Here is a 109,431-nt window from a genome sequence, read left to right as displayed (position 1 = left end):
GCTTCATTATATGTCATCAATGACAGGTCGAGCGGCAATCCGAGCATATCGGGATCAATCGAGCTACGCAGCCTATCCGCCTGATCAGCATCGAGACACAAAATGAGCAAATCAATATCGGCGGCTCCTGATTCTTCGCGATCGACCGAGCCGAATAGATACCATGTGCTGCCGCCGGCAATCACGCCGAGACCATGTGCAAGGGTGCAAAGTGCGGCCGTCGCCGCTAGCCGTCTCACCGGCCCAACCGGCCCATGATGTCGCGAAACATCATCGCCTCCGCGCCCATAGAGCGCGCCGCTTCCTGCGCGGCTGAAGTGACCGAGCCGTAGCTCGACATCTTCAGCGCGATGTCGAACGCCCCGTACTGGGCCCGTGCATGACGAACATCTTCGGCGCTCAGATTGTAGGCGTCGATCAATGCGATGGTGAGATCGGATCCCTTCTTGCGGTGGGCGATGAAGACGAGGTCGTACAGACGGGTGAGCTGATGGACGTTTGAATGCTGCCCGATTGCACGCTCGAAAAAGCCGAACTCTTTGTTTCGGTAGCCCACAAGATCGCCCAGCCTAACCGCTTTCCCTAGATCGCCGAGTGAGCCGAAACCGGCGGGCGCAGCATGAACCAAGTCGATTGCAGAGCCGGTCCAGATCGACCTGGACGGGATGTTGATGACGAATTCGGGCTTGATCGCATGCGCCAGCACCGGCTCGACATCGGCCACCTGTACCATCGGCTTAGCGCCGATCACCGCGACCGGGTGGACGGCCTTCTTATCGTCTTCGATCAAGAGGAAGTTCTCAGCCGAGCGACCGACGGCCTTGAAACCTGCGTCTTCGTCGATATGAGCCTCGACCCAATCTGTAACACTCCCCGCCATCTCAACCCTTCAAAATGTTTTGCATGCCCGCCGGGAAGCGGCTGGCATCCTCGAGTCGCGCCTCGATATGGACGGCCTCAAGATCGTCGATGTGCTGCCGGAAGGCCTCAACCACGACTGACTCGTCGCTAGTAAGCAGCGCACGGTTGGCGTCAAGCTGGGCAATGATACGATTGCTGTTTGGGAGAATTCTGGTCAGCATCTTCCGTTGCCAGATTTGCGCTGCGCCGCTTTCCGGGTCTCGAGCCGCCTCGATATGCGGACCATAGCGTTCGAAGATGGCACGGTTCTCATCCAGCAGCGGAGCGACCACAGCGCGAGCCGCAACGCGATCAGGGAACTTGATCACGCCGAACAGGCCCTGGAGCTTTTTTGCATGGTCCCGCTTCCAGCCCAGGATCATGTCGTCCGGATAGGCGTCGGGCGCCTTGTCGATCATGGTGTGGCAGACCGCGCACAGCAAAATTAGATTCTCGAACGCGCCGCGCTGGGCCTTGCTCATCTGCGGTTTGGCGCGTGGGCCATCATCATTGGCCGCGAAGACGTGCGCCATTTCGGCGACATGGATAGACTTGCCGGCCGCATCGACGAAAAGTTCGCGCTCGCAGGCCGGGTTCTGGCAATAGCCGCCGGATGCTGCGAACAGTCTCCTCTGGGTATTTGAATCTGGCGATGCGGCGCCCCGGGGACAAGCCAACTCTATTCTCCATATGACACGTTTTGACGCAAATGATCATCAGAGAGGACATAGGTTGCCGCGCGCCAAAATTCCAAGGCTCGACGAAGAAGCCGCCGCGTCTGTTCGTGCGGGACCAGCACATGGACGGCCGGCGACACATGCCAAAAATTTCAACAGGGATTTATTTGCCATCATTACGGCTCAGCTGGTGAAAGAGAACTCCGCGCAGCGCAGTATGAACGGACGACCGCTTTTGGGAGCGCCCAAAATGTCGCTGAATGTCGGGATTTGGGGCGCAAAGCAGCCATCCACAGCGCCAAAGAAATGGGCGAGTGGCCGGATCGGCTTCTTGAATCTATTTCGGCGAACTGCCTCGTAACCTATTGGTGCATAACGATTATGTTAGTCGCAGAAGGACAGGATTTTTCGATAGGAACTCATGGATTTAGCGGCCGGGTTCGCCAAACCATATCCGCCGTGTTCTCGTATGCTCTGCCGAACCATAAACCAAGAGGAGGACTGAACCTCCCTCTCGGAGGCAACACGGTTCGCGCGCGTTGAACGGCACCCCCGCATTCTGAACTAATCCGGCGACAGCCCTTAGGCTTGACGCGAAACTACGCCGCGCTCGGCGAGAAAATCCCGCCTCGCCGCGTGTCGCGCCAGCGCCTCAACGACTCGCGTCACCAGTTCATCCTTGTGAGGGCCTGCCAAATCGAGGATGGTTTCCACCTCGACGCCATCGGCCGTGAAGAATCGAACTGAGGGTTCTTTATTCTTTCGCGCCATAGTGAGCCCACCGAGGAGTTTGAAATAAAAGCAGCCTCGTGCAAAACCGAGAAGGACGCGGAAAATTCCGTAAGGCATTCGCATCTAGCTGTCACCAATCTTCGCCACCCGCCGCTGCTTCTTCAACCCCTATCCCGAAATCGTCGGCATTCACCTCACCATGGGACGAGTATCATGGGCAAGCCGTCCTTTTAGCACGCCGCTGCACGCCTTCGCCGCACGCGTGTGTCGCAGGCATTCCGGCGTTGAGATGAATGCGCTAAGAATCGTTGCAACCGAGCTAACCAATCGTCACGCGCAAGATGCAGTGCGTTGGCCAAAAAGACGGGACCGAACCGAGATGTTGCGACGCCGTAACCAGGAGACCTTCGACACCACGGGGTGGCCCCTCGCCGGGCCAGTGGCGCGCGATGTTGGGGTGAAGCCGCGCTGGCCAATTTTCGAACGGACAGGGGATGGTAGCGCCCCTCCGATTCTAACCCCCGAAGTCACATAGCGGACTGCAAAACGATCCCGCTCATACGCCTCAACCGCAATTCACCGCACAGATCGACTCACCTCTCTTCCGAAGGTTGCTGCCACGATCTAGGTCCTAGTCGCTGCACAGAAATCCACCCGCATGTCGCGGGCGCTGCAGGTGGGCGTGGTCATGAAAAGCGACTCCCTCTCCTATCCTCCTCGGGGTCTCTCGCGCGAACAAGCCGCCCGGTATATTGGCGTGGGCGTCACCAAATTTGACCAGATGGTTGCTGATCGCCGTATGCCGAAGCCGAAAAAGGTGGATGGCCGCGTGGTTTGGGATCGCTTGAAGCTCGAGGCAGCGTTTACCGAACTACCTGGAGATGATGAAGAGAATATCGTCGACTTCCTGTTGCAAGGGAACCATCGCAGGGAATAGATTCATTCTGCCATGACCGACAAATATCCTGGCCTTTCCTCCTACACCGATCGCCACGGCAAACTTCGCTGGCGCTATCGGACGAAGGAGCGTGTTGTCAGTCTGCCGGCGCCAAACCAACCCGGTTTCAAGGATGCTTACCAAGCAGCGGTCGAGGGCCGGAAAGTTCCCAAGGCCCCTGTCGTCCAAATGCCCGGAGCTGCCCTGCCCGGCACGTTTGGAGCCGCCTTTCAACGGTTGAAGATCTCAGTCAAGTGGCTGGCGCTTGACGAGGCCAGCAAGCACAAGAACACGCGGCTCATCGAAGAGTTTCTAGAACTGCGGGTGGTCTCTGATCACCCGCTCATCTGGCGGAATGTGCCGGTTAAGAACCTTAGACGCATCCATGTTGAAGAGCTTCTAGGCCGCTTCATCGCCACGCCCCACAAGGCCAAACACCTATTGGTGGGCATACGCAAGCTGGTCTATGTCGCACTGCGGCAAGACTGGATCGAAATCGACCCCACGGCCGCGGTCGAGTGGCGACCGGCCTACGCCGGCTGGAAAGCATGGTCGCGTGAGGCCATGGTGCAATTTGAAAACCGTTGGCAGCTCGGTACCGCGGCACGCACTTGTTATGGCTTGGCACTTTGGCTCGGCAATCGCCGCGGCGATGTCGCGGGGCTGCGCTGGGACCAGAGGGTCACGCGCCGTGTCTTCATCGACGGTGTCGAGCGTCACTTCGACGGCTTTGATATTGTTCAGGCCAAGAACAAGGGGCGAACTGGTGGCAAGCGGCTTTTTGTGCCGGTCACACCGATGCTGTCCGAGATCCTGGATGCGGCCGACAGGCGTGGCGAGACCGTCCTGGTCAACGGCTATGGTGAGCCTTTCTCCGCCAAGTCACTGACTGGAATGATGGCGCATTGGTGCAAGCTTGCCGGCCTGCCTAAGGGCCTGACGTTGCACGGGCTGAGGAAGTCGCTCGGCGTTTATCTCGCCGAGGCAGAGGCCTCGACCAGACAGCTCATGGACGTGCTGGGACACGATGACATCGACCATGCCGAACTCTATTCGCGCGAAGCATCGCAGGTTCGGCTGGCGGTGCAGGGGATGGATCGAGTCGTGCGTCTGGTCACGCGCAAGCCGATGCTTGGCGAACCTGTTGGCGAACCGCGTGGCGAACCGCCCTATAAAGCATTGATAAATAACGATAATGGTGGGCCCGGAGGGACTCGAACCCCCAACCAAGCGGTTATGAGCCGCCGGCTCTAACCATTGAGCTACAGGCCCCACGCGGGCTGGCTTAGTGTTTTTCGCCGCCCGGCACAAGGCTTTCGAAAGCACTGGCGGCAAATGCCAAAATCAGCCCATATTCGGTCCGTACAGCGGCCTGCGCGCCCATAGGGCGCGTGAACTGGTCCGGGCTGCCCGCAACGCCGGGAATCGATGCTTTTTTTCGAGATGCTTTTTTTCGAGTCGGGGCAGAGATGGCGGGATACCGGATCGCAGATCTCGAGGAGTTTTCATGACCAGACATCTTTTGCCTGCCGCGCTCGCTGCCGCGATCGCGTTCCCGGCGCTGGCAAGCGCCGCCGACACGCAGCCGCCTCCGCGCATTGTCGTCTCGGGCGAGGGCGAAGCGACTGTCGCGCCGGACATGGCGATCCTGACGCTCAGCGTCATGCGCGAGGCAAAGACCGCGCGTGCCGCGCTCGATGCCAACAATGATGCCATGGCGGCCGTGATCGCGGCGATGAAATCGGCCGGCATCGCCGATCGCGACCTGCAGACAGCCGGCATCCAGATCAATCCGCGCTACAATTACACCAACAAGCCGGACGGCAGCCAGGAAGCCGAACTCGTTGCCTACCAGGTGACGAACACGCTGTCGGTGCGCGTGCGCGACGTCGACAAGACCGGCGACATCCTTGACAAGGCGGTGTCGCTCGGGGTCAACCAAGGCGGCGGCATCGCCTTCACCAATGACGATCCGAAAGCCACCATCACCGAGGCGCGCAAGAAGGCGGTTGCCGACGCGCTCGCCAAGGCCAAGACGCTCGCCGCGGCCGCCGGGGTCAACCTTGGCAAGGTGATCGAGATCACCGACCAGAACGTCCCGCCGGCGCCGATTCCGCTGAACGCCAAGGCTTTCGATGCCGCCCGCGCCGCCGTGCCGGTGCAGGCCGGCGAGAATTCCTACACCGTCCAGGTGACCGTCACGTTCGAGCTGAAATAGCCTGCCCGCCCGCTTTTGGTAACCGGACAAAACATAAACCCCGGAGGACTGATCCGCCGGGGTTTATCTGAGCCGCGCTTCAGCACTGGCCGAAGGGGCTCCACTACTCACAGGTGACCCTGAGCGAGGGTCACCCTTCTACCGAAGGTCAGCTGATCCTGCAGAGGATCACGCCAAGCCGGTCCTCGCAGGCTTCAGAAAAGCCTCAGCGATAGATGACCGGGCAGCCACGCTCGTTGGCGAAGACCACCACCACGCGGTCGCCATACTGACGGCCGGCCACCTTCACCGTCCGCCGGCTGATGTCGACGATGCGGACGCGATGCAGGCCCATGCGCTCGGCCTTGTCGAGCGCGCGGTCCGGCGAGCAGCCGCGGCGGCGCCAGTCGCGATCGCGGCGATAGCCATCGTCATCGCCGGTGTAGACGCCGAAGCGCGGATCGTGATTGTTGCCGAAGCCGAGATAGAGGCTGTCGGCATGCGCCGGGATGGCGCCGAGCGTGCCAAGCCCGACAAGGGCCGAAAGGGCTGCCGTCTTGATCTGGTTGAACATTGTCTCTCTCCTTGTTGTGGGCCTCTCGCCCTTGAACGGATGATTGGCGAACCAATGATTACAAAATGCCTTTTTGTGTCTGAACTTTGTGCGAACCGGCCGTTCATGTCCGGTTCATGTGGAAGAAAGGCAAAACCCCTCATCCCAATGCACTTCCAAATCTGACGCGGGGAACGCGTCACCGCGGCCCCAGTTCCCTCAAGGTTCAAGATGCGACCCGTCAGGGTTCGTCATCAGGATGCGACCCGTCAGGGTTCGTCATCAAGATGCGGACCTCAGGGTTCGTCATCAAGATGCGGACCTCAGGGTTCGTCATCAAGATGCGGACCTCAGGGTTCGTCATCAAGCACATAATCAAAATAGTCGTCAGGCTCGGCGAGATCCGTTTCCTTGGCCTTCACCCGGCCGCGGATTGAAATCCCGGCGTCATGCACCGTCTCGGCACTTCCCGAAACCAGCTTGTGCCACCAATACAGATCGTGACCCTCGGCGATGAGCCGATAGGCGCAGGTCTTGGGCAGCCAGGTGATGGTGCGCACGTTCTGCGGCGTCAGCCCGACGCAATCGGGGACGCGCGAGAGCCGGTTGGGATAATCCGAGCAAAGGCATTTTTCGGCGTCGAACAGCCGGCAGCCAACGCTCGTCCAAAAGATTTCGCCGGTATCCTCGTCCTCGAGTTTGGACAGGCAGCATTTGCCGCAGCCGTCACAGAGTGATTCCCATTCGGACGGGGTCATGGCCTCAAGCGTCTTGGTTTTCCAGAATGGCGCATTCATGCGGCTGGATTTGGCCCTCCGGGACCTGCCGGTCAAGCACTGCTGTCACAGTGACCCAGTATCAACATTAGAAAAACACGAAATTGCCTTCAAAAGGCCGGCCAGGCATCCTTGGCTGGTACCAATGCCCGGCGGAACCAATTGAGGCTGTTGAAAGTTTGGGCAGGGATGGGACCCCAGTAGGAGAAAATCGATATGAAACGCCAACCACGGATTCTGGCGGGTACGGCAATCGGCCTGCTTATGGCATCCGCGCCGTTGGGCGCGTATCCGCTGCAGGCCGATTTCGGCCCTTCGCGGGGGACGCCGTTTATCCTGGCGCAGTCGAACTGCGCCGAAGGCCAATCGGCCGAGGAATGTGCGCAAGGTGGCCAGCAGGGACAAGCCGAGCAGCCGAGGAAAAAGAAGCGCGATCAGCAACAGCAGACGGAATCGGCGCCGGCCGAACAGTCCGCCGAGCCCGAGCAGAAGCCGCGCAGGAAGCGGCAGGACCAGCAGCAGTCCGGCCAGGCAGAGGAGGCGGCTCCGGCGGAGCAACAGCTCAAACCGCGCAAGAAACGCGATCAACAGCAGCAGATCGAGGCAGCCCCTGCCGATCAGGGCGCTACGACTGACGAGCAGCAACCGCGCAGGAAGAAGCGCCAACAGCAGCAAACCGAAACCGCGCCGGCAGAGCAGCCTGCAGAACAGGCCGCGCCCGCGAGCGACGAACAGCAGCCGCGCAGGAAGAAGCGCCAGCAGCAGCAAACCGAAACCGCGCCGGCAGAGCAGCCCGCCGAACAGGCTGCGCCCGCGAGCGACGAACAGCAGCCGCGCAGGAAGAAGCGCCAGCAGCAGCAAACCGAGACCGCACCGGCCGAGCAGCCTGCCGAACAGGCGGCGCCCGCCAACGACAACACGCCGCAGGACAAGCTACGCAGGAAGAAGCAGAATCAGCAGCAAACCGAGACCGCCCCGACCGAGCAGGCGCCGAAGACCGAAGCCCCTGCCGGCGAAGCGCAGCAGGCCGAGCCACAGCAGAACAATCAGCAAGCAGCACCGGCCGAAGGCGAACAGCCTCTGGACAAAACCACGAAGCGCAGAAAGGTCGGCGAGCAGCCCGGCACCGGTCAGGCGGTTACGGGAGAGCAACCTTCGACCAAGCAGCCCTCCAGCGAAGGCCAGGCAACGACCCAGCCCGCTACCGGTGAGCAGCCGGCTGAAGGCGGCGCGAACGCCGGCGCTGCCGCACAGGGCGAGGCCCCTGCCAACGCGAACGAGGCTCCCATCCTCGACAGCCAGAAGGATGTCGTTCGCAAGCGCAAGGGCCGCCAGCCGGCCGGCCAGAACGAGAATGGCCAGGCCGGCGTCGAGCAAGGCGGCAACCAGGCTGGACAGCAGGGCGGCAATCAGGCCGAACAGCAGACAGGCCAGCGGGCGCAGCGGCCTGCCGCGGTCGATCAGGGCCCGCCGCCCACCGACGACAAGGCCGCCCAGCAGGCGATCAAGCCTGAGAAGCTTGTTCCGGTCACCGAGGAAAAGGGCAAGCGGATCGAGCTTACGCCCGAGCAGGTGGTCCGCGAGCGCCGCCGGCCGCAGGGCGCAGATGTGGTGAAGCAGTTCGGCGACCGCGTGATCCTCCAGTTCAACAACCAGACTTTCGTGGAAAGCAACGAGGCTCCTCGCATCACCCGTGGCGCCAGGGATGTCTATTACGAGGATCTGCCGCGTGGCCGCACCCGGGAGACCGTGGAGCGCGAGAATGGCGTCAAGATCGTCACCATCCGCAACCGCAATGGCGACGTCGTCCAGCGTTCGCGCATCACGCCTGACGGGCGCGAATATGTGCTGAGCTATGTCGACGAGCGCTATTACCAGGATGTCGACGACTGGCGCGATCCGGGCGACGACCTGCCGCCGATGCGTCTCGACATATCGCGTCGGGACTACATCCTGGATTCGGAGGAAGTCGAGGATCCGGACGAGTATTACACCTTCCTCGAGCAGCCGCCGGTGGAAAGGGTGCAGCGCCTCTACTCGATCGACGAGGTCAAGCGCTCGGCCCGCGTGCGCGACATCGCCCGTCGTATCGACCTCGACACGTTGAACTTCGATTTCGGCTCGGCGACTCTTTCCGACACCGAAGTGCAGAAGCTCGAAGGCGTGGCCACCGCCATGGAAAAACTTCTGAAGAAGAACCCGGCCGAGACCTTCCTGATCGAGGGCCATACCGACGCCGTCGGTACGCCTGACGCGAACCTCGCACTGTCGGATCGGCGTGCCGAGGCGGTCGCCGAGGCGTTGACCAACGCTTTCGGCATCGCGGCCGAGAACCTCACGACACAGGGCTATGGCGAGGAATATCTCAAGGTGAATACGTCCGGCCCGAACCGCGAGAACCGTCGTGTCGCCATCCGCCGCATCACCTCGCTGGTGGCGCCGGTGGCGAGCAACAGCGAGCAATGATTTCAAGATCCTGAGCCGATTTTCGGAATCAGCGCGACAAGATTGGGCCCGTCCGGATCCGGACGGGCCCTTTCTCTTGAAAAATCAAGAAGAATTGTCCCGCTTATCCCGCCGCGCTCATTGAATCGCCGCATTGCGGCACCCAGATTCCGGTCAGGGCGTTCCCTGCCCTGTCCCGACTCCAGCGGGACACATGAGCCCCGCCGGCGCCCCTCTCCGGCGGGGCTTTTATCTTGAAAAGTAAGCCCGGCTGCCCGAGATACGGCCGAACCCCACAGAGCAATTCCAGGAAAATGCGCAGCGGTTTTCCGTCCGGAATTGCCTAAATCAGAGCGAAACCGCCCCGGAAACATCTCATGAAGCGTCTCGAACTCGCCATCGACGGCGCAGCTCATGTGGCTGACCGTGATGCATTGGCCTTTGTGCTTTCGGCGCTGATGCTTGCCTATATCGACCGGGTGATGGCGCTGGCGAAAGGCAAGAAGGCCGCGGCGGAATAAGCGGCCGGGGGACCGTCAGTAGATCCTTTTGACCTTCGTCTGCGAGCTGGCGAACACTTCGTCCGGCACGAAAAAATCGCCGGCAAGCTGATCCGCCGCGCCTGGCGCATAGACCGAAAAGTCCGCGACGCCCTCGGCCCGCAGCACCTCTTCGTCGATGTAGAAATTGCCGGTCGCCTCGCGCGACGGCCGCAGGAAGATCGCGCGGGCGGCATCGGCCATGATGTCGGGCGAGCGGCTCATTGCCGCCACCGTTGCGCCACCAAGGAGATTGCGTACGGCGGCCGTGTCGATGGTCGAGATCGGCCACAACGAATTGACGGCGATGCCGTCTTTGGCGAACTCGGCGCTCATGCCGAGCGTGCACATCGACATGCCGAACTTGGCCATCGTGTAGGCGACGTGGTTCTTGAACCATTTCGCCTTCATGTCGAGCGGCGGCGCCAGATTCAGGATGTGAGGATTCTTTGCCAACTTCAGGTGAGGAATGCACATTTTGGACACCAGGAACGTGCCGCGCGTGTTGATCTGGTGCATCAGATCGTAGCGCTTCATGTCGGTCTCCAGCGTGCCGGTAAGTTGGATGGCGCTGGCATTGTTGACGCAGATGTCGATACCGCCGAACCGCTCGACGGTCTTTGCCACTGCTTCGCCGACCTGAGCCTCGTCGCGGATGTCGCAAAGCACCGGCAGCGCCTTGCCGCCGGCCTGCTCGATCTCTTCGGCCGCGCTGTAGATCGTGCCCGGCAGCTTGGGATGCGGCTCGGCGGTCTTGGCCGCAATCGTCACATTGGCGCCGTCGCGGGCCGCGCGCAGCGCGATCGCCAGCCCAATGCCGCGCGATCCGCCCGAGATGAACAGCGTCTTTCCCTTGAGCGACATTTCTCGGCTCCCTCTGCAACAGGGGGCAACTTGCGCGGCAGACAGCCGTGACGCAAGGCCCAACGCACCGGTCCGAGGTTACGCAGCGTCGTGCTGAAAGGCTCTAGACCAGCACCAGCCCTTGCCGCATGGCGATGGCGATCGCATCGGTGCGATTGGCGGCGCCGAGCTTGATCAGGATCGCGGCGACGTGGAATTTCGCGGTGTGGACGGAGATGTTGAGCCGCCGGGCGATCACCTTGTTGGGCGCGCCTTCCGCCAGCAGCGCCAGCACTTCAGCCTCGCGCGGCGACAACGCAGCGGGGGGCTGGTTGTCGTCGGGCGCCTCGCCTTCGGACAGTTCGCCATGGAAATCGCCATGTGCGACGAGCTCTGACGGTCCTGCGCGGCTGATGCGATAGCCGAACGCCGCCAAGCGCAAGGCGGCGGCAATCAGCAGGCCGTCGGCGGACGCCGGCAGCGTCGCAAGCACATTGCCGGCCGACCGTTCGTGGCCGGCGCGCCGCGAGAGCAGCACACATGGCGTTGCCGGGCTCACGGCCCGGCTTTCCCAAGCAGCCTCATCGACCAAGGCGACATCCGCCGTTTGCCCCATGCCGCTCCCGGCGAGGATCGGCAGCAGATCCTCGCTCGCCGCAAGCGAGTCGACCAGTTGCTCGGCGCGCGCCGCATCGCCGAGCGCGATCAGCACCGTCAGCCGGTTGCTTGCCGGCTGCGGTCGAGCAATCGTTTGTACCGCGCTGCTTGCCATCGGCCCTCTCAGCTCAACGGCTTTTCGCCGATGGTGATCGAAACGTCGCGCTCAGCGCCGCCGCTCAAGATGCCGAGCGTCACGGTCGTGCCGGCGCTGTCCGGCCCGAGCTTGCGGATCAGTTCGCGCGGCCCATGCACCGCTTCGCCATTCCAGGCGACGATGATGTCGCCGACATGCAGGCCGGCGGCTTTCGCCGGACCGCTGTCGTCGAGACTCATCACCATGGCGCCGTGGGTGTCGCTGTTGCGGATAGGGTGCAGCCCGGCACCGAGATAGCCGCGCGCGACATGTCCCTTCTCGCGCAGCGTCGCGACCGCCCGCTCGATCGTCTCGTAAGGCATGACCAGCGCTCGCCGGCGCGGCCCAAACAAGAGCATGCCGATCAGGCCGGCCTTGGCATCGAGCACCGGACCGCCCTCGAAGCGGCCGCCGGTATTGATGGCCAGGTTGATGCGCCGGTCGATGGCGCCTCCGCGCATCGAGCGCCAGGCGGGCCCGACCTCGCCGACCGTGCCAAAGACGGCGAGTGCTGCCCCTTCGCTATTGCCGACGGCGATCGCCACATTGCCGGGGCGCACGGCAGCGGCCTCGGCCAGTTGCGGCAGACCGGCGGCGGCGGAAGCCGGCTTCAAGAGGGCAACGCCCGTCGAAGGATCGCGGCCGGCAAGCTCGGCTTTCACAGTTTCGCCCGAGGCCAGCGTCAGCTCGATCTCCTCTCCGGCTTCGACCGCTTCCTCAGCGGTGACAAAGAAGCCGTCGCGCCAGTGGAAGGCGCTCGCGGTGCTGTGGTGATGCGTAGCGAAGCTTGCCAGCGCCGGCGCGGCGGCCGCCGCGACATCGGCAACGGCATCGGAAAAGCCACTGAGGTTGAAGTTGCTCATATCGATGATCTCCTGGGTTCCGTGACCCAGATATCGCTCCATGGCGCCGCCGCGGGTACTCGCCTGACGGCTAGTCGAGTGCCTGACTGGCCATGTGGTCAGGTCGCGGCAATTGCTGCCGCTCCGCACATATAGGCATCGTTTGCGCCAGATCACACGGGAGCCCCACCCATGGCCTTTGCCGCCGAAAAACTCCAATCCGATGATGCCTTGCTCGACTCCTACTCTGCGACGGTCGCCGACGCCGTCGACCGAATCGGACCGGCCGTGTGCCGCATCGAGCGCATTGGTGCCGGCGGCCATGGCTCGGGCTTCGTGATCGCTCAGGACGGGCTGGTCGTCACCAACTTCCACGTCGTCGGCGACGCGCGCGGCGTTCGCGTCACGATGCCGGATGGCGCTTCGCGCGAGGGGCGCGTGCTTGGCCGCGATCCCGACACCGACATCGCGCTGGTGCGCGCCAACGGCAGCTTCGCCGACGTCGCCCCTCTCGGCGATTCCAAGCGCCTCAGGCGCGGCCAGATCGCGATCGCCATCGGCAATCCGCTCGGCTTCGAATGGACCGTCACCGCCGGCGTCGTCTCGGCGCTCGGCCGCTCGATGCGCGCCTCGACCGGCAGGCTGATCGACGACGTCATCCAGACCGATGCCGCGCTCAACCCCGGCAATTCCGGCGGACCGCTGGTGTCGTCGGCGGGCGAAGTCATCGGCGTCAACACCGCCATGATCCACGGCGCGCAAGGCATCGCCTTCGCGGTCGCGTCCAACACCGCCAATTTCGTCATTTCCGAGATCATCCGCTTCGGCCGGGTGCGCCGCGCCTTCATTGGCGTCTCTGCCGATACGACCAACCTGCCGCGCCGTGCCGCACTTCTCTCGCAGGTCACTACCAACACAGCCGTGCGCCTGCGCAGCGTCGAGAAGAACGGCCCCGCCGCGAGGGCTGGCCTGAAGGAGGGCGACATCATCGCCGCCATAGACGGCCGACCGGTCACCGGCGTCGATGATCTCGTGCGCATGCTCGACGCCGAACGTATCGGCCGCGAGACGCTCTGCACCGTCGTGCGCCGCACCGGCGTCAGCCAGGTCGCCGTGACGCCGGTGGCGCGGACGAACTGAGACCCGCTTTCCGGCCTAGCTCCCGGCCGCACCTTCGGCGTATTGCGCCAGGAATTCTTCGCTCGGCGGAATAGGCTTGATCACGTCGATCAGCACGCCGTTGGGATCCCTGGTGATGAAATGGCGCTGGCCGAAGGGTTCGTCACGCAAGGTTCGCAGGATCGGCAGGCCGGCGGCGACCATGCGCTCATAGACGGCGTCGGGATCGCGAACCTCGAAATTGATCAGCAGGCCGGACGTGCGTCCCCGGCCCTCCTCGGGGATCGTCTCATGGTCGCCGGAGACGATGCCGAGATTGACGCGGCGATCCTCGGCCGACTGCAGATGGACGTACCAGTCGCTGTCGAACAGCGCCTTGAAGCGGAAGTGCTGGACATAAAAGGCCGCCGTGGCGGCGACATCGCCGGTCATCAGCACCGGATAATAGCGGGTCGTCTTCATCTTTCTTTCTCCTGCCATCCAACATACAGTCTGTATGCAAGTGCAAATAACATACAGGCTGTATGTATGCAACAAGAGTCTGCACGCCGCTCCAACCGCGACCGCACCGAGGCGACGCGCGCCGATCTGATCCGCGCGGCGCGAGAATTGTTCACGCAAAAATCCTATGCGGAAACCGGAACGCCGGAGATCGTGGCCGCCGCCGGCGTAACGCGCGGGGCGCTCTATCATCACTTTGCCGACAAGCAGGCGTTGTTCGCCGCAGTCGTCGAACAGGAGGCAGCGACCGTCGCAGCGGAGATCGACCGCGCCTCGCCGGCCTCGCTCTCGGCTCGCGATGCCTTGATCTCCGGCTCCGACGCCTATCTCGCGGCGATGCGCGCGCCCGGCCGCACGCGGCTTTTGCTGCTCGATGGACCGGCCGTGCTTGGCCGCGCGGCGATGGACGACATCGACAACCGTCACGGCAACCGCTCGCTGCGCGTAGGCTTGGTCGCGGCCATGCGCGCGCGCTCGATGGTCAAGCTGCCGGCCGAGGCGCTGACCGCCGTGCTGGCCGCCGCCTTCGATCGCGCGGCTTTGGCCATCGAAGCCGGCGCATCGGGCGAGGATTATCGCGCCGTGCTGGTCGCGCTCATGGACGGCTTGTCTCCGGCCCCTCCTCCGTCCAAACGCCCGGCTCCAGCTCGTTGAAGCAGCCGAGCTGCCGCTTGAACTCGTCGATGAGCCACGACGCCGCCGGCTTAGGGCTCCGGTCGTTGCGGTGTATCGCGTACATCGGCGCACGCACCTCGCGATAAGGCTCGAGATCGAGCTCGACCAGCCGCCCGCTGGCGATGTCGTCGGCAATCAGCCAGCGCGGCAGGCCGCCCCAGCCGAGACCCTCACGCATCAGGGCGTGCTTGGTGCGCACATCCGTCAGCCGCCAGGTGCGATAGGCAAACACGCCATAGTCGCGGCCCCGTGTCCGCTCCGACTGGTCGGAGACGACAAGCTGGATGTGGTCGCGCAGGTCTTCGATCGCAATTGGCTTCGGCAGTTGCGCCAGCGGATGGTCGGGGGCGGCAGCCGGCACCAGCGAGATGAAGCCGATGCGCAGCAGATTGACGTCCGCATCGCCTTGCAGGCCGCCAAAGCCGAGGTCCGACTGACCGTTGACGACCTGATCGACGATCAGGCCGAGCGAACCGATGTAAAGCCGCAGCATCACCGCCGGGAACTGGGCCTCGAAGGCCTTGAGCACCCGCACCAGCGCTGGCGAAGCCAGCGCCACGTCGACCGACACGCTCACTTCCGCCTCCAGCCCCTGCCTATAGCCGTCGGCGCGCGAGCGGATGCGTTGCAGCACGCCGATCATGCGCCGCGCGTCCTCCAGCACGGCCTTGCCGACATCGGTCAGCTGCGGCTCGCGCAGGCCTTCGCGCTCGAACAGTTTCAGGCCCAGTTGCGCTTCGAGATTGGCAATGCCGTAGCTCACCACCGATTGCGCCCTGTTTAGCTTGCGCCCCGCGGCCGAGAAGCTGCCGGTGTCGGCCACCGCCACCAGGATCTGCAATTGGTCGAGCGTCGGATTTGGCTGCATGATCAATCCACATTCTCGATGGGAACTATGCAAATTATACGCGTTTTCCAGATGGAGCGGTAGTCCCATATTGGTCGGGAAAGTTCAATCCAACCCAAAGGGGACACCGCCATGTCCATACTGCTTGTTACCTCCAGCCCGCGCGGCGCCGCCTCGCACTCGACCCGCGTCGCCACCGATCTTGCTCAGAAGCTGGTTGCCGCCGGTCCGTCCAACACACTTGTCGTGCGCGATTTGGTCGCCGATCCGCTGCCGCATATCGATCCTGACTACGCCACCGGCATCTACACCCCCGCCGAGGCGCGCAGCCCGCGTCAGGCCGAGGTGGTCGGCGTGTCAGATGCCGTGCTCGACGAGCTGTTCGCGGCCGACACGATCATCCTCGCCACCGGTTTCATCAATTTCAACATTTCTTCGACGCTGAAGTCGTGGATCGACCACGTCGCCCGCTCGGGCAGGACTTTTGCTTATGGTGAGAACGGCCCGAAGGGCCTGGTCGCCGGCAAGAAGGTCTATATCGTGCTTGCTTCGGGCGGCATCTATTCCGAGGGTGCCGCGGCGCAGATGGATCACGCCATCCCCTACCTGCGCGGCGTGCTTGCCTTCCTGGGCATGACGGACGTCGAAGTGATCCGTGTCGAAGGTGTCGGCATGGGAGCCGACGCGGTCACCGCCGCGCTTGCCAAGGCGACCGCCAAGGTGGATGCGATCGCTGCCGCGGCTGCGAACGCGCACGGGATCGCCGTGGCCGCCTAACCATTGCCCTGAGAATGAAAAGGCCCTGAGAATGAAAAGGCAGGCGCCGATCGGTGCCTGCCTTTGCATGTTCGTCGAGCCGTGCCGATCTGGAACGACTGTTTCTTCCCGCTGGTGCTGATCACTTCCGGCAATTTGAAGACACTGCCGCAGGAGGCTGGCGGTGTCTATCGGCGAATTCACCACCGACGGTGGGTGCTGTTCATCGGGCTGACACTGGCGGCGTTGCCGATTACCCTGCTCTAACGTCCTGCTGTCGAAGCAGTTCATTTCCGGCATCGCGCAGGGAGCGGTCAAATAGGCGCGGTCAATTAGCGAAGTCAGGGATCAAAGTGGCGAACCAGAACAAGATCATCATCACCTGCGCGGTCACAGGCTCGATCCATACCCCATCAATGTCGCCGCATCTGCCGGTGACGGCGCAAGAGATCGCGACCGCCGCTATCGAGGCGGCCGAGGCGGGTGCCGCGATCGTCCACCTTCATGCCCGCAATCCGGTCGACGGACGCCCCGACCAGTCGACGGAAGCATTCGCCCCTTTCCTGCAGGTCATCAAGCAGCGCTCCAACTGCGTCGTCAACATAACCACCGGCGGCGCCGCGACGATGAGCGTGGAGGAACGCGTCAGGCCCGCGAAGGTCTTCGCGCCCGAGGTCGCCTCGCTCAACATGGGCTCCATGAACTTTGCGCTGTTTCCGATGCTGGAGCGCTTCAAGACCTTCCAGCACGAGTGGGAGCAGCCCTATCTCGAATCGTCGCGCGACCGGATCTTCCGCAACACTTTTGGTGATATCGAGCACATATTGCGCACCTGCGCCGACAACGGCACGCGCTTCGAGATCGAGTGCTACGACATCGGCCATCTCTATACCCTGGCGCATTTCGTCGAGCGCGGGCTGGTGAAGGCGCCGTTCTTCGTCCAGAGCGTGTTCGGCATCCTCGGCGGCATCGGCACGCATCCGGAAGATGTCGCCCATATGAAGCGCACGGCCGACCGCATGTTCGGCGACGATTATCACTGGTCGGTGCTGGGTGCCGGCCGCCACCAACTGCCGATCGCCACGCAGGCGATCGCGCTGGGCGGCAATGTGCGGGTCGGCCTGGAGGACTCGCTTTGGATCGGCAAGGGTAAGCTTGCCCGCTCCAGCGCCGAACAAGTGACAAAGGTGCGCCAGATCATCGAGGGCCTCGGCGCCTCGATTGCCACGCCCGACGAGGCGCGACAGATCCTGCAGCTCAAGGGCGGCGACAAGGTCGCGTTCTGATCGGGCAAGTAAATGCCGTGATCCGATAGCGTTTTTCGCTCGCGAACACAGGCTCGTGCAGGTGGCGATTGATTCTTCAGCGTTCTGAAGAAATGGAAATAACTGGCGGTCGCCATTGGTTATTCCGCCGGGCTGCGTTATCGCTCGCAGATGTTCCTTTCGATTGCCACCACACGTCATCCAGCAACCGATCTCGGCTTTCTGCTGCACAAGCACCCCGATCGCCTGCATGAGATCGACCTGTCCTTCGGCAAGGCATGGCTGTTCTATCCCGAGGCCAGTGAGGAGCGTTGCGAGGCCGCACTTCTGCTCGATGTCGACCCGATTGGATTGGTAAGGGGCAAGGGTCAGGCCGACGGCTTGCTGGATCAATATGTGAACGACCGGCCCTATGCGGCATCGTCCTTCCTGTCCGTGGCGCTCAACAAGATGCTTCGGACGGCGATGACCGGCGTATCGAAGGAACGTCAGCTCCTGGCCGATAGCGATCTGCCGCTGGAAGTTGTTGTGGCGCCCCTGCCAATGCGCGGTGGCGAGGCGATGGTGCGCCGACTGTTCGAGCCCTTGGGTTGGACTGTCGAGTTGACTCCGATCGAAGCCGTCGGTTCCAGCACGGGAGAGCCTCGATACGGCCATCTGAAATTGTCTGGCTCAAGCAGGCTGAGCAACTTGCTGCATCACCTTTATGTCCTCATACCGGTGATGGACGATGCCAAGCATTACTGGGTCGGCGAAGCCGAGGTCGAAAAACTGCTATCCAAGGGCGCCGGATGGCTGGAGCACCATCCCGCCAAGGAGCTGATTGCCCGTCGCTACCTGCGCAATCGGTCGGTATTGGCGCGCGCCGCCCTGGCGCGACTGATTCCAGAAGACGCAGGCGAAACAGCGCCCACGACCGAAACCCGGAGCACGCCAGAGGAAGCTCTCGAAGCTCCTGTTCGACTGCACGAGCTGCGCATGGATGCGATCGTGAATGCCATTCGAGCCATCGGCGGAAAGGTCGTCGCGGACCTGGGCTGCGGCGAGGGCAAGCTGCTCGATCGGCTTGTGCGCGAAAGGTGGATCCATAAGCTGTTCGGGCTGGACCCTGCGGCGCGCGAACTGAAGTGGGCCGCGAAGCGTCTCAAGCTGAACGAGGTTGGTGGACCCGAAGGACGCGTGACGCTGCTCCACGGCTCGCTGACCTATCGCGACAGCCGCTGGGCCGAAGCCGACGTCGCTGTTCTGGTCGAGGTTGTCGAACATCTCGACCAGGACAGGCTGCCGCTGATCGAGCGGATTGTTTTCGGCGAAGCCGCACCGAGAGCCGTGATCGTGACAACCCCCAACGCCGACTATAACACCCTGTTCCCCAGCCTGGCCCCGGGCTCTTTCCGGCATCCTGATCACCGCTTCGAATGGAGCCGTGCCGAGTTCAAAGCCTGGGCAGCCAAGATCGAAGAGACATATGGCTATGTCGTCGAAATCAGCAGCATCGGCATCCAAGATGCGGCGTTGGGCGCACCCACGCAGATGGCGGTGTTCAACCGATGAGAGAGCCTGACAAGACCGACCTCGAAATACCTGACTTCTGCCTGGTGGTACTTATCGGCTCGACGGGCTCGGGAAAGTCGACCTTTGCCGCAAAGCATTTCCTGCCGACAGAGATCGTCTCCTCGGATCGATGCCGCGCGCTTGTTTCCGATGACGAGACCAATCAGGAAGTGTCGGCGGACGCCTTCGAATTGATGCGCGACATCATCGGCAAACGGCTTAAGTACCGGAAGCTCGCTGTGGTTGACGCCACCAATGTGCGCGCCGCCGACCGCAAGGCTTGGATCGAATTGGCGCGCAGATGGCACGCTCTACCGGTCGCCGTCGTCATCGATCCTGGTGTCGACACCTGCGTTGCGCGCAATGCGGCCCGCCCGGACCGGCTCTTCGGAGCCGGAGTGGCGCAACGTATGACGAACGAAATCCGTAAGGGACTGGGTGGCTTGCAACGAGAAGGCTTTCGCCAAGTCTGGAAGCTTACCAGCGTGGCCAGCATCGAGGCAGCCAGGCTCTCGCGCCAACCGCTCTGGACCGACAAGCGCCACGACGCCGGTCCATTCGACATCATAGGTGACGTGCATGGCTGCGCCGATGAACTTCAAGCGTTGCTTGGTCAACTCGGATACGACCTCGTCTGGTCGCAGCATCGCGGCGAACGAACCCTCGTCGTGACTCCTCCGGAAGGCCGCAAGGTCGTCTTTGTCGGCGATCTCGTTGACCGCGGCCCCAATTCGCCCGACGTTTTGCGCATTGCCATGAGCATGGTCGACGCCGGAACCGCCTACTGCGTTCAGGGCAACCACGACCGTAAGTTCGGTCGCTGGCTGGAAGGCCGCAAGGTAACGATCGCCCACGGCCTTCAGGAAACCATCAACCAGTTGGAGACCCAGGATCGCGGGTTGCGGGAAGCGCTGCCGGGCTTCCTCGACGGGCTGCGCAGCCATGTCTGGCTGGACGGCGGTCGCTTGGCCGTTGCCCACGCCGGCCTCAGGGAAGAAATGATCGGACGCGGTTCAGGCGCCGTGCGCGAATTCGCGCTCTATGGCGAGACCAACGGCGAGATCGACGAATTTGGTCTGCCTGTCCGCGCCGACTGGGCTACGGCCTACCGCGGCAAGACTGCAGTTGTCTATGGCCACACGGCAATGCTGTCCGCCGAATGGGTCAACAACACCCTGTGCATCGATACAGGCTGTGTGTTCGGCGGCAAGCTGACCGCCCTGCGCTGGCCGGAACGCGAGCTGGTGGAAGTGCCGGCAATCCGCACTTGGTCAGAACCGATACGTCCGCTTGCCCCGTCCAAATCGGAAAAATCGGCGCAGGCCGACGCCGATGGCGTGCTCGACATCCAAGACGTTTCCGGTCGTCGCTGGATCGAAACCGAGTTGAAAGGCCGTGTCGTTGTGGCCGAGGAAAACGCGTCGGCGGCCCTTGAGGTGATGAGCCGTTTCGCAGTGGCGCCGCAATGGTTGGTTTACCTACCGCCGACGATGTCGCCGTCCGAGACCAGCAGTCATGCCAACTGGCTCGAACGCCCGGAGGAGGCTTTCGCGTACTTTCGCGAGCGCGGCATCGCTAAGGTCGTGTGCGAGGAAAAGCATATGGGTTCGCGCGCGATAGTCGCGTTGTGTCGAGATGTGCGGACAGCACGTGGCCGCTTTGGCATTTCCGGTGACGAGACGGGCGCGATATGGACAAGGACAGGGCGCTCCTTTTTCAGTGACGCAGCCATGACCGAAGGCCTGCTCGACCGCCTTCGCGCTAGCATCGACGCCGCGGGTCTTTGGGAGGAATTGCAAAGCGACTGGTTGCTGTTGGACGCCGAAATCATGCCTTGGTCGGCCAAGGCAGGCAGTCTTATCGAGGCCCAGTATGCGCCAGTGGCGACTTCATCCGGTGCCGGACTGCGGCGCGGCCGCGAGGCTCTAGCAAGGGCGGTGGCGCGGGGTGTGGATGCAACAGCGCTTCAGGCGCGGTTTGACGATCGCGCCGCGCGCGCGGCCAAATACGCCACCGCCTGGGCGCCTTACGCGTGGCCGGTTTCGGGCGTGGACGACCTGCAGGTCGCGCCGTTCCATCTTCTGGCCAGCGAGGGACGCGTCTGGTTCGACCAGGACCACGTTTGGCACATGGCGTTGGCCGACCGGCTAGCGGCCAGGCGAAGAGTGGTGGCGCGCACAAGATGGCGCATGGTTGAACTGGCGGACGCCACCGCCTGCGGGGAAGCTGCCGGATGGTGGGAAGATTTGATCGGCTCGGGCGGCGAAGGCATAGTGGTCAAGCCGCGTAACTTCGTCAGCCGTGGCAGGAAGGGCCTAATCCAGCCAGCGCTGAAGGTGCGCGGCCGCGAATATCTGCGCATCATTTACGGCCCTGAATACGATATGCCGGATAATCTTGTCCGGCTGCGGGAACGGCACTTGGGGGGCAAGCGCAACCTGGCGCTCAGCGAGTTCGCTCTAGGCCATGAGGCCTTGAAGCGGTTTGTCGCCAAACAACCGCTCCGGCGGATCCACGAATGTGTTTTCGCGGTGCTGGCTCTGGAAAGCGAGCCGATCGATCCGCGGCTTTGACAATCGTCAACCGAACATCCGCTCGCCCTGCTCGTCGACGAGCTGGATGCCCTTCTTGATCGAGATGTCGACGGCATCGTCCAGCCCAGCGAAACGGTCGGCGCGGATGAAGCGGTGCTCCTTCATCACGCCGTCCACTTCCTTGGAGACGACGCCGCAGGTCTGGTACTGGCCGTCCGCCTTGTAGGGTGTGGCGCTGATCAGGAATCCCTTGTGCTCGACCTGCTTTGCCGACTTCGCAGCTCCGGTGTCCGTCGCCTCACCACCGCCGCCGCCGAAAAGACGTTTCAGAAAAGACATAGCGCATCCTCCAACGGCAAATCGTCCTGCATCACATAGCGTGCCGCAGGACGATTTTCACTACAAGCATCACCCGAAAAGTGTGCAGCGGTTTTCGGGAACATCATGCTCACACAAAGATAAACGGGATGACTTTTTGGAAGTCATCCCGCTTTGACGGGCATTGATCGAGCCAGCAAAAGCTCCTTCAGTGCCAGGGCGGCTCAGCGACGCGAGAGGGCCTCGAGCGCTGCGGCCGCGTCTTCCAGAATGCTGATCGCCTCGGCCTGCTTGTCCTCCGGCGCATCGACGATATCGCTGAGCGCGGCGCGCAACCGGTGGCGCAGTGCGCGGAACCGGTCGCGCTTCTCGTGACGGTCACGCCGGCCGCCGTCCTCGCCCTCGTCGTTCCAGCCGAACCAGTCGCGCGCCTTGGCCATCTTGCGGCCGAACCGCTCGAGATGGTCGAGCACATGATCGATCATCGCGCGATTTTGCTCGAGATGCGCCCTACCCGCCTCGGTGATCGAGAACACCTTCTTGTTGCCTTCGCTGGACGAGACGGCATAGCCGGCCTCTTCGAGAAAGGTCAGCGTCGGATAGACCACGCCCGGGCTTGGGCTGTAGATGCCGCTGGTGCGTTCCTCCAGCGCCTTGATGATGTCGTAGCCGTGCCGCGGCGCCTCGGCCAGAAGCGACAGCGCGATCAGCTTGAGATCGCCGTCGGCCAGCATGCGACCGGCGCGGAACATATCGCCCGGACCGCCGCGGCCGCCGCCGCGCATGCCGTATCCGAACGGACCAAAGCCGCCGCCACGGCCGCCGAAACGACCGGCCATGTGCATGAACATGCGCTCACCGAAATGGTTGTGCCCGAAGGGACTATGCTTGTGCATGGATCACTCCTTGAGTTCTATCTTACGATATATCTTAGGATGATCGCCCGCTCGAGTCCAGTCAAGATATATCTTACGATGTATCTTGATTGTAACGCCAGGCGAACTGCCGCGCGGCCGAAATGCGAAGCAACGCGCCGCGAAAACAGGCTACCAGCGGCCTTTGCGGCGGTTCCAGGCGTAGAGAAGATCGGCAAAGCGATCATAGGCAAAGCGCGTCAGCGGCAGCACGACCGGATTGCCGAACAGGGTGGCCAGCCATCCCTCGCCTGGCGTGAGCCGCCAGACGGCGATCGCCACGTCGGCGCCGACCAGCAGCTTGCCCTCGGCATCCGTCGCATGCAGCCGGCGGCGGATATCCTCAAGCGAGGCGCCGAAGGCTGAAAGCGCTCGCGGCTCGAAATTGATGTCGCGGAATTCGACGCGGCCGGACTTGACCGCTTCAATCAGCCGCCGTTTCTGGCGGTTGATGCCGGCATCGCACACCGGGCAGCGCGTGTTGTACCAGACAGTCAGCAACGGCTCAGGCATCGCGCGACTATCGGCGACCGAGCGCGGAACCGCAATATCAGCATCGGCCGGGCTGTTTCCGGCGCTTTACCCCAGCGAACTGATGATCTCGCGGTAGGCGAATTCCGGAAACGCCTTCATCGTCCGCGTCCTGACATTGCCGCCCGACGACAACATCAGCGCGAAGCGGGCAAGCACGGCATCGTCCGGCGCTTCGACAATGGCGACCATGTCGCATTCGCCCATCGTCAGATAGAATGCCTTGAACGATCCGCCCATTTCACCGAGCAGCTTCTTGGCGGCATCGAGCCGCTTCGGCGACTCGCGCACATTCTTGGCGCCCAACTCGGTCCAGTTGATAAGCACGATGTAGGTTGTCATGGCACACCTCCCACCGGGAGCCACGGAGCGCGACGCCTGTCAGTTGCGACCGGCGTCGGGGCGGTCATCCGGCTTGTCGCCCACAAATGCATCCGACCCTGAAATTATCCTCCTGTTGAGCAAGCCCGGCAAGGCGGCATGAGAAATGGCCGGAAACGAAAAAGGGCGCCGAGGCGCCCTTCGATTTTTCGTATGGTTGCGTTCCCGCTCAGCTGTCCAGGAAGCTTCTCAGCTTACGGCTCCGGCTCGGGTGCTTGAGCTTGCGCAGCGCCTTGGCCTCGATCTGACGGATACGCTCGCGGGTGACCGAGAACTGCTGGCCGACCTCTTCCAGCGTGTGGTCGGTGTTCATGCCGATGCCGAAGCGCATGCGCAGAACGCGCTCCTCGCGCGGGGTGAGCGAAGCCAGCACGCGCGTGGTCGTCTCGCGCAGATTGGCCTGGATCGCCGCGTCGATCGGCAGGATCGCCATCTTGTCCTCGATGAAGTCGCCGAGATGCGAATCCTCCTCGTCGCCAACCGGCGTTTCGAGCGAGATCGGCTCCTTGGCGATCTTCAGCACCTTGCGCACTTTTTCGAGCGGCATGGCGAGCTTCTCGGCCAGCTCCTCCGGCGTCGGCTCGCGGCCGATCTCGTGCAGCATCTGGCGCGAGGTGCGCACGATCTTGTTGATCGTCTCGATCATGTGCACCGGAATGCGGATGGTGCGCGCCTGATCGGCGATCGAGCGGGTGATCGCCTGCCGGATCCACCATGTCGCGTAGGTCGAGAACTTGTAGCCGCGGCGGTACTCGAATTTGTCGACCGCCTTCATCAGGCCGATATTGCCTTCCTGGATCAGGTCCAGGAACTGCAGGCCGCGGTTGGTGTATTTCTTGGCGATGGAGATGACGAGGCGAAGGTTCGCTTCCACCATTTCCTTCTTGGCGATCGCGGCCTCGCGCTCGCCCTTCTGCACTTGGTTGACGATCCTGCGGAATTCCAGGATCGAGATCGCCGTCTCGGTGGCGAGGTTCTGGATCTCGGCGCGCAGCTCCTTGATCGCGTCCTTCTCGTTCTTGGTGAATTCCTTCCAGCCGCGCGAGGTGAGATTCGCGATCGAGCGCGTCCAGTTCGGATCGAGCTCCGAGCCCTGATACTCCCTGAGGAACTCCTCGCGGCGCACGCCGTAGCTTTCGGCGAGCCTGAGCAGCTTGCCCTCGTTCTGCACCAGACGCTTGTTGATGTCGTAGAGCTGCTCGACCAGCGCTTCGATGCGCGCGGTATTGAGCGACAGCGACTTCACCGCCTTGATGAGTTGCTCCTTGAGCTCCTTCAGCCGGCGATCCTGGCTGGGCGAAAGCGTGCCGGCAGCCGCCAGCCGGTTCTCGACCTGCTGGTCCTGCAGCTTGCGAAGCTTCTTGTAGGTGTCGGCGATGACGTCGAGCGTCTCCATCACCTGCGGGCGCAGTTCCGCTTCCATCGCGGCCAGCGACAGGCTTGCCTCGTCCTCGTCGTCTTCCTCTTCTTCCAGCCCGCGCGTGTCTCCGCCGACATTCGTGATGTCGTCTTCTTCCTCGCGCGCCGCCACGCGGCCGCGCGGCTTCTCGTCGGCCTTGGGCGCTTCCTCGACGCGTTCGACGACCGGGGCCTGCTTGGCCTCGGGGCCGGCATAGGTCGCCTCGAGATCGATGATCTCGCGCAGCAGGATCTTCGATTCGTTGAGCTCGTCGCGCCAGATGATGATCGCCTGGAAGGTCAGCGGGCTCTCGCAAAGGCCCGCGATCATGGTCTCGCGGCCGGCCTCGATGCGCTTGGCGATCGCGATTTCGCCCTCGCGCGACAGGAGTTCGACGGAGCCCATCTCGCGCAGATACATGCGCACCGGATCGTCGGTGCGGTCGGTCGGCTCTTTCTTGGTGGTCGTGGCGGCGACAGCGGTGCCGGTCTGCTCGGCAAGCTCGTTGGCGTCTTCCTCGGTGTCGCCGGCCGCCTCGCCTTCGCTCTCTTCACCCTGCTCGTCGTCCTCGACGACGTTGATGCCCATGTCGTTGAGCATCGCGTTGATGTCTTCGATGCGGTCCGGATCCGTCTCTTCCGAGGGAAGCACCGCGTTGAGCTCGTCGAGCGTGACATAGCCGCGCTTCTTGGCGGCCTTGATCATCTTCTTGACAGCATCGTCGGAAAGGTCGAGCAGAGGGCCATCGGTGGCGCCTTCACGTTCGGTCTCGACCTCTTCCTTTTCCTTTGTCGCCATTCTTTGTCGTCTCCAAGCGGCCTAATATCGAAGCCGCGTAAGCTGCCGGACCGGTCAAACCGGATGCGCTCGCCCCAGAACGCTTCTTACCGGGCCAGTGACCGCATCATCTCTTTTGTTTGCTGCATGTCGTTGCCCCAAAACCGGTTCCACCTTTGGGCGACATGCATTAAGTCCAGATTAACCGTGGTATCTGTGGCAGGCCTTTTGCCTGTCCAGTGACCAGAACCTTACATCGCTCAAAATTTCCCGCCGACGCCGGGCACGGTTAACGTTTCGAATCGTCCTGATTCCGCCAATCTGCCAGAAGGTCAAGCGCCTCTGGCATGATTCGCATGAAAAAAGCGAATCAATTGCCCGACTTAGAGGCGTCGAATCGACGCGCCTTGAGCATTTCCACTTCATTTCGGGCCGATCCGGACCTAAGCGCGTCCAGCCCTGCCCGACGAAACGCCGAACCCTTCGATCAGCGCTTCCGTTGCCTGTACATCGTTGAATTGCGCCTGAATCTCGACGAGATGCCGGAAGTTTTCGTCCGAAGGGTCTGCATCCAGCGCCGCCTGCGCCTGTTTCAGTTCCCTATGTAAGGTGCGCGCGCTGCGCTGCAAGTGCAGCGCTTGGTTGAAGGCGTCGCGGGCGTCGTCAAGTCCCGCGGTTTCGAGCGCCGGCCACTGCCGCGCCCGCTTGATCAGCGCCACCGCGCGCTCCCAGATGTCGGCGCATCCGGCGCGTTCGATCGTCGCGATGACCGCTTCGCGATCATCGGCCGCGTCATGCGCCATCGCGTCGAGCATGGCGGCATGCAGCCGCCTGAGATCCGAATTGGCAAGGTCGAGGAATTCGACATGGGCGAAATTCTCGTCGATCAGCGGCGGATGGTTGATCAGCGCGACGATGATCGTCGCCTCGCGCACCGACATGGCCTCGCCCGTGCGCTTGACCAGCGCCGAGCGGCCGAGGCTTTCGGTGATGGCGGTGCGCGCGCCGGCAGCGCCGCGGCCAAACGCCCCGCCTGGCGCCGAACCTCTGCCGCGCTCCCCCGGCCGGCCGTCCTGGCGTCCCCCGTGTTGGCCTTGCCGCGCGCCGCGCTGCGAGCCGAAGAAGCTTAAGACGCGCTCGCGCATCTCCTGCTGATAGTGGTAGCGCAGGCTTTCGTCGCGGATGCGGCCAGTAAGCTCGCGCAGCGTCTTCTCGAGCTCTGCCCGCCGCTCCGGCGTGTCGAACACGCCGCCGGCAGTCTCGCGCATCCACAGAAGATCGGCGAGCGGCCGCGCTTCCGAAAGCACCGCGCGGAACGCGTCCGGCCCATCCGCTTTGACCAGATCGTCGGGGTCCTTGCCATCGGGCAGCAGCGCAAAGCGCACGCGACGTTCCGGCTGGACCGAAGGCAGCGCCATGTCGGCCGCCCGCCACGCCGCTTTTAGTCCGGCTTGGTCACCGTCGAAGCAAAGCACCGGCTCGGGCGCCATGCGCCACAAAAGCTCGAGTTGGTTTTCGGTGAGCGCGGTGCCGAGCGGCGCCACGGCGTTTTCGAAGCCGGCCTGTGCCAGCGCGATCACGTCCATATAGCCTTCGACGGCGATCACCGTGCCGCCCTTGGCCACCGCTTTGCGGGCGCGGGCGAAATTGTAGAGCACGTTGCCCTTGTGGAAGAGCTCGGTCTCCGGCGAGTTCATGTATTTGGCCAAAGCGTCCGGCGCCAGCGCCCGACCGCCGAAGGCGATGATCCTGCCGCGTGAATCCGGGATCGGGAACATGATGCGGTCGCGGAACCAGTCGTAGGAGACCGGGATGTCGTCGCCATGCCGCACCAGCCCGCAGGCCTCGATATCGGCCTTCGGCACGCCCTTGGCGGCGAGGTATTCCTTGAGCGCGTTGCGGCTGTCCGGCGCATAGCCGAGCCGAAATGACTGCTGCGTCGCCGGGGTCAAACCGCGGTCGCGCAGATAGGCGCGGGCCTTGGCGCCTTCCGGTCCCTGCAGGCGCTCCTGGAAGAAGACCGTCGCCATCTCCATGACGTCGGTCAGGCTGGCGCGCTCTTTCTCCCGCTTTTCCTCCGCGGCGTCGCGCACCGGCATCGGCACGCCCGCCATCTCGGCGATCCTTTCGACCGCTTCGGGAAAGCTCATGCCGTCGAGCTCGGTCAGGAACTTGAAATGATCGCCCGAGACCGAACAGCCGAAACAATGATAGCGCCCCTTCTTGTCCTCGCAATGGAAGGACGGGCTCTTTTCGCCGTGGAACGGGCAGCACGCCCAATAATCGCCGCGCGATGCGTTGGACTTCTTCCTGTCCCAGGAAACGCGCTGACCGATCACCGAAGAAATCGGCACGCGGTCGCGTATCTCGTCGAGGAAGGCGGGCGGAAAGCGCATCGGCAAGGCTCGTTTGCCCTCCATATAATCAAGCCGCTTGGGCGCGACGACTCGATAAGCCCAATCGTACCCGCTTTTCACAGACAAAAAGAAGGCGGCCGAGCGGCCGCCTTTCCGTCTTTCGGAACGTTCCCGGCTCAGTGCGCGGCGATCGCGCCGAAGATGATGCCGGAGACGATGCTGACCAACAGGTAGTCGTTGCCGACGCGAATCCACTCCTGGCCGGGGCCGGGACGGCGCAGTCCATAACGGTGCCAGTCGCGAACCCCCTGATGGCGCTTCCAGCTGGAATACTTCTGCCCATTGCGCCAATGGGTGCGCCTCACCACAACCTTCTTCTTCACGACGCGCTTCTCGACGTGGCGGCCCGGCTTCTGCCAGTCGACCTGTGTATAGTTCGACTGCGGCGGGCTCGGCTGAACGAGCGGCGCGGCCTGGCCCGAAAAGGCGGAAGCAGCCAGCATCGCGGCGGTGACGGCGGAAATAACGAGACGCTTCATGGTCAGTGCTCCTTGGTTGTCGATAGGCAAGGAGATATTCCCGCTGGCATGAACCGAAACTGAACACCTTGATTACAATTCTGTAATGGTTTCCGCCGCTTACGAAAACGACTTCAACAATTTGCAGAAACCCGTTCAAGCGCAGGCTTCGCATCGACGCGACATTTGCCGCCCCGTCCGACCGCGATCTGCAACCAAAGCACCTTCTATCCATTTCCGACACACGCCGTCGTGTGCCGAACGTCGGCCGAATCGGGCACAATTTATTATCCGGCTAATGGAAACTGCTGTAGTCTCGACCTTTGAAATGCCCGTGATTCGCACCCTTTTCCGCTTTCTGGCCGCCTCGATGCGAGGCCCGGCATGAGCGGCTCCGTCGTGCTTCTGCACCTTGCCGGCGCAGTGGCGCTGATGCTGTTTGCCACCCGCTTGGTGAAGACCGGTGTCGAGCGCGCCTATGGCGATGTGCTGCGCCACAGGCTGCGCGCCACCATGCGCAAGCCGCTGATGGCGGTGCTGGCCGGCTGTGGCCTTGCGATCGCGCTGCAGAGTTCGACCGCCGTCACACTGCTGGTCGGCTCCTTCGCAGGCGCCGGCATCGTATCGGGCGCCGCCGGGCAGCTTGCCGTGCGCGGCGCCGAGATCGGCTCCGCCTTGGTCGCGAAACTCCTTACCTTCGACCTGTCGCTCGTGGTGCCGTTGTGCCTGGTCGCAGGAACCATCATGTTCATGGCCACCGAGCGCCGCGATTGGCGTCAGACCGGCCGCATCCTGGTCGGCATTGGCCTTCTGATCCTGTCGCTGGAGATGATCGGCCAGGCTTCCGAGCCGTTGCGCGACAGTCAGCTCATGCCGGTCATCATCAACTACTTCTCCGGCGACGCCATCAGTTCCTACCTGCTGGCGGCGCTGATCACCTGGCTGTTCCAGTCGAGTATCGCGGCGGTCCTGCTCATGGCAACGCTCGCCGGTCGGGGCTTGATCACTCCGGAGCTCGGCGTCGTCCTCATCCTGGGCGTCAATCTCGGTTCATCGATCATCGCGCCGATGCTCACCCGCTCGGCGGCGGCGGAAGTGCGCATCGTGCCGATCGGCAATCTTCTGATGCGCGGGCTTGGCTCGCTCGTGATGCTGATCCTGTTCATGATTTTCAGGCCGCACTTCTCCTTCCTCGGCGCGACGGCATCCGCCCAGATCGTCAACGCCCATATCCTGTTCAACGTGATCATCCTGCTTGCCGGGCTGCCGCTCGCCGGCCTCGTCTATCGCGCTTCGGAGAAGATCGTGGCGCTCGGCGCTAAGCCCGAACCAGCGGCAGCGCTCGACGTGGTCGAATTGTCGGCGCTGAACGAGAGCGCGCTCGACACGCCAAGCCAGGCCCTGGCCAATGCCACGCGCGAGGTGGTGCGGGTCTGCGAGACGGTCGAGATCATGCTGAAGCGGATCATCGAGCTCTATGAGAGCGCCGACGCCGGCAAGATCAAGGCGCTCGCCGCGCTCGACGACCGAGTCGACCAGAAGCACGCGGCGATCAAGCTCTATCTGGCCAAGGTGACCAAGAACCCCTTGAGCGAGGACGAGGCACTGCGCTGCCAGGAACTGATCGGCGCCTGCGTCAAGCTGGAGCAGGTCGGAGACATCATCGTGCGCAACATGCTTGTGCATGTCAGGAAGAAGCTGGAGCGCGGGCTGGAATTCACGCCCGAGGGCTGGCGCGAGCTTTGCGCTTTTCATGCCTCGGTGCTCGCCAACGCGCGGCTTGCGTTCAACGTGCTGGTCTCGCGCGACCCGGAAACCGCCCGGCAATTGGTGCTCGAGAAGGACCTGCTGCGCGAGCGCGAGAAAGAGACCAGCGCCAGCCATTTCGTGCGGCTGCGCGACGGCACAGCCAAAAGCGTCGAGACCAGTTCGATCCATCTCGACACCATCCGCGATCTCAAGCAGATCAATTCACTGCTCGCCTCGATGGCCTACCCGGTGCTGGAGGAGCGCGGGCTGCTCGGCGGCTCGCGGCTGAAGGCGAGCTAGCATCGACCGACAAGCCCGGACAAAGTTAGCCTTTGCTCATCCCAACCCGGGTCAAGAAAACCTAAAGCGGCATCGATAATTTCTGCATTGCCCGCAGCGTCCATCCATGGTTTTGAGGCCAGCTCATTCAGGATCGCTTTCCGCGCCATGTTGCCCCTCATTGCCTTGTTCATTGCCGCCTTCGCTTTCGGCACGACTGAATTCGTCATCGCCGGCGTGCTGCCGGAGGTAGCGCAAGGTCTGGGTGTTTCCGTGCCGACCGCCGGCTATCTCGTATCCGGCTATGCCTGCGGCATCGCCATTGGTGGTCCGCTCCTGGCGCTCGCAACCAGCAGGGTCTCGCGAAAGACGCTGCTCATCGCCCTGACCATTGCGTTCACTCTTGGCCAGGCCGCATGCGCGCTGGCGCCCGATTTCACCTCGATGCTTCTGCTGCGCATTGCCACTGCAGTGGCGCATGGCTGCTATTTCGGCGTCGCCATGGTGGTCGCGGTCGGCCTGGTGCGCGAGGACCAGCGCGGCCGGGCGGTGGCGATCATCCTCTCTGGATTGACCGTCTCCAACGTTATCGGCGTGCCCGCCGGCACCGCGATCGGCGGTCTCTGGGGCTGGCGGGCGACCTTCTGGGTGATGTGCGCGCTGGGCGTCGTCGCGATCGTCGCCATGCTTGCGCTGCTGCCCCGCACGGCCGGCGCCGCCAACCGGCCCGCCGGCCTCGCGCGCGAGGTGCGTGTATTGGGGCGCCAGCAGGTCTGGACCTCGCTCATCCTGATGCTGATGTTGATGATCGGCCAGTTCGGCCTGTTCACCTACATCACGCCGACGCTGCTCGAAGTCACCGGCCTCGACGAAAGCCTGATCCCATTTGTGCTGCTGCTCAACGGTGTTGGGGCCACGATCGGCGTTCTCTTGGGCGGCAAGCTTGCCGACTGGAAGCTGATGCCGTCGCTGATCGCCATGCTTTTCCTGCAGGCGGTGATGCTTGGCGTCATCTACACGGTCAGTCCCTACCCGGTGCCGATGATCGTCGCGATCGTCATGTGGGGCGGCCTCAACTTCGCCATCGGCGCGCCGATCCAGACCCGGATCCTGGCCTGGACGGCAGACGCCTCAAACCTTGCCTCCTCGCTGATTCCCTCGGGCTTCAATGTCGGCATCGCGCTCGCTGCCTCGCTGGGCGCTGCGATGCTCAATGCCGGTCTTGGCTATCGCAGCCTGCCGGTCGCCGGCGCGCTTGCCATGCTGGTGGCTGTGGCGGTCGCGCTTGCCTCGCAGGCTTGGGAATGGCGAAGCCGGGCAACGCCGCCGCTGCCGGCTGCGGCGGAATAGATCGTCGGCGTGCCGCTCTGCCGCCTCAGACCTGAGGACGCAAGGAGCCAGAGCCGCCCGACAGGATCGACACCAAACTGTGAAGCCCCTCCTCCAGCCGTTCTTGGCTGGATGCGGCACCCAAGGCCAGCCGCAAGCCATCCGCGGCACTGGGCACGACGGAGAACTCTTCCGCCGGGCTGAGCGCCAATCCGCGACGGCGTGCGATCTCGGCGATCTCCGATGAACGCAATCGCCCCTCCAGCGGATACCAAAGATGCAGGCTCGATTCCGTCGAGGCGAAACCGGCCGGCAGGATCTTGCGCGCGATCGTCTGCCTGGCCTCTGCTTCGGCACGCACGGCAGCGGTGATCTCGCCGGCCAGGCCGCTTCGCACCCACTCGCAGGCGAGCCCCGTCATCAGCGGCGGCGCCATCATCGTGGTGCCCCGGATAGCCGCCGCGATCCGCTCGACGGATTTCGCGTCCGGCGCCGCCAGGAACGCCGTGCGCAGAAATGGCGAGATGCATTTCGCCAATGTAGCCACATGGAATGTCCGCTCCGGCGCCAGGCTGAGGAAGGCTGGCGGTGAATCGGTCTGCAGTGGACTGTAGGGGTCGTCCTCGACGATCACCAGGCCAAGCCTGCCCGCCATCCGAACCAGGTCCAGGCGCCGGCCCTCCGGCATGGTGAGCGCGGTAGGATTGTGAAGTGTCGGGTTGAGGTAGAGGACACGGGCGCCGTATCGTCGCGCCGCTTCCTCCAGATAGTCGGAGCGCATGCCGTCATCGTCGCGTCCCGCCCCAGCTAGCTTGCGCCCCGTGGCCTCCGCCAGCGCGATCAGGCCGGGATAGGTCAGCGGATCGCAGAGGATCGTATCGCCCTCGCGGGTTTGCGACAAAAGGACAGCGGCGAGCAGCGCCTGCGCCCCCGAGCCGACAGCCACGCGCTCGACCGGCAACCTGTCGCCGGCTACGGCAAGCCAAGACGAGCCGGCGGCGCGTTCTGCGGGAGAACCCGGGCCGGGATGGTACGAAAGCAGTGCTTCCGCGCTGGACCGTTTGAGCAGTCCCTCGATGCCGCTCCGGATCAAAGCCGGCAGGCTGAGGCCCGAAGGCGCCGGCGGAATGTTCATGCTCAGATCGAGGATCGGCTCTTCCGGCTCGCCGGGCGTGATGAAGGTGCCGCGACCGGTCGTTGCGTCGATCAGGTTCCTGCGGCGGGCTTCGGTGAACGCCCGGGTGACCGTGGTCAGATCCACGCCAAGGAAGCGGGCAAGCTCTCGCTGCGGCGGCAGTCTGTCCCCTGGTTGCAACCGGCCGATCGAGCGGGCGGCCGCGAGCGCCTCGACGATTTTGAGATAGATCGGCCGTGAGCCTTCCCCCAAGGGAGAAAGCCAACTGAGGTCGCCTTCACTATTCATGCTGCCGTTATCCATACACTTTGTCGCATTGTAGGCGTACAATCATGATATTAGTATGTATGCGTGACCTCAAGGCCGATCGGACGCCATCAGAGGTCCTGGAGTGACGACCATGCAAGATCACGCGCATTATCCCCACCTCGAACCCTGGCGGGTCGGCATCCGCGGGCGATGCCCGCGTTGCGGAGAAGGCCGGCTGTTCGACGGATTTTTGAAGCTGGCGCCGAAATGCGAAGTCTGCGGGCTCGACTATTCCTTTGCCGATCCGGCCGACGGACCCGCCTTCTTCGTCATCTGCTTTGCCTGCGTGCCCTCCGTCCTGTTCGCCGTCTGGGCGCAGGTGGCGTTCGAGCCATCCATGTGGTTCCACGCCTTCGTTTCGGTGCCAATAATTCTGGCGACCTGCATTCCGCCGCTCAGGCCGCTGAAAGGCTGGCTTGTCGCGAGCCAGTTCTACTACAAGGCCGCAGAAGGAAGACTGGCCAAGCCCGGCGAATAAAGCGCATAAGGCGCCCCTGCCCGTTAACAGAGCTAAAGGTCGATCCGGTACTTGAGGCTCTCCGCGCCGCCATAGGCGGCGACTTTGGCGAATCGCCCGACGAAAATGCCGCCATTGGCGAGCACCACCTTCTGGGATGCAAGATTGTCGAGATCCGTGGTGATCTCGACATAGTCGAGACCGACCGCCCTCGCTTCGTCGAGCATCAGCCGCAACGCTTCGGTGGCGTAGCCGCGCCCCTTCTTCCACGGCACCACGGCATAGCCGATGTGGCCGAGCACGTGCGGCGGCAGCGCCGACGTGCCCTTCTGCCAGCGAAGCCCGATCGAGCCGGCGGCCTCGCCATCCCAGATCCAGCGCCGGAAACCCGGCAGGCGTGGCACCGTTGTGCCGTCCGGCAGCGCGATCGGCGGCCCCTTCGCTTGCGGGTCGTCAAGGCCGGCGAGAAATGCCACCGGATCGTCTTCAATGGCCTCGAGCTGCTCGCGCGTGGCCTCCAGCCGCCGCACATTGTCCGGCGACCAGCCGCGCTCCAGCGCCGCCTTGTAGGACGGCAGATGTTCGAGCGCGGGTTTGACGATTTCGACCATGATCCCCTGTCCTTTGCGAGATCGGCAGGCATAGCCTCGGTCAGGACCGCCCTCAAGCTGGCTGAAAGCGGATTTCGCCCTTGTTGAGGAAGCACATCTTGTCGAAGAGCGATAAATCGAGTGGGTTCGGCAGCCGGACATCGTTAAGGTCGGGAAACGGCTTCCTGGACGGATCGTATGACCGGTCGATCTGCGAGATGAAGACCAGGATCAGCCCCCGTTCGCGGGCAAATGATCTCAAGGCGCGTATCTGGACCATGAGCTCGGGATTCTTGCGCCTCTGGTCGAGCAGTTGCAGATAGTCGATCACCGCCAGCGTGCCGCGCGGCGCCGACCGCAATGCCTCGATGATGTAGACGGCGCTGATGGCGTCGGAATTGTCGAACTCGAACAGGTGGTCGAAAACGGCAGGGTCGACGCCGATGTCGCCGAACCGGTCGAGGATGTCGGCATGCATGTATTCCAGCGTGAAGAACACGGCGCGACTGCCCTGCTTCATGGCCGCCACGGCGAGCTCGAGGCTCATCAGCGTCTTGCCCTGACCCGGCCGAGCCGCCACGAGGACCATGTCGCCGGGCATCAGCTGCGCCAGCAGCCTGCCTGCGGGTGCAGCCTCGGAGGCTTTCGCCGCAAGCAGGCTCCAGCTGCCAAAGCCTTCCTTGGAGGCCATGCGGTCAAGCGCCTCATGAAGGGGAACATTCTCCCTGCGGGACAGGAGCCTGGCCTGGCGCTTCAGATGATAGACGGGTGCGGAAAGCCGCATCGAAAAACCTCCTATTGCGAGCAGTCTTCGCAACCCCTCCTTATGCCGGCGCTCGAACAGTCGGTTTAGCGATCGAAGCCCTGCATGAACAATGCTTCCCAACGGAGGGAGGAGGCGTGGGCGCGCCGGAATCAGATAGTAGCTCAATCCAAGCGGCCCGAAAATCCGGCCTCCAAAGACGCCGCTAAACTTGAAGTGTTTCGCCGATGCGTGCGAGACCTTCTATGATCGGCCCGGGTGATTCACGGGTACGAGGCATTCGACAGGAGGGGCAAAAACGGTGCGGTTGATATCTGTTTCGCTTGGTGCGGCCGTCCTCTTCCTCTTCGCCGCTCTGACGATGTCGGTCGGCTCGTTCGCAGCGTTGCGCCCATCGAACATTCCGGACTGGCTGCAGCGCCATGTCGGCGACAACGAAGGTCAGATCTCGCAGGTCGTGCTGGAGCGGGCGCGCGCGCTCTACCAGAAGAAGGTTAGCGACGGCTCGGTCAGTAATCCCTGCTACTTCGCCATGGATGCGACTCGGCCCGGCGACCTGGGCAACAGTGTGCTTGGCCAACGCTACTATATCATCTGCGAGGCCAAGCAGGTCTTTCGAGCGGTTTCTTCGGGCCATGGCGGCGGCCGCAACCTCAAAGGCGTTGCCGATTTCTCCAACGGCAGGCGTTGCGCGAAAAACTTCGGCAACGCGATGGACTCCGAACTGACGGCCGGCGGAGCCTACATGACCGCCGAGACCAAGACGTCCTTCAAGGGCTATTACCGCGTCGGCGGGCAGAAGGCGGTGTTCATGCGCAGCTTCATCCAGTTCGACGGCGAGGGCGAAGCGGCGAATGCCAGGCAGCGCGTGATCGGCGGGCATCCGGCTGCCTTGCTCAGGGGCATGTGCCTGCGCAAAGATCCGAACAGCTCATATGCCGACCATGACGGCTTTGTCCCGTTCGGCAAGCTGGTGAATTATGCCGGCGGCCGCAGCAATGGCTGCACCAGCTGGTCGCCGGCCGATGCCGAGCAGATCATCCCGTTGGTGAAGAACAACCCGACCACGCTCTACATCTATCCTGAATCGCGCGACATCGCGGCTGTCGCGCGCGCAAAGGCCGCTGGCCAAGCGCTGTCGGCTGCGGGAGTCTATTGGAACGCATCCTGCCTGAAGGAAATCGGCTCGCCGAAATTCTGGCCGAAGAAGGCCCTCGAGCCGATCATCGCGCAGTACAAGAAAGACCACCCGGCGCCGCCGCAGCAGCCGGTGCCGATCTGCAAGTACTGAGCCGGTCTTCTACTGGAGCAGCCCCTTGACGATGGCGCTGGCCTTGGCGAAATCCATCTGGCCGGCATATTTCTGCTTCAGCGCGCCGATCACCTTGCCCATGTCCTTCTGGCTGGCCGCGCCCGTGGCTGCGATCGCCTCGCGCGCCGCCGCCGTGATCGCGGCATCGTCGAGCTGTGCCGGCAGGAACTCGCGGATAATCTCCATCTCGCCGCGCTCCTGCGCCGCCAGTTCCGGCCGCGTGCCGTCCTCGAAAGCCTTGGCCGATTCCTCACGCTGCTTCACCATCTTGGCGAGGATCTGCAGGATTTCTTCCTCGCTCGCCGCCGGCTTGCCGGCGCCGCGATTGGCGATGTCGCGGTCGTGAATGGCGGCCTGGATCAGCCTGAGCGTCGGCAGGCGGTGCTTGTCCTGCGCCTTCATCGCGCTCTTCATGGATTCGGCGATTTTCTCGCGCATGATGCTTCTCCTTCGATCGCGGCGGACAATAGCTTTGCTGGTGGCCCAACGCAAATGCAGGCAAGCCTCTGATATTGCTGCACGAATGCAAATCATATCTGGCTAGGGGCCGCCACATTGACCGTTTGGGTGCCTTCGCCTATGTACTCGCTCCTGCATGAGACAATGAGTTGACGCGCGGAGGCTGGAAAATCCTGCTTCGCGCTTTGCTGCGCGAGCGGTCCCGTTGACCAGTCGCCGCGCCTGACAGGAGTGCCGCCATGGCCGCCACCACCGCCCCTTGGGCCACCGAACAGCCGACCGCCCTTCTGGTGCTTGCCGACGGCACGGTGATCGAGGGCCGCGGCCTCGGCGCCACCGGATCGGCGGTCGCCGAAGTCTGCTTCAACACCGCGCTCACCGGCTATGAGGAAATCCTCACCGATCCCTCCTATGCCGGCCAGATCGTCACCTTCACCTTCCCGCATATCGGCAATGTCGGCACCAACAGCGAGGATATCGAGGATTTGCATCCAGCCGCCCGCGCGGGCGCCGTCGGCGCGATCTTCAAGGCCAATGTCACCGACCCCTCCAACTACCGGGCGGCCGGGCATCTCGATGAGTGGCTGAAGCGGCGCGGCATCGTCGCGCTTTCGGGGATCGACACTCGCGCTCTCACCGTGCTGATCCGCGAGAAAGGCATGCCCAACGCCGTCATCGCCCATGCACCGGATGGTGTTTTCGACCTCGACGACCTGAAGCGGCGTGCCGCCGCCTGGTCGGGCCTTATCGGGCTGGACCTCGCCAAGGAGGTCACCTCGGGCCAATCCTCGGTCTGGCGCGAGACGCCCTGGGCCTGGAACAGGGGCTTCGGCGAGCAGGACGAGCCGTCGCTGCATGTCGTGGCCATCGACTATGGCGTCAAGCGAAACATCCTGCGCCTGCTCGCCGGCCTCGGCGCCAAGGTCACCGTCGTGCCGGCCAAGACCGGTGCGGAAGAGATCCTGGCCATGCAGCCGGACGGCATCTTCCTGTCCAACGGTCCCGGCGACCCGGAAGCGACGGGCGAATATGCCGTGCCGGTCATCCAGGACCTGCTGAAAAGCGATCTCCCGGTGTTCGGCATCTGCCTCGGCCACCAGATGCTGGCGCTGGCGCTCGGCGGCAAGACCGAGAAGATGCATCAGGGCCATCACGGCGCCAACCATCCGGTGAAGGACCACACAACCGGCAAGGTCGAGATCGTCTCGATGAACCATGGCTTCGCCGTCGACGCCGACTCGCTGCCCGAAGGCGTCGAGGAAACCCACGTTTCGCTCTTCGACGGTTCGAATTGCGGCATTGCGCTGACCGGCCGGCCGGTGTTCTCGGTCCAGCACCATCCCGAGGCCTCGCCCGGCCCGCAGGATTCGCACTATCTCTTCCGCCGCTTCGTCAATCTCATTCGCGAGCGGCGCAGCGAGCCGGCGCTGGCCGAGCGCGCCTAGCTCAGACCGTACCCAGTCCAAGGCGTATTGAGATTTGGGTCAGGCCGAGCCGAAAATGGCGGGTTTCGAGGCGCGGACGTGCGCACTGGAAGCGCAGGAAGCGGTCATTTACAGGCCGGCATCACCTGAATATCAACACGGCTTAAGCCGCGTCGGTTACCGCTTCCTGCGCATGCATGCGCTCGACCTCCTTCGGTGTCGGCTTGGCGACCTTCGTCACGAAGACGATCACCGCCAATGTGAGGAAAACCGCGCCGAGCACATAAGGCGCGCCGCCGAACTCAACCGGCGCGCTCGGGCCGGTGAACCAGGAAAAGATCGCTGTATAGAGCAGCGGCGTGATGATCGAGGTGATCGAGAAGATCGAGGTCATCGCGCCCTGCAATTCGCCTTGCGCCGAAGGCGGCACCTTGGCGGCTGCAAGGCTCCTCAGCGGCGGGTCGGCGAGCGCTTCCAGGCAGCCGGCGACGATCACCGCGTAGATCATCCAGCCCTGCGTCGCAAACGCGTAGCCAAAGGCGCTGAGCGCGGTGAAGGTTAAGCCGATCGCCGCCGTCCTCCACTCGCCGAGCTTCGGGATGACGCGGGGCAGCACGGTCGCCATGATGATCGCGCCGCACAGACCGAAGGCGCCGAGCGAGAAGCCGATCTGCTGCTCATTCCAGCCATAACGGTAGCTCGAAACGAAGGACCAGACCGCCGGATACATCATGTGGCCGAGCGTCATCAGGAAGAAGACCAGCCCGATCCAGCCAATGCCGGGATAGTTGCGCATCTGGACGAGCGTGCCGACCGGATTGGCGCGTTTCCATTCGAAGCGGCGACGATGCTGCTCGTCTAGCGTCTCCGGCAGCAAGAACATGGCGATGAGGAAGTTCACGAAGGCGAGTCCGGCGGCGAAGTAGAACGGAACGCGCGGGCCGAACGTGCCGAGCAGTCCGCCGAGCACCGGGCCGATGACGAAGCCGACGCCGAAGGCAATGCCGAGCAGGCCGAAATTCTTGGCCCTGTTCTCGTCGTTCGAGATGTCGGCGATGAAGGCCGACGTCGTCGAATAGCTGGCGCCGGAAATGCCGGCGAGCACGCGTCCGATGAACAGCATCGGATAGGACCAGGCGATGGCGCAGATCAGATTGTCGATGGAGAAGGTGAGCACCGAGGCAAGCAGGATCGGCCGCCGCCCGAAACGGTCGCTCAAGCCGCCGATGACCGGCGCGAAGAAGAACTGCATCGCCGCATAGACGAAGAAAAGCCAGCCGCCCTCGATCGCCGCCTCGCTGACGCCGACGCCGGTCAGTTCCTGCAGGTAGGCCGGCAGCACCGGCATGATGATGCCGAAGCCGATGACGTCGAGCAGCAGCGTCGTGAAAACGAGCGCAAGGCCCCGCTTGGCGGTCCTGGGGTCGATCATGGTGATAAGCTCCTCGGCCGCCTTGGGCGGGAGGCTCTTATAGGCGAGCCAGCCGGCCGGAACAATAAGCGAACGACCGCAACTGCCTCATCCTGACATCAGTTGCCGGCAGCCCCGCCGCCGTGCCGCAGCCCTATGTCGCCGTTCAGACCGGATTGTTGAACGTATCGCAGTCCGAAAGCTTGCCGCTCTTGTAGCCGCGCGCCAGCCAGGTCTGCCGCTGCGCCGAGGTGCCGTGGTTGAAGCTTTCCGGAACGACATAGCCCTGCGTTTTTTTCTGCAGCGTGTCGTCGCCGATCTGCTTGGCGGCATTTAGCGCGCTTTCCATGTCGCCCTGCTCCAGAATGCCCTTCTGCGCGGTATAGTGCGCCCAGACACCGGCGAAGCAGTCGGCCTGAAGCTCGACCCGCACCGACATCTGATTGGCCTCGGCCTCGCCCATGCCCTGCCGCATCTGGTTGAATTTCGACATGATGCCGGTGAGGTTCTGCACGTGATGGCCGACCTCGTGCGCGATCACGTAGGCGCGGGCGAATTCACCCGAGGCGCCGAACTGCTGGTCGAGCTGCTGGAAGAAGGTCATGTCGAGATAGACCTTGTGATCGCCCGGGCAATAGAACGGTCCCGCCGCCGAAGAGGCAAAGCCGCAAGCCGAGCGGATCTGGCTGCTGAACAGCACCAGCTTCGGGTCCTCATAGGTGAGGCCATTGGCCTTGAAAATACCGCTCCATGTGTCCTCGGTCTCGGCGAGCACGGTCGCCACGAACTGTTTCATCTCGTCCGAGGCGGGCGCGCCGCTGTCCGGCGAACTGCTGTCTTCGGTAATCTGGCCGCCGCCGCCACCATCACCCAGGATCTGCGATGGATCGAAGCCGAAATACCATCCGGCGAGAACCACCAGAATAACGAAGATGATGCTGCCGCCGCCGCCGGCTCGACCGCCGATCGGAACGCGGAACTGGCCCGGACTGCCACCGCCGAACCCGCCGCCGCTGTCGCTGCGCTCGTCCTCGATATTGTCGCTCTGACGGCGGCCTCTCCAAAGCATGGCAACTTCCTCGCAATGCAGATGTTCTGGAAGGTCCGGCCCATGACCGCCCCCTTCAGACAATTATCGCAACGGTCACGCCGAGTCACAGCATTTCTAGTGACGAAAAGACGGCGCGTCCGGCTCCAGATGGGGGTGACAATTCAGAGTTTTTGTTTCGAGCCAGCACTTTTACCGTCCGAGCTCCTGGATCGCTCCTCGAAACGCTCAGCGCCCTTCTTCAGAGGACGGCCGGTTTGGGCCTCGGTCTTGCGCTCGTCACGAGCCGCCGCCTGTCTCAATCCTTTGGCCGCTTGCTTGCCCTTCGTGGTCGGTGCCTGTTCAACGCCCATCGTTTCCTCCTGCCACGCGATCATCGCGCACCGTCAGGAGCAACGTGCGTGCCGTTCGGCGGTTCCAGCGACGCGTCGGTCCCGAAGTTTAACGCCGTCGGGGCTCAGCGCGGCGCGGTCATCGCCCGGCGAAAAGCTTCCAGCGTCTCGGCGCTGACATGATGCTCGATGCCCTCCGCGTCGATCCGCGCCGTCTCGGCGCTGACACCCAGCGAGCGCAGGAAGGCTTCGACAGTCTCGTGACGGATGCGGCTCTCCTGCGCCACCTTGCGACCGGCGTCCGTGAGAAACACCCCGCGATAGGGTTTCCTGGAAACCAGCCCGTCGGCGCAGAGCCTTGTCAGCATTTTTGCCACGGTGGGTTGCGCGACGCCAAGCCTGGCCGCGATATCGACCTGACGGGCCTCGTTTCCGTCCTCGATCAGATCGGCGATCAGCTCGACATAGTCCTCTACAAGCGCGCTGCGGCGCGCTTCGCGGGTCTGCCGGAACCCTTCCGAATGGATTTCGGCATCAGGAAGCGGCTTTTCGCGTCGAACTGGTCTGTTCCTCAGCGCCAATACGCGCTCCTTCATGGCTGAATCGGCTCCGCACTCATAGCACGGACGGTGGTGCTCTGGCCGTTTATTTGCATTCCTGGGTCGGTGCAACCCGGCGTTTGCTGCTGCATGCGCGCCTATCGCGCGCATCACAAGAGCTTGAACAATGAAGTATAGCCTGTTGCATAATGTTCAGCCTTAGCATACATAGTGAGCCGATCCTCGATAGCCTTCCAGCGGACCCCCCCGATGTCAGAAGCAGTGTCCCGTCCCTCGTGGCAATTTGCCCGCTCCGATGAGACTGAGCAGCCCAGCCTGCGCGAGGTCAATGCCTCGATCAGTGTGCCCAACACCGGTCTCTGGTTTCGCCGCCTGTTCGCCTTCATGGGTCCCGGCTATATGGTCTCGGTCGGCTATATGGACCCGGGCAACTGGGCGACAGACCTCGCCGGCGGCGCCCAGTTCGGCTACACGCTGCTTTTCATCATCATGCTGTCGAACCTGATGGCGATCCTGTTGCAGGCGCTAGCCGCCCGCCTCGGCATCGCCACCGGCCGCGACCTCGCGCAGGCCTGCCGCGCCTATTATCCGCGTCCGGTAAATTTCCTGCTCTGGATCGCCTGCGAGCTGGCGATCATCGCCTGCGACCTTGCCGAGGTGATCGGCACGGCGATTGCGCTGCAGCTCCTGTTCGGCATCCCGCTGATCGGCGGCGCCGTGCTCACCGCGCTCGACGCCTTCCTCGTGCTGCTGCTCATGAACAGGGGCTTCCGTTATCTCGAGGCGTTCGTCGTCGCGCTCCTGATCATCATCTTTGGCTGCTTCGCCATCCAGATCTTCGTCGCCGCTCCGCCGGCTGGCACGATCCTGCATTCGATGTTCGTGCCGTCGTCCGAGATCGTCACCAATCCGACGATGCTCTACATCGCCATCGGCATCATCGGCGCGACCGTGATGCCGCACAATCTCTACCTGCACTCCTCGATCGTGCAGACCCGCGCCTATGAGCGCACCGATGCGGGCAAGCGCGATGCCATCAAATGGGCGACCACGGACTCGACCATCGCGCTGATCCTGGCGCTATTTGTCAACGCGTCCATCCTGATCGTCGCGGCCGTGGCCTTCCACGGCACCGGGCACCAGGATGTCGCCGAGATCGGCCAGGCTTTTGAATTGCTGTCGCCGCTCTTGGGCTTGAGCATCGCCTCGATCCTTTTCGCGGTCGCGCTGCTCGCCTCCGGCCTCAATTCGACGGTCACCGCGACGCTCGCCGGCCAGATCGTGATGGAAGGCTTCCTGCGTCTGCGCATTCCGCAATGGGCGCGCCGCCTGCTGACGCGCGGCGTTGCTATCGTCCCCGTCGTGATCGTGACAGCGCTCTATGGCGAAAAGGGCACGGCCCAGCTCCTGGTCTTCAGCCAGGTCATCCTGTCGATGCAGTTGCCCTTCGCCGTTGTGCCGCTGGTGCAGTTCGTCTCGGACAAGAAGAAGATGGGCAAATTCGCCATCCCGCGCGGCGTCGCCGCACTCGCCTGGGTGGTCGCGGCGATCATCCTGGTGCTCAACTTCAAGCTGCTTTACGACACCTTCGCCGGCTGACATCGGGCCGCGACATCCCGGCCGGCCGCGCTATCTTCTGAAAGCATGACCGGATCGGAAGACGCCCGAAAATTCTACGCCAAACTGATGGCCGCGCATGCGCGCTCCGGCGATCCCCGCATCGAGGAGGTGTTCGCCTCGGTGCCGCGCGAGGCCTTTCTCGGGCCTGGACCTTGGACCGTCTTTGCCGGCGACGGAGCGTTCAAAACGCCGACTGCCGATCCAAGCTATATCTACCAGAACGTGCTGGTGGTGCTCGATGCCGACAAGGGCATCAACAACGGCGAACCGGTTCTGCACGCCATGTGGATCGGCAAGGTCGAACCGAAACCCGGCGAAGCCGTCACCCATATCGGCGCCGGCACCGGTTACTATACCGCGCTGCTGGCAAGGCTGGTCGAGCCCGGCGGCAGCGTCACCGCCTTCGAGATCGAAGCGGATCTCGCCGCGCAAGCCAAGGTGAACCTCGCGGCCTACCGCAATGCCGAGGTCGTTGCCGGCGACGCTGTCGCCAGCCCTCTGCCGCCCTCCGACATCATCTATGTCAATGCTGCCGTCATTGCCCCTCCCGCTGCGTGGTTGAGGGCGCTCAAGCCTGGCGGCCGCTTGATCTTCCCTTGGCGACCGGCGGAGCGTATCGGCCTCGCCGTGCTGGTCACCCGCACGCAGGCGGGCTTCGCCTGCCGACCCTTCATGGGTTCCTGGTTCATCCCTTGCATCGGCGCCTCCCTCGCCGGCCCGGAGGCAAGAGTGCCAACCCGCGAACGCGCCAGCCGAACGCGCTCGATCTGGCTGAGTGAAGACAAGGCGCCCGATCGCACCGCCACCGCCGTGTTCGGCGATGTCTGGTTCTCGTCCCGCGCCATTCGCGCCGACGGCAAACGATAGAAATCTGCGGGCCTGTGTCGGAACGCAGGCTCGTCGTCCGTCCTTAGACCGAAATCCGGCCGCGACGGCGCGGATCACGCAAAGGGAGAAGACAGATGCGCAAGATCATCGCCGCCACATTCGTCAGCCTCGACGGCGTCATGCAGGCGCCGGGCGGCCCGGAAGAAGACCCGGTCGGCGGCTTTCAATTCGGCGGCTGGACCTTCCATTACTTTGACGAGGTGGCGGGCGAGGCAATGGACGAATTGTTCTCCAAGCCCTTCGCGCTGCTGCTCGGCCGCAGAACCTATGACATCTTCGCCGCCTACTGGCCGTATCAGAAAGATCCGATCGCAGATGCCTTCAACCCTGCGACCAAATATGTGGCGACGCATCGGCCGGATAGCCTGACCTGGCAGAACACCCAGCCGCTTGGGCCAGATGTCGTTGCAAGGCTCAGGCAGCTCAAACAGGAAGACGGACCTGATCTGCTCATCCAGGGTTCGGGCAATCTGATCCAGACCCTGCTCGCCAATGGGCTGATCGACGAGATCCGGCTGATGATCTTCCCGCTGTTGCTGGGCAAGGGCAAGCGCCTGTTCGGCGATGACGCGACGCCGGCCGCCTTCAAGCTGATCAAGTCGCAAACCACCAGCACGGGCGTCATCATGGCGACCTATGAACGTGGCGGCGACATCAAGACCGGATCTTTTGCGACAGAGCAGCCTTCGGAAGCCGAGCTCGAAAGGCGCAAGAACTGGAAGTAGCGTGCCGGCGCTTCTTTCCTCGCCCCCGCCAAGGCGGGGGAGAGGTGGCCGCGAAGCGGCCGGAGCGGGGGCTTCGTAGGGCGAACGCCCATGAAAAAAATTGGCACCGCAGCGCCAGTCCCCCTCTCCGTCTCGGCTGCGCCGAGCCACCTCTCCCCCACTTGCGTGGGGGCGAGGAAACTGCCCTCACGCCGCCTGGCGATGCCGCGCCAAACCCTCGCGAATATGAGAGGCGAATGCCTCTGCCGAGGGCGCAATGGCATGCTTCGGCAGGTGCAGGTTGACGGAAAAATTCGGCAGCGCCGGAAGATCGGCGTCGGCCAGGATGTCGAGGTCGGCCGGAACCGTCGAGGCTAGCCAGGTGGTCACCGCGAGGTCAGAGCGCACCGTGGCCGTCGTTGCGTCCATGTTGCCGTTCTCGAACACGGTACGCCAATCGAGCCCGTGCGTGCCGAGCGCCGCCAACACCGCCGGACGGAAGGCGCAAGTCTCCGCGACCATGGAGACCGGCAAAGGCCGCTTCAAGCGCGCCGAGCCGCCTCTGGCGCCGACCCAGACCAGCCGGTCGACCAGCAGGCATTCGCCGGCCGCCGGGCCGGCCCGCTCCTCGATGACGGCAAGGTCGATCGCCCCTGACGCCAGCGCCGCCGCGAGTTCCGGCGAAGACGCGCAGACCAGCGAAATTTCCACCTGCGGATAGGCTTCGGCGTAGGTTTTCAAGACAGGTTGCAGCAATGTGCCGACAAGATCGTAGGGCACGCCGATCCGCACCTGGCCGGCGACCGCCTTGCCGCTTATCTCCGCCAGGATCTCTTCATTGAGCCGCAAGAGACGTCTGCCCTTCTCGAGCAGCCGCTCGCCGGAACGCGTCAGTCTCAAGCCACGTCGGTCGCGCTCGAACAGCGTCTGGCCAAGGATCTCCTCCAGCCGCTTGATCTGCTGGCTGACGGCGCCCTGGGTCAGATTGAGGGCGTTGGCCGCGGCCGTCATGCTGGCTTTGTCGGCCGTCGCCACGAAGGTGCGGACAAGTGTGGTGTCGAGATCGCGGAACATCGCTACATTATAATCTCTAATGCAAACCATATCAAACATTGCATTTACTGATAACGCCGAGCGCCTAGCATACAAGCTCCTTCGACCGGGAAACTTAGATGTCCGAAACCATCATGCCCCTTGTCCTGTTCGCGCTGATCTCGACCTCGACGCCCGGCATCGCAACGACGCTGTCGACGGCATCCGGGGCGCAGTTCGGCTTTCGCCGCTCGGTGCCGCTGATGGCCGGCAGCGCCGCGGGACTGGCTTCGGTAGCGGCGGCGGGTGCTGCCGGGCTCGCCGGGCTGCTTGCCGCCGTCCCTTCGCTCCAGCTTGCGATGAAGATCGCCGGCTCGCTGTATCTGATCTGGCTCGCGATCAGGATCGCCCGCAGCGGCCCGCCCAAGCTCGACGTGAGCATGGCCAGGCCGAACAGCTTCTTCGGCGGCGCCGGCATTCAGTGGATGAACCCGAAGGGTTGGGCGATGGGCCTGGGTGCGGCCGCTTCCTTCGCGGCGCTTGCCGACGGCCCCATGCAGCTCGCGCTGCTGCTCGGCGCCGTGTTCGGCCTTGCCGCGGCCGTCTCGCTGTCGCTCTGGTGCGTGGCCGGCACGCTGCTGGCACGTTTGCTCCGAACCGAGCGGCAATGGCGTGCGATCAACATCGTGCTTGGCCTGCTGCTGGCGGCCTCGATCCTGCAGATGTGGCGGCCAGCCTGAGGCGAGCCAGTCCTTCAGGTTCGCGAAGTCTATTCTGCCGGCATTGCGACCGGGCGAGCGAGCGCGTGGCCCGCGAGCACCACACCCAGCCCCACGACCGGGAATACCGCCGCGATCACGCCGAGATCGGCCGGCGCGCCGAAGCGCAGCACCGCACCCCCGACCACGGCGCCAAGGGCGACGCCGAAGTAGAGCGCCGAGGCGTTGAGCGAGAGCACGATCGGGGCGGCATCGGGCGCTATTTTGATGATCCGGCTTGCCTGCGCCGGCGGGAAGGCCCAGCCGACGATGCCCCACGGCACCATCATGCCCATCAGCGCCGGCCCGGCGATCGAATGCGGCAGGAAGGTCGGGATCAGCGAGAACGTAACGAGCATCGCTGCGCTTAGCCCCAGCGACCAGCAGACGGTGCGCGCCGCGCCGAAACGGTCCGCCGCCTGGCCGCCGGCGATGTTGCCGATGACGGCGCCGACGCCGAAGGCAAGCAGCATGCCGGGCAGCGCCAGCGGGCTGAGGCCGCCGCCCTCGATCGCCAGAGGCGCGATGAAGGCAAAGACGGTGAAGGCGCCGACCAGCGCCAGCATGGTCGTGACCAGGATCGGCAACACCCCGGGACGGACCGCCGCCGCCAGCCGCGCCTTGAGCGGCAGCCTGGTGCCGACAATGCCGCGCGGCAGCCGCCACCACAGGATCGCGCCGGCAAGCGCGCCGAGGCCGGCGATGGCGAAGAACGTGCCGCGCCAGCCGGCAATCGCCGCCACCAGCGCGCCGAGCGGCGCGCCGACCGCGACCGCCACCGTGGTGCCGCCGACCACGACCGCGATGGCGCGCGCCCGATGGTGGTCGTCGACCAGCGCCACGGCCGTGCCCTGCGCGGTTGCCGCGAACAGGCCGGACGACAGCGCCATCACGATGCGGGCGATAAGCAGCAGCTCGAAGGACGAACTTAGCGCCGCGACGATATTGCCGATGACGAAGAACACCAGCGTCCACAGGATGACGCGCCGCCGGTCCCACTCGCCGGTCAGCGTCGCGAGCACCGGCGCGCCGATCGCATAGGCGAGCGCGAAAGCGGCGATCAGCGATCCGGCGAGCGGAACGGAGATGCCGGCATCCGCGGCGATATCGGGAAGAAGGCTGGAGATGACGAAGCCTTCGGTCGAGATCGCAAACGATCCGAGCCCAAGCCAGAAGATCCGCTTGTCCATGGGTCACGTGTCCTTTGTTCAAAAGTTATTGAACAATTGGACATGACCAGGCGTGATGTCAACGGAGCTTTGGCAAATTAGCTGAACCCTGCTGACAGCCCTATGTCAGGACCGCGTAAAACCTGGGAAGCTGTGTAACCCGGCAAGGAGAGGAGACGCGTTGAAGTTGGTTCCGTTTGTGCTTAATTCTGCGGCATGACTTTGCCTCATCCAACCGCCGATCAGATCAGCCTGCCGATCGTGCTTGCCGTGCTCGGCGACCCGACCAGGCTGGCAATCGTGCGCTTTCTCGCCAGCAAGGAGGGCGTGCCGATGAACTGCGGCAAGTTCCTCGACCTGGCCTCCAAGACCAATCTCAGCTACCATCTCGCCAAGCTGCGCGAGGCGGGCGTGACGCGCACCGAAGCGGCCGGTACCAGCCGGCTGATCACGCTGCGCCGCGACGACCTCGACAGGCGCTTTCCCGGCCTGCTCGACAGCGTGATCGCGGCCGCCGGCGAGGACAAGGCACTTCCTGCGGTCGGCACCGCCGACACCGAGATCGACGCCTGATGCGCATTGCCGTTCTGGCCGACATCCATGGCAACGTGCTGGCCCTGGATGCAGTGCTCCACGATCTCGAGCGGCGCGGCGGCGCCGACCTCATCGTCAATCTCGGCGACTGCGTCTCCGGCCCGCTGTGGCCGCGCGAAACCATGCAGCGGCTGGAGGCGCTTAATCTGCCGACGGTGCGCGGCAACCATGATCGCCGCGTGGCGCAGGATCCGGCCGACGAGAAAATGTGGCCGTCGGACCGCTACGCCCGGGAGCGGCTGACCGCCGCCCAGCACGAAGCGCTGTCTGCCTTGCCGCTCACGCTCGAGATCGCGCCGGGCGTCGTGGCCTTCCATGCCCGGCCCGACCATGACGAAAAGTATCTTGCCGATGCGATCGTCGATGGCCAGCTGGTGCGCGCGCCGCTCGGAACGATCACGCGCCGGCTGAAGTCGCTCGATCCCGCCTGCAGGATCGCGTTGTGCGGCCACAGCCATCGCAGCGAACTCATCCGCATTCCGGGCGGCCCGGTCATCTTCAATCCCGGCAGCGTCGGTTGCCCGGCCTATTCCGACGATACGCCGCCGGCGCATGCCTCCGAGCAGGGCAGCCCGCATGCGCGCTATGGCATCGTCGAGTTGGATGCGGCTTACCGCCCGGACCGCTTCGAGGCGGTCGCCGTCGCCTACGACCATGAAGCTGCCGCAAAGCAGGCGGAAGCAGCGGGACGGCCGGAATGGGCGCACGCGCTGCGGACCGGATTCATAAGAATTGAGCGAAGCTCATATCCAGAATTGAGCGAAGCTCATATCCAGGATTGAACGAAGTTCATCTCTGATTGAGCGGAAACGCCAGGATTGCAGCGCATTGAGGATGAAGCGCAAAGTCACGCTCCGATCGACCTTGCTGATCGCCGCTCCTTTGCTGCTGGCCGCCGTGCCGGCTTTGGCCCAGGATGCGCCCGGCATGATCATTTCGATCATCGGCGGCCTCGCGCCGGATGATCTCCTCAACATCCGCGCTACCGCTTCGCCAGACGGAAAGATCGCGGCGCGCCTGCCCAACGGCGCGGCGGTGAAGAATTACGGCTGCAAGACGGTCAACAACTATCCCTGGTGCAAGGTCGAAGACACGCAGGACGCGCATATCGTCGGATGGGCGCCGGCCCGCTATCTCAGTCCCGACAACCCGGCCCCGGCGCCCGAGGATGCAGCCGTGCCGGCAACTGACGCCGGCTTGCCACAGGAACCCAAAGCGCCCGAGCCCTCCGAAGAGCCGCAGCCGGACATCGCCGCGCGCCTGGGTCGCAGCGGGCCGGCCGATCCGCCATCCGCGGCCGATATCAGCGCGATCGCCATGCAGGATGCCTACGCCCTCGCCTTCGCTGCCCCGGCAATCGCAGAGTCCGACACCCCTGCCCCAGACGCCGGCAGCATCCCCTGCGCGCGCCAGGTCGGCCAGCCGATGACCCGCTGCAAGATCAGCGTCGCACATGAGGCTGGCGACAGCGTCGTGACCGTGACCTGGCCGGACGGCGGCACCCGCGTCATCAACTTCCACGACGGCCAGCCGGCCAGCTCGGACTCTTCCGACGAATTCCGCTTCACCCGCGAGGGTACGCTGAACATGATCCGCGTCGGCGTTTCCGAGCGGTTTGAGATCACGGATGCGCTGGCGTTGGGGGAATAGGGAATAGGCAGTAGGGAATAGGCAGTAGGCACAAGGCGAGGTTCCGCGCGCTGCGACCTATTCCCCTATTCCCTACTGCCTACTGCCTATTCCCTCATTTTCAGGGTTACATCCGCCAAAACTCTTCCCTATAAGGCCCTCCTAGCCTGATACCAGAATCGCAAGCACAACCGGCCGGGTCCTCCCCGCCCGGTTTTTCGTGCAAGCCGCTCGCCGAACGGAATCCATAGACCATGCCAAGACGCACCGACATCAAGTCGATCCTGATCATCGGGGCCGGCCCCATCGTCATCGGCCAGGCATGCGAGTTCGACTATTCCGGCACCCAGGCTTGCAAGGCGCTGAAGGAAGAGGGTTTCCGCGTCATCCTGGTCAACTCCAACCCGGCCACGATCATGACCGATCCGGAGCTGGCCGACGCCACCTATATCGAGCCGATCACGCCGGAAGTGGTGGCCAAGATCATCGCCAAGGAGCGCCCCGACGCGCTGCTGCCCACCATGGGCGGGCAGACCGCGCTCAACACCGCGCTGTCGCTGCGCCGCATGGGCGTGCTCGACCGCTACAATGTCGAGATGATCGGCGCCGATGCGCATGCCATCGACAAGGCCGAGGACCGCGCCCTGTTCCGCCAGGCGATGAGCAAGATCGGCCTGGAGACGCCGCGCTCGATGCTGGCCAATGCCACCGAGGTCAAGGACGCCGACCGCAAGATCCACGAGGCCGAACGCGCCGCGCTGAAGGCGGAGAATCCAAAAAACCTCGATGCCGCGCTCGACGCGCTGGAGACGCGCTGGAACCTCGGCGAGGGCGACCGCAAGCAGCGCTATATCAGCCACGGGATGGCGATCGCCGCCCAGGCGCTCGACCATGTCGGTCTGCCGGCGATCATCCGCCCCTCCTTCACCATGGGCGGCACGGGCGGCGGCATTGCCTACAACCGCGCCGAATTCTACGACATCGTCCAGTCCGGCCTCGACGCCTCGCCCACCACCGAGGTGCTGATCGAGGAGAGCGTGCTCGGCTGGAAGGAGTATGAGATGGAAGTGGTCCGCGACAAGGCGGACAACTGCATCATCATCTGCTCGATCGAGAACCTCGACCCGATGGGCGTGCATACCGGCGATTCCATCACCGTCGCGCCGGCGCTGACCTTGACCGACAAAGAATACCAGATGATGCGCAACGCCTCGATCGCGGTGCTGCGCGAGATCGGCGTCGAGACCGGCGGCTCCAACGTGCAGTTCGCCGTCAATCCGGCCGACGGCCGCCTGGTGGTGATCGAGATGAACCCGCGCGTCTCGCGCTCCTCCGCGCTCGCCTCGAAGGCGACCGGCTTCCCGATCGCCAAGGTCGCGGCAAAGCTCGCCGTCGGCTACACGCTGGACGAGCTGGAGAACGACATCACCGGCGGCGCGACGCCGGCCTCGTTCGAGCCGTCTATCGACTACGTGGTAACGAAGATCCCGCGCTTTGCCTTCGAGAAATTCCCCGGCGCCGAGCCGGTGCTGACCACCGCCATGAAGTCGGTCGGCGAGGTGATGGCGATCGGCCGCAGCTTCCAGGAATCGCTGCAAAAGGCGCTGCGCGGGCTGGAAACCGGGCTGACGGGATTGGACGAGATCGAGATCCCCGGTCTTGGGTCCGCCGACGGCGCCGACGACCGCAACGCCATCCGCGCCGCGCTCGGCACGCCGACGCCCGACCGGCTGCGCATGGTGGCGCAGGCGATCCGCATGGGGACTTCGCTCGAAGACGTGCACGCCATGTGCAAGATCGACCCGTGGTTCCTCGAGCAGATCGCCGGCATCATCGCCATGGAGGAGCGTATCCGCGAGCACGGCCTGCCGCAGGACGCGGCGAACCTGCGCATGCTGAAGGCGATGGGTTTCTCCGACGCACGCCTGGCGTCGCTGACCAGGACCGACGCGGAAGTGATTCAGAAGACCAGGCAACAGCTCGGCGTTCACCCGGTCTATAAGCGCATCGACACTTGCGCCGCCGAGTTCGCCTCGCCGACCGCTTACATGTACTCGACCTATGAGACGCCCTTCGCCGGCGAGCTCGCCAACGAGGCGCGAGTGTCGTCGCGCAAGAAGGTCGTCATCCTCGGCGGCGGCCCGAACCGCATCGGCCAGGGCATCGAGTTCGACTATTGCTGCTGCCATGCCGCCTTTGCGCTGCGTGACGCCGGCTTCGAGGCGATCATGGTCAACTGCAACCCCGAGACCGTATCGACCGACTACGACACCTCGGACCGCCTCTATTTCGATCCGCTGACGCCGGAGGACGTGCTGGAGATCCTGCGCGCCGAGCAGGCATCCGGGGAACTGGTCGGCGTCATCGTCCAGTTCGGCGGCCAGACGCCGCTAAAGCTCGCCGACGCGCTGGAGAAGGCCGGCATCCCGATCCTCGGCACCTCGCCCGACATGATCGATCTTGCGGAAGACCGCGACCGTTTCCAGAAGCTGTTGCACAAGCTCGGGCTCACCCAGCCGAAGAATGGCATCGCTTATTCGGTCGAGCAGGCGCGCCTCGTCGCCGCCGAGCTCGGCTTCCCGCTGGTGGTGCGCCCGTCCTATGTGCTCGGCGGCCGCGCCATGCAGATCATCTACAATGAAGGCATGCTGCAGACCTATCTGCTCGACACCGTGCCCGGCCTGGTGCCGGAGGACATCAAGCAGAAATATCCGGCCGACAAGACCGGCCAGATCAACACGCTGCTCGGCAAGAACCCGCTTTTGTTCGACACCTATCTCACCGGCGCCACCGAGGTCGACGTCGACTGCCTCTGCGACGGCAAGGAGACCTTCGTTTCCGGCATCCTTGAACATATCGAGGAGGCCGGCATCCATTCGGGCGACTCGGCCTGCTCGCTGCCGGTATATTCGCTGCAGCCGGACCTCGTCGACGAGCTGGAGCGGCAGACAGCAAGCTTGGCCCGCGCGCTCAATGTCGGCGGCCTGATGAACGTGCAATACGCCATCAAGGACGGCACGGTCTATGTGCTGGAGGTCAATCCGCGCGCCTCGCGCACCGTGCCCTTCGTCGCCAAGACCATCGGCCGTCCCATCGCCAAAATCGCCGCCCGCATCATGGCCGGCGAGACGCTGGAAAACGCCTTCGCCCACTACGGCGCCATGCCGGACGCGCGCAATCCGGGCCATATCGCGGTCAAGGAAGCCGTCTTCCCCTTTGCCCGCTTCCCCGGCGTCGACATCCTGCTCGGGCCGGAAATGCGCTCGACCGGCGAGGTGATGGGCCTCGACCGCGACTTTGCTTTAGCCTTCGCCAAGAGCCAGTTAGGGGCCAATGTCGACCTGCCACGCTCCGGCACGCTGTTCGTCTCGGTGCGCGACGAGGACAAGAAAGGCATTCTGCCGGCCGTGAAACGCCTCGCCGGCCAGGGCTTCAAGGTTTTAGCCACCTCCGGCACCGCCCGCTTCCTCGCCGAAAACGGCGTGACGGCCGAAAAGATCAACAAGGTGCTCGAAGGCCGTCCCCATATCGAGGACGCCATCCGCAACCGCCAGGTCCAGATCGTCTTCAACACCACCGACGGCCAGAAAGCGGTGTCGGACTCCAAGTCGCTGCGCCGCGCAACGCTGATGCAGAAGGTGCCGTATTACACGACGCTGTCGGGAGCGGCGGCCGTGGCGGAAGCGATTGCCGCGCTGCGGGCGGGGAATTTGGAGGTGCGGCCGTTGCAGGAGTATTTCGGGTGAAGCAGCGGCCCGCTACGAAGGACTCATGAGTCCGCAATAACTTTTGCAAATTGGGCGTGTTGCTCGGCCGCCTTCCCAGCATAAAGCAGAGCGCCGACAGACTTAGCTACCGAGGGCAAAAAAGCGTCTTCGGAAAAGCTCTCTGACAAGCCAGCTGGTGTTACCTGGGTGGCTACCAGCGACAACACGTGATCGACAACCGGGCTCCATAACGCCGCCAAGCCAACAAGGGAGCTATTCTTTGCTTGCGCCACATCCGGTTGGAACGCGACGGTCAAGGGATCGACCTTCTTTAAGGTGATTGATTCCAGAACCTGCGCAATCACAGCAATGAGGAACGACTTGAACCTTAGGTTCCGCAATAAGGCCAGCTGATCTTCTTCAATTTTTATGATCGATCCAGCAGTTGATCTCTCCTTTAGACTTATCCTTCGCTCGTCGATAGCCCTAGAAAGGCTGTAAGCTAAAAGGATATGCCGAGCTTTTTTATCTTCGAACGCGTTCGAATATAAAGGTTTCGTTCGAAAATCTGATTCTTCCCTCGAATCCCATCTTGATATCGGCCGTGAAAGGCTAGAAGTGGCTGAGCCACTTCCTCAATTCCTATCTGATCCCCTGCCGCGCGGAATCCACGTTTTCGCACGTATGTATGGCCGAGTTCTTCAAATTCCTTAAATATTCTATTCTGCTCAGAATCATTACTAAACTGATCCCAAGTGGTAATCTCGTTTTGTGTATTATTGTACCTAACAATCTCACTTATGGTTTCTGGGTCCGAGCATTGTATGACACGACACAAGACATTGACAGACTTTATGTCATTCTTCTTGAGATCAATAGAGCCTATAGACCCGGTCGTTTGCGCACCGTTGATAATAGATATACCCGTTAGCTCAACTCCGGCCTTAGATTCTCTCTTTCCCAACGTTAAAAGCGTGATGCCGTTATTAAATACCCAAAAATCCTTGGGCTTCAGCTCGGCAGATTGACGAATACCGTTGTTTATTCGCCTCCTTCTACTTATCCCAAGAAATCCACGATAGTTTGCTGAAAATAAACGATCTTCGTACTTCGAATAAAGCTCGTGAAGCCAGAGACCCGGAACAGACGATACAGAAGCCTCCCACTTAGGCCCTGACTCGCTAAATTTAACATCTGAGGGAAAATGGACGATATCCTTCACATCAATGTGCGACTCTTGTGTCGCAAAAATATGTTCGGTCCTTGAGATTCCAAGCTCCCGTGCGACTACAGATATGGAAGCACTGCCCAGCGTCTTTTGTAGATGCTGCGCAGCCGTTTGCAATTCTCGAGTTACATTGACGGACTCTGGTAAGTTATGAACATACAGAAGCTCTATCCCCTCGACTTCCCCTTCATCAATTGCTTCTCGGCATTCGACGATAATCTCTCGCAAGGTCTCTGGAACATTCGCGAGGTCGCCGGACATCAGCCAAGCGGCAGCGGTGTTCAGATCAGCAGCCTTGTTCGCGGGTGCGGAATCCTGCTTTCCTCCTGATAGATAACCTTGCGCAAAAATAACTCTCTTCGTGTCACGATCCAAATATATGAAGTCAATTTTCTTGTCGTTTGGCCCATCTGTAATCCCTTCGGAGGCCAGAGCCTCGACGTCAGGTTCTTCCAGATACAACGCCATCACCCACGCCAGGTATGCGTTACCCTCGCCGAGCTGTTTTATGAGCGCGTCATTAGCGCTAAAAGCATCAATATACGCCAAAGCCTGCCCCCCAATTTTTGTCAATTACATTGACATGCAGTTAAGCTGGTAAATTTAAGGAACCATTCTTCCACAGAACACGAAGCCTGTTGCGGATATTCATCGCAATCTGACCGGGATTTAGATGAGCGTATTTTTTGCGAGGGTCAAATAGTCCATTTAGGTCGGCAATTTTATGGAGGACGTCGACGTTAACCGTGCCGTCGGTTTGCTTGTAATAGGGGGCGATTAGATTTTCCCATTCGTGGTTCTCAGGTCGTTTTGACCACGCAAAGCGTTGATCACGAGTGATGTCCATGGCTAGCCCCATCGCCGAGTCCGCTTCGATAGTAGTCGAAGAAGACAAACCAGAGAAGTAGTCGCAGCCATATCAACTGTTAGTCATGCACACGAATCTTGCAGTTGGTATTTGATCAGGATTTTTCCTACTCTGATAGATCATAACGGTGGACCTCACCCCTGCCCCTCATACGCCCTCCCATCCTTATGCAAAAACCTTCCATCCGAACTCGCGCTCATCATGTCGAGGTCCGAGCAGGTGATGACATCGTCCGGGTTGCGTGAGCCGACTTCCAGGTAGCGCGACGTGACCGACGAGCGGTTGATCATGTGCAATCGCCGCTGTTCTTGGCGAAGATCGCGCCGTCGCTGAGCAGCGTTTCGCCGCCGCCCTCGACCAGCGTCAGTTCGTCCTCCAGCACAGCTCGTCCTCATGGCTGTGCCAGTGGCGCTGGCTCGACCAGCCGCCGGGCGGCAGCGTCATCAGGTTGACGCCGAAATCCTTCAGCCCGCCGGCATCGCCGAGGCGGCGGCGCGTGCGCTCGGCGCAGGGCTGGTCGAAGGGTGCGGGATAGCCGGAGCGTTTACGGACAGGGATTGATGAGAGGTCGATCTTGGGCATGTGGTTCCTCCGTTTCGGACTTCCAATGGGACGCTGGCGCCGCCCCTCATCTGCCTGCCGGCATCTTCTCCCCGTTGAACGGGGAGAAGGGGGCCGCCCGCAACGCCGGCGTTCTTCCTGCGGTGCTGGCGATTGGCGAAACCGTCGGCGCAGGCTTCTTTCTCCCCGTCACTATACGGGGAGAAATGCCCGGCAGGGCAATGAGGGGCGGGGCCAGCATCGGGTAAACATGCGGCTGACGCGACCGCGATGGACGAACAGCCCCCTGGAACCCTCCCGCTTTCCCGCATTCTGCCCGTAGGCTAAAAATCTGCGATGGATGACATGTCCGAAGACGAGATCGACCTGCGCTGCCCGCAGACAGTCGCCGACAACGCCGCCAAGGGGCTGCGCCTGCGCAAGCAGTTCGGCCGCGGCGGCACCGACATTGGCGTGGCGCGGGCGACGGAGCTGAAGGAAAGGCGAAACCTGTCGCCTTCCGCCATCCGCCGCATGGTCAGTTATTTCGCCCGCCACGAGGTCGACAAGCGCGGCAAGAACTACGGCAACGAGGAAAATCCCTCTGCCGGCTACATCGCGTGGCTGCTGTGGGGCGGCGACGAAGGCCGCGCCTGGGCGCTGGAGATGAAGAAGAAGGTCGGCAACGCGCCGGACATCTCAGCAGCAAGCGGCGGGCTCGCTTCCTGGAATTGCTTCACAAAAAACCTATGAACCGCCCGGCGAAAAGCACGCAGGTCCACAGGCCGAGCGAAATCACGGCCAGGACGGCCGCAATGCCCCCGGCCGACCCGGCCACCCCGCTCGTGCGGGTCAAGCGCGTGAAGGCGAGGAAATTGGCCCCCGCCAGCAGGATCAGCGTCATCTTGGCAAGGAAGACCGGCATCGCCGCATAAGTCCCCGCCTTTACCGAAAACAGCAGCGCCCCGGTGATGATCGCCCCGCCAAACGCCCCAAGGGCTACGCGGCGCAGCAGCGCGACGAACGGCGCGTGGGGCAGCGAGAAGGCGCCAAGGACGCTGAAATCCATAAGCGCGACGCTGGTCAGCAGCGCGCCGATCGACATGATGTGCAGCGCATTGACGATCGGATAGGCGACGAACGAGGCTTTCAGCCCGCGCACCAAGGCAAGCTGCTCGATGCCGGCCAGAAACTCCGCCATCTAGGCCGGCGGCAGGCGGTCGGGATAAACGTCGTAACTCTTGCCGCCGACGATGATGCGCACCGCCTTCATGCGCTTTTCCGCCTGGTCGCGCGAGCGATGGCCGATCGCGGTCACCGCGTCGCCGACCTTGGCGACCGTCTCGGTGAAGCCGGCAGCGATGGTGCGGGCGGGCGGCGCCATCTCCACCCGCCACACCTCGCCCTTCGCATCGACGTCCAGCGTCGCGTGCGGATTGCCGATATAGATCGCGGCGATCTTGCCCTTGAGCTCGAAGAAGTCGTCCTGCGTCCACGACCAGCCGTGATGGGCATAGGCGGCAGTGCCCGCAGCAAGCATCAACGCCGCCGCCAGCCCGACGCCCTGCATATGGTTCAACGGCAACTGCATCGCCCGTCTCCTCCACTCCTCCTGCCAGCGGTCGAAAGTAGGCTACGGCACGGCCAGGTCAAATCACATCGGAGCTTCAGCCCGGCATGGCACGAGTTTCGGTTCCGCGGCGTCCACAGCACGATCAGGCCTTGCTACAGGCCTTCATGCTCCCCATTTTCGCTTCTCCTGGCCGCTCTTCTCATGCATCGGAGGCGGTCGAACTCACGTCCGAGCGAGGCAAACCATGAGCAGCATGAGGGACCGTCAGGAAGGCTTCGAAAAGAAATACGCAATGGACGAGGAGACGAAGTTCAAGGCCATGGCGCGCCGGAACAAGCTGCTCGGCCTGTGGGCCGCCGAAAAACTCGGCAAATCCGGCGCGGACGCCGACGCCTATGCGAAGGAAGTGGTGCGCGCGGATTTCGAGGAAGCGGGCGACAACGACGTGTTCCGCAAGGTCCGTGCCGATTTCGACGCGGCAGGCGTCGCCCTGTCGGATGCTCAGATTCGCCAGGCGATGGACGAGTTGCTGGCAACGGCGGTCGAGCAGATCAAGGCGAGCTGAGGACCCGCTGCGGCGGGCAGAAACCACCCTCACCCGCGATGCGCCACCGCCAGTTCCTTCACATGCTTCTCGTGCATTTTCAGCACCGGCAGAGTCTTCTTGGCGAATTCCTTCAGCGCCGGGTCGTCGCCGGAATTGGCATAGGTGCTGAACAGCGCGACGGCGTCCCTGTGCGCATCCATCTGCATCTTGATGTACTTCTGGTCGAACTCCGTGCCGCTCGCCTGCTTCAGCTCGCCTAGCATCTGCTGTTCCTTGGGCCCCAGAGCGGGGCCGGCAGGCTTGATGGAAGCCGTCGTCTGACCCTGGCTCATCGCCGCCTTGAAATCCTCCCCGGCCTTGGTGTGGTCCCTGACCATCTCATCGGCAAAAGCCTTGACTTCGTCCGACTGCGACTTCTCCTCGGCCAGCCTGCTCGCCTGGATTTCGAACTCATTGGCATTGGGTACTGTGGTGACGAAAGTCTGCGTGTCGACCTTGTTGTCTGCCGCCATTGGCGCGACATCGTTGCTGTCGCTCGACTGAGCAAGAGTGGCCGGCGCACCGGCAAGGAGCGCCATGGCAGCCACGGTCAGAAGCGTTTTCATCTGGAATCTCCGATCAGCCCTTGCACTTCCAACGCGAAATGGCGCTGCCGGTTGCGTTCGGGGCCCGTGAAGGAGGCGGTGTTGAGATTCACGTCAGGCCGAGGATGGTGGTTCCGAGAACCGGAGCGGAGCGTATTTGAAACACGCACCCGAAGCGCAGGACACCGCCATTCGCAGGCCGCATCACCTGAATATCAGCACGGCCTATCCCTTCACCCCCCCGGCGGTAAGGCCGGAAACGATCTTGCGTTGGAAGATCAGGACCAGCACCACCAGCGGCACGGTGACGATCACCGAAGCGGCCATGATGTTGCCCCAGGGGATCTCGAACTGCGAGTTGCCGGAAAGCAGCGCGATCGCCACCGGCACCGTGCGCTGCGCGTTGTTGGAGGTGAAGGTCAGCGCAAACAGGAACTCGTTCCATGCGCCGATGAAGGCGAGCAGCCCTGTCGTCGCCAACGCCGGCCACATCAGCGGCAGGAAGACTTGGCTGATGATGATCCATGGCGTCGCGCCGTCGAGGATCGCCGCTTCCTCGATCTCGACCGGCAGGTCGCGCACGAAGGCGGTGAGCACCCAGACCGTAAACGGCAGCGTGAAGATCATGTAGGAGAAGACCAGCGCAATGAGCGAATTGTAGAGGCCAAAGGCGCGGATGATCTCGAACAGGCCGGCCAGCACCGCGACCTGCGGAAACATCGACACCGACAATATGGCAAGCATCAGCGCCGAACGGCCGCGAAACCGGACGCGTGCCAGCGAATAGGCGGAGGTCACGCCGAGCAGCAGCGAGATGAGCACGACCGCGCCCGAGACAACCAGCGAATTCAGGAGATTGCGCAGGAAGGGACCTTCGACCAGCACGTTCCTGTAGTTGGCCAGGCTGAACGCCGCCGGCCAAAGGCTCGCCTCGAACAACTCGGTGCCGGATTTGAGGCTGGTGACGATGGCGTAGTAGAGCGGAAACACCGCGACGAAGACGATCGCCCCCACCAGCAGGAAGAAGCCTAGGCGCTTCAACATTGCCATCTCAGCGGCCTCCTTCCAGGTCTATCCGGCCGAGGCGGATGTAGGAAATGGTGAGCAGGGCGACGATCAGGAAAAGCAGCGTCGAGGCGGCCGAGCCATAGGCGAACTTGTCGAACTCGAACAGGTTCTCGCGCACGAACACCGACATCGATTTGGTGTGCACATTGTTTGGCGTCAGCACATAGATCAGGTCGAAGATGCGCAGCGCATCGAGCGCGCGGAAGATCACCGCAACCATGACCGCCGGGCGGATGAGCGGCAAGGTCACCTGCCAGAAGATCTGCCACGGATTGGCGCCGTCGAGCCTGGCGACTTCGATGACATCGCGCGGCAGCATCTGCAGCGCGGCGAGGAAGAGCAGCGCCATGAACGGCGTCGTCTTCCAGATGTCGACGATAAGCACCGCGATCATCGCCGTGTCGCTGCTCGCGGTCCAGGCGATCTTGGCATGGATCAGGCCGAGATTGAGCAGCACCGCATTGATGATGCCGAACTGGTCGTTGAGCATCCACTGCCACATCTTGGCCGAGACGATCGTCGGGATCGCCCATGGAATGAGGATGGCCGCCCTGACGATGCCGCGGCCTCGGAAGTCGGCGTTGAGCACGAGCGCGACGATCATGCCGAGGACCGTTTCGCAGCTCACCGAGACCACCGCGAAGAGCAGCGTGTTCCAGACGGCGCGCCACCAGACCGGATCGGCGAGCAGCCCGTCATAGAGCACGCGGCCGCTCGGCATGCTGAGCACCGAGAAATAATTGGCGAAGCCGACCCACTGTCGGGCGTCGAGATCGGCCAATGAGGCGTCGGTGAAGCTGTAGTAAAAGGTGCGCAGGAGCGGCCAGCCGGCGACGGCGGCAAGGACCAGAAGCATCGGCGCCAGAAACAGCCAGGCCGAGCGCACGCGCTGCCGCATCAGGCGCGAGCGGCTCACAGGCATCGCTTTCACCAGCCCTTGCCCTTCAGCCTGGTCAGCCTCGCCTCGAGATCGGCCAGATTGTCCGCGGCGCTGCCGTCGCCCGACATGGTGTTGTGGACGGCCGTCCAGAACTGGCTTGAGGCTTCGTTGTACTTGATTTTGGCGGTCGCCGAAGGGCGCGGCGCCGCGTTGAGGAATATCTGCTTCCAGCGCGGGACGATCGGCTGTTCCCTAGCGATATCGGGATCGTCATAGAGCGCCTTGATGGTCGGCAGGTTGGACGTCCTCAGCGTCCGGTATTTCTGCATTGCGGGCGAGGCGATGAACTTCACCAGATCGATCGCCGCGTCCTGGTGCTTGGAATATTTGGAAACCGCAAGGTTCCAGCCGCCGAGCGTTGCCGCCGGCCGGGCGCCTTCGCCGATGCCAGCCGGCAGCGGCGCCACATCGAACTTGCCCTTGATCGGTGAGTTCTCGCTGTTGCCGAGCGCATAGGCATAGGGCCAGTTGCGCATGAAGACGGCATTGCCGGTCTGCCAGACGCCGCGCGATTCCTCTTCCTGGTAGGCGAGCACGCCCGGCGGCGCGATGGTGCCGATCCAGCCCTTGACCATGTCGAGCGCGGCCGCGGCTTGTCGGTTGTTGATGGAGACCGTGCCGTCCGGCTCGATGATCTGGCCGCCGCCGTTCGACATCACCCATTCGAGCGCATCGCAGGTCAGCCCCTCATAGGCGTTGCCCTGGAAGACGAAGCCCCAAATGTCCTTGTTGCCGGCGGTGCGCTCCTTGTCCATGACGAGCTTGGCGGTGTCGGCAAGTTCCTGCCAGGTGGTCGGCACCTTGGCCCCGTATTTGTCGAGGAGATCCTTGCGGTAATAGAGCGCCGGCGCGTCGGTGAAGATTGGCAGCGCCACCAGCTTTCCGTTCACCGTCTGCGACTGGATGATCGAGGGGAAATGCTCGGCCACGACATCCCTGGTCGCCGCGGTGAGATCGACGAGCTGGCTGGCAAGCTGCGGCGCCCAGATCACATCGGTCTGGTAGACGTCGATGTCGCTGTTTCCCGCCGCGAGCCACAATCTGAACTGACCGAACTGGTCGGTGCTCGACGGCGGGATCACCACGATGTCGACCTTGTTGCCGCTCTGCTTCTGGTAGCGGTCGAGTATCTCGCGCAGTACCTTGATGCCGTTGCCCGTGTCGCCCGACACGATCGACAGCTCGACCGCGCGGGCCGGCGCCACCGTGAGCATCGCGCCGACGGCAAGTGCAAGGAATGCGCGGTGAAATTTCATGCTGGTGGGCCTCGCCTCGGAGCCGTCCACGCGGACCTTGCCGCGCCGGCTGATGATGACCCTCCGCCCGCATTGAATGCGGAGCCACGCTTCGGGTTCCCGATGTGGCCATCCGGGACGGTCCGCGACCAGACTGACCCAAGTCATTCAGTTCAGGGAGATCTCGCGATTGGCCGCAGGCCCAAAGCGGGCGGGCTCCGAAACCCGCCGCCCCGGAGCCCGCCTTGGAGTGGCTGACGCATGCCGGCACAGCCTCTCCGACGCCTTGCCAGCGTCGATCCGCCGATCGGCCGCCCGGCATCACGACGCATTAGCATGCCCTAACGTCAGCTTGTGTGAAGCGGTTCACAATGCCGCCCCGCATTCGGTTGTGTCGCCGCAGGCATTGCTGCGAAGCGCTAGCCTTCCCAGGCAACCGGAACCATGCCGAGCCGCTCGTAAAGCTTGAAAGCAGCGGTATTCTTCACCGTGTTGGTCTTGAGGTCGACATGTGCGGCACCCCTGTCGCGGAAAGTCAGGAACGCGTGCCGCATCAGCGCCTCCCCGATGCCGTGCCTTCGCGAGTCCGGATGAACGGCCAGATCCTTGACGAAGCCCGACGCCCAGCAAAGCGCGGCGCCCGAAAGCAGCCCCTTGCCGTCGATGACGAGGAAACAGAGGTCCGGATCGAACTCGGCATCGCCTGAGATGCGCGGCCACCATTCGTCGAACGCGCCATCGGCGCCGTCGTCGAACGCCTCCTCCAGCAGCGCGTGCAGGGCCTGCGCATCCCTGTGCTCGAATGGGCGCATGACGAAACCTTCCGGCCAATGCGGCGCCGTCAGCGCATCGTCGAGAAGTTTGCGAAGGCGGACATCGTTGGCGGCCGGCGGCCGGCGGCTGTCATTCTCACGCATGCAACTGGCCCCAACGCCGGTGGGACGGGCCTCGTTGCCGGCGCTCAGGCGCCTGGCTGCAGGCGGCGGCGGTCGACGCCGAGACCCGTTTGATCGAGCAGGCCCTTGCGCTTGGCGTCGTAATAATAGCCTGTCTGATAGAGCTGGTCGGCCCGCTTGGCGTTGCCGCCCGAGACCAGCCAGGCGCCGCGCAGGTATTTGACAGCGTATTTGAGATTGGTCTCGGCGTCGAACAGACCGACCGCCGGCCCGCCATAGCCCATGCCGCGTGCCGTCGCGTGCTTGATCTGCATCAGTCCCCAATGGCCGTGATTATAGGCCTTCGGATTGAACGTGCTCTCGCGGTTGACGACATGGCGCACCAGATCGACCGGCACTTCGTAGATCGCCGAATATTTCTCGATCAGCCGCTCGATCTCGGCGCGCGGACCCGTGGCATGCTGTTCGGGCTGGCCCGGTTGGATAAGCAGCGCCGGGTTCTGCGGCACCACATAGGCAACCTGCTGCACGCCCGGCATGGGCGCCATTTTCGCCGATTGGCCGGTGACCGGCATGGCAACAGCGGGGGTCTTGTAGACGGCGGCCTGCTTGAGCGCACCGGGGCCGGTCGGCGATGCGCCAGCCATCAGCACCGGCGGCGGCGGAAACTGCCCGGCGACAGGTGTCGATCCGGCGAACGCGACTGGTTGCGCCGGCGGCGGAAGGGCGGCGCCGGGCTGCGCGGGCGGGGGCAGCGGCGCGCCAGCCGTCGTCGCCCCAGGCGCCGTCGCCAAGGCAACGGCATCGCCGGTCAGCGCCGCCGTCTGCACCTGTGCAAGGCCGGAAGGCTCCGGCAGAACGGCAACGGTTTCGGGCAGCGCGACGGTCGGGCTGTCGTCCTCGACGGCCGGCGTCGAAGCCGCCGCAAGCACCGGCGAGGGCTTCATCTGGGAGGTCGAGGTACAGCCGCTGAGGCCGGCAGCTGCAACGAGCACGCCGATCGCGGTGAGAATGATTTTCGCTGCCAAGCCCTGCAGGTCCGATTGTCGGTTGTTAAAAAGTCCTTACACCAGCGATTCCAAGCGGGCAATCAGGGCCAGTATGCAGCTTTCGGGTGGCGAGACTCGAAGCAAACTGCGATATTGTTCCCTATCTGTACTGGAGATGTACCCGTTTTTCGCAGATTGCGGAAAGGAGCGCACCATGGAAAACGCATCGCCGATCACGGCCGGCCACGCAGTGTTAGAAACAGTGATCGGCTTCATGGGCATTGCCTGGAGCGAAAAGGGCCTGATCCGGCTCTGCTTGCCCGAGCGCAGCCGCGAAGCGGTCGAGCGCCGCCTGTTTCGCCGTGCCGGCGTCTCAAGCTGCACCGAACAGCCGAAATGGGTGGTCGAACTGATCGCCTCGATCAAGGCCTATGCGGCCGGGGAGGATGTCGACTTCTCCGGCGTGCCGGTCGATCTCGACGGCGTCGACGATTTCCGCCTCGCCGTCTATGACGCCGCGCGCAAGCTCGGCTTCGGCGAGACCACCACCTATGGCGAATTGGCCCAGCGTGCCGGCCATGCCGGCCTCGCCCGCGAAACCGGTGCAGCGCTTGGCACCAATCCGGTGCCGCTGGTCATTCCCTGCCACCGCATCCTTGCCGCGGGTGGCAAGATCGGCGGCTTCTCGGCTCCCGGCGGCTCCGCCACCAAGGAGAAGATGCTGGCCATGGAAGGCGTGCGGGTCGGTCCGCCGCCGGCCGCTCAGGCATCATTCACGTTCTGACACAGGCTTGCCGAAAGCCGGACTCTAGTGACGCGGGAAGATCCGCCGTCGGAAATGCCGGTCGAAGTCCGGCCGCTTGCAGATATAGACGGGGCAGGACTCGGTGTCGGCGCTCGGCACGTAGGCCCTCGACCTCACCTCGCCCATGTTGCAGAAGCGTTCGTCCCGCACATAGCGGTCATAAAGCGGCAGTCCCGGCACGCGCGTCGACTGATAGCGCAGGATGACCGCGCCCTGCCTGGCGATCGTCGCCTGCACGCGATCGCAGCTCATGCGCGTCGGGTCGTAGCGCGAGACGGCCTGCGCCTCGACGGCCACCAACATCAGGCAGGCGGCAAGCAGAATTGTCCTCATGATCTTCTCCCGCAACAGCAAGCCTATCATCCCCCACAACGCATCCCTGGCCGCAAAGCTTCCGCCCGAAGTGGGCTCCGTTGGACGCTATCGCAGCACATGCAGTTAACGCCATCTTGTTTTCGTCGGCGAACCATACTATATCCGGCGCATTGAATTTGGCCGATCGATCGGGCCTCGCGATCTTCGCGTTTGCTGACGTCTATCTCCAAAATTTCGATACCACCGGCTGGACTTCGGTCCGGTCAAACCAAAGCAAATGCGAGGACATTCAAATGGCAACTGGAACGGTCAAGTGGTTCAACGCCACCAAGGGCTTCGGCTTCATCCAGCCCGACTCGGGCGGCGCGGACGTTTTCGTCCACATCTCCGCTGTCGAGCGCGCTGGCATGTCGACCCTGGTTGAGGGCCAGAAGATCAACTTCGAGATCGAGCAGGACCGCCGCACCGGCAAGTCCGCTGCTGGATCTCTGAGCAAGGCAGCCTGATTTGGAGCTAGCATTTTGCACGCCAAGCGTCATCGCCTGGCATTGCACAAATGCGGCTAGTTAGCGACGCGCACTGGGCGAGAGCCTGGAGCGCGCGGCAAGTCACGGATGTACTGACGGTCGTGCGATAAGCGCGCCGGAGCGAAAGGTCCGACAAGCTGGAACAGCAGATAGCTGCCGGCCCGGCCCCAACGCTCCCGATCAGGCTACCGGCATAGGAAGGCGGGCATTGTCCCGCCTTTTTTGTTGCTGGATTTTGAGCGAGTTGTTTTCTGGGTTGAGTGTCCCACTCATGGTACTTTTAGCCCAATAGTGATACCGTTGGCCGATGACCAAACTTGAACAGATCGAAAAGTCCGTTGCCGAACTCAGCCTCGAGGAACTGAAGGCATTTGCCGCTTGGTTCGAGGCCCTCCAGGCTGATTTGTGGGACAAGCAAATCGAAGCCGACGCGAAGGCGGGTCGGCTGGACAAGCTTGCCGATCAGGCTCTGGCTGACCATCGTGCAGGCCGGACCCGGCCTCTGTGAATCACTTCGCCGCCCCTTCGTTTTGGGACGCTTACGACAAACTACCTAATGCAATCAGGGTGAAGGATGCAATCAGGGTGAAGGCTGACAGCAGTTTCGCAAGGCTACGCGCAGATCCGTTTCATCCTTCGCTGCATTTCAAGCGGGTTGGCCGTTACTGGTCGGCTCGAGTAGATCTGGGCTACCGCGCTGTTGCGGTCCGAGATCAGGAGGATGTGGTCTGGTTTTGGATCGGCGCCCACTCCGAATATGAACGTCTTTTGAAGTAGCCGCGACGGCGTGAGCAAGAACTACCCCACCCACTCGATCGGCACGTGCCCCTTGTCTGTCTCGACCTGCTTCAGCCACTCCACCACGGCCGGATAGGCGTCGAGCTGGAAGCCGCCCTTGTCGGCGGTGTGGGTGTAGGCATAGAGCGCGATGTCGGCGACGCTGTAGCTGCCGCCGGCGAAAAAGGCGTTCTGCTCCAGATGTTTGTTCATCACGCCGAGGGCCTTGTTGCCGCGCTCCAAGGTCAGCGCCAGCCGTTCCGGCGTCGCATCCTTCGCCCTCTCAGGAAATGTGAGCAGCGCCTTGCGCACAGCGATGTAGGGCTCGTGGCTATACTGCTCGAAGAATAGCCACTGATAGGCCAGCGCCCGCTCATATCTGTCGGCCGGCAGGAAGCGCGTGCCTTCGGCGAGATAGAGCAGAATGGCGTTGGATTCAGCGATGCGCCGGCCATTGTCGAGCTCGAGCAGCGGCACCATCGCGTTGGGGTTCTTGGCGACATAGTCGGGCTTGCGCGTCTCGCCGGTGTGCGAGCTCACTTCGATGCGGATGAAGGGAATGCCGAGCTTGGCCATCAACAGGCGCGGCTTGTAGCAATTGCCGCTGTCGATCATGTCATAAAGGATCATGGCCCTCTCCGCGCCCGACGAACGATCGAAGAAGCCTCTAACTCGCCTGTGCGGGTCTCATCCAGTGATTTGTTTTTGAGTGAAAGCATCAGCGGCGCTGATGCAAAGGCACGACCTTGTTGTCCATGCCGAGCAGCGCATCGATCGCCAGCGGCTCTTCGTTGAAGATCGTGCCGACCAGCGCCGGGCGGGCGAGGTGATATCCTTGCAGGAGGTCGACGCCGCCATCGAGCGCGACGCGCAGATGCGTGGCATGCTCGATGCCTTCGACCAGCACCTTGGCGCCGCGGTCGTGCAGCATCGAAACCAGCGGCCGGAAGAACCGCTCGGCGGCGGCATGGCGGCAGAACTCGGCGAACCAGCCGCCGTCGATCTTGACGATGTCGGGCGACAGCAGGCTGATGCGCGCTTCGGTGGAATGCCCGGTGCCGAAATCGTCGATGGCGATGCCGACACCGTCACGCCGCATCTCGCGCACGAGGCCGGCAAGCACATGCTCGTCGGCTGCCTGCTCGGTGATCTCGCAGACCAGCATGGCCGGCTCGAGGCCGAAATCGCCGAGATGCGTGGCCATCAGCCGGATCTCGGCGAGCGCCCGCCCGAGATGATCGTTGATCATCGGATTGTAGTTGAAGAACAGGGTAAGACCATCGACGCCGATGTTGCGGTAGTTTCCGAGATGCAGCATCCGGCACATCGTCTCGACGAACAGCCGGTCCTTTGCCGCGACGCTGTCGAAGAAAAGTTTCGGAGCAACCGGCGTCGCGACGCGGCGCGGCTCGATCAGCGCCTCGACGGCGACAGGTTGCAGCGATCTGCCCTGCGGCGCGAAGATCGGCTGGTAGGCGCTCCACAGCCGGAACTCGCCATAGACGCCGAATTGAAGACCAATCTCGTCTTCGAAGATCGCCTCGGCGACACTTCGCCGCCTTTCGGGGCGCCGGCTGTCGGGCCGCCCGGTCATGGCGTCACCTTGCGCCCAAACGCCTTGGTCGGGCGAGCCGACGCCACCGGAGCGGGACTGGCGGCCGCTGTCGTTTTGCCCTGCCCGGCCGCGGGCGCCAGCATGCTCTTGCCGAAGACGCGAAAAACGATCGAGGCGAGTTCCGGCCGGGCAAGCACATAGCCTTGCACCATCGAAGCCCCGGATTTCCCGGCGAGCTCGAGCTGCCAGCCTTCCTCGATGCCTTCGAAGACCGTGCGGACGCCCTGACTTTCAAAGCTCGTCACCATCGTCGTCAGCAGCGCGAATCCGGCCCCGGACTCCATGAGCTGCGTGATCCAGTGGGCGTCGAATTTGACGATGTCCGGCCGCAACTCCTTGATGCGGTTGATGTCGGATTCGTCGGCGCCGTAATCGTCGACGGCGATGCGGAACCCGTTGGCGCGCAGCGCCTCGACGAAGCTGTAGAGCGTTTCCTGCGAAGCCGATTTCTGCTCGGTGACCTCGCACACGATACGGCGCGGGTCGATGCCGGCCTCGTGCAGCACCAGCCGCATGTCGCGCAGCGCCTTGTCGACGATGGCGCGATCGGTGAACACCGACGGATCGAAATTGACGAAGATGGACGCCTCTTGCGGTAGACAGGCGCCGGCGTTGAGCAGATGCAGCGTCCTGGTCAGCGCCTCGATATGCAGCCGGTCGCCCGCGGGGCAAGTGCCGAAGAAGCTCATCGGCGATTGCGGCTCACCGTCGCGGAACGGCCGGATAAGCCCCTCGAAGGCGACGAGCGAAAGCTTGCCTTCATCGAAGGCGAAGATCGGCTGGAAGGCGCTCTGCAGCGTGTAGATTCCCCAGACACCGCTGGAGGTGCCGTCATCATGACGGATGATATGGGCAAGCCCGATGCTGCGCGACAAAGGTCCCTCGCTCCGCAGAGTAAGCGGAATTCGATCTGCCATCCTGCCAGCAAGGGTTTACCGCTCGTTGATGAATTTATAGTTGCCGCTCACGCCACCTTGACCTCTGGATCATCCGACAATGCTTGCGCTTGGCCCGATGATGCGACATGAGAGGCGCCGCGGCCGCTCCTGGCCGTGCCAATTCTCTTGGAGACGCTCTGTCATGGCCTTTCTTGCCGACGCACTTTCCCGCGTGAAGCCTTCCGCGACCATCGCGGTGACGCAGAAAGCGCGTGAGCTGAAAAATGCCGGCCGTGACGTCATCGGCCTCGGCGCCGGCGAGCCGGACTTCGACACGCCCGATAACATCAAGAACGCGGCGATCGAGGCGATCCGCCGCGGCGAGACGAAGTACCCGCCGGTCTCCGGCATCGTGCCGCTGCGTGAGGCGATCGCCAAGAAATTCAAGCGCGAGAACAATCTCGACTACCGACCGGAGCAGACCATCGTCGGCACCGGCGGCAAGCAGATCCTGTTCAACGCCTTCATGGCGACGCTGAATCCCGGCGACGAGGTCATCATCCCGCGTCCCTATTGGGTGAGCTACCCGGAAATGGTGGCGATCTGCGGTGGTACGTCCGTCTTTGCCGACACCTCGATCGACAACGGCTTCAAGCTGACGGCTGAGGCACTGGAAAGGGCGATCACGCCGAAGACGAAATGGCTGCTGATGAACTCGCCGTCCAACCCATCGGGCGCCGCTTACACGGAGCCTGAGCTCAGGGCCCTGGCCGACGTGCTGCTCAAGCACCCGCATGTCTGGACGCTGACCGACGACATGTATGAGCACCTGACTTATGGCGACTTCGTCTTCAAGACCATCGCCGAGGTCGAACCGAGCCTCTACGAGCGCACGCTGACCATGAACGGCGTGTCGAAAGCCTATGCCATGACCGGCTGGCGTATCGGCTACGCCGCCGGCCCGGTGCCGCTGATCAAGGCGATGGACATGATCCAGGGCCAGCAGACTTCCGGCGCCTGCACCATCGCACAATGGGCGTCCGTCGAGGCGCTCAACGGCCCGCAGGACTTCATCGCCAAGAACAAGGCGATATTCCAGGGCCGTCGCGACCTCGTCGTGTCGATGCTCAACCAGGCGCGCGGCATCTCTTGCCCGTCGCCGGAAGGCGCCTTCTATGTCTATCCGTCCTGCGCTGAGCTGATCGGCAAGAAGACGAAGGCCGGCAAGGTCATCGAGAATGACGAAGCCTTCTGCTCGGAGCTGCTCGACGCCGAAGGCGTTGCCGTTGTGTTCGGATCGGCCTTCGGCCTCGGTCCGAACTTCCGCATCTCCTATGCGACATCGGAGGCGCTGCTGGAGGAAGCCTGCACCCGCATCCAGCGCTTCACTGCGTCGCTGATTTGATCGGCAACGCCGCCATCCAGAAAAGCCCGGCTTCGCGCCGGGTTTTTGTTGGCTTCTCAGCTGCCATACTGCTCGTCGGATACCGCCTCTAGCCACTCGGCATGGACGCCGTCCAGCGCTTCCTGCATGGCGACATGCGTCATCGTGGTTTTCGGTCCGGCGCCATGCCAGTGCTTTTCGCCCGGCGCGAAGGAGATGACGTCGCCCGCCCTGATCACCCCGATCGGCCCGCCCCAGGTCTGCGCAAGCCCGGCACCGGCCGTGACGTAGAGCGTCTGGCCGAGCGGGTGCGTGTGCCAATGCGTGCGGGCGCCCGGTTCGAAACTGACCAGGGTTGCCCGCAGCCGCGCCGGCGCCTCCTTCTCGATGATCGGCGTCTGCAGCACCTTGCCGGTGAAATACTTTTCAGGCGCGATGATCGTCGGCACGCTGCCGCACGCAATGATCTTCATCGTAGAACTCTCTCAAATCGTTAGGGACCGTCCGCCGCAGCGGGAGGTCAGTTTCATGCTATATGGCGACCGGCGCAATCGCCTCTGAGCGCTTGAGACACCGGGATGTTCGAAACCAGCACCAAAACCAAAGCCGGCGCAATTCCTATTTTCCTTGCCCTCTCCGCGAACCCGTGTGACGATGGCCTTGGCAGGTGGTGAGCAACAACCCCGCCCGCGACGGCCGAACAGGCCGGCCGCCGCTCCCAGGGAAACGCCTGAGTGGAGGTCAGCCATGGGTAATCGCGCCGGAGGACGACGCACGGGACCGAAATGCATCGCCATAGTCGGTCCCTTCGCAAGCGGTAAGACGACACTTCTCGAAGCCATCCTCGCCCGCACGGGCGCCATTCCCCGCCAGAATCCCGTCTCATCAGGCAATACGGTTTCGGATCATTCGCCAGAAGCCCGCGCCCACGCCATGAGCGTCGAGGCGACCTTTGCCACGACGGAATTCATGGGCGAGCAGTTCACCTTCGTCGATTGCCCCGGTTCCATCGAATTCGCCTTCGAGGCAGAGCCGGTGCTTGCCGCCTGCGATGTCGCCGTGGTCGTGGCCGAAGCGGACGAAAAGAAGATACCCGCGCTCCAGCTCATCATACGCAAGCTCGACGATCTCGGCGTGCCGCGCATCCTGTTCCTCAACAAGGTCGACAAGGCGGTCGCCGGCGTGCGCGAGACACTAAAGATGTTGCAGCCGGCCAGCTCGGCGCCGCTGCTGCTGCGCCAGATTCCGCTGCGCAAGGACGGTGTCGTCATCGGCTCGATCGATCTCGCCTTGGAGCGGGCCTATGTCTACCGCGAATATGCCGAAAGCCAGGTCGCCGAGATTCCGGACGACGACAAGGCGCGCGAACTCGAGGCACGGTTCTCGATGCTGGAGACGCTCGCCGACCATGACGACCAGCTGATGGAGCAGCTTCTGGAGGAGATCGAGCCGCCGAAGGATGCGATCTTCGATGACCTTGCCGCCGACCTGCGCGCCGGCTCGGTGACGCCGGTGCTGATCGGTACCGCCGAGAAGGGCAACGGTGTGCTGCGCCTGTTGAAGGCTATCCGCCACGACGCGCCGGACGTTGAGGCGACGCGCAAGCGCCTTGGCGCGCCCGATGGCAATCAGACGGTCGTGCAGGTGATGAAGACCATCCACACCGCGCATGGCGGCAAACTGTCTATTTCGCGTGTGCTTTCCGGCCAGGTGGCCGACGCGGCCGAGCTCTTCCTCTCCAACGGAGACACGACCAAGGTCTCCGGCATCTACAAGATGCTTGGCAAAGACCAGTTGAAGCTGCCGTCGGCCAAGGCTGGCGATACCGTCGCGCTCGGCAAGCTCGACAATGTCAGGACCGGCCAAACGCTGAGTTCGGCCAAGGACGGCATCAAGCCGCTGATCGCGCTGGAGCCCCCGCAACCGGTGTTCGCATTCGCTTTGCGTCCCAAGGAGCGCAAGGACGAGGTCAAGATGTCGGCCGCGATCCAGAGGCTGGCCGAGGAAGACCCCTCGCTCAGCCTGCACCACAATCAGGATTCCGCGGAGACCGTGTTGTCGGGCCATGGCGAAATGCACCTGCGAGTCGTGCGCGAGCGCCTGGAGGGCAAGAACCAGATCCCGATCGACGGCCATTCGCCGGCTGTGCCCTATCGCGAGACGATCCGCAAATCCGCACAGCAGCGCGGCCGCCACAAGAAACAGTCGGGCGGCCACGGCCAGTTCGGCGACGTGGTGATCGAGATCAAGCCGCTGCCGCGCGGCACGGGTTTCCAGTTCACCGACACCATCACCGGCGGCGTCGTGCCAAAAACCTACATCCAGTCGGTGGAGACCGGCATCCGCGACTATCTGAAATCCGGTCCGCTCGGCTTCCCGGTTGTCGATGTTGCCGTCAACCTTTCGGACGGCTCCTATCATGCCGTCGACTCGTCCGACATGGCCTTCCAGATGGCGGCGAAGCTGGCGATGAAAGAAGGCATGGCGGCCTGTTCGCCGGTTCTGCTGGAACCGATCATGAAGGTTGAGATCGTCACGCCTTCAGATGCGACCTCGAGGATTATCGCTTTGATCCCGCAGCGGCGCGGCCAGATCCTTGGCTATGACGCGCGGCCCGGCTGGCCGGGCTGGGACGTGGTCGAAGCGACCATGCCTCAGGCCGAGATCGGCGACCTGATTATCGAGCTGCGCTCGGCGACGGCAGGCGTCGCCAGCTACAAGGCCGTCTTCGACCATATGGCCGAGCTGACCGGTCGCCTCGCCGACGAGGCGATGAACGCCAACGGCAAGGCCGCCTGATCGTTTTTGTTGAAGACGCGAAAACGGCGCCCGGATCATCCGGACGCCGTTCTTATTGCGGACTGTTCTCCTTGGGAGGCAACGGCAGGTCCGCCGCATCAGGAAATGGTTCGGACGCGGTAGCTGCCTGAGCCCGGCCTGCCCGAGTGATGCCCCCATCTCCCGGACCGACCAACCGCGTCCTATGATCTACCTAATCGATGGAGTGCGTCTGCGACATGTTACCCGATGTTACATGTCACTGTTACGCGGGCCGCGCGCACGCATTTCTGGTGTCGGCGTGACTTCGGCGCAACAAAAAAGCCGGATCAATAAAGATCCGGCTGAGTTTGATTGGAAGTGCCGATTAGGGCTAACCTCCAGAGGGGAACACTCGAGGGCGCTAATGGGAGGAGAACGCGCCCTGGAGATGAACTATATATGTGCTCATCATGCCCAAGAAACAAGCATCTATTTTGCAACACACGCATGCAAAAAGACGTAGGCTGTGGTCTAACCCATTCCGAGAACCGATAGGACCAGAAAAAATCGCCGAATCCAGAGCCGTTCCGGGCTGAAAGCGATCGCTGATATGCGAAACGGCTCAGATACCGGTCCCGAAATACGCTAAATTCACAGTGATGCGAACTTGGGCTGGTCGCGTTTATTTCTGCGGCAGGAGAGCCCGATGCGAACTTTTTCGGCAATTGCCGGCAGCGCCCTGTTCTTTGTCGCCGCCCCTGGCGTCGTCGCTGGGTTGCTCCCCTGGCTGCTGACCGACCGCTATCGCATGCCGCAGTCCATCGTGCCGGGTTTTGCGCCGGTCGGCTGGATCCTCGTCGTCGGCGCCGCGGCGATCCTGCTTCATTCCTTCGCGCGCTTCGCGCTTGAGGGCCTGGGCACGCCCGCTCCCGTGGCGCCGACCGAGAAACTCGTTGTCGGCGGCGTCTACCGCCATGTGCGCAACCCGATGTATGTGGCGGTGCTGTCGATCATCCTCGGCCAAGCGCTCATCTTCTCGAGCTGGGCCGTCTTCGTCTACGGCCTGATCGCCGCTGCCGCGATGCTCTCGTTCGTCAAATTCTATGAAGAGCCGACGCTCGCCCGCCGCTACGGCGCGCAATACGAAGCTTACCGGCGCGCCGTCCCCGGCTGGCTGCCCCGCATCACGCCACGGCGCGATTAAGTCCCTGTCGTGGGCCAGGTCAGGCCGGCACCGGCAGGTCCTGCTAGTAGGACCAACTGCGCGCCTTGGCGATGATGAAATCGCGGAACACATGCAGCTTCGCCTGGTTCTTCATCGCGTCGGGATAGGCGAAATAGGTGTCGAAGGACGGCACCTCGGTTTCGGGCAGCAACTGGACGAGATTTGAGTCCTTGTTGATGACGTAGTCGGGCAGCATAGCGATACCGGCGCCGCCCTGGACCGCGCGCTTGATCGACAGGATGTCGTTGATCTGCAGCGTCGGCACCCTTTGCCCGCCCTCGAAATCGCCGACCGTCTCCAGCCAGTTCAGCTCCGACAGATGCGAGGGCACCGGCACGCCGAAGGTGACGATCCGGTGGTTCCTGAGCTCGGCGACCGAGGCCGGCTTGCCGAACTTCGCCACATAGGAAGGCGACGCATAAAGATGGAAATGCACCGTGAACAGCCGGCGCTGGATAAGATCCGGCTGCTGCGGCTGCCTGAGGCGGATGGCGCAGTCGGCTTGGCGCATGGTCAAGTCGAGTTCCTCATTGGCGAGGATGAGTTGCAGGTTGATCTCGGGGTAGAGCTCGATGAATTCCTGCACGCGCTCGGTCAGCCAGCCGGCGCCGAGACCCACCGTTGTTGTGACCCTCAGCACGCCGGAGGGGCGATCCTTGGTCTCGGTCAGCCGCGACTTGATCGTCTCCAGCTTCATCAGCACGTCATGTGCCGTGCGGAACAGCATCTCGCCCTGCTCGGTCAGCACGAGGCCACGCGCGTGGCGATGGAACAGCGCCACGCCGACGTCATGCTCCAGCGCGCTGACCTGCCGCGAGATCGCTGACTGCGACAGATGCAGCGTCTCGGCGGCATGGGTGAACGACCCAGCCTCCGCCGCAGCGTGAAACACGCGTAGCTTGTCCCAGTCCAGCGCCATGATTCCCCTCGTGTTGCCTTTGGCGTCTGAATGAAAAATCAGGCTTTTGAACGGCTTTTTTCAGCCGATCGATTATTCCGCCGCTTCGCGGTGAACCTCGATCCCCGCCAGATATTTCTCCGCCTCCAGCGCGGCCATGCAACCGAGTCCTGCCGCGGTCACCGCCTGCCGGTAGACGTCGTCGGTTACGTCGCCGGCGGCGAACACGCCGGGGACATCGGTGCGGGTCGAATCGGGCGCCGTCCACAGATAGCCGTTCGGCTTCTGCTTCAGCTTGCCGACGAAGAGCTCGACCGCCGGCGCATGGCCGATCGCAACAAAGACGCCATCGACCTGCAACCGCGACACTTCGCCCGTCACCACATTGCGCAGCTTCAAGCCCTCGACCGAAGGCGGCAGCGGTGCCTTGCCCGGCTGCCCGGTGATCTCGTCGACGACCGTGTCCCAGATGATGCGGACATTGTCCTTCTGAAACAGCCGCTCGCGCAGGATGCGCTCGGCGCGGAAATCGTTGCGGCGGTGAATGACGGTGACGCTCTTGGCGAGGTTGGCGAGGTAGAGCGCCTCCTCCACCGCCGAATTGCCGCCGCCGACCACCGCGACATCCTTGCCGCGATAGAAGAAGCCGTCGCAGGTGGCGCAGGCCGAGACGCCAAAGCCCATGAAGGTCTGCTCGGACGGAATACCCAGCCACTTGGCTTGCGCGCCGGTGGCGATGATCAGGGCGTCAGCGGTATAGACGGTGCCGGAATCGCCGGTAGCGCGAAACGGCCGCACATTGAGGTCGACCTCGGTGATGATGTCGTTGACGATCTCGGTGCCGACATGCTCGGCCTGCTTCAGCATCTGCTCCATCAGCCAGGGGCCCTGGATCGGATCGGCGAAGCCCGGATAGTTTTCGACGTCGGTGGTGATCATCAGCTGCCCGCCCTGCTGCAGGCCGGCGACAAGCATCGGCTTCAGCATGGCGCGGGCGGCATAGATCGCCGCGGTGTAGCCGGCCGGGCCGGAGCCGATGATGAGAACGGGCGCGTGTTTGCTGTTCATGAAAAAGTCCCCTGCGGCGCGAGGCCGTGGTTTGTTGCCCGGTAATGTAAGTGCTGCCCGCCAAGCCAGCAAGGCAGCTTGGCCTTCGTCCCCGGAAAGCTTCTTCGCAGGCATAGCGAGCATATCGTCGTCCGCAACAGAAAAATCATCGCAAGGGATGGCCTCGCGCGCGAAACCAAATTACAAAACCGCGAAAGATTCTTGCGCGAAAGCCGATCATGCCGCTCAAAGCCGATCTCGACGCCATCGACTGGAAGATCCTGCGTGAGCTGCAGAACGACGGTCGTATGACCAACGTCGAGCTGTCCAGCCGCGTCGGCATCTCGGCGCCGCCTTGCCTGCGCCGCGTCAGACGGCTGGAAGAGGCCGGCATGATCCGCGGCTACCGTGCGCTCCTCAACGCGCCGGCGCTCGGCATGGATGTCGTCGCCTTCTGCCTGATCGGCCTGCACCATCAGGCCGACGCCGAGCTCAAGACTTTTGCTGAGCGGACGAGGGGCTGGCCGATCGTTCGCGATGCCTGGATGGTGTCGGGCGAGTCCGATTTCCTGCTGCATTGCGTGGCAAGCGACCTCGGCACGTTCCAGACCTTCGTCATCGAGGAGCTCGCCTCGGCGCCGAATGTCGACACGGTGCGGACCGCGCTGACGATCCGCCGCGTCAAGGACGAAGGGCTGGTCGCCTTTCCGGCTTAATGCGCCGGCTATCAATGAACCCGCTGGAAAAACAGCGGCTTGGCGCTCAATTTTGAATCAATGAACGATCAGAGCGATCGTAATGCGGTGAGCAGGCCCTCTAGGTCGCGCGCATCGCGCAGCGGCAAAACTGAAAGCCCGCCCATCGTTGTGGCTTCCCCATCGATGAGCCAGCCGCATGTGAGGCCGGCGCGCTGACCTGCTTCCATGTCGGCCGGCTTGTCGCCGACGATCAACGATCGCTTGAGATCGAGGTTTAGGCGCCGCCCCGCCTCGAGCAGCATGCCCGGATTGGGCTTGCGCATCGGATGATCGGCGATCCCCAGCGGGCCCGAACCGGCTTCGTGGTAGGCGCAGGCCAGAACCATGTCGACGGCTGCGTTCTTCCCGGCAAGCAGGTCGAGCACCCGCTGATTGACCCGGGCGAAAGCATCCCAGCCAAAATAGCCGCGCGCAATACCGGACTGATTGGTGATGACGACGACCGGAATGCCGCGCCGGTTCGCGGCTTCTATGGCAGGCGCGATACCGTCGAGGAGCTCCATGGCGTCCGGATCGTCAGGATATCCGGTATCGGTATTGATGGTGCCGTCGCGGTCGAGAAACAGTGCCGGCAGGCCAGCCCGAAACGCCTTGGCGCCAATCCGCTCGATCCACAGGCCGGGTTCGACGAGCGGAAAGTCCCGTTCGCGGTCAGCCATTGCTGAGACGCGCTTCGACCGCTTCGCACAGATGGTGGTAGAGGCAGAGATGCCCCTGCTGGATGATCGGCGTCGAGGTCGACGGCACGTTGAGCAGGATGTCGGTGAGCGGCTTGAGCTTGCCGCCGGTGTCGCCTGTCAGGCTGATCACGGTCATCCCCATGGCCCGCGCCTGCTCGGCGGCGGCAAGGATACTCGGCGAATTGCCGCTGGTGGAGATGGCGAGCAATACCGCACCCTCCGACCCATGCGCCTCGACCTGGCGCGAGAAGACGGTGTCGAAGCCGTAATCGTTGCCCCAGGCGGTCAGCACCGCCGCATTCGCCGGCAGCGCGATGACATTATAGGCCTTGCGCTCCTTCAGGAACCGGCCGACCAGTTCGCCGGCGATGTGGATGGCGTCGCTCGCCGAGCCGCCATTGCCGCAGATCAGCAGCGCCTTGCCCTGCGACAGCGCCATCACGACCGTGCTTACCGCGCGCTCCATCTCGCCGGTGAGGTCGCGCTCGACCATCGCCGAGATCGCCGCCGCGGAGCGGACCAGATAGTCGTTCAACTCGGACATGAAACCCTCAATTCGCGCTACCGGCGCGCAGCTTGCCGATGGTGCTGGTCGTGCTCTTGCCGGCGACGAGGTCAACCAGCACCACGCGCCCGCCCGCCTTCTGCACCACGTCGGCGCCGACCACGGTCTCGATCGTGTAATCCGCGCCCTTGACCAGGATGTCGGGCAGAAGCGCCTCGATCAGCTTGAGCGGCGTGTCCTCCTCGAAGACGACAACGGCATCGACCGAGGCGAGCGCCGCGAGCACGCAGGCGCGGTCGTGCTGATCGTTGACCGGACGTCCGGGCCCTTTCAGCCGGCGCACCGAGGCGTCGCTGTTCAAGCCGAGCACCAGCCGGTCGCACTGGCTGCGCGCGGCGTGCAGCAGGCTGACATGGCCGGCATGCAGGATGTCGAAGCAGCCATTGGTGAAGCCAACCGACAGCCCCTCCTCTTTCCATGTCCCCACCATCCTGGCAGCCGCATTGGCGTCGAGAATGGCGTCCTTGTGGGCGACCGGGCCATGCGAGCGGAACAGCGCACCGGACAGCTCTTCGACCGTCAGCCGCGCCGTGCCGCGCTTGCCGACCACGACCCCACCGGCGGCGTTGGCGATTGTAGCAGCCTGCACGCGGTCGGCGCCCGCGGCGAGCGACAGCGCGAAGGTGGCGATGACTGTGTCGCCCGCGCCGGAGACGTCGAACACTTCGCGCGCCTGCGTGGAGATATGGCGGGCATCCTCCGCGGTGACCACGCTCATGCCCTTTTCGCTGCGCGTCGCGACGATGAACTCGAAGTCATGCGCGGCGATCAGGTCGCGTGCCGCGGCGACGATCTCGTCGTCGCCGAATACCGGGCGTCCAACCGCCTCGCCGAGTTCCTTGCGGTTGGGCGTGACCGCCGTCGCCCCGGCATAGCGCGTATAGTCGCGGCCCTTCGGGTCGACCAGCACCGGCTTTCCGGCATCGCGGCAGATCGCGATCAGTTCGGCCACCACGCCGTCGAGCAGGATGCCCTTACCGTAGTCGGACAGGATGACGGTATCGGCGCGCCCAAGGGCGGCCTGGAAATGCTCGACAAGCGTCGCCCGTTCGCGACTGGACAACGGCTTGATTTCCTCCTCGTCGAAACGCAGCACCTGCTGGTTAAGAGCGCTGAAGCGGCTCTTCGACGAAGTCATGCGGCCTTGCCGCTGCACGAGGCCGTCCGTATCGGCGCCAAGATCGCCGAGCATGCGCATGAGGTTGTCGCCGGCCTGGTCGGCGCCGATCACGGACACCGGGATCGCGGCGCCACCCAGTGAAACGATGTTGGAAACGACGTTGCCGGCGCCGCCCATGGCCAGCATCTCGCCCCGCCCATGCAGCACCGGGATCGGCGCTTCCGGCGATATCCGCTCGATGACGCCGTTGACGAAACGGTCGAGGATGAAATCGCCGACCACTAGCACGGTGACCTCGCCGAAGTGGGCGATGGTGCGATGCAAGGGCTCCGGGGAAGGCAAATGGTGCTTGATCATCTCACTGGCACGCGCCGCAAAAGGCGGTTCTTGATCGGGGTTGCAGCGCCGGAAATCCAGCGCTCTTCGTTCATCGCGATGCCGATATACCGCAATTGGGGCCAGCGCAACGGCGGGCGGGTGGGCGCACGGCCAAGGCCGCCGGACGGATCAGCTCCTTTGCAAGGCGACATGGACGCCGAGACCGACAAGCACGGCGCCACCCGCACGCTGCATTAGGTGCTGCGCGCGACCCGAGCGGCGCAGCCGTGCAATCATCGCGCCGGCCAGAAAGACGCAAACGATGTCGGCCGACGAGAACATCAGGTTGACGACGGTTCCCAGCACCACGAACTGCAGCCAAACCGGAAAGGTCGCCGAGGCATCGATGAACTGCGGCAGGAAAGCCATGAAGAAGATGGCTGTCTTGGGATTGAGCACCTCGACCGTGATGCTTTCGAAAAAGGCGCGACGCGCCGATTTTCGCTCGATGGGAGGGAGCGTTCCGTTTCCCTGGATTTTGGCGCGGAACAGTGAAACACCGAGCCAGATCAGGTACAGCGCGCCGACAAGTTTGACGGCCATGTAAAGCGGCGGCACGGCGTGGAACAACACCGACAGTCCGGTTGCGGCGGCAAGGACATGGACGTAACCGCCGAGATGGATGCCGAGCGCCGCCGTCAGCCCCGACCAACGCCCGCGCGCCATGGTCTGCGCCGCCGCATAGAGCATGGCCGGTCCGGGAATGTAGGCGAAGATAGCCGTGGTGACGAAAAAGGCGATAAGCAGTTCGGTCGACGGCATCTTGATCCCTCACGATAAGAGCCGACTGAAGCGGGAGCTTTGCGGCCTCACTGTGGCGACGAACCGGTCTGCCCTGATTTGGCAAGAACGCGTCCCATGAACTTGTCATGGTCGATGACCGCGCGCTCGTGGAAACCTTCGCCGATCAGTCCGGTCTGATCGCTGCACGATACCTTGAAGCGCAGCTTTCGCCCCTGCGCCGCGACAAGCTCGACATCAGCGGTGACCGTCATGCCGACGGGCGTCGCGGCGACATGGCTGACGTCGACATGGGTGCCCACGGTTCTCTCATGGCTTCGCAAGAACGGACGCAATGCCTCGACGCATGCCCATTCGATGAAGCCGACCATAAAAGCGGTGGCGAAAACCGGTGGCATGTCGCCGAAACCCGCAAAGGCAGTTGTCATGGCCGGAACCGTCAGGGAGTCGTCGACCCGTAGAGTTTGAACGTGGCGAAGGCCGGGCTTCAAATCAGATGTCATGGCAAATACCAACGGCAAGAACGCGCGCCGATGGCTCTTGCCACCCTCAAAGGCACCATAGCTTATTGCGCGCGGCAGAGCTTATCTCGCGAGCCGTTCTGCCGATCCATCCCTACATTCGTCGTAGCCGATGCTCCGCAACCAGCGACCATTTATCGACACTCCCTCGCGCCTCCCCTATAAGGGCCGGAATCGGCAACGAAACAGGGCTCACAAGGATGATCATCGTCACGGGCGGCGCCGGCATGATCGGCTCCAACATCGTCGCCGCGCTGAATGCCGAAGGCCATGACGATATCTTGGTCGTCGACGATCTGACCGACGGCCACAAGATCGCCAATCTGGCCGATCTCCGCATTGCCGACTACCTCGACAAGGACGAGCTTCTGGCCCGGCTCGAGGATGGCGGGCTGGGCCGCATCGAGGCCGTCTTCCATCAGGGCGCCTGCTCGACCACTACCGAATGGAACGGCAAGTTCATGATGGACGTGAACTACGCTTATTCGAAGCGCCTGCTGCACGCCTGCCTGGGGCTGCGCGTGCCCTTCCTCTACGCCTCCTCGGCTTCGGTCTATGGCGGCGGCAGCGAATTCCGCGAGGAGCCGGAATTCGAGCGGCCGCTCAACGTCTACGCCTATTCGAAGAAGCTGTTCGACGACTATGTCCGCCGCATTGTGTTCGACACCGATCACTCGCAGGTCGCCGGCCTGCGCTATTTCAACGTCTACGGGCCGCGCGAGGCGCATAAGGGCGCCATGGCCTCGGTTGCCTTCCATTTGTTCAACCAGGTCGAGCAGGGCCAGAACCCGAAGCTGTTCGGCGCCTATGGCGGGTTCGGCCCCGGTGAGCAGAGCCGCGACTTCATCCATGTCGGCGACGTCGCCGACGTCAATCTATGGCTATGGAAGCGGGGCTCAAGCGGCATCTTCAACTGCGGCACCGGCCGCGCCCAGCCGTTCCGCGCCATTGCCGAGACGGTGATCGACACGCTCGGCAAAGGTGAGATCGAGTTCATTCCCTTCCCCGAACACCTGAAGGGCAGCTATCAGAGTTTTACTGAGGCGGATATGTCCCGCTTGCGCGCGGCCGGCTACAATGGCCAATTCCGCACCGTCGAAACCGGCGTCAGAGACTATGTCGAATGGCTGAAAGCCCAACGATCCTAGTGATCGGCCCACGCTGGGTGGGCGACATGGTCATGGCCCAGTGCCTGTTCGCGGCACTGAAGGAAAGGCATCCGAATGCGGCCATCGATGTGCTCGCGCCGGCTTGGGCCGCGCCTTTGGTCAAGCGCATGCCCGAAATACGCTGCCAGATCGACTTTCCACTGATGCCCGGCGCGCTCGAATTCCGCAGCCGCAGGCGCTTCGGCCGCCTGCTGCGCGGCCGCTACGACATGGCCTATGTGCTGCCGGGGAGCTGGAAATCGGCGCTGATCCCGTTCTTCGCCCGAATTCCGCGCCGCGTCGGCCATCTGAGGGAAATGCGCTACGGCCTGCTGACCGACATCGTTCCGCTGCCCGATGCGGTGAAGCGGCGCACGGCACGGGCCTATTTCGGCCTCGCGCGCGGCGGCACCTTTCGCCCGCCAAAACTCACCGTCGATATGGCCAATCAGGCCGATCTGCTGGCGCGGTTCGGGCTGGGCGCAAAAGAATTCGTCGCCCTGTTGCCGGGCGCCGAGTTCGGTCCGGCAAAGCGCTGGCCGAGCGAATACTATGCCGAGCTAGCCCGCGGGATGACGGCAAAAGGCCTGGGTGTCGCCTTGCTCGGCTCGAAGAACGACGCTGAGGTCACAGGCGAGATCGCGAGGCTTGCGCCGGGCGCCGTCGACCTTGCCGGCAGGACGAAGCTCGAGGATGCCATTGATCTGATCGCCGCGGCGAAGCTAGCCGTCTCGAACGACAGCGGGCTGATGCACGTGGCGGCCGCTGTCGACACGCCGATCGTCGCCGTCTATGGCTCGACCTCGCCCGAGAACACGCCGCCGCTGACCGATCGTTCGGAGCTGATCTGGCTGCACCTTTCCTGCTCGCCCTGCCACAGCAAGGTCTGCCCGCTCGGCCATCTCAACTGCCTTAAGACGCTCGATGTCGCGCGGGTCGCCGCCGCCGCCGACCGGTTGCTTGAAATTCCTGCGGCCGCATGAGGGTTCTGATCGTCAAGACATCGTCGATGGGCGATGTCATCCACACCTTCCCGGCCGTCGAGGACGCGCTCCGCAATCGCTCGGACATAAGCTTCGACTGGTGCGTGGAAGAGGCCTTCGCCGCCATCGTCGCCTTGCATCCGGCGATCGGAACCATCCACAAGGTGGCGATCCGGCGCTGGCGCAAGAAGCCGTTCGACGGCGGCACATGGCGCGAGATGGCCGGCCTGCGACGTGCGCTTCGCTCGGGTCGCTATGACCTGGTCATCGATGCCCAGGGCCTGCTGAAGTCGGCCGTGGTCGCCAAACAGGCTGGCGCACCGATCGCCGGCTTCGACCGCTCGAGCGCCCGCGAGCCTTCGGCGGCGCTGTTTTACGACCGCAAATACGCGGTGCCGCGCGACCTGCACGCGATCGAGCGCACCAGACGCCTGTTCGGCCTGGCGCTGGGGTATCGGGCGGACCTCGCGACGCTCAACTCCGGCATAGTGCCGCCGGCGGGCGGACTTTCCGGCATCGAAGGTAAAACGGCTTTCCTGCTGCACGGCACCAGCCGCGAAGACAAGAAATGGCCGGTCGAAGACTGGGTCGGGACTGCGGGCCGACTGGTGGCCAAGCAATTTACACCGATCGTCACCTGGTCGAACGAAGCGGAAAAGCGCGTTGCCGAGGCGATCGCCGGCGCCGTGCCGGAAACGGTGCTGGTTCCGAAATCGCCGCTAGCGGATGTCGCCGCGATCCTCGGCCGGTCGACGCTCATCATCGGCGCCGACACCGGCCTCACCCATCTCGCCAGCGCCTTCGGCCTGCCGACCGTCGCCATATTCCTGGCGACGGAGCCGGGCCTGACCGGCCCGCGCGGGCCGTTTTCATCGACACTGCTGGCGCCCGCCGGCGGCAAAGTCACGCCGACTGAAGTGATGGCCGAAGCGGATCGGCTGCTGGCGCTTAGATCGGAAGCGCCAATCTAGGCCTCAAATAAATTGCACCTGGACGATCTCGTAACCCCGTGCGCCGCCCGGGGCGTTGACTTCGATGGCATCGCCGACTTCTTTGCCGATCAGCGCGCGCGCGATCGGCGAGGAGATCGAGATACGGCCTGACTTCACGTCCGCTTCCTGGTCGCCGACGATCTGATAGGTCTTCTTTTCCTCGGTGTCCTCGTCGACCAGCACGACGGTGGCGCCGAACTTCACCTTGTCGCCGCTGAGCTTCGACACGTCGATCACCTCGGCGCGCGCGATCAGGTCCTCGAGCTCGTTGATACGGCCCTCATTGTGACTCTGCGACTCTTTCGCCGCGTGGTACTCGGCATTTTCGGACAGGTCGCCATGCGAGCGCGCTTCGGAGATCGCCTCGATGATGCGTGGACGCTCTTCCTGCTGGCGCCAGCGCAGTTCTTCCTTCAATGACGCGAACCCCTCGCCTGTCATCGGGACCTTGATCATGATGCCTGACCTTTCCTGCCACCACCCCCGCTTTTCGGGAATAGCCTTGTCGTTGGGTACAAAAAGAAAACGGTCCGGCAGCCTCGGGCTAACGGAACCGTTTCACCACAATTTCCCTGAATATAGCGATCTTCGCGCGATTTTCACGCTCAAAAATGAAGTTCAGTAAAATCACCACCGCTTTCGCAAGGCCGTCCGGCGCGAAATCCGGAATGCCGGCAGCAAAAAACCGGCTGCGATTGCTCGCAACCGGCCTCGAAAAGCATCGGGCAAGAATCAGCTCCTCAGAAAACGTTCGATCTGCTCCGACAACATGCCGTATTCGCGCGAGCCTTTGCCGGTCCGCTTCTCGATTTCCTTGAGCTGCTCCTGGGCGCCGGCAAGATCGCCGATCTGCAGATGGGCCTCGCCGAGATACTCGCGCACCAGCGTGTAGTTGGGGTCGATGCGCAGCGCTTCCTCGTAGTAGCCGAGGCCGACCGTGACACGGCCGGAATGGCGATGCGAATAGCCGAGATAGTTGAGAATGCGCGGATCCTGCTTGTTGGCGGCGAGCGTCAACACCGAGATCGCCTCGTCGTAGCGCCCGGCCATCGCCAGATCGTGGCCTGCCTCGTAGATGCTGTCGTCGTCCAGCATGCCGTACTGCGGCACGACGCATTTCTTCTTCTTCTTATCCCAGACCTGACCCTTCTTGCATTGGGTGGTCGTCTGGCCACCGCCACCGCCGCCACCGCCCTCGCCGGCGGTGAATGCAGGCGCCGCGAACAGCGGCAGGCTAACCGCAACAGCCAAGACCTGAACAAGCAAACGTCTGCGCATCGGAGCCTCCTTGAGCGTGACAACGGCAGATTAACGCCGCCTCGATGCGGTTTCATCCCGAAAAGCTGTCAACAGCCAAACTATTTGGAGGCGGGGGAGCGCATCGCCTCTGCGGACGGATGTGACGCGGGCCGCAAATCCGCTATCATCAGTCGAGCGCACACGGAGGAGAAAGGCCAGTGCAGCAGCGCCTCGAGAAGGAATGGGAGCTTTCCATCGACCCGGACACCGTGCGCCTGTTCATCCTGAAGGCCAAGGCGCTGAGCGCCGCCGTCAACGAGGACTACGACGACGGCGCCGAGCACGAGGTCGAGTTCGATGGCGACAGGCACGACAGTCATCATCACGACGGCCTTGTCGAGGAGGCGTCGGAAGACCTCACCGAGGAGGAGTTCCGAGAGCTGATCAACGATCTCAACGTCGATGAAGCGGCCGAGCTCGTAGCGTTGGCCTGGGTGGGACGCGGCGACTATGAAGCTTCCGAATGGGTCGACGCGGTGGCGGCCGCGCGCGAACGCGCCAACAAGCGCACCGCAAAGTACCTGCTCGGACTGCCGCAGCTCGCCGATTGGCTGGAGGAAGGCCTGGAGGCGATCGGCGCGTAACGAACCGGTAACCGATTTTGATCGCAGCGCCGCAGCGTCCAAGGCAACCTTGCGATGCCGGGCCCGTTTCCGGCCGATGGCGACGCTGAGCTTTTCCGGATTTTGCAGACTGGCGCTGCCTTTGGTGGCGGGGATTTTGCTGGTCACGCCGGCCGATGCCAAGCATCGTCACAGGCCGCCGCTGACACCGCGTATGGAGCAGCCGTTGACGCTGCGGGCCGATCAGCCACTGCGGCCGAGGAGCAAGCACCGCGTGAGATCGCGCGGCAAGCAACATATCGCGCCAAAGCTGGCGCAACAGCAAACGCAGGAGCAGCCGACCTTGCCCGCAGACGTTCCGGTGCCAGAGCCAAGGCCCGCGGAAGCGCAAAAGGCCGACACCGCAACGATGAAAGAGCGGAAGGCTGCCGGTCCAAAGGACGCTGACGCATCCGCCCGGATCGATCAAGAAAAGTCTCGTCAGGGAAAGCGGCAGCATCCCGAGCCTTCGGCCCCCGAGCTGTCAACCGACACGAACGAACCTGAGGCGCCTGCAGCGGTGCCGATTCCGACACAACGACCCGACATCGCGGAACCGGAGCCGCCCGCTGCCGCACCAAAGCCACCTGAAAAGCCGGCTGATACCCACGACAACAAAATGCTGCCCGATCCGCGCTCCGCTGAGCTGCCAGCCGACAAAATGCCCGCGGAGGAAGTAGCCTGCCGTGAGCGCCTCAAGACGCTCGGCGTCGAATTCGAGGAGCACAAGGCCGAGCACGATGCCGAAATCGGCTGCTCCATCCCCTATCCCATCATCATGAAAACGCTGGGCAAATCGATTGGCATAGGCGCCGGCGCCGAACTCAACTGCCGGATGGCGGAGGCCGCGGCACGATTTGCCGCCGAAGTCATCCAACCCGCCGCGAAGGCCGAATTCGGCGCCGATCTCAAATCGATCGCCCAGGCCTCCGCCTTTGTTTGCCGCCCACGCAACGGTGGTGGAAAGCTTTCGGAGCACGCCTTCGGCAATGCGCTGGACATCGCTTCCTTCACACTCTCCGACGGCAGGACGATCCAGGTCGGCCCGGTGCCGCCCGAAAAGGATGCAAACTTCCTGAACACGATCCGCAAGGCCGCCTGCGGTCCGTTCAAGACGGTGCTCGGCCCGGGCAGCGATCCGGACCATGCGCTGCACTTCCACTTCGATCTCGAGCCGAGACGGAATGGCGGAACGTTCTGCCAATGAGTGGATGCGAAGAACAGATGCCGCAATTCCGCCCCAGGCGTGAATGCCGGCGCTGATCTTTCCTTTACTCTTGCCGACTAGACTTGTGCCATCCGGGGACAGGATGCCTTCCGATGGCCGCAATATTTGGCGCCAGCCTCGCCTTGGCGCGACTAAGCACTCGTGCGCGCTCCGCCGCCGTCCGACTGACAACCGGGCTAGCAATGACAGCGGTCTCGGCCTGCACCACCGGTGATGTCTTCTCGCTGCAACCGGCCGTCGACGTCGGCAGCCAGACCGCCTCCATGGCCGAGACTCCGCAATATTCCGGCATGCAGAGGCTTGTTCCTTCCGATCCCTATCTGACCCAGGCAGCCTATCCGCGCATGGATGAGCCGATGTCTTCGCCGCAGCAGATGCCTGCCAGCGAGATCGACTGCCGCAATGAGCTGAAACGGCTTGGCGTGGTTTACCAGGATATCCAGCCAATCCACGAAGGCCAATGCGGCATCGATTTCCCGGTGAAAGTTTCGGCAATCGGCAGCGTCGAGATGAAACCGGCAGCGACGCTGACCTGCAACATGGCCGCGACCTTCGCCGCCTGGACCAGGAACGAGCTGGTGCCGGCCGCCCGCTGGCGCTATTTCTCCGGCGTCAGGGCGATCCATCAGGGATCGAGCTATTCCTGCCGCAACATCGCCGGCGAAGGCGTCTTGTCGGAGCACGGCAAGGGCAATGCGCTCGACGTCATGAGCATCGAGCTCAACAATGGCGACGACATCGACGTTCGCAAGCCCGGCCTGTTCGCCTTCCGCACCCGCGGCTTCCTCAATAATGTGCGCGCCGACGGCTGCCAGTATTTCAACACGGTGCTAGGCCCGGGCTACAATTACGACCACCGCAACCACTTCCACTTCGACGTCAAGAACCGCAGGAGCGGCCACCGCGCCTGCCGCTGACCCTTCGGCCTACTGCCCAACCGGCCCAACACCGCATAGAGTGGGCCGGGCACAGGCTTGGGAGTGGTCTCTCGTGGGTGGGCGAAGCCTTAGGCGACGCGCGGCGATCTGGCTGGCGGCTTTCTGTGCCTTCTATCTGGGTTTTGCCTATCTTGCCGCGCCGGAATTCTGGACGTGGCGGGAGCGCGGCTTCCGTACGCAGCGCTTCGAGATGGTGACGCACACGCCGCAGGGCATTCCCGGCGACCCGATCAATGTCGGACTTGTCGGCACCGAGAAGGAGGTGGTCCACGCCTTTGCCGTCGCCGGCTGGGACACGGCCGACGCCGTCACACTCAGGACAGCGATCGACATCGGCGAGAGCGTCTTGTTCTCCCGGCCCTATCCCGATGCGCCGATCAGCCGCCTGCTTTTCGAAGGCCGCGTCCAGGACCTTGCTTTCGAAAAGCCGATCGGCGACAGCGCCGACCGGCGCCACCACGTCCGCTTCTGGCAGACAAATACCGTCGGCGACGACGGCCGCCCGCTCTGGCTGGGCGCCGCCAGCTTCGACCGCGGCGTCGGCCTGAGCCACGACACCGGCGCCATCACCCACCATATCGGCCCGGACATCGACGCCGAGCGCAACTTCCTGATCGGAGATCTCAGCACCGCAGGCATGCTGACATCGACCAGCGAGATCCCGGGGATCGGCGCGACGAAAGACGGCAGGAACGGCGGCGGCGATCCATATTTCACCGACGGTATGGCGGTGGTTGGCGTCTTGAAGCAATTGCCCTAGCGCATCCGGCATTCTCGAAGCGGCAACGGCGCAATTCGAAAAACAGCCAACCCGCTATTTTCGAATGCACCGCAGCAATGCTATTGACGCCGCATGCTATACGTCGAAATCGCCGTCGTGGCCGCCCTCATCCTGGTGAACGGCCTTTTGGCCATGTCGGAGCTCGCTATCGTCTCATCGCGGCCGGCCCGACTCAAGGCGATGATCGACCGCAATATCAGGGGTGCCGGCCGCGCGCTGGCGCTAGGCTCCAACCCCGGCAAGTTTCTGTCCTCGGTGCAGATCGGCATCACCTTGGTCGGCGTTCTTTCCGGCGCCTTCTCCGGCGCCACGCTCGGCGAGCGACTGGCTCAATATTTGGCCTCGACCGGCATCCGCGACAACATCGCAGACCCTGTCGGCGTCGGCATTGTCGTCGCGGTCATCACCTATGCCTCGCTGATCGTCGGCGAGCTCGTGCCGAAGCAGATCGCGCTGAGGGATCCTGAGCGCGTCGCAGTCCGCGCCGCGCCGGCGATGACCATTCTCGCCACGGTATCGGCGCCGCTCGTCTTTCTGCTCGACATTTCCGGCCGCGCCGTTTTGTGGTTGCTCGGCCAGGCCGGCGAGGCGGAAGAGAAGGTCACGGATGAGGAGATCAAGATGCTGGTCGCCGAGGCCGAGCATCACGGCACCATCGAATCCGACGAGCGGCGCATGATCGCCGGCGTCATGCGCCTTGGCGACCGCGCCGTGCGCGCCGTGATGACGCCGCGCACCGAGGTCGACTGGATCAACCTGCAATCCGACGAGGCGGCCATCAAGCGGCTTCTGATGGAGAGCCAGCATTCGCGCCTGCCCGCGGGCGACGGCAACGTCGATGCCATGATAGGGGTCATCCAGACGCGCGACGTGCTGGCCGCCCTTCTTGCCGGCAGAGTTTTGGATGCGCGCCAGCATGTGGGCACCGCGCCAATCGTCCATGATCAGGCCGACGCGCTCGACGTCCTGCAAAGGCTGCGGGAATCGGACGTGCCCATGGCGCTCGTCCATGACGAATACGGCCATTTCGAAGGCATCGTCACGCCGGCCGACATCCTGGAAGCGATCACCGGCGTCTTCCGCTCGGACCTCGATGCCGGCGAGGAAGAGAACGCGGTCAAACGCGAGGACGGCTCATGGCTGCTCGCCGGCTACATGCAGGCCGACGAGATGGCCGAGGTGCTGGGCATCGACTTGCCGGACAACCGCGACTATGAAACGGTGGCCGGCTACGTGCTGTCGCATCTGCATCACCTTCCCGCTACCGGCGAATGCGTGGACGCGCAAGGCTGGCGCTTCGAGGTGGTCGACCTCGACGGCCGCCGCATCGACAAGCTGATCGCCACCCGCCTGCCCGACGGCCACCGTCCGATGGCGCGGCGATAGCCGGGCCTGGGTCTGCGGGGTTTTCCCAACATCCATTCAGGCCAGTTCCTTGCGAAGAAAGACGCGGGCCTGCCCGTCGAACCCGAACGGAACGCGGCCGAATTCCGCATAACCGTGCCGGGTGTAGAATCCAGGCGCCTGAAAGCTGCTTGTCTCCGCGACGGCGCGTCTGCAGCCGCGCGCCTTTGCCTCTTCTTCGACGGCGGCAAGCAACCGGGCGCCGTGAGACAGACCGCGCAAATGCGCGGGCACGAAAAACATGTCCAAGAATAGAAGGCCGAGTTCGGTCCTTCCCCAAAGGCCGCCCAAAGCTTTGCCTGAGCCATCACACAATATGGCACCTATGGGAATGCGGTCGTCCGTTCCTGTGATGGCGACGTTATAGCGGTAGAGCGCCGCTGCGGCCTCGGCTTTCGCGGCTTCGTCCGTCGACAGGATGATTGGGAATTGAGTCATGCGGATTTGCGCCTGCCCTGAACATCACGAAAACGGATGAACTTCCAGCTTCGGCCGGCGTTCCCGAAAATGCTCCTCAACCTCTTCGTGTTTGGCACCTTGAAGAGAGGGTTTCCTCTTCACAAGGCGGGTTTGTCCGGGGCCGCGTCCCTCGGTGCCTGCAGGACCCGTGAGCGTTTCCCGATGCTGATTGCCGGACCTCGCTTCGCGCCGATGATGTTCAATGAACCGGGTCTCGGCTTCCACGTCAGGGGCGAGCTCTACGCGGTCGACGACCGCGCCCTGGCCAGGCTTGACCGGATCGAATCCGTTGGCAAGCCCGGCAATCTGCGCGTCCCGATCGAGGTTGAACCTATTGAGGGCAGTCCGCATGTGCTGGCGCAGGCTTACATGAAATCCCGCCGTCTCGCGGACCCGGTCCATACCGGATATCTCGATTTCTACGAAGATTGGCGTTTCAAGCTTCACGAGAACGACTAAGGCTCGCCCGGAGGATACCGATTTGAAATCCAACGTTCCTTCAGTATGTCGGGATAAGCTGCAGCAACGCGAAGCCCCTTTAGCGATCATCTGTCAAACGACCGAGGCTTCCGCAAATAAAAAAGGGCGGCGCAAGCGCCGCCCGAAAAGGTATTTGGGAGGATGTAACGACTAAGCCGCCCGGGCTTCGCTGGCGATCGCGTCGGCGGCGCGCGCCGCCTTCAGCACCTTCGCCCACCAGGCAACGTCGTTGATGAGCGCCGCCGCCGCCTGGTTCAGATGTTCGATGTCTTCCAGCTTCTTATCGCCCTGGCGAACCGCAAGGAAATCGCCCCAGGCGATGTGCACGGCCGACTTGACCGGCGCCATCTGCAGCTCGACGGCAATCAGGCGAAGCTGCTCGACGGCGCGCGCGCCGCCGACGCTGCCGTAGCCGACGAAACCGGCCGGCTTCTTGTTCCATTCATTGGCGGCGTAATCGATGGCGTTCTTCAAGACGGCGGTCGGCGCGTGATTGTATTCGGCCGCGGTGAAGATGAAGCCGTCGAACTCGGCGACCTTCTTCTGCCAGCGCTGCGCCACCTCGTTCTGCGACGGCGCCCATGCGGACGATGCGACCTCATCGAAGAACGGCAGCGGCCAGTCGCGCAAGTCGACGACTTCGATGTCGATGTCGGCATGCGTCTTGGCGATCTTGGCGATCCACTGCGTCGGGACGTCGGCGAAGCGGGCGGCGCGCGTCGAACCGACGACAATGGCGATTTTGGGCTTGGACATAAGGGGGCTCTCCTTGCGGGGGGGAATTTCGGTATCGTTTGGATACCGGCGCTATATGTGATACTGACAAAGTGGCGCGCAAGGAGGCACATTTTTGTTACTGAGGCACCCGCACAACACCGAGGACTGCCGGGCCGTATCGGAAATCCTGCAACGGGTCGGCGACAAATGGACCGTTCTGGTGGTCGGCAAGCTGGGCGGCGGACCGATGCGCTTCAATGAATTGCGCACGGCCGTCGGCGGCATTTCGCAGAAGATGCTGACCATCACCTTGCGTGGTCTGGAGCGCGACGGCTTTGTCACGCGCAAGGTTTTTCCGACCATTCCGCCGCGCGTCGATTACGAGCTGACCGAGCTCGGCCACGAGCTGCTGGGGCCGGTTGGTGCGCTCGGCGAATGGGCGCGAAAGAATACCAATCGAGTGCGCGCGGCACGCGCGAAATTCGACGGCGAGCATCCCTGAAAGCCTTGAAACTAAACGTGTTGCGAGCATCGCGCCGAAGCGGTTGCTGACTGCGCTAGGAGTGCGCCGTTGTATCGTTTTGACTTGTCGTATTCGAGGGCATATCAACCTTGATGCCCCGCTCGACCCTGGCGGCTTTGGTCGCGTCTGAGACGACTATTCAGGCTTTTGACGTGGTGCTGCCACACGGCGCCTAAGAGCAGATTGCCCACGTCGTTCCCTGCCTCTGTTCCGCCCCGAGGCCATGTATCCACGCGGTGCGCTGGACCTCTTTTTTCACTTCTGCGTAGACGGTTATGCCGAGCAGGCAGGTGAGTGCGAGAAGGGCTGCCACGAGCCAGCCGTTCAGCATATGTTGACGCATTGTCTTTCCTCCAGCGCGGGCACAATCGGGCGCGAGGGCAACCGTCGGATGTCGCCGGACGCACCTCCCGCGCAAGAGTTGTTACAAATATTCCTGTCCGGAAGAATCGTTCGCCGTCAGCTTTCGGCTGGGACCGGCTTCGGCTTGCCGTCGCCGTCGAGCGCCACCATGACGAAATCGGCATGGGTGACCTTCTCCATCAGGTCGGTGAGATAGCGCTGCGCCCATGCCTCGACCTTGAGCGTCATCGAGGTGCGGCCGACGCGTTCAACGTGGGTGTAGATGCACAGCGTGTCGCCGATCTTCATCGGCTTGGCGAAGGACATTTCCTTCACTGCCGCCGTCACCACCCGACCCTTGGCGCGCTCGGCCGCGCGGATGCCGCAGGCCAGGTCCATCTGCGCCATTACCCAGCCGCCGAAAATGTCGCCGGCGGCATTGGCGTCCGACGGCATGGCGAGCGTCCTCAATGTCAGGTCGCCGAGCGGCTTGCCGTCCGCGTAGTGCACCATGAGGGGTCCTCCAGCCGCTGCTTTCTGAAGCCGTAGCAATGCGATTGCGATGTCGCAAGCTTTGCTGAAGGCGTAAGCCCGCCGCCGCTCGGTCGCTTTTTTCACAAGCCATGCCGGAAGCCCCGGCGACGCGGCGATCCGGCAATGTCTAGGGTAAGCCGGATTTTCGGAGCCGGCCCGCATCATGCAGACTTATGATTTCGTTATCATCGGCTCCGGCTCGGCCGGTTCGGTTGTCGCGGAAAGGCTCTCGGCCTCGGGCCGCTTCTCGGTCTTGGTGCTAGAAGCCGGCGGCAGCGATCGCAGATTCTATGTCCAGATGCCGCTCGGCTACGGGAAGACCTTCTTCGATCCGGCCGTCAACTGGAACTACAAGGCCGATCCCGATCCCGGCCTCAGCAACAATGCCGACCACTGGCCGCGCGGCAAGCTGCTCGGCGGCTCGAGCTCGATCAACGCCATGGTCTTCATCCGGGGCGCGCGCGAGGACTTCGACGCTTGGGCCGCCGCCGGCAATCCGGGCTGGAGCTATGACGACCTGCTCCCCGCTTTCAAGGCGCTGGAGGACAACGAGGCCGGCGCCGACCAATGGCGCGGGGTCGGCGGCCCCTTGCACGTCGCCGATTGCTCGAACGCGGTGCATCCGCTGACCAAGCGCTACCTGGCGGCCGCGCAGCAGGCCGGGCTGCCGTTAAATCCGGATTTCAACGGCGCCTCCCAGGAGGGCGTCGGCATCTACCAGATCACCACCAGGAACGGCCGCCGCATGTCGGCCGCCCGCGCCTTCCTGCGCCCGGCGATGAAGCGCAACAACGTGCGCGTCGAGACCAACGCGCTGGCGACGAAAATCCTGTTCGAGGGCAAGCGCGCCGTCGGCGTCGAGTACCAGCAAAACGGCGAAACCAAGAGTGTGCGCGCGGGCCGCGAGGTGATCCTCTCCGGCGGCTCCATCAACTCGCCGCAACTGCTGCAGCTCTCCGGCGTCGGTCCGTCTGCGCTGCTCGGCGATCTCGACATCCCGGTCGTCCGCGCCAACGACAATGTCGGCGCCAACCTGCAGGACCATGTCGGCATCAACTACACCTTCAAGGGCAAGCTGCCGACGCTCAACCAGATCCTGCGCCCATGGTGGGGCAAGCTTCTGGTCGGCATGCAGTACATCCTGCTGCGTTCCGGTCCGCTGTCGTTGTCGATGAACAATGCCGGCGGTTTCTTCCGCACCGACCCGTCGATGGCGCGGCCGAACATGCAGCTCTATTTCCAGGCCTTCTCGACCGTCATCCCGAAGAGCGGCGAGCGCCCGATCCTGACGCCCGATCCGTGGCCGGGCTTCTCCATCGGCCTTTCCAATTGCCGCCCGTCGAGCCGCGGCGAGATCATGATCCGCTCGAAGAATCCGCGCGACTATCCGAAGATCACGGCGAACGCCTATTCGACCAACGCCGACGTCGACGAGATGCTGGCGGCGGTGAAGTTCGTCCGCAAGATCGCCTCGATGCCGGCGATGGCCGAAATCATCGAGGAAGAAGTTTTGCCTGGGCCCTCAATCACTTCCGATGCCGATCTGATTCAGGATTTCAGGAAGCGCTCGGGCACCGTCTATCATCCCGTCTCGACCTGCCGGATGGGCCCGGACGCCGCCCGCGCCGTCGTCGATCCACGGCTTCGGGTGCATGGGCTCGAGGGCTTGCGTGTGATCGACGCGTCGATCTTTCCCGACAACATCACGGGCAACACCAACGCCGCCGCGATCCTCACCGGATGGAAAGGCGCCGAGCTGGTTCTGGAGGATCAAAAATGAAAGTCACCGACGTCAAGACCTGGGTTGTCGGCAACCCGCCGCCCGGCATCGGCGGCAAGTATTTCATCTTCGTCAAGCTGACGACCGATGGCGGCGTCGTCGGCTATGGCGAGGCCTACAACGCGACCTTCTCGGCGCATGTCACCGCCAGGATGATCGAGGACATGGCCGAGCGCTATCTCGTCGGCCGCGATCCGCACGATGTCGAGAACCTCTTCCGGCGCATCTATTCCTCCGGTTTCACCCAGCGTCCCGACGTTTCCGGCATGGGCTGCTTCTCGGCGCTCGAAATGGCCTGCTGGGACATCATCGGCAAGGAGGCCGGCAAGCCGGTCTACAAGCTGCTCGGCGGCCAGGTACACGAGACGCTGCGCTCCTACACCTACCTCTATCCGCATACCGGCAGCGTCCATTCGGAAGACGCCCGCGGCCAGAACGTCTACAATGATCCCGACATGGCCGCGGCCTGTGCGCTGGAATATGTCGAGCAGGGATTTAACGCCGTCAAGCTCGACCCGGCCGGGCCCTACACCGCCTATGACGGCCATCAGCCGCGCTTGATCGACATCGACCTTTCGGCGCGCATGGTCAAGGCGATCCGCGAGGCGGTCGGCACCAGGGCGGACATCCTGTTCGGCACCCATGGCCAGTTCACCGCCTCCGGTGCGCTCCGTATGGCACGTGCAATCGAGCCTTACGATCCGCTGTGGTTCGAGGAGCCGGTGCCGCCGGACATGCCCGAGGTGATGGCGCAAGTCGCCCGCGGCACCTCAATTCCTGTCGCCACCGGCGAGCGGCTGACGACGAAATTCGAGTTCGCCCGCGTCATCGAAAACCGCGCCGCGACCATCCTGCAGCCGGATCTCGGCCGCTCCGGCGGCATTCTCGAAACCAAGAAGATCGCCGCCATGGCCGAGGCCTACCACATTCAGGTCGCGCCGCACTGCTATTGCGGGCCGATCGTCGGCGCCGCCAACATCCAGTTGGCCGTGACGCTGCCCAACTTCCTCATCCTGGAATCGCTGAAGCAGTGGGACGGTTTTCACGCCACGCTGCTCAAGAAGAAGATCGAATGGCAGGACGGCAACGTCATCCCGTCGAACGAGCCGGGCCTCGGCGTCGAGCTCAACGAGGCGGTCTGCGACGCGCATCCCTATAGCGGCAAGGACCTGCATCTGCAGATGATGCAGATGCCGCTGATGCCGTGAGCGCGCGCCTCGCCTACGCCTTCATCGGCCTTGGTCATCTCGGCGGCAACCTTGCCGCCAGCCTGCTGCGCCACGGCTTTGCCCTCACCGTCTTCGATCGCGACCCGGCTGCGATCGAGCGGCTTGTTGCGCTTGGCGCCGCGGCGGCGACAAGCCCCGCCGAGGCGGCGGTGCGAGCCGGCAATGCGATCACCTGCCTGCCCTCGCCGAAAGTCAGCGAAGCTGTGCTTGCCGGTTCTGACGGATTGCTGGACGGCCTGCCCGCCGGCGGCACCTGGATCGAGATGTCGACCAATGGCCGCGACGAGATCCTGCGGCTGGCCGCACTTGCTTCGGCGAAAGGTATCGAGACGCTGGAATGTCCGGTCACCGGCGGCGTGCACCTGGCGGCGGCGGGAAAGATCACCGCGCTGGTCGGCGGCGACGCCGCGCTCTACGAGCGGCATCGCCCCGCGATCGAGGCGATGTGCGCGAAGTCGTTCCTGATGGGTCCCGTCGGCTCGGGGGCGGTGATCAAGGTCATCACCAACATGCTGGCCTTCATCCATTTGGTCGCCGCCGGCGAGGCATTGATGCTCGCCAACGAAGGCGGGCTCGACCTCGCCCAGACCTATCACGCCATCGTCGCGTCTTCCGGCAACAGCTTCGTCCACGAGACCGAAAGCCAGCTCATCCTGAACGGCTCCTACGACATCGGCTTCACCATGGACCTAGCGTTGAAGGATCTCGGTTTCGCGTTGGGCATGGCCAGGAATTTCCGCGTGCCGCTTCAACTGGCACCGCTCGTCAAAGAGATTTTCGAGGTTGGCAGGCAGGAGTATGGCGGTGGCGCCTGGTCGACCCAGATCGTCAAGCTTCTGGAGGATGCGGTCGGCACGGAGCTTCGCGCGCCAGGCTTCCCGGCCAAGCTCGAACTGTAACCCGCCAAAAATTTAGCCAGCTATTTCAATCTCCTAGTCACACCGGCGGAATCAAACCCTCAAGCAGCTGATTCAACACCTCAGCGTCAATGCGCCGGGCAGTATCTCGAAGGTTGCCGGAATCCGGCCCGGAGATTCTCCGTCGATGTCGACCAGCGCTCCGTTCTTCTCAACGTCGCCCAGTGGTTCGACCAGCACCTTGCGACCGCGCAGGACGGTGATCGCCGGGTGGTTGCGGTGGCGCCCGCCATAGAGGAGCCGGATGTCGCGGATCAGCCCAAGCTTGCCGGCGGCGCGCAGGATGACGATATCGAACTGGCCGTCGGACAGATCGGCGTCCGGCGCGATCATCATGCCGCCACCGAAGAATTTCCCATTGGCTACCGCCACCAGCGCCATGCGCGCCTCGACCGGCTCGCCGTCGTCTATGGTGATTCTGACCTCCTGGAAGCGGTAGCGGATGAATTCGAGCACGGTGCGCCAGAAGAACAGCGCCTTGGCCGAGACCCTGCCCTTGCGCTTGTCCGCATTGACTGCGCGATCGGTGGCGCCGGAGAGGCCGAGGCTGGCGATGTTGATGAAGTGGCGGCTGGCGAGCGCGCCGTGGTCGTCGATGTAGCAGACGCGCCCGGCATCGACCTTGCGCGCGCCGGCGCCGGCGATACGCGCCAGTGCTTCGTCGATTTCGTCCGACAGGCCGAGCCCTCGCGCGAAATCGATACCGGTGCCGCAGGGCAGAAGGCCGAGCGCACTGGTTCGGCCGGTCTCATGCTCTGCCTGCAGCAGCCCGTCCGCCACCTCGCTGGCCGTGCCGTCGCCGCCGGCCGCGATCACCAGATCGCATCCGCTGGCCGCGAGGTCGATTGCCAATCGCTCGGCGTCGCCGCTGGTCTGCGTCTCGCGCAGCTCGAAATCGCCGAAATGCTTCTTGAGCGATGCGGCGGCCTCGGACCAATGCCGCTTGAGCTTGCCCCCTCCCGCAATCGGATTGAGAACCACTCCGACCTTCAACCTGATCTCCCCCAAGGCCTATTTGCGTGAAAGCGCGGGGCGACTCGGCTGATGCAGCGCCCACAGCACTTTGCCGACATTGAAACGCGGGGCGACTGGCGGGGCAAGGCTCATCGTCGAAAGGACCGCGGAAAAATGGGGCGGCTGTCTAAGGTGTTCGGCCAGCAAATTCCGAGACTTGTCGCATCGGTCCCCGATAATCCCGCTATCCACAGGTCCGCGTCTATTCCGCAAATCCCTTACCCGGCATACATTGAACCCATCTCAGGCGGCTACCGAACGCCCTGGCCGAAAGGCAGAAGCGCAAGGCGGATTTCCTGAGGCCCGTGCGGCCCAGAACGAGAGCAGGTTCGCCTGTTGGAGGGACGGATGCCGAGACCTACGGGTGCCGCGGAAAGCGTGCGAACGCCGACGGCGGACCGATGCTGCCATGAAGGCGGGTGAAACCTTCGATGGTGCGCTGGGCGAAGCCCGCAAGGGCGGAGATCGGCGTGGTCTGGAACGGACGCTGCCCTTCGGGTGGCGGCTGGCAGGACCGTCAAAATCAAGGCCGGTCTGGCGCGACAACTTTACGGAAGTTGCTGCCGTAACCGGTTCCTGATCTGACAGGGAGGCGCTGGGAGCAATCCCAGCGCCGACTGTCGTTTGGGCTGCCGCCTCACCGGCCTTCTCGCCAGGGCCTGCCCCGCCCCAGCATTTGCCACTGATGCTTTCCCGCCACAGCCGCAAGCCAAGCAATCTTCAGCAACATGCCGACACGCACAATTCACAATCGCGGCCAAATCCCGCCTTGTTCCCCGGCGATTGATCAGCCTGGGAACGAATTCAAAGGGACAAGACCGTGATCAAGACCGCCGTTGTTGCCATGACCATTGTCGGCTGCGATTGCGACGCCAAGCTCTGCGAGTATATCGGCGAGACTCCCGCCAAATGGGCGACGATTGCCGACTGCGAAGCGGCGATGAAGAGCCAGATGCTGCATCAGCGCAATTTCAACTATCCGCTGGTTTCCGGCATCTGCCGCGCCAAGGGTTCGGCATCGTCCTCCGAGCTTGCCGCGAAAGCCTCGAAGCCCGATATGCAGCCGGCGAACCGCGCCGTCGAGCCGCCATTGCCGCCCGAGCTCAGCCATCGCCCGAGCGCCCCGGTCGGCGCAACGGTGACGGCCAGCGAGACGGAAGCCGCGCGGCCGGTCGCCTTCGAGGCTGCGGTCGACGGCGGCAGCGCCGTGCTCTACCGCACCAAGACTGGTTATGCCGTGGTCAAGACCGATCTCGGCCGCGCCGCCACCGCGACCGTGGACATGGCGAAGCGATCGGCGAACTGGCTGGCGGGACTGGTGCCGAGCGGCTTGTAACCTGACCCAAAGGCTTGGTCCCCACCGGCCGTCACAACGGTGTGCGATAATCCGCGTTGCCCCGGACTTGAAGCCACCGATTGATAACGCCGCCACGATGCGGAAAGATAGCGGCCTATCAGTCTGGGGGGGCTTCATGACCTTTGCCGTTCGCATCGCGCTATGCCTGCTGCTGGCGCTCGTCCCTTTGCAGGTTCGAGCGCAGGACACCGATCAGGGCGACGACAAAACGGTGATGGTGGCCCCTGACGATGCCGAGATGGCGGCGGCGATTGCAAAGGCACGATCCAGCCTGGATGACTTCCTGGCTTTGTCCGACGCGCCGCCGCCGGGAACCGACAAGTTCAAGCTGAAGGTCATGGTGGTCGACGGACATGCGACGGAGCATTTCTGGGTCATCCCCTTCAAGAGGACCGCCACCGGCTTTGTCGGCATATTGGCGAACGAGCCGGAACTCGTCCGCAACGTCGTATTCGGCCAGAGCATCGAATTCACCAAGGACGATATCTCCGACTGGGGATACGCCAGGGATGGCCATCAGGTCGGCAGCTTTACCGTCTGCGTGATGTTCAACAAAATGTCCAAGGAAGAAGCGGATTACATGCGCACCCAATACGGCTTCGATTGCTGAACTGCATCCAACGTATGACCGCCGCCTGGTGCGGCGAGTTCTCCGCAGCCGGTCGGGCCGGTCAGCAGTCGGCTGTCAGGCGGAAAAGATCGCGCCCAGGCGTTCGCTAACCTTCCGCTTCAATCGTCCCTCCTCCAGCGCCTCCACCGGCACCAGCCGCTCATGGCCGCCTTTGGCGAGGCGCATGAAGAAATGCAGTTTGTAAGCGGCAATCTTGCCTCGCGCGGCAGCGTCCGTGCGGACCTCGACGACCAGGATCGAACCGATGCGGCCGGGCCATGTCTGCCTGGCAAAAGCAGTGCCGAGGAAGTCGCCAAGACCGTAGGCGACGAGCGCATCGCCGATGCCCTCGACCGGCTGCACGACATGAGCGTGGTGACCCGCGATCAGCCGGACGCCGTGGCCCGCCAGCCGCCGCGCCAGCGCTCGCGTCGCCGGTTTCGGAAAATGCCGGAACTCCCAGTCCCAATGCGGCACCGCGCAGAGCAAGTCGACAGCCTCGAGGATCCCAAGCGGCCATTCGGCCGGATCGCCCGCCATGGAAACCCGCGCCCGAAATTCGGCCTGGTCAGCGTTGCGCCAAAGCGTGAAGGCGGCGAAGCCGATCGTCAGCGGGCCGGCTGTGTGACGTTGGACTGCGCCGCCAACAGTCGTGCCGATGGTTCGAACGCCGAGCCGCTTCAGCGCCGCGAGCGTCTCGTCGAAGCCGGCAACGCCCTGGTCGAGGACATGATTGTTGGCGAGCGACAGCACCAGCTTGTCACGGGCAATGCCGACGGCCGCCAGCGCATCCGCCAGGAAGCGTTCGCTCATCGCGTGACGCGTGCCAAGCCGCGTGCCCGCCACCGCGCTCGGCCGCTCGACGATCGGGCTTTCGCAATTGCCGACCACGAGATCGACCGAAGCGAGCAAAGCCGCGATCCCAGGGTCGCATTCGGGCGCCGCGCGATTGGCGACCGCCGACAGGTCGCCGATGAAGGCAAGTCGCACAGTTTGCGTTGGCGCCGGCACCATCAGCGTCGCTGCCGGCGCCGCGAAACCGTTTCTGTCGCCGCCAAGCGACGGCTTTAGGAAACGCGGCAGCCACGACAATTTGTAGGAGAGCGGATAATTCGACACGCGATGCCCAACCGTTTGCCATCGTGTGTAGACCGTCTGCGCGACAGGAGGAAGCAGCAGGCGAAGCGCGGCAAATCGGTGTATTGTGGCTGCCGGGATTGGGACGGGAGGATTCACCGTGAAGCGACTATGGAGCCTTGTGGCATTCACACTCTTGCTGCTCGTGCCCTTTGCTTACGCCAAAGCGGCTAGCCCCGACCCGGCCGCCCTGTTCGAGGCGAAGACCGTAGCGGATCGGAACACAGCCCTGGCGGCACTGGAGGCGGCGGCACCGGGCGATCCGGCATCGGCCTATGCCGCCGGTGCCGGCGAATTCTTTACCGCGTTGGAAATCCTGGCCAGCAGTCTGCATCGGCACGGTTTCGAGAGCCCGCAATCCTTCATGCTGCCGCTGATGCGGCTGCCCGTGCCGGACAATCCCGGTCCCGAGCCGCTGACCTACGAAAAGTTCCGCGCCATTCTGATCGCCTTCCGCGACCGTCTGGAGAAATCCGCCGCCACGCTGGGCTCGGTGACCCCGACGCCGATATCGGCATGGTGGTCGACCTCACTCACGCCGGCATCGATCTCAACGAGGACGGCAACATCGCGCCGGACGAAAGCATCGCCGCGATCATTGCCTCGCTCTCACGCGGCGGCGTCGACGCAAGCGATGCCGCCCCTTCGCTCACCTTCCGCTTCGATCGCGCCGACGGCTTCTGGCTGCAAGCTTACGCCGAGTTCCTGATGGCGCAGACCGATTTCTGGCTGGCGCATGATTTCAAAACCATGTTCGACGGCTCTTTCCACATGCTGTTTCCGCACGCGAAACTGCCACTGCAGGACGCGCTGGTCCCGCCGGATGGCGGCATGAGCGGCAGCATCTTCGCCTCGGAATGGCGCTTCGCCGACTTCATTTCGCTGGTGCATCTCGTCAACTGGCCGGTGATCGAGCCTGAGCGCCGGAAGGCCGCGCGCCGTCACCTGCTGGAGATGATCCGGCTTTCGCGCGAGGACTGGAAAGCGATACGCGCCGAAACCGACAATGACCGCGAATGGCTGCCGGGACCGCAGCAGAAGGGCATCAACCCGCTCACCGGCCTTGAGGTTGGCGAGGAGCAAGTGCAGGCATGGCATGCAGCCCTGACCATGGCTGAAGATCTTCTCGAAGGCCGCGTGCTGCTGCCGCATTTCCGCATCATCGGCAACGGCATCAACATGAAGCGCTTCTTCGACGAGCCGAAACCTTTCGACCTCGTCCTGTCGATCACCGGCCCGGCCATCGCGCCTTATCTCGAAAGTGGAAGAATCCTCACCAGCGACGATTTCAATCAGATCCAGCGCGAGTTCGGCGGCGCCGGCTTCCTGACCTTCGCGCTGTGGTTCAACTGAAACGAAACGGCGCGTGCGACATGCCTCCTGACAGCCTTCTGTCAGCACGCTCGGCAGCGAGCACCCGCCATTTCACTCCGCTCTTTCCATTTCGTCCGAGTCCTCCCATATTCGGGCCATGGCCAAACGCACCGACAAGAAAACGCCCTCGCCGGCGCAAGATGGCGCGCCGAAACGGCGCAGTCCGCTGACCGAATTTCTCGACGCCGCCGAGCCTCTGGAGCGCGGCGGCTTTGCCGAAGCGCCGCAGAGCGAGTTCTCCGGCGCGCCTCTCACCGGCTCGATCTCCGATTGGGCCGGGCAGATCGAGCGCGAGGCGGAAAAGCAGCCAAAGACAAAGGCTCCGAAGAAGATCCCTGAACGCTCCGCTGCGCCCGGGCGCACGGCGCGCGGCACCTCGATGGGCGGCGCGGCGTCGGCGAAGGAACGTGCCGCCGCCGGCCTCAACCCGGTGGCCGGCCTCGACATCAGCCTGGAAGACGCCGAGCAGGTTTCCTCGAGCGGTGTGACCGCGACCGTCGCCGCACTGTCGAGGCTCATCGAATCCGGCAATCCGCTGCACAAGGACGGCCAGCTTTGGACGCCGCACCGGCCTGCCCGGCCGGAAAAGTCGGAAGGCGGCATCGCCATCAAGATGGTGTCGGATTTCGAGCCCGCCGGCGACCAACCGACCGCCATCAAGGACCTTGTCGAGGGTGTCGAGCAGAGCGACCGCACCCAGGTGCTGCTCGGCGTGACAGGCTCCGGCAAGACCTTCACCATGGCCAAGGTGATCGAGGAGACGCAGCGCCCTGCCCTGATCCTGGCGCCGAACAAGACGCTGGCCGCGCAGCTCTACGCCGAGTTCAAGAAATTCTTCCCCGAAAACGCGGTCGAGTATTTCGTCTCCTATTACGACTACTACCAGCCGGAAGCCTACGTCCCGCGCACCGACACCTATATCGAGAAGGAATCCTCGATCAACGAGCAGATCGACCGCATGCGCCACTCGGCGACGCGCTCGCTGCTGGAGCGTGACGACGTCATCATCGTCGCCTCGGTCTCCTGCATCTACGGTATCGGCTCGGTCGAGACCTATACGGCGATGACATTCCAGATGCAGGTCGGCGATCGGCTCGACCAGCGAGCTTTGCTCGCCGACCTCGTCGCCCAGCAATACAAACGTCAGGACATCAATTTCGTGCGCGGCTCGTTCCGCGTGCGCGGCGACACGATCGAGATCTTTCCGGCCCACCTCGAAGACCGCGCCTGGCGCATCTCGATGTTCGGCGACGAGATCGAGGCGATCACCGAGTTCGATCCGCTGACCGGCCAGAAGACCGGCGAGCTGAAGAGCGTCAAGATCTACGCCAATTCGCACTATGTGACGCCGCGTCCGACCTTGAATCAGGCTATCAAGTCGATCAAGGAAGAGCTGCAATATCGCCTGCAAGAGCTTGAAAAGGCTGGCCGCCTGCTTGAAGCGCAGCGGCTGGAGCAGCGCACGCGCTTCGACCTCGAGATGCTCGAGGCGACCGGCTCCTGCGCCGGCATCGAGAATTACTCGCGCTACCTCACCGGGCGTCAGCCGGGCGAGCCGCCGCCGACCCTGTTCGAATATGTGCCGGACAATGCGCTGATCTTCATCGACGAGAGCCACGTCACCGTGCCGCAGATCGGCGGCATGTATCGCGGCGACTTCCGCCGCAAGGCGACGCTTGCCGAGTATGGCTTCCGCCTGCCCTCCTGCATGGACAACCGGCCGCTGCGCTTCGAGGAATGGGACGCCATGCGGCCGCTGTCGGTGGCGGTCTCGGCCACGCCGGGCGGCTGGGAGCTGGAGCAGTCCGGCGGCGTCTTCGCCGAGCAGGTCATCCGCCCGACCGGCCTGATCGACCCGCCGGTCGAGGTGCGCCCCGCCAAGACCCAGGTCGACGATGTCGTCGGCGAGATCCGCGAGACCACCCGTCTGGGCTACCGCACGCTGGTGACGGTTCTCACCAAGCGCATGGCCGAGGATCTGACCGAATATTTGCATGAGAACGGCATCCGCGTCCGCTACATGCACTCCGACATCGACACGCTCGAGCGCATCGAAATCCTGCGCGACCTGCGCCTCGGCGCCTTCGACGTGCTGGTCGGCATCAACCTGCTGCGCGAAGGCCTCGATATTCCCGAATGCGGCTTCGTCGCCATCCTCGACGCCGACAAGGAAGGTTTTTTGCGCTCCGAAACCTCGCTGATCCAGACGATCGGCCGCGCCGCCCGCAATGTCGACGGCAAGGTCATCCTCTATGCCGACCAGATCACCGGCTCGATGGAACGGGCGATGGCGGAGACCAACCGCCGCCGCGAGAAGCAGATGGAGTGGAACGCGGCCAACGGCATCACGCCGGAATCGGTCAAGTCGCGCATCGCCGACATTCTCGACTCGGTCTACGAGAAGGATCACGTCCGCGCCGATATCTCGCAGTTCACCGACGATGCCGGCGCCATGATCGGCAACAACCTGAAAACCCATCTCGAGGCGCTGGACAGGCAGATGCGCGACGCCGCCGCCAATCTCGACTTCGAGAAGGCGGCCCGCATCCGCGACGAGATCAAGCGGCTGCGCGAAATGGAACTGTCCATCTCGGATGATCCGCTCGCCCGCTACGCCGACATGGAAAGCCCGGTCTCCGGCCGCGAGAAAGGCAGGCACAACAAGGGACGTGCCGTGCACCGGACCGTCGATGACGACGGCAAGGGTCTGCTCCGCAAGCCGCATCTCGATGAGATGGGCGCCGACAGCGCAATGCCGGTGAAGAAGCCTCTCTTCGCTAAGCCATCGATCGACGATATGGGACCGGGCACCGATATGGCAGCACCCGCTGGCGCTGTCTCGCGCTCGCTGTTCAAGAAGCAGTCGGCGCAGGAAGCGCACGGCTCCGATTTCGGCATTCCCGGTGATCGCACCGGGTCGCTGTTCCGCAAGAACTCGCTCGACGAGATGACGGTGCGCCGTACCGAAAAACCCGTCGAAGGAACGGTGCCTGCGAAGCCACGGCCAATTTCCACCCAAGTGGGGGAGATGTCCGGTAGGACAGAGGCGGGCGCGAAGGAACGCGACGATGTCGGCAAGCCCGTTGTCCGCCAGCGCTCCGGCATCGGCTCTTACGAAGACCCGGCCGATGAGCGCCGCCAGAAACGCCGGCCGAGCAAGACCGGTCGGCCGGGGCACTGATTTCTGAAGAGGTTGATATGTTGACATGCCGGCGGGACAGCGTCCCATATGTCCTGCCGGACATCTCCCTCGCAAGGGCCCACAAGGGGGAGATCGGCAGTTTCAGCGCCCCCTCTTTCCTGCCACCCCTTGCCTTGTCCCCCTCCCCAGGTGTACCCAGTCTCCCAACCCGAACATCTGGAAAGGAGGGCTGCGTGTCTATCGATCACCACCGTCAGCGCGGCCCTGTCTGTGCCCTGCGAGCTTGCTTGCAGGGCTGACCAGGACGGTCGCGGAATTTTTCCCCCGCTTCGATTTTTGGTCTGCCCTTCGTGGTGCCGCTGAGCTCGGCCTGATGGCCTACCGGCGCACCGTCAAAGTGCATCAACCGGAGTTCCTCCGGGCAGACCAGAGAAATCGACATGGCCCTGATCAGCCTCAAATCCCTCGGCGTCACCATGAGTGCGCCGCTCTTCTCCAACCTCAACCTCACCATCGGTGCCGGCGACCGGCTGGGCATCGTCGCGGCGAACGGCCGTGGCAAATCCACCTTGCTCAGATGCCTGGCAGGCGAGCTGGACCCCACGACCGGCGACATCACCCGGACGCGCGGCCTGCGCGTCGGCCATGCTGAGCAATCCGTCCCCGACGCGCTGCTCGACCGCAGCTTCCATCGGGTGGTTGCCGATGCTTTGCCGCCCGAGCAGCTTGGCAGCGAGCTCTGGCGCGTCGACGTGGTGCTGGATTCGCTCGATGTGCCTGAGGACATGCGCGACAGGCCGATGCGGGCCTTGAGCGGCGGCTGGCAGCGGCTGGCGCTGATCGCTCGTGTCTGGGTCACCGATCCGGATGTGCTCCTGCTCGACGAGCCGACCAACCATCTCGACCTCGCCAGGATTGGCCAACTGGAAACCTGGCTCAACGCGCTCCCCCGCGAGGTGCCGGTGGTCGTCGCCAGCCACGACCGCGCCTTCCTCGACGCCACCACCAACCGCACGCTGTTCCTGCGCCCGGAAGAATCGCCGGTGTTTTCGCTGCCCTATTCGCGCGCCCGGCAGGCGCTTGACGAGGTCGATGCCGCGACGGCCCGCCGGTTCGAGCGCGACATGAAGGTCGCGCAGCAGATGCGCCGGCAGGCAGCCAAGCTCAACAATATCGGCATCAATTCCGGCAGCGACCTGCTGACGGTGAAAACCAAGCAGCTCAGGGAGCGGGCCGAAAGGCTGGAAGATGCAGCCGTGGCAGCGCATCGCGAGCGTTCGGCCGGCGCGATCCGATTGGCGAACCGCGGCAGCCACGCCAAGGTGCTGATCACGCTGGACGACGCGGCGGTGGAAACGCCCGACGGCACGCCGCTGTTCAGGACCGGCAAGCGCCATATCTGCCAAGGCGATCGCATCGTGCTGCTTGGCCGCAACGGTGTTGGCAAATCGCGCTTCATTGCGATGATCCGCGCCGCCATCGCCGAACCGGGGTCGATGGAAAACATCAAGGTGACGCCGTCGACCGTGCTCGGCTACAGCGACCAGGCGCTGTCCGGCATCGGCGCCGACGACACCCCGCTGGCGATGGTTTCGCGCCGCTTCGAAATAGGCGAGCAGCGGGCGCGCTCGCTTCTCGCCGGCGCCGGCGTCGCCATCGAGATGCAGGAGAAAAGGATCGCCGCTTTGTCGGGCGGGCAACGGTCGAGGCTGATGTTGCTGGTGCTGCGGCTGATCAACCCCAATTTCTATCTCCTCGACGAGCCGACCAATCACCTCGACATTGACGGCCAGGAAGCGCTGGAGGACGAGTTGCTGAAGCATCAGGCAAGCTGCCTGCTCGCCTCGCACGACCGCTCCTTTATCCGCGCGATCGGCAACCGGTTCTGGCTGATCGAGAAGCGGCGGCTGGCCGAAGTCGACAGTCCGGAAGGGTTCTTCCGCTCGGTGGCCGAGACGGGGCGCTGAGAGCCACGACAAGGCCGGCCTATACCGGCCGGCTTTCCGGGCGCACGAAAAAATTCAGGCGATCTGTCGGATCGCCGCAGCATTCCTCGTCCTTGGGATGCCGACAGGATGGTGCCGGCATCAACCAGGGAGAGTTCATCATGTCCATCTTGTCATCCATCAGCCGCATCGCCAGCCAATATGCGGCGGCGCGCGCCCGCTACCGCAGCGAGCGCATTCTGCTTTCGCTGCCGGCAGACCTGCGCAAGGACATCGGTTTTCCGGAAATTCTCGACACGCGGAACGGCCGCCGCACGGCCACGTTCTCGACCGACGTCATTTGAAAGTGGCCAACCCGGGTCATGCGACGGTCATCGGCTTCGCCGGTGTCCGGCCGGTCCCGGCCCGGCCCGCTAAAAAATTCCGCGACCCGTGTAGGATTGCTGTCGCCTCGTCCGTCTTTTGATCGCAAGGCCCAATCAACCCGTGAAGAGGAACACGTGAGATGACCGACCAGACCCCACCCCGCGCCAAAGTGCTTGGCGGATTGACCCCCTATCTGCAGGTCGACGGCGCCATCAACGCGGCCGAGTTCTACAAGAAGGCTTTCGGAGCCGAGGAGGTCTTTGCCTATCCGCCGGACGACAAAGGCCGCACCATGCATATCCATCTCTATGTCAACGGCTCGACGCTCATGCTGGGCGACGCCTATCCCGAGCACGGCCATCCGCATCAGGCGGCGCAGGGCTATGCGCTTCAGCTCCATCTCGGTAGTGGCGACGTCGATGCCTGGTGGAAGCGCGCGGTGGACGCCGGCTGCGAAGTCGTCACGCCCCTCCAGGTGATGTTCTGGGGCGACCGCTGGGGCCAGGTCAAGGATCCCTTCGGCGTCGCCTGGGCGATGAACGCGCCGGTGAAGTAGGTTTAAGCCCGTCTACCTTTCCCCCGTTGTGGGAGGGGTCGGATTGCCCCGAATTGCCGCCGATCTCCCTTCTCCCACAGGGGAGAAGGGAGAGCCTGTCCGAACCGGATAGATAGGTAACAGAATGGACCGATTAGATGGGTGACAGTTTTCTCGCCAGCCGGGAGGACCGG

Annotated in this window: 114 protein-coding genes, 1 tRNA gene and 2 pseudogenes (1 of these 117 only partly in view); 56 read left to right on the top strand and 61 right to left on the bottom strand. The window is 63.4% G+C overall.

Annotation, left to right across the window (positions count from 1 at the left end):
• The 4 genes from CK220_RS13920 to CK220_RS31430 all read right to left on the bottom strand — a co-directional run.
• Window positions 1-239 carry the 5' portion of a hypothetical protein gene (locus tag CK220_RS13920; protein WP_176479082.1) on the bottom strand. Its footprint begins 61 nt before the window's first position, so 239 of the gene's 300 nt are visible here — the first part of the coding sequence; it begins with the start codon at window positions 237-239; its stop codon lies off the left edge, out of view.
• Entirely contained in the window at window positions 236-880 is a 645-nt protein-coding gene (locus tag CK220_RS13915) for a hypothetical protein (RefSeq protein WP_095812069.1), read from the bottom strand. Before CK220_RS13915 ends, CK220_RS13920 begins: the two co-directional genes overlap by 4 nt.
• A 1-nt stretch (window position 881) precedes the next feature.
• Entirely contained in the window at window positions 882-1,577 is a 696-nt protein-coding gene (locus tag CK220_RS13910; RefSeq protein WP_095812068.1) for a hypothetical protein, read from the bottom strand.
• A gap of 582 nt (window positions 1,578-2,159) precedes the next feature.
• On the bottom strand, window positions 2,160-2,432 hold the full coding sequence (locus tag CK220_RS31430; protein ID WP_141245139.1) for a hypothetical protein: 273 nt from the start codon (window positions 2,430-2,432) through the stop codon (window positions 2,160-2,162).
• Window positions 2,433-2,967: 535 nt separating this feature from the next.
• Between CK220_RS31430 and CK220_RS13905 the strand changes: the two genes are divergently transcribed.
• Both CK220_RS13905 and CK220_RS32920 read left to right on the top strand, forming a co-directional pair.
• Window positions 2,968-3,246, top strand: coding sequence for a hypothetical protein (locus CK220_RS13905; protein ID WP_245429168.1), 279 nt, complete (start codon window positions 2,968-2,970; stop codon window positions 3,244-3,246).
• Window positions 3,247-3,258: 12 nt separating this feature from the next.
• Window positions 3,259-4,299, top strand: a pseudogene (locus CK220_RS32920) (tyrosine-type recombinase/integrase); the annotation flags it as partial.
• A 143-nt stretch (window positions 4,300-4,442) separates the two neighbouring features.
• On the opposite strand, the gene CK220_RS13895 reads toward CK220_RS32920, so the two are convergent.
• Both CK220_RS13895 and CK220_RS31425 read right to left on the bottom strand, forming a co-directional pair.
• Window positions 4,443-4,518, bottom strand: a tRNA-Ile gene (locus tag CK220_RS13895).
• A 13-nt stretch (window positions 4,519-4,531) separates the two neighbouring features.
• On the bottom strand, window positions 4,532-4,765 hold the full coding sequence (locus CK220_RS31425) for a hypothetical protein (protein WP_141245138.1): 234 nt from the start codon (window positions 4,763-4,765) through the stop codon (window positions 4,532-4,534).
• On the opposite strand from CK220_RS31425, the gene CK220_RS13890 reads away from it, so the two are divergent.
• On the top strand, window positions 4,754-5,464 hold the full coding sequence (locus tag CK220_RS13890) for an SIMPL domain-containing protein (protein WP_095812067.1): 711 nt from the start codon (window positions 4,754-4,756) through the stop codon (window positions 5,462-5,464). The genes CK220_RS31425 and CK220_RS13890 overlap by 12 nt on opposite strands.
• Window positions 5,465-5,669: 205 nt before the next feature.
• Here CK220_RS13890 and CK220_RS13885 read toward each other — a convergent pair whose 3' ends face one another.
• Together CK220_RS13885 and CK220_RS13880 are read right to left on the bottom strand one after the other, a co-directional pair.
• Complete coding sequence (locus tag CK220_RS13885) at window positions 5,670-6,017, bottom strand: hypothetical protein (RefSeq protein WP_095812066.1); 348 nt, start codon at window positions 6,015-6,017, stop codon at window positions 5,670-5,672.
• A gap of 329 nt (window positions 6,018-6,346) precedes the next feature.
• Window positions 6,347-6,793, bottom strand: a complete 447-nt coding sequence (locus CK220_RS13880) for a YcgN family cysteine cluster protein (protein WP_095812065.1) — start codon at window positions 6,791-6,793, stop codon at window positions 6,347-6,349.
• A 195-nt stretch (window positions 6,794-6,988) separates the two neighbouring features.
• On the opposite strand from CK220_RS13880, the gene CK220_RS13875 reads away from it, so the two are divergent.
• Both CK220_RS13875 and CK220_RS31915 read left to right on the top strand, forming a co-directional pair.
• Window positions 6,989-9,238 (top strand): OmpA family protein, encoded by a 2,250-nt coding sequence (locus CK220_RS13875; RefSeq protein WP_095812064.1) that lies wholly within the window; start codon window positions 6,989-6,991, stop codon window positions 9,236-9,238.
• Between the two features lie 356 nt (window positions 9,239-9,594).
• On the top strand, window positions 9,595-9,738 hold the full coding sequence (locus tag CK220_RS31915; protein ID WP_176479077.1) for a hypothetical protein: 144 nt from the start codon (window positions 9,595-9,597) through the stop codon (window positions 9,736-9,738).
• A gap of 15 nt (window positions 9,739-9,753) precedes the next feature.
• Here CK220_RS31915 and CK220_RS13870 read toward each other — a convergent pair whose 3' ends face one another.
• The 3 genes from CK220_RS13870 to CK220_RS13860 all read right to left on the bottom strand — a co-directional run bounded on the left by CK220_RS13870 (window position 9,754) and on the right by CK220_RS13860 (window position 12,255).
• Window positions 9,754-10,620, bottom strand: a complete 867-nt coding sequence (locus CK220_RS13870) for an NAD(P)-dependent oxidoreductase (RefSeq protein ID WP_095812063.1) — start codon at window positions 10,618-10,620, stop codon at window positions 9,754-9,756.
• A gap of 103 nt (window positions 10,621-10,723) precedes the next feature.
• Window positions 10,724-11,371, bottom strand: coding sequence for a LuxR C-terminal-related transcriptional regulator (locus tag CK220_RS13865; RefSeq protein ID WP_095812062.1), 648 nt, complete (start codon window positions 11,369-11,371; stop codon window positions 10,724-10,726).
• A gap of 8 nt (window positions 11,372-11,379) precedes the next feature.
• Window positions 11,380-12,255 carry a S1C family serine protease gene (locus CK220_RS13860; RefSeq protein WP_095812219.1) on the bottom strand — a complete coding sequence of 292 codons (876 nt, stop codon included), beginning with the start codon at window positions 12,253-12,255 and terminating at the stop codon, window positions 11,380-11,382.
• A gap of 171 nt (window positions 12,256-12,426) precedes the next feature.
• On the opposite strand from CK220_RS13860, the gene CK220_RS13855 reads away from it, so the two are divergent.
• The gene (locus tag CK220_RS13855) at window positions 12,427-13,374 is read left to right on the top strand and encodes a trypsin-like peptidase domain-containing protein (RefSeq protein WP_095812061.1); all 948 of its coding nucleotides are present in this window, start codon (window positions 12,427-12,429) and stop codon (window positions 13,372-13,374) included.
• Between the two features lie 15 nt (window positions 13,375-13,389).
• Here the strand turns inward: CK220_RS13855 and CK220_RS13850 are convergent, their stop codons facing one another.
• Window positions 13,390-13,815 (bottom strand): VOC family protein, encoded by a 426-nt coding sequence (locus tag CK220_RS13850; RefSeq protein ID WP_095812217.1) that lies wholly within the window; start codon window positions 13,813-13,815, stop codon window positions 13,390-13,392.
• 66 nt (window positions 13,816-13,881) lie between these two features.
• Here CK220_RS13850 and CK220_RS13845 point away from each other — a divergent pair, with 66 nt between their 5' ends.
• Window positions 13,882-14,508 (top strand): TetR/AcrR family transcriptional regulator, encoded by a 627-nt coding sequence (locus CK220_RS13845; protein ID WP_095812060.1) that lies wholly within the window; start codon window positions 13,882-13,884, stop codon window positions 14,506-14,508.
• Here the strand turns inward: CK220_RS13845 and CK220_RS13840 are convergent.
• Window positions 14,450-15,397, bottom strand: a complete 948-nt coding sequence (locus CK220_RS13840; RefSeq protein WP_095812218.1) for a LysR family transcriptional regulator — start codon at window positions 15,395-15,397, stop codon at window positions 14,450-14,452. The two genes, CK220_RS13845 and CK220_RS13840, sit on opposite strands and share 59 nt — an antisense overlap.
• A 111-nt stretch (window positions 15,398-15,508) precedes the next feature.
• On the opposite strand from CK220_RS13840, the gene CK220_RS13835 reads away from it, so the two are divergent.
• From CK220_RS13835 to CK220_RS13815, 5 genes are all read left to right on the top strand, one after another.
• Window positions 15,509-16,153 (top strand): FMN-dependent NADH-azoreductase, encoded by a 645-nt coding sequence (locus CK220_RS13835; RefSeq protein WP_095812059.1) that lies wholly within the window; start codon window positions 15,509-15,511, stop codon window positions 16,151-16,153.
• 63 nt (window positions 16,154-16,216) lie between these two features.
• Entirely contained in the window at window positions 16,217-16,399 is a 183-nt protein-coding gene (locus CK220_RS13830) for a hypothetical protein (protein WP_245429167.1), read from the top strand.
• A gap of 86 nt (window positions 16,400-16,485) precedes the next feature.
• Window positions 16,486-17,418 carry a 3-keto-5-aminohexanoate cleavage protein gene (locus tag CK220_RS13825; protein WP_095812058.1) on the top strand — a complete coding sequence of 311 codons (933 nt, stop codon included), beginning with the start codon at window positions 16,486-16,488 and terminating at the stop codon, window positions 17,416-17,418.
• A 150-nt stretch (window positions 17,419-17,568) separates the two neighbouring features.
• Window positions 17,569-18,951 (top strand): 3' terminal RNA ribose 2'-O-methyltransferase Hen1, encoded by a 1,383-nt coding sequence (locus CK220_RS13820; protein ID WP_095812057.1) that lies wholly within the window; start codon window positions 17,569-17,571, stop codon window positions 18,949-18,951.
• On the top strand, window positions 18,948-21,524 hold the full coding sequence (locus CK220_RS13815) for a polynucleotide kinase-phosphatase (protein ID WP_095812056.1): 2,577 nt from the start codon (window positions 18,948-18,950) through the stop codon (window positions 21,522-21,524). Before CK220_RS13820 ends, CK220_RS13815 begins: the two co-directional genes overlap by 4 nt.
• A 6-nt stretch (window positions 21,525-21,530) precedes the next feature.
• Here the strand turns inward: CK220_RS13815 and CK220_RS13810 are convergent, their stop codons facing one another.
• From CK220_RS13810 to CK220_RS13780, 7 genes are all read right to left on the bottom strand, one after another.
• Complete coding sequence (locus CK220_RS13810) at window positions 21,531-21,824, bottom strand: HlyU family transcriptional regulator (protein ID WP_095812055.1); 294 nt, start codon at window positions 21,822-21,824, stop codon at window positions 21,531-21,533.
• A 203-nt stretch (window positions 21,825-22,027) separates the two neighbouring features.
• A complete protein-coding gene (locus CK220_RS13805) occupies window positions 22,028-22,699 on the bottom strand; it encodes a PadR family transcriptional regulator (protein WP_095812054.1) in 672 nt (223 codons plus the stop codon).
• A gap of 150 nt (window positions 22,700-22,849) precedes the next feature.
• On the bottom strand, window positions 22,850-23,230 hold the full coding sequence (locus tag CK220_RS13800) for a DCC1-like thiol-disulfide oxidoreductase family protein (protein WP_176479081.1): 381 nt from the start codon (window positions 23,228-23,230) through the stop codon (window positions 22,850-22,852).
• A gap of 66 nt (window positions 23,231-23,296) precedes the next feature.
• Window positions 23,297-23,590 carry a GYD domain-containing protein gene (locus tag CK220_RS13795; protein WP_066994615.1) on the bottom strand — a complete coding sequence of 98 codons (294 nt, stop codon included), beginning with the start codon at window positions 23,588-23,590 and terminating at the stop codon, window positions 23,297-23,299.
• Window positions 23,591-23,798: 208 nt separating this feature from the next.
• Complete coding sequence (gene rpoD, locus CK220_RS13790) at window positions 23,799-25,826, bottom strand: RNA polymerase sigma factor RpoD (RefSeq protein WP_095812053.1); 2,028 nt, start codon at window positions 25,824-25,826, stop codon at window positions 23,799-23,801.
• 422 nt (window positions 25,827-26,248) lie between these two features.
• On the bottom strand, window positions 26,249-28,201 hold the full coding sequence (gene dnaG, locus CK220_RS13785) for a DNA primase (RefSeq protein WP_095812215.1): 1,953 nt from the start codon (window positions 28,199-28,201) through the stop codon (window positions 26,249-26,251).
• 137 nt (window positions 28,202-28,338) lie between these two features.
• On the bottom strand, window positions 28,339-28,701 hold the full coding sequence (locus tag CK220_RS13780) for an RcnB family protein (RefSeq protein ID WP_095812052.1): 363 nt from the start codon (window positions 28,699-28,701) through the stop codon (window positions 28,339-28,341).
• Between the two features lie 363 nt (window positions 28,702-29,064).
• Here CK220_RS13780 and CK220_RS13775 point away from each other — a divergent pair, with 363 nt between their 5' ends.
• Entirely contained in the window at window positions 29,065-30,729 is a 1,665-nt protein-coding gene (locus CK220_RS13775) for a Na/Pi cotransporter family protein (protein ID WP_095812051.1), read from the top strand.
• Window positions 30,730-30,876: 147 nt separating this feature from the next.
• A complete protein-coding gene (locus CK220_RS13770; protein WP_095812050.1) occupies window positions 30,877-32,058 on the top strand; it encodes an MFS transporter in 1,182 nt (393 codons plus the stop codon).
• 25 nt (window positions 32,059-32,083) lie between these two features.
• Here the strand turns inward: CK220_RS13770 and CK220_RS13765 are convergent, their stop codons facing one another.
• On the bottom strand, window positions 32,084-33,460 hold the full coding sequence (locus tag CK220_RS13765; RefSeq protein ID WP_176479080.1) for a PLP-dependent aminotransferase family protein: 1,377 nt from the start codon (window positions 33,458-33,460) through the stop codon (window positions 32,084-32,086).
• Window positions 33,461-33,572: 112 nt separating this feature from the next.
• Between CK220_RS13765 and CK220_RS13760 the strand changes: the two genes are divergently transcribed.
• A complete protein-coding gene (locus CK220_RS13760; RefSeq protein WP_095812048.1) occupies window positions 33,573-33,959 on the top strand; it encodes a DUF983 domain-containing protein in 387 nt (128 codons plus the stop codon).
• 32 nt (window positions 33,960-33,991) lie between these two features.
• Here CK220_RS13760 and CK220_RS13755 read toward each other — a convergent pair whose 3' ends face one another.
• Window positions 33,992-34,549: a GNAT family N-acetyltransferase gene (locus CK220_RS13755; protein ID WP_095812047.1), complete on the bottom strand. Its 558-nt coding sequence runs from the start codon at window positions 34,547-34,549 to the stop codon at window positions 33,992-33,994.
• A 52-nt stretch (window positions 34,550-34,601) separates the two neighbouring features.
• A complete protein-coding gene (locus tag CK220_RS13750; protein WP_095812046.1) occupies window positions 34,602-35,312 on the bottom strand; it encodes a DNA helicase in 711 nt (236 codons plus the stop codon).
• 340 nt (window positions 35,313-35,652) lie between these two features.
• On the opposite strand from CK220_RS13750, the gene CK220_RS13745 reads away from it, so the two are divergent.
• Complete coding sequence (locus CK220_RS13745) at window positions 35,653-36,582, top strand: murein L,D-transpeptidase catalytic domain family protein (protein WP_245429204.1); 930 nt, start codon at window positions 35,653-35,655, stop codon at window positions 36,580-36,582.
• A 9-nt stretch (window positions 36,583-36,591) separates the two neighbouring features.
• Here the strand turns inward: CK220_RS13745 and CK220_RS13740 are convergent, their stop codons facing one another.
• Window positions 36,592-37,041 (bottom strand): GatB/YqeY domain-containing protein, encoded by a 450-nt coding sequence (locus CK220_RS13740; RefSeq protein ID WP_095812044.1) that lies wholly within the window; start codon window positions 37,039-37,041, stop codon window positions 36,592-36,594.
• A 260-nt stretch (window positions 37,042-37,301) separates the two neighbouring features.
• Here CK220_RS13740 and carA point away from each other — a divergent pair, with 260 nt between their 5' ends.
• Window positions 37,302-38,507: a glutamine-hydrolyzing carbamoyl-phosphate synthase small subunit gene (gene carA / locus CK220_RS13735; RefSeq protein ID WP_095812043.1), complete on the top strand. Its 1,206-nt coding sequence runs from the start codon at window positions 37,302-37,304 to the stop codon at window positions 38,505-38,507.
• A gap of 142 nt (window positions 38,508-38,649) precedes the next feature.
• Here the strand turns inward: carA and CK220_RS13730 are convergent, their stop codons facing one another.
• The 4 genes from CK220_RS13730 to mntR form a co-directional block, all read right to left on the bottom strand.
• Window positions 38,650-39,918 carry a TCR/Tet family MFS transporter gene (locus CK220_RS13730; protein WP_095812042.1) on the bottom strand — a complete coding sequence of 423 codons (1,269 nt, stop codon included), beginning with the start codon at window positions 39,916-39,918 and terminating at the stop codon, window positions 38,650-38,652.
• A 145-nt stretch (window positions 39,919-40,063) separates the two neighbouring features.
• Complete coding sequence (locus CK220_RS13725) at window positions 40,064-40,966, bottom strand: neutral zinc metallopeptidase (RefSeq protein ID WP_095812041.1); 903 nt, start codon at window positions 40,964-40,966, stop codon at window positions 40,064-40,066.
• Between the two features lie 143 nt (window positions 40,967-41,109).
• Window positions 41,110-41,298, bottom strand: coding sequence for a hypothetical protein (locus CK220_RS13720; protein WP_095812214.1), 189 nt, complete (start codon window positions 41,296-41,298; stop codon window positions 41,110-41,112).
• A gap of 104 nt (window positions 41,299-41,402) precedes the next feature.
• Window positions 41,403-41,858, bottom strand: coding sequence for a manganese-binding transcriptional regulator MntR (gene mntR / locus CK220_RS13715; protein WP_176479093.1), 456 nt, complete (start codon window positions 41,856-41,858; stop codon window positions 41,403-41,405).
• Between the two features lie 228 nt (window positions 41,859-42,086).
• Here mntR and CK220_RS13710 point away from each other — a divergent pair, with 228 nt between their 5' ends.
• The 3 genes from CK220_RS13710 to CK220_RS13700 all read left to right on the top strand — a co-directional run bounded on the left by CK220_RS13710 (window position 42,087) and on the right by CK220_RS13700 (window position 45,070).
• Window positions 42,087-43,436 carry an Nramp family divalent metal transporter gene (locus CK220_RS13710; RefSeq protein ID WP_095812039.1) on the top strand — a complete coding sequence of 450 codons (1,350 nt, stop codon included), beginning with the start codon at window positions 42,087-42,089 and terminating at the stop codon, window positions 43,434-43,436.
• A gap of 45 nt (window positions 43,437-43,481) precedes the next feature.
• The gene (locus CK220_RS13705) at window positions 43,482-44,324 is read left to right on the top strand and encodes a methyltransferase domain-containing protein (protein WP_095812038.1); all 843 of its coding nucleotides are present in this window, start codon (window positions 43,482-43,484) and stop codon (window positions 44,322-44,324) included.
• Window positions 44,325-44,419: 95 nt separating this feature from the next.
• Window positions 44,420-45,070 (top strand): dihydrofolate reductase family protein, encoded by a 651-nt coding sequence (locus tag CK220_RS13700; protein ID WP_095812037.1) that lies wholly within the window; start codon window positions 44,420-44,422, stop codon window positions 45,068-45,070.
• A 186-nt stretch (window positions 45,071-45,256) separates the two neighbouring features.
• Here the strand turns inward: CK220_RS13700 and CK220_RS13695 are convergent, their stop codons facing one another.
• Window positions 45,257-46,123 (bottom strand): LysR substrate-binding domain-containing protein, encoded by an 867-nt coding sequence (locus tag CK220_RS13695; protein ID WP_095812036.1) that lies wholly within the window; start codon window positions 46,121-46,123, stop codon window positions 45,257-45,259.
• A 98-nt stretch (window positions 46,124-46,221) separates the two neighbouring features.
• On the opposite strand from CK220_RS13695, the gene CK220_RS13690 reads away from it, so the two are divergent.
• Window positions 46,222-46,821, top strand: a complete 600-nt coding sequence (locus CK220_RS13690) for a LysE family translocator (RefSeq protein ID WP_095812035.1) — start codon at window positions 46,222-46,224, stop codon at window positions 46,819-46,821.
• A gap of 29 nt (window positions 46,822-46,850) precedes the next feature.
• Here the strand turns inward: CK220_RS13690 and CK220_RS13685 are convergent, their stop codons facing one another.
• Window positions 46,851-48,029 carry an MFS transporter gene (locus CK220_RS13685; protein ID WP_095812034.1) on the bottom strand — a complete coding sequence of 393 codons (1,179 nt, stop codon included), beginning with the start codon at window positions 48,027-48,029 and terminating at the stop codon, window positions 46,851-46,853.
• A gap of 195 nt (window positions 48,030-48,224) precedes the next feature.
• On the opposite strand from CK220_RS13685, the gene CK220_RS13680 reads away from it, so the two are divergent.
• From CK220_RS13680 to carB, 4 genes are all read left to right on the top strand, one after another.
• A complete protein-coding gene (locus CK220_RS13680; RefSeq protein WP_095812033.1) occupies window positions 48,225-48,581 on the top strand; it encodes a helix-turn-helix transcriptional regulator in 357 nt (118 codons plus the stop codon).
• Window positions 48,581-49,384, top strand: coding sequence for a metallophosphoesterase family protein (locus CK220_RS13675; RefSeq protein WP_095812032.1), 804 nt, complete (start codon window positions 48,581-48,583; stop codon window positions 49,382-49,384). The genes CK220_RS13680 and CK220_RS13675 overlap by 1 nt, the downstream gene beginning before the upstream one ends.
• A gap of 82 nt (window positions 49,385-49,466) precedes the next feature.
• A complete protein-coding gene (locus tag CK220_RS13670) occupies window positions 49,467-50,252 on the top strand; it encodes an SH3 domain-containing protein (RefSeq protein WP_348629659.1) in 786 nt (261 codons plus the stop codon).
• A 233-nt stretch (window positions 50,253-50,485) separates the two neighbouring features.
• A complete protein-coding gene (gene carB, locus CK220_RS13665; RefSeq protein ID WP_095812030.1) occupies window positions 50,486-53,977 on the top strand; it encodes a carbamoyl-phosphate synthase large subunit in 3,492 nt (1,163 codons plus the stop codon).
• Between the two features lie 23 nt (window positions 53,978-54,000).
• On the opposite strand, the gene CK220_RS13660 is transcribed toward carB, so the two are convergent.
• From CK220_RS13660 to CK220_RS13650, 4 genes and pseudogenes are all read right to left on the bottom strand, one after another.
• Window positions 54,001-54,255 carry a hypothetical protein gene (locus tag CK220_RS13660; protein WP_141245137.1) on the bottom strand — a complete coding sequence of 85 codons (255 nt, stop codon included), beginning with the start codon at window positions 54,253-54,255 and terminating at the stop codon, window positions 54,001-54,003.
• A gap of 185 nt (window positions 54,256-54,440) precedes the next feature.
• Complete coding sequence (locus tag CK220_RS13655; RefSeq protein WP_141245136.1) at window positions 54,441-55,715, bottom strand: AIPR family protein; 1,275 nt, start codon at window positions 55,713-55,715, stop codon at window positions 54,441-54,443.
• Window positions 55,716-55,755: 40 nt separating this feature from the next.
• Window positions 55,756-56,013 carry a hypothetical protein gene (locus CK220_RS31420; RefSeq protein WP_141245135.1) on the bottom strand — a complete coding sequence of 86 codons (258 nt, stop codon included), beginning with the start codon at window positions 56,011-56,013 and terminating at the stop codon, window positions 55,756-55,758.
• A gap of 155 nt (window positions 56,014-56,168) precedes the next feature.
• Window positions 56,169-56,616 (bottom strand): annotated as a pseudogene (locus tag CK220_RS13650) (cupin domain-containing protein).
• A 324-nt stretch (window positions 56,617-56,940) separates the two neighbouring features.
• Here CK220_RS13650 and CK220_RS13640 point away from each other — a divergent pair.
• Window positions 56,941-57,327, top strand: a complete 387-nt coding sequence (locus CK220_RS13640; RefSeq protein ID WP_095812213.1) for a hypothetical protein — start codon at window positions 56,941-56,943, stop codon at window positions 57,325-57,327.
• On the opposite strand, the gene CK220_RS13635 is transcribed toward CK220_RS13640, so the two are convergent.
• Together CK220_RS13635 and CK220_RS13630 are read right to left on the bottom strand one after the other, a co-directional pair.
• The gene (locus CK220_RS13635; protein WP_095812027.1) at window positions 57,311-57,775 is read right to left on the bottom strand and encodes a hypothetical protein; all 465 of its coding nucleotides are present in this window, start codon (window positions 57,773-57,775) and stop codon (window positions 57,311-57,313) included. The two genes, CK220_RS13640 and CK220_RS13635, sit on opposite strands and share 17 nt — an antisense overlap.
• Window positions 57,776-58,165, bottom strand: a complete 390-nt coding sequence (locus CK220_RS13630; RefSeq protein WP_095812026.1) for a DUF6152 family protein — start codon at window positions 58,163-58,165, stop codon at window positions 57,776-57,778.
• A gap of 226 nt (window positions 58,166-58,391) precedes the next feature.
• Between CK220_RS13630 and CK220_RS13625 the strand changes: the two genes are divergently transcribed.
• Entirely contained in the window at window positions 58,392-58,712 is a 321-nt protein-coding gene (locus CK220_RS13625; protein WP_095812025.1) for a DUF1476 domain-containing protein, read from the top strand.
• A 29-nt stretch (window positions 58,713-58,741) separates the two neighbouring features.
• Here CK220_RS13625 and CK220_RS13620 read toward each other — a convergent pair whose 3' ends face one another.
• The 6 genes from CK220_RS13620 to CK220_RS13595 form a co-directional block, all read right to left on the bottom strand.
• Entirely contained in the window at window positions 58,742-59,299 is a 558-nt protein-coding gene (locus CK220_RS13620) for a DUF4142 domain-containing protein (RefSeq protein ID WP_095812024.1), read from the bottom strand.
• A gap of 204 nt (window positions 59,300-59,503) precedes the next feature.
• Entirely contained in the window at window positions 59,504-60,328 is an 825-nt protein-coding gene (locus tag CK220_RS13615) for a carbohydrate ABC transporter permease (protein ID WP_095812023.1), read from the bottom strand.
• 1 nt (window position 60,329) lies between these two features.
• Window positions 60,330-61,268, bottom strand: a complete 939-nt coding sequence (locus CK220_RS13610) for a sugar ABC transporter permease (RefSeq protein ID WP_095812212.1) — start codon at window positions 61,266-61,268, stop codon at window positions 60,330-60,332.
• 5 nt (window positions 61,269-61,273) lie between these two features.
• Window positions 61,274-62,542 carry an ABC transporter substrate-binding protein gene (locus CK220_RS13605; protein ID WP_095812211.1) on the bottom strand — a complete coding sequence of 423 codons (1,269 nt, stop codon included), beginning with the start codon at window positions 62,540-62,542 and terminating at the stop codon, window positions 61,274-61,276.
• Window positions 62,543-62,940: 398 nt separating this feature from the next.
• Entirely contained in the window at window positions 62,941-63,438 is a 498-nt protein-coding gene (locus tag CK220_RS13600; protein WP_095812022.1) for an N-acetyltransferase, read from the bottom strand.
• A 44-nt stretch (window positions 63,439-63,482) separates the two neighbouring features.
• Window positions 63,483-64,445: a lytic transglycosylase domain-containing protein gene (locus tag CK220_RS13595; protein ID WP_095812021.1), complete on the bottom strand. Its 963-nt coding sequence runs from the start codon at window positions 64,443-64,445 to the stop codon at window positions 63,483-63,485.
• 175 nt (window positions 64,446-64,620) lie between these two features.
• On the opposite strand from CK220_RS13595, the gene CK220_RS13590 reads away from it, so the two are divergent.
• Complete coding sequence (locus tag CK220_RS13590) at window positions 64,621-65,190, top strand: methylated-DNA--[protein]-cysteine S-methyltransferase (protein WP_095812210.1); 570 nt, start codon at window positions 64,621-64,623, stop codon at window positions 65,188-65,190.
• A 24-nt stretch (window positions 65,191-65,214) separates the two neighbouring features.
• Here the strand turns inward: CK220_RS13590 and CK220_RS13585 are convergent, their stop codons facing one another.
• The gene (locus CK220_RS13585) at window positions 65,215-65,544 is read right to left on the bottom strand and encodes a hypothetical protein (RefSeq protein WP_095812209.1); all 330 of its coding nucleotides are present in this window, start codon (window positions 65,542-65,544) and stop codon (window positions 65,215-65,217) included.
• 275 nt (window positions 65,545-65,819) lie between these two features.
• Between CK220_RS13585 and CK220_RS13580 the strand changes: the two genes are divergently transcribed.
• From CK220_RS13580 to CK220_RS32460, 3 genes are all read left to right on the top strand, one after another.
• Entirely contained in the window at window positions 65,820-66,032 is a 213-nt protein-coding gene (locus CK220_RS13580; RefSeq protein ID WP_095812208.1) for a cold-shock protein, read from the top strand.
• 328 nt (window positions 66,033-66,360) lie between these two features.
• The gene (locus CK220_RS13575; RefSeq protein WP_095812020.1) at window positions 66,361-66,561 is read left to right on the top strand and encodes a hypothetical protein; all 201 of its coding nucleotides are present in this window, start codon (window positions 66,361-66,363) and stop codon (window positions 66,559-66,561) included.
• On the top strand, window positions 66,558-66,830 hold the full coding sequence (locus tag CK220_RS32460; protein ID WP_095812019.1) for a hypothetical protein: 273 nt from the start codon (window positions 66,558-66,560) through the stop codon (window positions 66,828-66,830). The genes CK220_RS13575 and CK220_RS32460 overlap by 4 nt, the downstream gene beginning before the upstream one ends.
• Window positions 66,831-66,851: 21 nt before the next feature.
• Here CK220_RS32460 and CK220_RS13565 read toward each other — a convergent pair whose 3' ends face one another.
• From CK220_RS13565 to CK220_RS13555, 3 genes are all read right to left on the bottom strand, one after another.
• Window positions 66,852-67,460 carry a glutathione S-transferase family protein gene (locus CK220_RS13565; protein ID WP_095812018.1) on the bottom strand — a complete coding sequence of 203 codons (609 nt, stop codon included), beginning with the start codon at window positions 67,458-67,460 and terminating at the stop codon, window positions 66,852-66,854.
• An 88-nt stretch (window positions 67,461-67,548) separates the two neighbouring features.
• Entirely contained in the window at window positions 67,549-68,424 is an 876-nt protein-coding gene (locus CK220_RS13560; protein ID WP_095812017.1) for an EAL domain-containing protein, read from the bottom strand.
• Window positions 68,421-69,320 (bottom strand): EAL domain-containing protein, encoded by a 900-nt coding sequence (locus CK220_RS13555; protein ID WP_095812016.1) that lies wholly within the window; start codon window positions 69,318-69,320, stop codon window positions 68,421-68,423. The genes CK220_RS13560 and CK220_RS13555 overlap by 4 nt, the downstream gene beginning before the upstream one ends.
• Before the next feature lie 205 nt (window positions 69,321-69,525).
• On the opposite strand from CK220_RS13555, the gene CK220_RS13550 reads away from it, so the two are divergent.
• On the top strand, window positions 69,526-70,728 hold the full coding sequence (locus tag CK220_RS13550; protein ID WP_095812015.1) for a pyridoxal phosphate-dependent aminotransferase: 1,203 nt from the start codon (window positions 69,526-69,528) through the stop codon (window positions 70,726-70,728).
• Between the two features lie 56 nt (window positions 70,729-70,784).
• Here CK220_RS13550 and CK220_RS13545 read toward each other — a convergent pair whose 3' ends face one another.
• Entirely contained in the window at window positions 70,785-71,180 is a 396-nt protein-coding gene (locus CK220_RS13545) for a cupin domain-containing protein (RefSeq protein ID WP_095812014.1), read from the bottom strand.
• Between the two features lie 274 nt (window positions 71,181-71,454).
• On the opposite strand from CK220_RS13545, the gene CK220_RS13540 reads away from it, so the two are divergent.
• Both CK220_RS13540 and CK220_RS13535 read left to right on the top strand, forming a co-directional pair.
• Window positions 71,455-73,506: an elongation factor G gene (locus CK220_RS13540; protein WP_095812013.1), complete on the top strand. Its 2,052-nt coding sequence runs from the start codon at window positions 71,455-71,457 to the stop codon at window positions 73,504-73,506.
• A 667-nt stretch (window positions 73,507-74,173) separates the two neighbouring features.
• The gene (locus CK220_RS13535; RefSeq protein ID WP_095812012.1) at window positions 74,174-74,671 is read left to right on the top strand and encodes an isoprenylcysteine carboxylmethyltransferase family protein; all 498 of its coding nucleotides are present in this window, start codon (window positions 74,174-74,176) and stop codon (window positions 74,669-74,671) included.
• 43 nt (window positions 74,672-74,714) lie between these two features.
• On the opposite strand, the gene CK220_RS13530 is transcribed toward CK220_RS13535, so the two are convergent.
• Window positions 74,715-75,611: a LysR family transcriptional regulator gene (locus CK220_RS13530; protein ID WP_095812011.1), complete on the bottom strand. Its 897-nt coding sequence runs from the start codon at window positions 75,609-75,611 to the stop codon at window positions 74,715-74,717.
• 72 nt (window positions 75,612-75,683) lie between these two features.
• Complete coding sequence (gene trxB / locus CK220_RS13525; RefSeq protein ID WP_095812010.1) at window positions 75,684-76,658, bottom strand: thioredoxin-disulfide reductase; 975 nt, start codon at window positions 76,656-76,658, stop codon at window positions 75,684-75,686.
• Window positions 76,659-76,876: 218 nt separating this feature from the next.
• Here trxB and CK220_RS13520 point away from each other — a divergent pair, with 218 nt between their 5' ends.
• Complete coding sequence (locus CK220_RS13520; RefSeq protein ID WP_095812009.1) at window positions 76,877-77,353, top strand: Lrp/AsnC family transcriptional regulator; 477 nt, start codon at window positions 76,877-76,879, stop codon at window positions 77,351-77,353.
• 68 nt (window positions 77,354-77,421) lie between these two features.
• On the opposite strand, the gene CK220_RS13515 is transcribed toward CK220_RS13520, so the two are convergent.
• The 5 genes from CK220_RS13515 to CK220_RS13495 form a co-directional block, all read right to left on the bottom strand.
• A complete protein-coding gene (locus tag CK220_RS13515; protein ID WP_095812008.1) occupies window positions 77,422-78,054 on the bottom strand; it encodes an HAD family hydrolase in 633 nt (210 codons plus the stop codon).
• Window positions 78,047-78,619, bottom strand: a complete 573-nt coding sequence (locus tag CK220_RS13510) for an SIS domain-containing protein (protein ID WP_095812007.1) — start codon at window positions 78,617-78,619, stop codon at window positions 78,047-78,049. The genes CK220_RS13515 and CK220_RS13510 overlap by 8 nt, the downstream gene beginning before the upstream one ends.
• A gap of 7 nt (window positions 78,620-78,626) precedes the next feature.
• Window positions 78,627-80,117 carry a D-glycero-beta-D-manno-heptose-7-phosphate kinase gene (rfaE1, locus tag CK220_RS13505; RefSeq protein ID WP_095812006.1) on the bottom strand — a complete coding sequence of 497 codons (1,491 nt, stop codon included), beginning with the start codon at window positions 80,115-80,117 and terminating at the stop codon, window positions 78,627-78,629.
• A gap of 150 nt (window positions 80,118-80,267) precedes the next feature.
• Window positions 80,268-80,900 carry a LysE family translocator gene (locus CK220_RS13500; protein WP_095812005.1) on the bottom strand — a complete coding sequence of 211 codons (633 nt, stop codon included), beginning with the start codon at window positions 80,898-80,900 and terminating at the stop codon, window positions 80,268-80,270.
• 47 nt (window positions 80,901-80,947) lie between these two features.
• Window positions 80,948-81,400 (bottom strand): thioesterase family protein, encoded by a 453-nt coding sequence (locus CK220_RS13495; protein WP_210201424.1) that lies wholly within the window; start codon window positions 81,398-81,400, stop codon window positions 80,948-80,950.
• 200 nt (window positions 81,401-81,600) lie between these two features.
• Here CK220_RS13495 and rfaD point away from each other — a divergent pair, with 200 nt between their 5' ends.
• From rfaD to waaC, 3 genes are read left to right on the top strand one after another with little or no spacing between them, the layout of a single operon-like run.
• Window positions 81,601-82,548, top strand: coding sequence for an ADP-glyceromanno-heptose 6-epimerase (rfaD, locus tag CK220_RS13490; protein ID WP_095812003.1), 948 nt, complete (start codon window positions 81,601-81,603; stop codon window positions 82,546-82,548).
• Window positions 82,524-83,531: a lipopolysaccharide heptosyltransferase II gene (gene waaF / locus CK220_RS13485; protein WP_095812002.1), complete on the top strand. Its 1,008-nt coding sequence runs from the start codon at window positions 82,524-82,526 to the stop codon at window positions 83,529-83,531. Before rfaD ends, waaF begins: the two co-directional genes overlap by 25 nt.
• Window positions 83,528-84,502 (top strand): lipopolysaccharide heptosyltransferase I, encoded by a 975-nt coding sequence (gene waaC / locus CK220_RS13480; protein ID WP_095812001.1) that lies wholly within the window; start codon window positions 83,528-83,530, stop codon window positions 84,500-84,502. Before waaF ends, waaC begins: the two co-directional genes overlap by 4 nt.
• Before the next feature lie 3 nt (window positions 84,503-84,505).
• Here the strand turns inward: waaC and greA are convergent, their stop codons facing one another.
• Together greA and CK220_RS13470 are read right to left on the bottom strand one after the other, a co-directional pair.
• Window positions 84,506-84,979, bottom strand: coding sequence for a transcription elongation factor GreA (gene greA / locus CK220_RS13475; protein ID WP_027168132.1), 474 nt, complete (start codon window positions 84,977-84,979; stop codon window positions 84,506-84,508).
• A gap of 276 nt (window positions 84,980-85,255) precedes the next feature.
• Entirely contained in the window at window positions 85,256-85,801 is a 546-nt protein-coding gene (locus tag CK220_RS13470) for a tetratricopeptide repeat protein (RefSeq protein WP_095812000.1), read from the bottom strand.
• A 179-nt stretch (window positions 85,802-85,980) separates the two neighbouring features.
• Between CK220_RS13470 and CK220_RS13465 the strand changes: the two genes are divergently transcribed.
• From CK220_RS13465 to CK220_RS13445, 5 genes are all read left to right on the top strand, one after another.
• Window positions 85,981-86,406 (top strand): DUF3775 domain-containing protein, encoded by a 426-nt coding sequence (locus CK220_RS13465; protein WP_095811999.1) that lies wholly within the window; start codon window positions 85,981-85,983, stop codon window positions 86,404-86,406.
• Between the two features lie 193 nt (window positions 86,407-86,599).
• Window positions 86,600-87,631: an extensin family protein gene (locus CK220_RS13460; RefSeq protein WP_095812207.1), complete on the top strand. Its 1,032-nt coding sequence runs from the start codon at window positions 86,600-86,602 to the stop codon at window positions 87,629-87,631.
• A 203-nt stretch (window positions 87,632-87,834) separates the two neighbouring features.
• Window positions 87,835-88,569 (top strand): extensin family protein, encoded by a 735-nt coding sequence (locus tag CK220_RS13455; RefSeq protein WP_245429165.1) that lies wholly within the window; start codon window positions 87,835-87,837, stop codon window positions 88,567-88,569.
• 73 nt (window positions 88,570-88,642) lie between these two features.
• Complete coding sequence (locus CK220_RS13450; protein WP_095811997.1) at window positions 88,643-89,350, top strand: LssY C-terminal domain-containing protein; 708 nt, start codon at window positions 88,643-88,645, stop codon at window positions 89,348-89,350.
• Between the two features lie 93 nt (window positions 89,351-89,443).
• Entirely contained in the window at window positions 89,444-90,757 is a 1,314-nt protein-coding gene (locus CK220_RS13445; RefSeq protein WP_095811996.1) for a hemolysin family protein, read from the top strand.
• Window positions 90,758-90,793: 36 nt separating this feature from the next.
• On the opposite strand, the gene CK220_RS13440 is transcribed toward CK220_RS13445, so the two are convergent.
• Window positions 90,794-91,213 carry a GNAT family N-acetyltransferase gene (locus CK220_RS13440; RefSeq protein WP_095811995.1) on the bottom strand — a complete coding sequence of 140 codons (420 nt, stop codon included), beginning with the start codon at window positions 91,211-91,213 and terminating at the stop codon, window positions 90,794-90,796.
• Between the two features lie 36 nt (window positions 91,214-91,249).
• On the opposite strand from CK220_RS13440, the gene CK220_RS13435 reads away from it, so the two are divergent.
• Window positions 91,250-91,693: a gamma-glutamylcyclotransferase family protein gene (locus tag CK220_RS13435; protein WP_095811994.1), complete on the top strand. Its 444-nt coding sequence runs from the start codon at window positions 91,250-91,252 to the stop codon at window positions 91,691-91,693.
• Between the two features lie 171 nt (window positions 91,694-91,864).
• Here CK220_RS13435 and CK220_RS13430 read toward each other — a convergent pair whose 3' ends face one another.
• Window positions 91,865-92,470 carry an NADPH-dependent FMN reductase gene (locus CK220_RS13430; protein WP_095811993.1) on the bottom strand — a complete coding sequence of 202 codons (606 nt, stop codon included), beginning with the start codon at window positions 92,468-92,470 and terminating at the stop codon, window positions 91,865-91,867.
• 94 nt (window positions 92,471-92,564) lie between these two features.
• Here CK220_RS13430 and CK220_RS13425 point away from each other — a divergent pair, with 94 nt between their 5' ends.
• Complete coding sequence (locus tag CK220_RS13425; RefSeq protein WP_095811992.1) at window positions 92,565-92,933, top strand: helix-turn-helix domain-containing protein; 369 nt, start codon at window positions 92,565-92,567, stop codon at window positions 92,931-92,933.
• Between the two features lie 480 nt (window positions 92,934-93,413).
• On the opposite strand, the gene CK220_RS13415 is transcribed toward CK220_RS13425, so the two are convergent.
• Complete coding sequence (locus CK220_RS13415; RefSeq protein WP_095811990.1) at window positions 93,414-93,809, bottom strand: acyl-CoA thioesterase; 396 nt, start codon at window positions 93,807-93,809, stop codon at window positions 93,414-93,416.
• 184 nt (window positions 93,810-93,993) lie between these two features.
• Between CK220_RS13415 and CK220_RS13410 the strand changes: the two genes are divergently transcribed.
• From CK220_RS13410 to CK220_RS13400, 3 genes are read left to right on the top strand one after another with little or no spacing between them, the layout of a single operon-like run.
• Window positions 93,994-95,610 carry a GMC family oxidoreductase N-terminal domain-containing protein gene (locus CK220_RS13410; protein WP_095811989.1) on the top strand — a complete coding sequence of 539 codons (1,617 nt, stop codon included), beginning with the start codon at window positions 93,994-93,996 and terminating at the stop codon, window positions 95,608-95,610.
• Window positions 95,607-96,818 carry a mandelate racemase/muconate lactonizing enzyme family protein gene (locus CK220_RS13405; RefSeq protein WP_095811988.1) on the top strand — a complete coding sequence of 404 codons (1,212 nt, stop codon included), beginning with the start codon at window positions 95,607-95,609 and terminating at the stop codon, window positions 96,816-96,818. The genes CK220_RS13410 and CK220_RS13405 overlap by 4 nt, the downstream gene beginning before the upstream one ends.
• Window positions 96,815-97,738 carry an NAD(P)-dependent oxidoreductase gene (locus CK220_RS13400; RefSeq protein ID WP_095811987.1) on the top strand — a complete coding sequence of 308 codons (924 nt, stop codon included), beginning with the start codon at window positions 96,815-96,817 and terminating at the stop codon, window positions 97,736-97,738. The genes CK220_RS13405 and CK220_RS13400 overlap by 4 nt, the downstream gene beginning before the upstream one ends.
• A gap of 72 nt (window positions 97,739-97,810) precedes the next feature.
• On the opposite strand, the gene CK220_RS13395 is transcribed toward CK220_RS13400, so the two are convergent.
• A complete protein-coding gene (locus tag CK220_RS13395) occupies window positions 97,811-98,749 on the bottom strand; it encodes a diacylglycerol kinase family protein (RefSeq protein ID WP_095811986.1) in 939 nt (312 codons plus the stop codon).
• Between the two features lie 430 nt (window positions 98,750-99,179).
• On the opposite strand from CK220_RS13395, the gene CK220_RS31910 reads away from it, so the two are divergent.
• The 3 genes from CK220_RS31910 to CK220_RS13385 all read left to right on the top strand — a co-directional run bounded on the left by CK220_RS31910 (window position 99,180) and on the right by CK220_RS13385 (window position 100,737).
• Complete coding sequence (locus tag CK220_RS31910; protein WP_176479079.1) at window positions 99,180-99,350, top strand: hypothetical protein; 171 nt, start codon at window positions 99,180-99,182, stop codon at window positions 99,348-99,350.
• A 240-nt stretch (window positions 99,351-99,590) separates the two neighbouring features.
• Window positions 99,591-100,106 carry a hypothetical protein gene (locus CK220_RS13390; protein WP_095811985.1) on the top strand — a complete coding sequence of 172 codons (516 nt, stop codon included), beginning with the start codon at window positions 99,591-99,593 and terminating at the stop codon, window positions 100,104-100,106.
• A gap of 136 nt (window positions 100,107-100,242) precedes the next feature.
• Window positions 100,243-100,737: a DUF2314 domain-containing protein gene (locus CK220_RS13385; RefSeq protein WP_095811984.1), complete on the top strand. Its 495-nt coding sequence runs from the start codon at window positions 100,243-100,245 to the stop codon at window positions 100,735-100,737.
• Window positions 100,738-100,812: 75 nt separating this feature from the next.
• Here CK220_RS13385 and CK220_RS13380 read toward each other — a convergent pair whose 3' ends face one another.
• Window positions 100,813-101,856 (bottom strand): CapA family protein, encoded by a 1,044-nt coding sequence (locus CK220_RS13380; RefSeq protein ID WP_095811983.1) that lies wholly within the window; start codon window positions 101,854-101,856, stop codon window positions 100,813-100,815.
• A 534-nt stretch (window positions 101,857-102,390) separates the two neighbouring features.
• On the opposite strand from CK220_RS13380, the gene CK220_RS13375 reads away from it, so the two are divergent.
• The 5 genes from CK220_RS13375 (at window position 102,391) to CK220_RS13355 (ending at window position 109,258) form a co-directional block, all read left to right on the top strand.
• Entirely contained in the window at window positions 102,391-103,227 is an 837-nt protein-coding gene (locus tag CK220_RS13375) for a hypothetical protein (RefSeq protein WP_245429164.1), read from the top strand.
• Window positions 103,228-103,345: 118 nt separating this feature from the next.
• A complete protein-coding gene (gene uvrB, locus CK220_RS13370; RefSeq protein ID WP_095811982.1) occupies window positions 103,346-106,429 on the top strand; it encodes an excinuclease ABC subunit UvrB in 3,084 nt (1,027 codons plus the stop codon).
• A 401-nt stretch (window positions 106,430-106,830) separates the two neighbouring features.
• Window positions 106,831-108,357 carry an ABC-F family ATP-binding cassette domain-containing protein gene (locus CK220_RS13365; RefSeq protein WP_095811981.1) on the top strand — a complete coding sequence of 509 codons (1,527 nt, stop codon included), beginning with the start codon at window positions 106,831-106,833 and terminating at the stop codon, window positions 108,355-108,357.
• 140 nt (window positions 108,358-108,497) lie between these two features.
• Window positions 108,498-108,680: a hypothetical protein gene (locus CK220_RS13360; RefSeq protein WP_095812206.1), complete on the top strand. Its 183-nt coding sequence runs from the start codon at window positions 108,498-108,500 to the stop codon at window positions 108,678-108,680.
• Window positions 108,681-108,841: 161 nt separating this feature from the next.
• On the top strand, window positions 108,842-109,258 hold the full coding sequence (locus CK220_RS13355; RefSeq protein WP_095811980.1) for a glyoxalase/bleomycin resistance/extradiol dioxygenase family protein: 417 nt from the start codon (window positions 108,842-108,844) through the stop codon (window positions 109,256-109,258).
• Window positions 109,259-109,431 lie beyond the last annotated feature (173 nt).

Source organism: Mesorhizobium sp. WSM3860, assembly GCF_002294995.1.
Taxonomy (GTDB): Bacteria; Pseudomonadota; Alphaproteobacteria; order Rhizobiales; family Rhizobiaceae; genus Mesorhizobium.
The sequence above is the reverse complement of the archived record's forward strand: the minus strand, read 5'-3'. Positions and strand labels throughout refer to the sequence as shown.

What these genes read in the sequence shown, in the direction of transcription:
- CK220_RS13915 (WP_095812069.1), bottom strand. Translation starts at nt 880, where the DNA reads ATGGCGGGGAGTGTTACAGATTGGGTCGAGGCTCATATCGACGAAGAC.
- CK220_RS31430 (WP_141245139.1), bottom strand. Translation starts at nt 2,432, where the DNA reads ATGCGAATGCCTTACGGAATTTTCCGCGTCCTTCTCGGTTTTGCACGA.
- CK220_RS13905 (WP_245429168.1), top strand. Translation starts at nt 2,968, where the DNA reads ATGTCGCGGGCGCTGCAGGTGGGCGTGGTCATGAAAAGCGACTCCCTC.
- CK220_RS13890 (WP_095812067.1), top strand. Translation starts at nt 4,754, where the DNA reads ATGACCAGACATCTTTTGCCTGCCGCGCTCGCTGCCGCGATCGCGTTC.
- CK220_RS31425 (WP_141245138.1), bottom strand. Translation starts at nt 4,765, where the DNA reads ATGTCTGGTCATGAAAACTCCTCGAGATCTGCGATCCGGTATCCCGCC.
- CK220_RS13885 (WP_095812066.1), bottom strand. Translation starts at nt 6,017, where the DNA reads ATGTTCAACCAGATCAAGACGGCAGCCCTTTCGGCCCTTGTCGGGCTT.
- CK220_RS13880 (WP_095812065.1), bottom strand. Translation starts at nt 6,793, where the DNA reads ATGAATGCGCCATTCTGGAAAACCAAGACGCTTGAGGCCATGACCCCG.
- CK220_RS13875 (WP_095812064.1), top strand. Translation starts at nt 6,989, where the DNA reads ATGAAACGCCAACCACGGATTCTGGCGGGTACGGCAATCGGCCTGCTT.
- CK220_RS31915 (WP_176479077.1), top strand. Translation starts at nt 9,595, where the DNA reads ATGAAGCGTCTCGAACTCGCCATCGACGGCGCAGCTCATGTGGCTGAC.
- CK220_RS13870 (WP_095812063.1), bottom strand. Translation starts at nt 10,620, where the DNA reads ATGTCGCTCAAGGGAAAGACGCTGTTCATCTCGGGCGGATCGCGCGGC.
- CK220_RS13865 (WP_095812062.1), bottom strand. Translation starts at nt 11,371, where the DNA reads ATGGCAAGCAGCGCGGTACAAACGATTGCTCGACCGCAGCCGGCAAGC.
- CK220_RS13860 (WP_095812219.1), bottom strand. Translation starts at nt 12,255, where the DNA reads ATGAGCAACTTCAACCTCAGTGGCTTTTCCGATGCCGTTGCCGATGTC.
- CK220_RS13855 (WP_095812061.1), top strand. Translation starts at nt 12,427, where the DNA reads ATGGCCTTTGCCGCCGAAAAACTCCAATCCGATGATGCCTTGCTCGAC.
- CK220_RS13850 (WP_095812217.1), bottom strand. Translation starts at nt 13,815, where the DNA reads ATGAAGACGACCCGCTATTATCCGGTGCTGATGACCGGCGATGTCGCC.
- CK220_RS13845 (WP_095812060.1), top strand. Translation starts at nt 13,882, where the DNA reads ATGCAACAAGAGTCTGCACGCCGCTCCAACCGCGACCGCACCGAGGCG.
- CK220_RS13840 (WP_095812218.1), bottom strand. Translation starts at nt 15,397, where the DNA reads ATGCAGCCAAATCCGACGCTCGACCAATTGCAGATCCTGGTGGCGGTG.
- CK220_RS13835 (WP_095812059.1), top strand. Translation starts at nt 15,509, where the DNA reads ATGTCCATACTGCTTGTTACCTCCAGCCCGCGCGGCGCCGCCTCGCAC.
- CK220_RS13820 (WP_095812057.1), top strand. Translation starts at nt 17,569, where the DNA reads ATGTTCCTTTCGATTGCCACCACACGTCATCCAGCAACCGATCTCGGC.
- CK220_RS13815 (WP_095812056.1), top strand. Translation starts at nt 18,948, where the DNA reads ATGAGAGAGCCTGACAAGACCGACCTCGAAATACCTGACTTCTGCCTG.
- CK220_RS13810 (WP_095812055.1), bottom strand. Translation starts at nt 21,824, where the DNA reads ATGTCTTTTCTGAAACGTCTTTTCGGCGGCGGCGGTGGTGAGGCGACG.
- CK220_RS13805 (WP_095812054.1), bottom strand. Translation starts at nt 22,699, where the DNA reads ATGCACAAGCATAGTCCCTTCGGGCACAACCATTTCGGTGAGCGCATG.
- CK220_RS13800 (WP_176479081.1), bottom strand. Translation starts at nt 23,230, where the DNA reads ATGCCTGAGCCGTTGCTGACTGTCTGGTACAACACGCGCTGCCCGGTG.
- CK220_RS13795 (WP_066994615.1), bottom strand. Translation starts at nt 23,590, where the DNA reads ATGACAACCTACATCGTGCTTATCAACTGGACCGAGTTGGGCGCCAAG.
- rpoD (WP_095812053.1), bottom strand. Translation starts at nt 25,826, where the DNA reads ATGGCGACAAAGGAAAAGGAAGAGGTCGAGACCGAACGTGAAGGCGCC.
- dnaG (WP_095812215.1), bottom strand. Translation starts at nt 28,201, where the DNA reads ATGCGCTTTCCGCCCGCCTTCCTCGACGAGATACGCGACCGCGTGCCG.
- CK220_RS13780 (WP_095812052.1), bottom strand. Translation starts at nt 28,701, where the DNA reads ATGAAGCGTCTCGTTATTTCCGCCGTCACCGCCGCGATGCTGGCTGCT.
- CK220_RS13775 (WP_095812051.1), top strand. Translation starts at nt 29,065, where the DNA reads ATGAGCGGCTCCGTCGTGCTTCTGCACCTTGCCGGCGCAGTGGCGCTG.
- CK220_RS13770 (WP_095812050.1), top strand. Translation starts at nt 30,877, where the DNA reads ATGTTGCCCCTCATTGCCTTGTTCATTGCCGCCTTCGCTTTCGGCACG.
- CK220_RS13765 (WP_176479080.1), bottom strand. Translation starts at nt 33,460, where the DNA reads ATGAATAGTGAAGGCGACCTCAGTTGGCTTTCTCCCTTGGGGGAAGGC.
- CK220_RS13760 (WP_095812048.1), top strand. Translation starts at nt 33,573, where the DNA reads ATGCAAGATCACGCGCATTATCCCCACCTCGAACCCTGGCGGGTCGGC.
- CK220_RS13755 (WP_095812047.1), bottom strand. Translation starts at nt 34,549, where the DNA reads ATGGTCGAAATCGTCAAACCCGCGCTCGAACATCTGCCGTCCTACAAG.
- CK220_RS13750 (WP_095812046.1), bottom strand. Translation starts at nt 35,312, where the DNA reads ATGCGGCTTTCCGCACCCGTCTATCATCTGAAGCGCCAGGCCAGGCTC.
- CK220_RS13745 (WP_245429204.1), top strand. Translation starts at nt 35,653, where the DNA reads ATGTCGGTCGGCTCGTTCGCAGCGTTGCGCCCATCGAACATTCCGGAC.
- CK220_RS13740 (WP_095812044.1), bottom strand. Translation starts at nt 37,041, where the DNA reads ATGCGCGAGAAAATCGCCGAATCCATGAAGAGCGCGATGAAGGCGCAG.
- carA (WP_095812043.1), top strand. Translation starts at nt 37,302, where the DNA reads ATGGCCGCCACCACCGCCCCTTGGGCCACCGAACAGCCGACCGCCCTT.
- CK220_RS13730 (WP_095812042.1), bottom strand. Translation starts at nt 39,918, where the DNA reads ATGATCGACCCCAGGACCGCCAAGCGGGGCCTTGCGCTCGTTTTCACG.
- CK220_RS13725 (WP_095812041.1), bottom strand. Translation starts at nt 40,966, where the DNA reads ATGCTTTGGAGAGGCCGCCGTCAGAGCGACAATATCGAGGACGAGCGC.
- CK220_RS13720 (WP_095812214.1), bottom strand. Translation starts at nt 41,298, where the DNA reads ATGGGCGTTGAACAGGCACCGACCACGAAGGGCAAGCAAGCGGCCAAA.
- CK220_RS13710 (WP_095812039.1), top strand. Translation starts at nt 42,087, where the DNA reads ATGTCAGAAGCAGTGTCCCGTCCCTCGTGGCAATTTGCCCGCTCCGAT.
- CK220_RS13705 (WP_095812038.1), top strand. Translation starts at nt 43,482, where the DNA reads ATGACCGGATCGGAAGACGCCCGAAAATTCTACGCCAAACTGATGGCC.
- CK220_RS13700 (WP_095812037.1), top strand. Translation starts at nt 44,420, where the DNA reads ATGCGCAAGATCATCGCCGCCACATTCGTCAGCCTCGACGGCGTCATG.
- CK220_RS13695 (WP_095812036.1), bottom strand. Translation starts at nt 46,123, where the DNA reads ATGTTCCGCGATCTCGACACCACACTTGTCCGCACCTTCGTGGCGACG.
- CK220_RS13690 (WP_095812035.1), top strand. Translation starts at nt 46,222, where the DNA reads ATGTCCGAAACCATCATGCCCCTTGTCCTGTTCGCGCTGATCTCGACC.
- CK220_RS13685 (WP_095812034.1), bottom strand. Translation starts at nt 48,029, where the DNA reads ATGGACAAGCGGATCTTCTGGCTTGGGCTCGGATCGTTTGCGATCTCG.
- CK220_RS13680 (WP_095812033.1), top strand. Translation starts at nt 48,225, where the DNA reads ATGACTTTGCCTCATCCAACCGCCGATCAGATCAGCCTGCCGATCGTG.
- CK220_RS13675 (WP_095812032.1), top strand. Translation starts at nt 48,581, where the DNA reads ATGCGCATTGCCGTTCTGGCCGACATCCATGGCAACGTGCTGGCCCTG.
- carB (WP_095812030.1), top strand. Translation starts at nt 50,486, where the DNA reads ATGCCAAGACGCACCGACATCAAGTCGATCCTGATCATCGGGGCCGGC.
- CK220_RS31420 (WP_141245135.1), bottom strand. Translation starts at nt 56,013, where the DNA reads ATGGACATCACTCGTGATCAACGCTTTGCGTGGTCAAAACGACCTGAG.
- CK220_RS13640 (WP_095812213.1), top strand. Translation starts at nt 56,941, where the DNA reads ATGTCCGAAGACGAGATCGACCTGCGCTGCCCGCAGACAGTCGCCGAC.
- CK220_RS13635 (WP_095812027.1), bottom strand. Translation starts at nt 57,775, where the DNA reads ATGGCGGAGTTTCTGGCCGGCATCGAGCAGCTTGCCTTGGTGCGCGGG.
- CK220_RS13630 (WP_095812026.1), bottom strand. Translation starts at nt 58,165, where the DNA reads ATGCAGTTGCCGTTGAACCATATGCAGGGCGTCGGGCTGGCGGCGGCG.
- CK220_RS13625 (WP_095812025.1), top strand. Translation starts at nt 58,392, where the DNA reads ATGAGCAGCATGAGGGACCGTCAGGAAGGCTTCGAAAAGAAATACGCA.
- CK220_RS13620 (WP_095812024.1), bottom strand. Translation starts at nt 59,299, where the DNA reads ATGAAAACGCTTCTGACCGTGGCTGCCATGGCGCTCCTTGCCGGTGCG.
- CK220_RS13615 (WP_095812023.1), bottom strand. Translation starts at nt 60,328, where the DNA reads ATGGCAATGTTGAAGCGCCTAGGCTTCTTCCTGCTGGTGGGGGCGATC.
- CK220_RS13610 (WP_095812212.1), bottom strand. Translation starts at nt 61,268, where the DNA reads ATGCCTGTGAGCCGCTCGCGCCTGATGCGGCAGCGCGTGCGCTCGGCC.
- CK220_RS13605 (WP_095812211.1), bottom strand. Translation starts at nt 62,542, where the DNA reads ATGAAATTTCACCGCGCATTCCTTGCACTTGCCGTCGGCGCGATGCTC.
- CK220_RS13600 (WP_095812022.1), bottom strand. Translation starts at nt 63,438, where the DNA reads ATGCGTGAGAATGACAGCCGCCGGCCGCCGGCCGCCAACGATGTCCGC.
- CK220_RS13590 (WP_095812210.1), top strand. Translation starts at nt 64,621, where the DNA reads ATGGAAAACGCATCGCCGATCACGGCCGGCCACGCAGTGTTAGAAACA.
- CK220_RS13585 (WP_095812209.1), bottom strand. Translation starts at nt 65,544, where the DNA reads ATGAGGACAATTCTGCTTGCCGCCTGCCTGATGTTGGTGGCCGTCGAG.
- CK220_RS13580 (WP_095812208.1), top strand. Translation starts at nt 65,820, where the DNA reads ATGGCAACTGGAACGGTCAAGTGGTTCAACGCCACCAAGGGCTTCGGC.
- CK220_RS13575 (WP_095812020.1), top strand. Translation starts at nt 66,361, where the DNA reads ATGACCAAACTTGAACAGATCGAAAAGTCCGTTGCCGAACTCAGCCTC.
- CK220_RS13565 (WP_095812018.1), bottom strand. Translation starts at nt 67,460, where the DNA reads ATGATCCTTTATGACATGATCGACAGCGGCAATTGCTACAAGCCGCGC.
- CK220_RS13560 (WP_095812017.1), bottom strand. Translation starts at nt 68,424, where the DNA reads ATGACCGGGCGGCCCGACAGCCGGCGCCCCGAAAGGCGGCGAAGTGTC.
- CK220_RS13550 (WP_095812015.1), top strand. Translation starts at nt 69,526, where the DNA reads ATGGCCTTTCTTGCCGACGCACTTTCCCGCGTGAAGCCTTCCGCGACC.
- CK220_RS13545 (WP_095812014.1), bottom strand. Translation starts at nt 71,180, where the DNA reads ATGAAGATCATTGCGTGCGGCAGCGTGCCGACGATCATCGCGCCTGAA.
- CK220_RS13540 (WP_095812013.1), top strand. Translation starts at nt 71,455, where the DNA reads ATGGGTAATCGCGCCGGAGGACGACGCACGGGACCGAAATGCATCGCC.
- CK220_RS13535 (WP_095812012.1), top strand. Translation starts at nt 74,174, where the DNA reads ATGCGAACTTTTTCGGCAATTGCCGGCAGCGCCCTGTTCTTTGTCGCC.
- CK220_RS13530 (WP_095812011.1), bottom strand. Translation starts at nt 75,611, where the DNA reads ATGGCGCTGGACTGGGACAAGCTACGCGTGTTTCACGCTGCGGCGGAG.
- trxB (WP_095812010.1), bottom strand. Translation starts at nt 76,658, where the DNA reads ATGAACAGCAAACACGCGCCCGTTCTCATCATCGGCTCCGGCCCGGCC.
- CK220_RS13520 (WP_095812009.1), top strand. Translation starts at nt 76,877, where the DNA reads ATGCCGCTCAAAGCCGATCTCGACGCCATCGACTGGAAGATCCTGCGT.
- CK220_RS13515 (WP_095812008.1), bottom strand. Translation starts at nt 78,054, where the DNA reads ATGGCTGACCGCGAACGGGACTTTCCGCTCGTCGAACCCGGCCTGTGG.
- CK220_RS13510 (WP_095812007.1), bottom strand. Translation starts at nt 78,619, where the DNA reads ATGTCCGAGTTGAACGACTATCTGGTCCGCTCCGCGGCGGCGATCTCG.
- rfaE1 (WP_095812006.1), bottom strand. Translation starts at nt 80,117, where the DNA reads ATGATCAAGCACCATTTGCCTTCCCCGGAGCCCTTGCATCGCACCATC.
- CK220_RS13500 (WP_095812005.1), bottom strand. Translation starts at nt 80,900, where the DNA reads ATGCCGTCGACCGAACTGCTTATCGCCTTTTTCGTCACCACGGCTATC.
- rfaD (WP_095812003.1), top strand. Translation starts at nt 81,601, where the DNA reads ATGATCATCGTCACGGGCGGCGCCGGCATGATCGGCTCCAACATCGTC.
- waaF (WP_095812002.1), top strand. Translation starts at nt 82,524, where the DNA reads ATGGCTGAAAGCCCAACGATCCTAGTGATCGGCCCACGCTGGGTGGGC.
- waaC (WP_095812001.1), top strand. Translation starts at nt 83,528, where the DNA reads ATGAGGGTTCTGATCGTCAAGACATCGTCGATGGGCGATGTCATCCAC.
- greA (WP_027168132.1), bottom strand. Translation starts at nt 84,979, where the DNA reads ATGATCAAGGTCCCGATGACAGGCGAGGGGTTCGCGTCATTGAAGGAA.
- CK220_RS13470 (WP_095812000.1), bottom strand. Translation starts at nt 85,801, where the DNA reads ATGCGCAGACGTTTGCTTGTTCAGGTCTTGGCTGTTGCGGTTAGCCTG.
- CK220_RS13460 (WP_095812207.1), top strand. Translation starts at nt 86,600, where the DNA reads ATGGAGCAGCCGTTGACGCTGCGGGCCGATCAGCCACTGCGGCCGAGG.
- CK220_RS13455 (WP_245429165.1), top strand. Translation starts at nt 87,835, where the DNA reads ATGACAGCGGTCTCGGCCTGCACCACCGGTGATGTCTTCTCGCTGCAA.
- CK220_RS13445 (WP_095811996.1), top strand. Translation starts at nt 89,444, where the DNA reads ATGCTATACGTCGAAATCGCCGTCGTGGCCGCCCTCATCCTGGTGAAC.
- CK220_RS13440 (WP_095811995.1), bottom strand. Translation starts at nt 91,213, where the DNA reads ATGACTCAATTCCCAATCATCCTGTCGACGGACGAAGCCGCGAAAGCC.
- CK220_RS13435 (WP_095811994.1), top strand. Translation starts at nt 91,250, where the DNA reads ATGAACTTCCAGCTTCGGCCGGCGTTCCCGAAAATGCTCCTCAACCTC.
- CK220_RS13430 (WP_095811993.1), bottom strand. Translation starts at nt 92,470, where the DNA reads ATGTCCAAGCCCAAAATCGCCATTGTCGTCGGTTCGACGCGCGCCGCC.
- CK220_RS13415 (WP_095811990.1), bottom strand. Translation starts at nt 93,809, where the DNA reads ATGGTGCACTACGCGGACGGCAAGCCGCTCGGCGACCTGACATTGAGG.
- CK220_RS13410 (WP_095811989.1), top strand. Translation starts at nt 93,994, where the DNA reads ATGCAGACTTATGATTTCGTTATCATCGGCTCCGGCTCGGCCGGTTCG.
- CK220_RS13405 (WP_095811988.1), top strand. Translation starts at nt 95,607, where the DNA reads ATGAAAGTCACCGACGTCAAGACCTGGGTTGTCGGCAACCCGCCGCCC.
- CK220_RS31910 (WP_176479079.1), top strand. Translation starts at nt 99,180, where the DNA reads ATGAAGGCGGGTGAAACCTTCGATGGTGCGCTGGGCGAAGCCCGCAAG.
- CK220_RS13385 (WP_095811984.1), top strand. Translation starts at nt 100,243, where the DNA reads ATGACCTTTGCCGTTCGCATCGCGCTATGCCTGCTGCTGGCGCTCGTC.
- CK220_RS13375 (WP_245429164.1), top strand. Translation starts at nt 102,391, where the DNA reads ATGGTGGTCGACCTCACTCACGCCGGCATCGATCTCAACGAGGACGGC.
- uvrB (WP_095811982.1), top strand. Translation starts at nt 103,346, where the DNA reads ATGGCCAAACGCACCGACAAGAAAACGCCCTCGCCGGCGCAAGATGGC.
- CK220_RS13365 (WP_095811981.1), top strand. Translation starts at nt 106,831, where the DNA reads ATGGCCCTGATCAGCCTCAAATCCCTCGGCGTCACCATGAGTGCGCCG.
- CK220_RS13360 (WP_095812206.1), top strand. Translation starts at nt 108,498, where the DNA reads ATGTCCATCTTGTCATCCATCAGCCGCATCGCCAGCCAATATGCGGCG.
- CK220_RS13355 (WP_095811980.1), top strand. Translation starts at nt 108,842, where the DNA reads ATGACCGACCAGACCCCACCCCGCGCCAAAGTGCTTGGCGGATTGACC.